Origin of the sequence: Klebsiella sp. CN_Kp066, from assembly GCF_040065135.1 — a bacterium.
In the GTDB taxonomy this organism is placed as follows: domain Bacteria; phylum Pseudomonadota; class Gammaproteobacteria; order Enterobacterales; family Enterobacteriaceae; genus Klebsiella; species Klebsiella oxytoca.
This window is the reverse complement of the sequence record NZ_JBEAIU010000055.1, coordinates 227,414-342,755: the sequence shown is the minus strand read 5'-3', so window position 1 is coordinate 342,755 and position 115,342 is coordinate 227,414. Positions and strand designations below refer to the sequence as shown.

Annotated in this window: 91 protein-coding genes, 1 tRNA gene and 2 pseudogenes (1 of these 94 only partly in view); 36 read left to right on the top strand and 58 right to left on the bottom strand. The window is 57.1% G+C overall.

The annotated features are described in order from the left end of the window. Positions 1–257: 257 nt before the first annotated feature. From rsmJ to gntX, 5 genes are all read right to left on the bottom strand, one after another. Positions 258–1,022 carry a 16S rRNA (guanine(1516)-N(2))-methyltransferase RsmJ gene (gene rsmJ / locus ABLV75_RS23615; protein ID WP_004106654.1) on the bottom strand — a complete coding sequence of 255 codons (765 nt, stop codon included), beginning with the start codon at positions 1,020–1,022 and terminating at the stop codon, positions 258–260. Between the two features lie 7 nt (positions 1,023–1,029). After that, positions 1,030–3,072: an oligopeptidase A gene (prlC, locus tag ABLV75_RS23610; RefSeq protein WP_004106656.1), complete on the bottom strand. Its 2,043-nt coding sequence runs from the start codon at positions 3,070–3,072 to the stop codon at positions 1,030–1,032. A 210-nt stretch (positions 3,073–3,282) separates the two neighbouring features. After that, positions 3,283–4,599: a gluconate transporter gene (gene gntT, locus ABLV75_RS23605; protein ID WP_004106658.1), complete on the bottom strand. Its 1,317-nt coding sequence runs from the start codon at positions 4,597–4,599 to the stop codon at positions 3,283–3,285. Positions 4,600–4,929: 330 nt separating this feature from the next. Further along, positions 4,930–5,505 carry a Fe-S biogenesis protein NfuA gene (gene nfuA / locus ABLV75_RS23600; RefSeq protein ID WP_004106660.1) on the bottom strand — a complete coding sequence of 192 codons (576 nt, stop codon included), beginning with the start codon at positions 5,503–5,505 and terminating at the stop codon, positions 4,930–4,932. Positions 5,506–5,563: 58 nt separating this feature from the next. Then, entirely contained in the window at positions 5,564–6,238 is a 675-nt protein-coding gene (gene gntX / locus ABLV75_RS23595; protein WP_004106662.1) for a DNA utilization protein GntX, read from the bottom strand. Between the two features lie 37 nt (positions 6,239–6,275). Here gntX and bioH point away from each other — a divergent pair, with 37 nt between their 5' ends. Beyond that, positions 6,276–7,058: a pimeloyl-ACP methyl ester esterase BioH gene (bioH, locus tag ABLV75_RS23590; RefSeq protein ID WP_004106664.1), complete on the top strand. Its 783-nt coding sequence runs from the start codon at positions 6,276–6,278 to the stop codon at positions 7,056–7,058. Positions 7,059–7,168: 110 nt separating this feature from the next. After that, a complete protein-coding gene (locus ABLV75_RS23585; RefSeq protein WP_004106665.1) occupies positions 7,169–7,438 on the top strand; it encodes a YdgH/BhsA/McbA-like domain containing protein in 270 nt (89 codons plus the stop codon). Between the two features lie 161 nt (positions 7,439–7,599). Here the strand turns inward: ABLV75_RS23585 and feoC are convergent, their stop codons facing one another. The 5 genes from feoC to greB form a co-directional block, all read right to left on the bottom strand. Further along, on the bottom strand, positions 7,600–7,836 hold the full coding sequence (feoC, locus tag ABLV75_RS23580; protein ID WP_004106668.1) for a [Fe-S]-dependent transcriptional repressor FeoC: 237 nt from the start codon (positions 7,834–7,836) through the stop codon (positions 7,600–7,602). Positions 7,837–7,845: 9 nt separating this feature from the next. Next, positions 7,846–10,164: a Fe(2+) transporter permease subunit FeoB gene (gene feoB, locus ABLV75_RS23575; RefSeq protein ID WP_004106670.1), complete on the bottom strand. Its 2,319-nt coding sequence runs from the start codon at positions 10,162–10,164 to the stop codon at positions 7,846–7,848. 27 nt (positions 10,165–10,191) lie between these two features. Then, complete coding sequence (feoA, locus tag ABLV75_RS23570; protein ID WP_004106673.1) at positions 10,192–10,419, bottom strand: ferrous iron transporter A; 228 nt, start codon at positions 10,417–10,419, stop codon at positions 10,192–10,194. A gap of 409 nt (positions 10,420–10,828) precedes the next feature. Then, positions 10,829–13,159 carry a Tex family protein gene (locus tag ABLV75_RS23565; protein ID WP_004106674.1) on the bottom strand — a complete coding sequence of 777 codons (2,331 nt, stop codon included), beginning with the start codon at positions 13,157–13,159 and terminating at the stop codon, positions 10,829–10,831. Positions 13,160–13,260: 101 nt separating this feature from the next. Continuing rightward, positions 13,261–13,740 carry a transcription elongation factor GreB gene (greB, locus tag ABLV75_RS23560; RefSeq protein ID WP_004106676.1) on the bottom strand — a complete coding sequence of 160 codons (480 nt, stop codon included), beginning with the start codon at positions 13,738–13,740 and terminating at the stop codon, positions 13,261–13,263. A 237-nt stretch (positions 13,741–13,977) separates the two neighbouring features. Between greB and ompR the strand changes: the two genes are divergently transcribed. The 4 genes from ompR (at position 13,978) to gorA (ending at position 18,508) form a co-directional block, all read left to right on the top strand. Further along, positions 13,978–14,697: a two-component system response regulator OmpR gene (gene ompR / locus ABLV75_RS23555; RefSeq protein ID WP_001157751.1), complete on the top strand. Its 720-nt coding sequence runs from the start codon at positions 13,978–13,980 to the stop codon at positions 14,695–14,697. Continuing rightward, a complete protein-coding gene (gene envZ, locus ABLV75_RS23550; protein WP_004106678.1) occupies positions 14,694–16,055 on the top strand; it encodes a two-component system sensor histidine kinase EnvZ in 1,362 nt (453 codons plus the stop codon). The genes ompR and envZ overlap by 4 nt, the downstream gene beginning before the upstream one ends. A 183-nt stretch (positions 16,056–16,238) precedes the next feature. Next, a complete protein-coding gene (locus ABLV75_RS23545; protein ID WP_004106679.1) occupies positions 16,239–17,081 on the top strand; it encodes a 23S rRNA (adenine(2030)-N(6))-methyltransferase RlmJ in 843 nt (280 codons plus the stop codon). A gap of 74 nt (positions 17,082–17,155) precedes the next feature. After that, entirely contained in the window at positions 17,156–18,508 is a 1,353-nt protein-coding gene (gorA, locus tag ABLV75_RS23540) for a glutathione-disulfide reductase (RefSeq protein ID WP_004106680.1), read from the top strand. 52 nt (positions 18,509–18,560) lie between these two features. Here the strand turns inward: gorA and ABLV75_RS23535 are convergent, their stop codons facing one another. After that, positions 18,561–19,184 carry a glutathione S-transferase gene (locus tag ABLV75_RS23535; RefSeq protein WP_004106681.1) on the bottom strand — a complete coding sequence of 208 codons (624 nt, stop codon included), beginning with the start codon at positions 19,182–19,184 and terminating at the stop codon, positions 18,561–18,563. 121 nt (positions 19,185–19,305) lie between these two features. Here ABLV75_RS23535 and ABLV75_RS23530 point away from each other — a divergent pair, with 121 nt between their 5' ends. From ABLV75_RS23530 to ABLV75_RS23515, 4 genes are all read left to right on the top strand, one after another. Beyond that, the gene (locus ABLV75_RS23530) at positions 19,306–20,454 is read left to right on the top strand and encodes an iron-containing alcohol dehydrogenase (RefSeq protein WP_004106682.1); all 1,149 of its coding nucleotides are present in this window, start codon (positions 19,306–19,308) and stop codon (positions 20,452–20,454) included. Positions 20,455–20,720: 266 nt separating this feature from the next. Further along, the gene (locus ABLV75_RS23525; protein ID WP_004106683.1) at positions 20,721–22,373 is read left to right on the top strand and encodes an alpha,alpha-trehalase; all 1,653 of its coding nucleotides are present in this window, start codon (positions 20,721–20,723) and stop codon (positions 22,371–22,373) included. Between the two features lie 67 nt (positions 22,374–22,440). Then, entirely contained in the window at positions 22,441–22,989 is a 549-nt protein-coding gene (locus tag ABLV75_RS23520; RefSeq protein WP_004106684.1) for a GNAT family protein, read from the top strand. Between the two features lie 52 nt (positions 22,990–23,041). Further along, positions 23,042–23,470 carry a lysozyme gene (locus ABLV75_RS23515; protein WP_004106685.1) on the top strand — a complete coding sequence of 143 codons (429 nt, stop codon included), beginning with the start codon at positions 23,042–23,044 and terminating at the stop codon, positions 23,468–23,470. On the opposite strand, the gene ABLV75_RS23510 is transcribed toward ABLV75_RS23515, so the two are convergent. Both ABLV75_RS23510 and ABLV75_RS23505 read right to left on the bottom strand, forming a co-directional pair. Further along, positions 23,467–24,075, bottom strand: coding sequence for a response regulator transcription factor (locus ABLV75_RS23510; RefSeq protein ID WP_004106686.1), 609 nt, complete (start codon positions 24,073–24,075; stop codon positions 23,467–23,469). The genes ABLV75_RS23515 and ABLV75_RS23510 overlap by 4 nt on opposite strands. Before the next feature lie 359 nt (positions 24,076–24,434). Beyond that, on the bottom strand, positions 24,435–25,193 hold the full coding sequence (locus ABLV75_RS23505) for an SDR family oxidoreductase (RefSeq protein ID WP_004106687.1): 759 nt from the start codon (positions 25,191–25,193) through the stop codon (positions 24,435–24,437). Positions 25,194–25,312: 119 nt separating this feature from the next. Between ABLV75_RS23505 and ABLV75_RS23500 the strand changes: the two genes are divergently transcribed. The 3 genes from ABLV75_RS23500 to ABLV75_RS23490 all read left to right on the top strand — a co-directional run bounded on the left by ABLV75_RS23500 (position 25,313) and on the right by ABLV75_RS23490 (position 29,106). Further along, the gene (locus ABLV75_RS23500) at positions 25,313–26,221 is read left to right on the top strand and encodes a LysR family transcriptional regulator (protein ID WP_004106688.1); all 909 of its coding nucleotides are present in this window, start codon (positions 25,313–25,315) and stop codon (positions 26,219–26,221) included. A gap of 260 nt (positions 26,222–26,481) precedes the next feature. Beyond that, positions 26,482–27,513 carry an inner membrane protein YhjD gene (yhjD, locus tag ABLV75_RS23495; RefSeq protein WP_004106689.1) on the top strand — a complete coding sequence of 344 codons (1,032 nt, stop codon included), beginning with the start codon at positions 26,482–26,484 and terminating at the stop codon, positions 27,511–27,513. A 270-nt stretch (positions 27,514–27,783) separates the two neighbouring features. Beyond that, positions 27,784–29,106 carry an MFS transporter gene (locus ABLV75_RS23490; RefSeq protein ID WP_004106691.1) on the top strand — a complete coding sequence of 441 codons (1,323 nt, stop codon included), beginning with the start codon at positions 27,784–27,786 and terminating at the stop codon, positions 29,104–29,106. A 49-nt stretch (positions 29,107–29,155) separates the two neighbouring features. Here ABLV75_RS23490 and ABLV75_RS23485 read toward each other — a convergent pair whose 3' ends face one another. Further along, positions 29,156–31,207 carry an AsmA family protein gene (locus ABLV75_RS23485; protein WP_004106693.1) on the bottom strand — a complete coding sequence of 684 codons (2,052 nt, stop codon included), beginning with the start codon at positions 31,205–31,207 and terminating at the stop codon, positions 29,156–29,158. 195 nt (positions 31,208–31,402) lie between these two features. On the opposite strand from ABLV75_RS23485, the gene ABLV75_RS23480 reads away from it, so the two are divergent. Then, positions 31,403–32,332: a sugar kinase gene (locus ABLV75_RS23480; protein ID WP_004106695.1), complete on the top strand. Its 930-nt coding sequence runs from the start codon at positions 31,403–31,405 to the stop codon at positions 32,330–32,332. 204 nt (positions 32,333–32,536) lie between these two features. Here the strand turns inward: ABLV75_RS23480 and ABLV75_RS23475 are convergent, their stop codons facing one another. The 9 genes from ABLV75_RS23475 to bcsR form a co-directional block, all read right to left on the bottom strand. Continuing rightward, positions 32,537–34,042 carry a pitrilysin family protein gene (locus ABLV75_RS23475; protein WP_004106697.1) on the bottom strand — a complete coding sequence of 502 codons (1,506 nt, stop codon included), beginning with the start codon at positions 34,040–34,042 and terminating at the stop codon, positions 32,537–32,539. Positions 34,043–34,261: 219 nt separating this feature from the next. Then, the gene (locus ABLV75_RS23470; RefSeq protein ID WP_004106699.1) at positions 34,262–35,548 is read right to left on the bottom strand and encodes a dicarboxylate/amino acid:cation symporter; all 1,287 of its coding nucleotides are present in this window, start codon (positions 35,546–35,548) and stop codon (positions 34,262–34,264) included. A 154-nt stretch (positions 35,549–35,702) separates the two neighbouring features. Continuing rightward, positions 35,703–37,709 (bottom strand): biofilm formation regulator HmsP, encoded by a 2,007-nt coding sequence (gene hmsP, locus ABLV75_RS23465; RefSeq protein WP_024274799.1) that lies wholly within the window; start codon positions 37,707–37,709, stop codon positions 35,703–35,705. 469 nt (positions 37,710–38,178) lie between these two features. After that, on the bottom strand, positions 38,179–41,664 hold the full coding sequence (gene bcsC / locus ABLV75_RS23460; protein ID WP_348855179.1) for a cellulose synthase complex outer membrane protein BcsC: 3,486 nt from the start codon (positions 41,662–41,664) through the stop codon (positions 38,179–38,181). Beyond that, the gene (gene bcsZ / locus ABLV75_RS23455) at positions 41,646–42,752 is read right to left on the bottom strand and encodes a cellulose synthase complex periplasmic endoglucanase BcsZ (RefSeq protein WP_016807547.1); all 1,107 of its coding nucleotides are present in this window, start codon (positions 42,750–42,752) and stop codon (positions 41,646–41,648) included. The genes bcsC and bcsZ overlap by 19 nt, the downstream gene beginning before the upstream one ends. A gap of 6 nt (positions 42,753–42,758) precedes the next feature. After that, positions 42,759–45,098, bottom strand: a complete 2,340-nt coding sequence (gene bcsB, locus ABLV75_RS23450; protein WP_004106707.1) for a cellulose biosynthesis cyclic di-GMP-binding regulatory protein BcsB — start codon at positions 45,096–45,098, stop codon at positions 42,759–42,761. 10 nt (positions 45,099–45,108) lie between these two features. After that, positions 45,109–47,727, bottom strand: coding sequence for a UDP-forming cellulose synthase catalytic subunit (gene bcsA, locus ABLV75_RS23445; RefSeq protein WP_004106709.1), 2,619 nt, complete (start codon positions 47,725–47,727; stop codon positions 45,109–45,111). After that, positions 47,724–48,461, bottom strand: coding sequence for a cellulose biosynthesis protein BcsQ (bcsQ, locus tag ABLV75_RS23440; RefSeq protein ID WP_004106711.1), 738 nt, complete (start codon positions 48,459–48,461; stop codon positions 47,724–47,726). Before bcsQ (ABLV75_RS23440) ends, bcsA (ABLV75_RS23445) begins: the two co-directional genes overlap by 4 nt. Before the next feature lie 11 nt (positions 48,462–48,472). Further along, positions 48,473–48,661, bottom strand: coding sequence for a cellulose biosynthesis protein BcsR (gene bcsR, locus ABLV75_RS23435; RefSeq protein WP_004106713.1), 189 nt, complete (start codon positions 48,659–48,661; stop codon positions 48,473–48,475). Between the two features lie 167 nt (positions 48,662–48,828). Between bcsR and bcsE the strand changes: the two genes are divergently transcribed. The 3 genes from bcsE to bcsG are packed head-to-tail and all read left to right on the top strand — an operon-like array spanning position 48,829 to position 52,252. Beyond that, complete coding sequence (gene bcsE, locus ABLV75_RS23430; protein ID WP_004106714.1) at positions 48,829–50,385, top strand: cellulose biosynthesis protein BcsE; 1,557 nt, start codon at positions 48,829–48,831, stop codon at positions 50,383–50,385. Further along, positions 50,382–50,579, top strand: coding sequence for a cellulose biosynthesis protein BcsF (gene bcsF / locus ABLV75_RS23425; protein WP_004106715.1), 198 nt, complete (start codon positions 50,382–50,384; stop codon positions 50,577–50,579). The genes bcsE and bcsF overlap by 4 nt, the downstream gene beginning before the upstream one ends. Next, positions 50,576–52,252, top strand: coding sequence for a cellulose biosynthesis protein BcsG (gene bcsG, locus ABLV75_RS23420; RefSeq protein ID WP_004106716.1), 1,677 nt, complete (start codon positions 50,576–50,578; stop codon positions 52,250–52,252). The genes bcsF and bcsG overlap by 4 nt, the downstream gene beginning before the upstream one ends. An 84-nt stretch (positions 52,253–52,336) precedes the next feature. Here bcsG and ABLV75_RS23415 read toward each other — a convergent pair whose 3' ends face one another. The 19 genes and pseudogenes from ABLV75_RS23415 to ABLV75_RS23325 all read right to left on the bottom strand — a co-directional run bounded on the left by ABLV75_RS23415 (position 52,337) and on the right by ABLV75_RS23325 (position 76,538). After that, positions 52,337–52,444, bottom strand: a complete 108-nt coding sequence (locus ABLV75_RS23415) for a type I toxin-antitoxin system toxin Ldr family protein (RefSeq protein ID WP_004106717.1) — start codon at positions 52,442–52,444, stop codon at positions 52,337–52,339. Positions 52,445–52,813: 369 nt separating this feature from the next. Next, the gene (locus ABLV75_RS23410; RefSeq protein ID WP_004116246.1) at positions 52,814–52,921 is read right to left on the bottom strand and encodes a type I toxin-antitoxin system toxin Ldr family protein; all 108 of its coding nucleotides are present in this window, start codon (positions 52,919–52,921) and stop codon (positions 52,814–52,816) included. A 370-nt stretch (positions 52,922–53,291) separates the two neighbouring features. Next, positions 53,292–53,399, bottom strand: a complete 108-nt coding sequence (locus ABLV75_RS23405) for a type I toxin-antitoxin system toxin Ldr family protein (RefSeq protein WP_004116246.1) — start codon at positions 53,397–53,399, stop codon at positions 53,292–53,294. A gap of 264 nt (positions 53,400–53,663) precedes the next feature. After that, on the bottom strand, positions 53,664–54,662 hold the full coding sequence (locus ABLV75_RS23400) for a glycosyl hydrolase family 8 (RefSeq protein ID WP_016807736.1): 999 nt from the start codon (positions 54,660–54,662) through the stop codon (positions 53,664–53,666). Positions 54,663–54,673: 11 nt separating this feature from the next. Further along, complete coding sequence (gene bcsD, locus ABLV75_RS23395; protein ID WP_024274803.1) at positions 54,674–55,150, bottom strand: cellulose biosynthesis protein BcsD; 477 nt, start codon at positions 55,148–55,150, stop codon at positions 54,674–54,676. Beyond that, the gene (locus tag ABLV75_RS23390) at positions 55,150–59,202 is read right to left on the bottom strand and encodes a cellulose biosynthesis protein BcsC (protein ID WP_004106722.1); all 4,053 of its coding nucleotides are present in this window, start codon (positions 59,200–59,202) and stop codon (positions 55,150–55,152) included. The genes bcsD and ABLV75_RS23390 overlap by 1 nt, the downstream gene beginning before the upstream one ends. Further along, the gene (bcsB, locus tag ABLV75_RS23385) at positions 59,199–61,604 is read right to left on the bottom strand and encodes a cellulose biosynthesis cyclic di-GMP-binding regulatory protein BcsB (protein WP_004106723.1); all 2,406 of its coding nucleotides are present in this window, start codon (positions 61,602–61,604) and stop codon (positions 59,199–59,201) included. The genes ABLV75_RS23390 and bcsB (ABLV75_RS23385) overlap by 4 nt, the downstream gene beginning before the upstream one ends. Then, positions 61,601–63,712, bottom strand: coding sequence for a UDP-forming cellulose synthase catalytic subunit (gene bcsA / locus ABLV75_RS23380; protein WP_004106724.1), 2,112 nt, complete (start codon positions 63,710–63,712; stop codon positions 61,601–61,603). Before bcsA (ABLV75_RS23380) ends, bcsB (ABLV75_RS23385) begins: the two co-directional genes overlap by 4 nt. A 20-nt stretch (positions 63,713–63,732) precedes the next feature. Then, positions 63,733–64,525 (bottom strand): annotated as a pseudogene (gene bcsQ, locus ABLV75_RS23375) (cellulose biosynthesis protein BcsQ). 1 nt (position 64,526) lies between these two features. Next, positions 64,527–65,114 carry a cellulose biosynthesis protein BcsO gene (locus ABLV75_RS23370; RefSeq protein ID WP_348855178.1) on the bottom strand — a complete coding sequence of 196 codons (588 nt, stop codon included), beginning with the start codon at positions 65,112–65,114 and terminating at the stop codon, positions 64,527–64,529. 702 nt (positions 65,115–65,816) lie between these two features. Then, positions 65,817–66,830 carry a dipeptide ABC transporter ATP-binding subunit DppF gene (dppF, locus tag ABLV75_RS23365; protein ID WP_004106735.1) on the bottom strand — a complete coding sequence of 338 codons (1,014 nt, stop codon included), beginning with the start codon at positions 66,828–66,830 and terminating at the stop codon, positions 65,817–65,819. Beyond that, positions 66,827–67,810: a dipeptide ABC transporter ATP-binding protein gene (gene dppD, locus ABLV75_RS23360; protein WP_004106737.1), complete on the bottom strand. Its 984-nt coding sequence runs from the start codon at positions 67,808–67,810 to the stop codon at positions 66,827–66,829. The genes dppF and dppD overlap by 4 nt, the downstream gene beginning before the upstream one ends. A 10-nt stretch (positions 67,811–67,820) precedes the next feature. Then, complete coding sequence (gene dppC, locus ABLV75_RS23355; protein WP_004106740.1) at positions 67,821–68,723, bottom strand: dipeptide ABC transporter permease DppC; 903 nt, start codon at positions 68,721–68,723, stop codon at positions 67,821–67,823. A 9-nt stretch (positions 68,724–68,732) separates the two neighbouring features. Then, complete coding sequence (dppB, locus tag ABLV75_RS23350) at positions 68,733–69,752, bottom strand: dipeptide ABC transporter permease DppB (RefSeq protein WP_004106742.1); 1,020 nt, start codon at positions 69,750–69,752, stop codon at positions 68,733–68,735. A gap of 107 nt (positions 69,753–69,859) precedes the next feature. Then, positions 69,860–71,467 (bottom strand): dipeptide ABC transporter periplasmic-binding protein DppA, encoded by a 1,608-nt coding sequence (gene dppA / locus ABLV75_RS23345; RefSeq protein ID WP_004106744.1) that lies wholly within the window; start codon positions 71,465–71,467, stop codon positions 69,860–69,862. An 888-nt stretch (positions 71,468–72,355) separates the two neighbouring features. Further along, positions 72,356–72,432, bottom strand: a tRNA-Pro gene (locus tag ABLV75_RS23340). A gap of 89 nt (positions 72,433–72,521) precedes the next feature. Next, positions 72,522–74,210, bottom strand: coding sequence for a kdo(2)-lipid A phosphoethanolamine 7''-transferase (eptB, locus tag ABLV75_RS23335; protein WP_004106745.1), 1,689 nt, complete (start codon positions 74,208–74,210; stop codon positions 72,522–72,524). Between the two features lie 241 nt (positions 74,211–74,451). Next, on the bottom strand, positions 74,452–75,654 hold the full coding sequence (locus ABLV75_RS23330; RefSeq protein ID WP_017145261.1) for an MFS transporter: 1,203 nt from the start codon (positions 75,652–75,654) through the stop codon (positions 74,452–74,454). A 239-nt stretch (positions 75,655–75,893) separates the two neighbouring features. Beyond that, on the bottom strand, positions 75,894–76,538 hold the full coding sequence (locus ABLV75_RS23325) for a hypothetical protein (RefSeq protein WP_004106749.1): 645 nt from the start codon (positions 76,536–76,538) through the stop codon (positions 75,894–75,896). Between the two features lie 159 nt (positions 76,539–76,697). Between ABLV75_RS23325 and tag the strand changes: the two genes are divergently transcribed. Further along, positions 76,698–77,279, top strand: coding sequence for a DNA-3-methyladenine glycosylase I (gene tag / locus ABLV75_RS23320; protein WP_004116312.1), 582 nt, complete (start codon positions 76,698–76,700; stop codon positions 77,277–77,279). After that, complete coding sequence (locus ABLV75_RS23315; RefSeq protein ID WP_004116315.1) at positions 77,257–77,703, top strand: N-acetyltransferase; 447 nt, start codon at positions 77,257–77,259, stop codon at positions 77,701–77,703. The genes tag and ABLV75_RS23315 overlap by 23 nt, the downstream gene beginning before the upstream one ends. On the opposite strand, the gene ABLV75_RS23310 is transcribed toward ABLV75_RS23315, so the two are convergent. Then, on the bottom strand, positions 77,666–79,996 hold the full coding sequence (locus ABLV75_RS23310; RefSeq protein ID WP_004116318.1) for a molybdopterin guanine dinucleotide-containing S/N-oxide reductase: 2,331 nt from the start codon (positions 79,994–79,996) through the stop codon (positions 77,666–77,668). The two genes, ABLV75_RS23315 and ABLV75_RS23310, sit on opposite strands and share 38 nt — an antisense overlap. A 167-nt stretch (positions 79,997–80,163) precedes the next feature. Between ABLV75_RS23310 and ABLV75_RS23305 the strand changes: the two genes are divergently transcribed. From ABLV75_RS23305 to ghrB, 6 genes are all read left to right on the top strand, one after another. Continuing rightward, positions 80,164–80,826 carry an OmpA family lipoprotein gene (locus tag ABLV75_RS23305; RefSeq protein ID WP_004106757.1) on the top strand — a complete coding sequence of 221 codons (663 nt, stop codon included), beginning with the start codon at positions 80,164–80,166 and terminating at the stop codon, positions 80,824–80,826. Positions 80,827–80,920: 94 nt separating this feature from the next. Further along, positions 80,921–81,937, top strand: coding sequence for a LacI family DNA-binding transcriptional regulator (locus ABLV75_RS23300; RefSeq protein WP_004106759.1), 1,017 nt, complete (start codon positions 80,921–80,923; stop codon positions 81,935–81,937). Positions 81,938–82,045: 108 nt separating this feature from the next. Further along, entirely contained in the window at positions 82,046–82,795 is a 750-nt protein-coding gene (locus ABLV75_RS23295; protein ID WP_016807725.1) for a sugar phosphate isomerase/epimerase, read from the top strand. Between the two features lie 3 nt (positions 82,796–82,798). Further along, positions 82,799–83,737 (top strand): sugar kinase, encoded by a 939-nt coding sequence (locus ABLV75_RS23290; RefSeq protein WP_004116328.1) that lies wholly within the window; start codon positions 82,799–82,801, stop codon positions 83,735–83,737. 101 nt (positions 83,738–83,838) lie between these two features. Then, a complete protein-coding gene (locus ABLV75_RS23285) occupies positions 83,839–85,119 on the top strand; it encodes an MFS transporter (protein WP_004106766.1) in 1,281 nt (426 codons plus the stop codon). A gap of 24 nt (positions 85,120–85,143) precedes the next feature. After that, the gene (gene ghrB / locus ABLV75_RS23280) at positions 85,144–86,115 is read left to right on the top strand and encodes a glyoxylate/hydroxypyruvate reductase GhrB (protein WP_032729123.1); all 972 of its coding nucleotides are present in this window, start codon (positions 85,144–85,146) and stop codon (positions 86,113–86,115) included. Positions 86,116–86,172: 57 nt separating this feature from the next. On the opposite strand, the gene ABLV75_RS23275 is transcribed toward ghrB, so the two are convergent. Then, entirely contained in the window at positions 86,173–86,883 is a 711-nt protein-coding gene (locus tag ABLV75_RS23275; protein ID WP_004106769.1) for a DUF3053 domain-containing protein, read from the bottom strand. A 633-nt stretch (positions 86,884–87,516) separates the two neighbouring features. Between ABLV75_RS23275 and ABLV75_RS23270 the strand changes: the two genes are divergently transcribed. From ABLV75_RS23270 to cspA, 3 genes are all read left to right on the top strand, one after another. Next, on the top strand, positions 87,517–88,875 hold the full coding sequence (locus ABLV75_RS23270) for an MFS transporter (RefSeq protein ID WP_004106772.1): 1,359 nt from the start codon (positions 87,517–87,519) through the stop codon (positions 88,873–88,875). Positions 88,876–89,111: 236 nt separating this feature from the next. Next, positions 89,112–89,405, top strand: coding sequence for an HTH-type transcriptional regulator (locus ABLV75_RS23265; RefSeq protein ID WP_004106774.1), 294 nt, complete (start codon positions 89,112–89,114; stop codon positions 89,403–89,405). Positions 89,406–89,665: 260 nt separating this feature from the next. After that, on the top strand, positions 89,666–89,878 hold the full coding sequence (cspA, locus tag ABLV75_RS23260) for an RNA chaperone/antiterminator CspA (protein ID WP_000014594.1): 213 nt from the start codon (positions 89,666–89,668) through the stop codon (positions 89,876–89,878). A 96-nt stretch (positions 89,879–89,974) separates the two neighbouring features. Here the strand turns inward: cspA and ABLV75_RS23255 are convergent, their stop codons facing one another. From ABLV75_RS23255 to ABLV75_RS23235, 5 genes are all read right to left on the bottom strand, one after another. Continuing rightward, positions 89,975–91,594 (bottom strand): ATP-binding cassette domain-containing protein, encoded by a 1,620-nt coding sequence (locus ABLV75_RS23255; RefSeq protein WP_163524754.1) that lies wholly within the window; start codon positions 91,592–91,594, stop codon positions 89,975–89,977. Positions 91,595–91,893: 299 nt separating this feature from the next. Next, positions 91,894–92,046: a type I toxin-antitoxin system toxin HokA gene (gene hokA / locus ABLV75_RS23250; RefSeq protein ID WP_004106778.1), complete on the bottom strand. Its 153-nt coding sequence runs from the start codon at positions 92,044–92,046 to the stop codon at positions 91,894–91,896. 327 nt (positions 92,047–92,373) lie between these two features. Further along, on the bottom strand, positions 92,374–94,443 hold the full coding sequence (gene glyS / locus ABLV75_RS23245) for a glycine--tRNA ligase subunit beta (protein WP_004106780.1): 2,070 nt from the start codon (positions 94,441–94,443) through the stop codon (positions 92,374–92,376). Between the two features lie 9 nt (positions 94,444–94,452). Further along, positions 94,453–95,364: a glycine--tRNA ligase subunit alpha gene (glyQ, locus tag ABLV75_RS23240; RefSeq protein WP_004106786.1), complete on the bottom strand. Its 912-nt coding sequence runs from the start codon at positions 95,362–95,364 to the stop codon at positions 94,453–94,455. A 127-nt stretch (positions 95,365–95,491) separates the two neighbouring features. Continuing rightward, positions 95,492–95,797, bottom strand: a complete 306-nt coding sequence (locus tag ABLV75_RS23235) for a YsaB family lipoprotein (RefSeq protein WP_004116342.1) — start codon at positions 95,795–95,797, stop codon at positions 95,492–95,494. Between the two features lie 180 nt (positions 95,798–95,977). On the opposite strand from ABLV75_RS23235, the gene ABLV75_RS23230 reads away from it, so the two are divergent. Next, positions 95,978–96,973 carry an acyltransferase gene (locus ABLV75_RS23230; RefSeq protein ID WP_004106791.1) on the top strand — a complete coding sequence of 332 codons (996 nt, stop codon included), beginning with the start codon at positions 95,978–95,980 and terminating at the stop codon, positions 96,971–96,973. A 2-nt stretch (positions 96,974–96,975) separates the two neighbouring features. Here ABLV75_RS23230 and yiaB read toward each other — a convergent pair whose 3' ends face one another. The 3 genes from yiaB to xylA form a co-directional block, all read right to left on the bottom strand. After that, positions 96,976–97,356, bottom strand: coding sequence for an inner membrane protein YiaB (gene yiaB / locus ABLV75_RS23225; RefSeq protein WP_004106793.1), 381 nt, complete (start codon positions 97,354–97,356; stop codon positions 96,976–96,978). Positions 97,357–97,523: 167 nt separating this feature from the next. After that, on the bottom strand, positions 97,524–98,978 hold the full coding sequence (xylB, locus tag ABLV75_RS23220; protein ID WP_004106795.1) for a xylulokinase: 1,455 nt from the start codon (positions 98,976–98,978) through the stop codon (positions 97,524–97,526). 96 nt (positions 98,979–99,074) lie between these two features. Next, positions 99,075–100,397, bottom strand: coding sequence for a xylose isomerase (xylA, locus tag ABLV75_RS23215; RefSeq protein ID WP_004106797.1), 1,323 nt, complete (start codon positions 100,395–100,397; stop codon positions 99,075–99,077). A 374-nt stretch (positions 100,398–100,771) separates the two neighbouring features. On the opposite strand from xylA, the gene xylF reads away from it, so the two are divergent. The 4 genes from xylF (at position 100,772) to xylR (ending at position 105,827) form a co-directional block, all read left to right on the top strand. Next, a complete protein-coding gene (gene xylF, locus ABLV75_RS23210) occupies positions 100,772–101,764 on the top strand; it encodes a D-xylose ABC transporter substrate-binding protein (protein ID WP_004106799.1) in 993 nt (330 codons plus the stop codon). 64 nt (positions 101,765–101,828) lie between these two features. Further along, positions 101,829–103,367 (top strand): xylose ABC transporter ATP-binding protein, encoded by a 1,539-nt coding sequence (locus ABLV75_RS23205; RefSeq protein WP_004106801.1) that lies wholly within the window; start codon positions 101,829–101,831, stop codon positions 103,365–103,367. After that, positions 103,348–104,526, top strand: coding sequence for a xylose ABC transporter permease XylH (xylH, locus tag ABLV75_RS23200; RefSeq protein WP_004106802.1), 1,179 nt, complete (start codon positions 103,348–103,350; stop codon positions 104,524–104,526). Before ABLV75_RS23205 ends, xylH begins: the two co-directional genes overlap by 20 nt. A gap of 122 nt (positions 104,527–104,648) precedes the next feature. Then, positions 104,649–105,827, top strand: coding sequence for a D-xylose utilization transcriptional activator XylR (xylR, locus tag ABLV75_RS23195; protein ID WP_004106805.1), 1,179 nt, complete (start codon positions 104,649–104,651; stop codon positions 105,825–105,827). A gap of 60 nt (positions 105,828–105,887) precedes the next feature. Here the strand turns inward: xylR and ABLV75_RS23190 are convergent, their stop codons facing one another. Further along, a complete protein-coding gene (locus ABLV75_RS23190; RefSeq protein WP_071530269.1) occupies positions 105,888–106,715 on the bottom strand; it encodes a protein bax in 828 nt (275 codons plus the stop codon). 315 nt (positions 106,716–107,030) lie between these two features. Here ABLV75_RS23190 and ABLV75_RS23185 point away from each other — a divergent pair, with 315 nt between their 5' ends. Then, positions 107,031–109,061 carry an alpha-amylase gene (locus ABLV75_RS23185; protein WP_004106810.1) on the top strand — a complete coding sequence of 677 codons (2,031 nt, stop codon included), beginning with the start codon at positions 107,031–107,033 and terminating at the stop codon, positions 109,059–109,061. A 174-nt stretch (positions 109,062–109,235) separates the two neighbouring features. Then, complete coding sequence (gene avtA / locus ABLV75_RS23180; protein WP_004106812.1) at positions 109,236–110,495, top strand: valine--pyruvate transaminase; 1,260 nt, start codon at positions 109,236–109,238, stop codon at positions 110,493–110,495. Between the two features lie 104 nt (positions 110,496–110,599). On the opposite strand, the gene ABLV75_RS23175 is transcribed toward avtA, so the two are convergent. Both ABLV75_RS23175 and ABLV75_RS23170 read right to left on the bottom strand, forming a co-directional pair. Next, positions 110,600–111,088: a 4Fe-4S binding protein gene (locus ABLV75_RS23175; RefSeq protein WP_004106813.1), complete on the bottom strand. Its 489-nt coding sequence runs from the start codon at positions 111,086–111,088 to the stop codon at positions 110,600–110,602. A 118-nt stretch (positions 111,089–111,206) separates the two neighbouring features. Further along, positions 111,207–111,290, bottom strand: a pseudogene (locus ABLV75_RS23170) (IclR family transcriptional regulator); the annotation flags it as partial. A 197-nt stretch (positions 111,291–111,487) separates the two neighbouring features. On the opposite strand from ABLV75_RS23170, the gene ABLV75_RS23165 reads away from it, so the two are divergent. Continuing rightward, a complete protein-coding gene (locus tag ABLV75_RS23165; protein ID WP_004106814.1) occupies positions 111,488–111,811 on the top strand; it encodes a hypothetical protein in 324 nt (107 codons plus the stop codon). A gap of 68 nt (positions 111,812–111,879) precedes the next feature. Here the strand turns inward: ABLV75_RS23165 and selB are convergent, their stop codons facing one another. The 3 genes from selB to ABLV75_RS23150 form a co-directional block, all read right to left on the bottom strand. After that, on the bottom strand, positions 111,880–113,727 hold the full coding sequence (selB, locus tag ABLV75_RS23160) for a selenocysteine-specific translation elongation factor (RefSeq protein ID WP_004106815.1): 1,848 nt from the start codon (positions 113,725–113,727) through the stop codon (positions 111,880–111,882). Beyond that, positions 113,724–115,112 carry an L-seryl-tRNA(Sec) selenium transferase gene (selA, locus tag ABLV75_RS23155; protein WP_004106817.1) on the bottom strand — a complete coding sequence of 463 codons (1,389 nt, stop codon included), beginning with the start codon at positions 115,110–115,112 and terminating at the stop codon, positions 113,724–113,726. The genes selB and selA overlap by 4 nt, the downstream gene beginning before the upstream one ends. Positions 115,113–115,207: 95 nt before the next feature. Beyond that, on the bottom strand, positions 115,208–115,342 hold the 3' portion of the coding sequence (locus ABLV75_RS23150; RefSeq protein ID WP_004106819.1) for a glutathione S-transferase. It continues 474 nt past the right edge of the window; only the last 135 of its 609 coding nucleotides appear in the window; its start codon lies beyond the right edge, outside the window — the gene reads right to left on this strand; the stop codon is at positions 115,208–115,210.

Below are 115,342 nucleotides of genomic sequence, written 5' to 3'. Positions count from 1 at the left end.
GAGCGCAGAGTGGCAGAATTTCCCGGAGGCGATGCTGCGCATCTGTCCGGGCTACCAGACCCGCAGACGGCGGTGAACCCGTAGCCCGGGCAAGGCGCATCGCGCCGCCCCCGGGAGCAGAGCGCAGAGTGGCAGAATTTCCCGGAGGCGATGCTGCGCATCTGTCCGGGCTACCAGACCCGCAGACGGCGGTGAACCTGTAGCCCGGGCAAGGCGCATCGCGCCGCCCCCGGGGAAATAGCCCTGATGCAGCTTGTTTACCCCTGCGGCTCAACCGCCGTTCCGGCATAGATATCAAAGCGATGGCCTTTGGTCACCACCGCGTTAGGGGTCGCAACATTCGCCAGCGGCGGCGCGTAGTCCGGGCGCTTAACCACCACCCGCCTGGTCGCCAGCTGACGCGCCGGCGCCAGCAGACCGTCGGCGTCTAAATCCGGCCCCACCAGCGACTGAAATACCCGCATCTCTTTCTTCACCAGCGCGCTTTTTTGCTTATGCGGAAACATCGGGTCGAGATAGACCACCTGCGGACGCGGGGTAATATCGGTCAGCGCCGTCAGGCTGGAGGCGTGAATCAGCAGCAGGCGCTCCTGCAACCACGAGCCGATTTCAGCGTCGGCGTAGCCACGCGCCAGGCCATCGTCGAGCAGCGCGGCAACCACCGGATTACGCTCCAGCATCCGTACACGACAGCCGACTGACGCCAGCACAAAGGCATCCCGCCCCAGACCGGCGGTCGCATCGACGACATCCGGCAGATAGTCGCCTTTGATTCCCACCGCTTTCGCCACCGCCTCGCCGCGGCCGCCGCCGAACCTGCGCCGGTGAGCCATCGCCCCGCCGACAAAATCCACGAAAATGCCGCCGAGCTTCGGTTCATCGCGCTTACGCAGCTCAAGATGCTCCGGCGTCATCACCAGCGCCATCGGGTTGTCATCGTCCTGCTCCAGCCCCCAGCGGTCGACAAGAACAGATAAGGCGCCGTCTCCGGCGCCCGTTTCATCAATTAAACAAATTTTCACAACAGCATTAACTCTTAATACCGTAATGCTCAAGCATCGCGTCCAACTGCGGCTCGCGACCGCGGAAGCGTTTGAACAGGACCATTGGCTCTTCCGAACCGCCGCGGCTAAGAATGTTGTCGAGGAACGACTGGCCGGTTTCGCGATTGAAGATCCCCTCCTCTTCGAAGCGCGAGAAAGCATCCGCCGCCAGCACATCGGCCCACAGGTAGCTGTAGTAGCCCGCCGCGTATCCACCGGCAAAAATGTGGCTAAAGGCATGCGGGAAGCGGCCCCAGGACGGCCCGGGAATCAACGCGACCTGCTGCTTGATTTCCGCCAGCGTTTCGAGGATTTTCGCCCCCTGCTGCGGGCTAAATTCCGCATGCAGGCGGAAGTCGAACAGGCCGAACTCCAGCTGACGCAGAATAAACATCGCCGCCTGATAGTTCTTCGCGGCCAGCATTTTCTCCAGCAGCTCCTGCGGCAGCGGCTCGCCGGTTTCGTAGTGGCCGGAGATAAACGCCAGCGCTTCCGGCTCCCAGCACCAGTTTTCCATAAACTGGCTCGGCAGTTCGACTGCATCCCACGGTACCCCGCTGATACCGGAAACGCCGGCGGTATCGATGCGGGTCAGCATATGGTGCAGACCGTGGCCAAACTCGTGGAACAGCGTGATCACTTCATCGTGGGTAAACAGCGCCGGTTTGCCGCTGACGGGACGGTTAAAGTTACAGGTCAGATAGGCAACCGGCTTTTGTAGCGTGCCGTCAAGCTTGCGCATCTGGCCAACGCAATCATCCATCCACGCCCCGCCGCGTTTATGTTCGCGAGCGTAAAGGTCGAGGTAGAAGCTGCCGCGCAGCTCGTTATTTTCGTCGTACAGTTCAAAGAAGCGCACTTCCGGATGCCAGACGTCGACGTCAGTACGCTCTTTCGCAGTAATGCCGTAAATACGCTTAACGACTTCAAACAGGCCGTTAACCGCTTTGTTTTCCGGAAAGTACGGGCGCAGCTGTTCATCGCTGATGCTGTAAAGATGTTGCTTCTGTTTTTCGCTGTAGTAAGCGATATCCCACGGCTGCAGTTCATCCACGCCGAATTCGGCTTTGGCGAAGGCGCGCAGCTGAGCCAGTTCTTTCTCACCCTGCGGACGGGCGCGTTTAGCCAGGTCGCTCAGAAAGTCGAGCACCTGCTGCGGATTCTCCGCCATTTTGGTCGCCAGCGACTTATCGGCATAGCTGTCGAAGCCCAACAGCTGAGCCAGCTCGTGGCGCAGGGCGAGGATTTCCGCCATTACCGGACTGTTATCCCACTTACCGGCATTCGGCCCCTGGTCAGAAGCGCGGGTGGAATAGGCGCGATACAGCTCTTCACGCAGCGCCTGGTTATCGCAGTAGGTCATTACCGGCAGATAGCTCGGGATATCCAGGGTCAACAGATACCCTTCCTGCTCTTTGGCTTCAGCCTGAGCTTTCGCCGCAGCAAGCGCGCTTTCCGGCATCCCGGAGAGCTCGGATTCATCGGCGATCAGCTTCGTCCAGCCCATGGTGGCATCGAGGACGTTGTTACTGTACTGATTGCCCAGTTCAGACAGGCGTGCGGCGATTTCGCCGTAGCGTTTCTGCTGCTCTTTGGCCAGGCCAATACCGGAGAGTTCAAAATCACGTAGCGCGTTATCCACCGCTTTTTTCTGCGCGGTATTCAGGGTGGCGTAATGGTCGCCATCGCGCAGGTCGCGGTACGCTTTGTACAGACCTTCATGTTGCCCAACCCAGGTGCTGTATTCGGAGAGCAGCGGCAGAGTTTGTTCGTAGGCTTCACGCAGCTCAGGGCTGTTTTTAACCGAGTTCAGGTGGCTGACCGGGGAAAAAATACGCCCCAGCACGTCGTCCACTTCCGCCAGCGGCTGGCAAAGGTTTTCCCAGGTATACGGCGCCCCTTGCGCCACCGCGCGTTCGACCGCCGCCCGGCAATCATCCAGCGCTTTGGTGACCGCGGGGACCACGTGCTCGGGTTTGATTGCAGAAAAGGGCGGGAGCGAAAAAGGCGTCAGTAATGGATTGGTCATATGCGCAGTCCTGTTGAATTGGGTGAATGAAGCGCGCGTCCGGCGCTATAGCATGAGATCTAGAATGGGGGATAGTTTGCTGAATTTCAATGTCAGGCGCCGCGCGCAGGCGGGTATTACTGCGATAAGTCTGGCCGTGGTAGCCATTGCGCATAAAAAAAGCCGGGTTCGCATCGCGGCGACCCGGCTCGTTTCAGACTGACGACCAGCTTATACCACCATCCCCAACAGCAGGCAGCCAATCAAACCGCACACTGAGATGATGGTTTCCAGCATCGACCATGACTTGATAGTCTCGCCAATGGTCAGGTTGAAATATTCCTTAAACAGCCAGAATCCCGGATCGTTAACGTGAGAGAAGATAACGCTACCGGAGCCAACGGCGATAACCATCAGTTCCGGGCTCACGCCGGTGGTGGCGATCAGCGGCGCGGCGATACCGCCCGCGGTAATGGCCGCAACGGTGGCGGAACCCAGCGCGATACGCAGTACCGCAGCAATAGACCAGGCCATAAACAGCGGAGACATATTGGATTCGTGCATGATAGACGCAATGTACTTATCCATGCCGCTATCGACCAGCACCTGCTTGAAGGCGCCGCCGCCGCCGATGATCAGCAGCATCATGGCGATAATTTTGATCGAGGAGGTCAGCGTATCGTTAATCTGCTCCATGGAACGACCGCGGTTGAGGCCGAAAGTGAACATGGCGATCAGCACTGCGATCAGCGTTGCCATCACCGGGTCGCCAAAGAATTCCGCAATCGGCAGGAAAGCGTGGCCTTTCGGCAGCACCATTTCGGCGACGGCGCGCATGGCCATCAGAATCACCGGCACCAGAGAAGTCCAGACGCTGACGCCAAAACCCGGCATCTCTTCTTCAGTGAACGTCTTCGGGTTGTGCAGGCCTTCCGGAATCGGCTTATCGATGCCTTTCAGGAAACGTGCGTAAACCGGTCCCGCAAGAATAACCGTCGGAATCGCCAGAATCGTACCGAACAGCAGGGTCTTACCCATGTCGGCATGGAAAATAGTAGCAATCGCGGTCGGGCCCGGATGCGGAGGCAGGAATCCGTGCGTGACCGAGAGCGCAGCCGCCATCGGTACGCCGATATAGAGTAGCGGAATACCGGCGGAAGCAGCGATGGTAAAGACCAGCGGCAGCATCAGTACAAAGCCGACTTCATAGAACAGCGCAAAGCCGACGGTAAAGCCGGTCAGCACGACCGCCCATTGAATATGTTTTTTACCAAATTTGGCAATCAGCGTGGTGGCGATACGCTGCGCACCGCCGCAGTCCGCCAGCATTTTTCCGAGCATCGCGCCGAAGCCCATGATCAGCGCGAGGCTGCCGAGGGTTCCCCCAACGCCGTTTTTGATGGATACGATAACTTTATCCAGCGGCATACCCTGCATAAGCCCGACGGCAAGCGCCACCAGAACCAGAGCGATAAACCCGTTAAGCTTGAAACGGATCATCAGCAACAATAACAGGGCAACCCCGATAGCAACGATGACTAATGGCATGATTTACCTGGCCTTAATTTGTTATGGGTAACGTCATAGTTTCAACATTGACTTCATCCGTTCCGACCGGAACAAAAAATGTCTGACGCCGTAGAAGCTGGCTTTATCCTTACCCAGAGAAAGGATAGCTGGCTATTTTTTTATCTGTGGCGCCTGATGCGAATGATACGGGTAACATGACGAGTTTGAGAATCACCTGGGCGGTGAAAATTTCAAATATGAGACTTAAGTCATACTCTTTCCCGGGTTTCTGGCGGGTCGCTTAGCGGGGAATGTTGCGCGGTAACATGAAGAGAGTTGCCCGGCAGCGGAAAGCTGCCGGGCGGGGAATCAGTAGTAAGAGTGCTCGCCGCGCTGATGCTCGGTGAGATCGCGTACGCCTTTCAGTTCCGGGAACTCGTTCAACATCTGTTTCTCGATCCCTTCTTTCAGCGTTACGTCGACCATCGAACAGCCGTTACAGCCGCCGCCAAACTGCAGAATCGCCAGGCCATCATCGGTGATTTCCATCAGCGTGACGCGCCCGCCGTGGCCGGCCAGCTGCGGGTTAATCTGCGACTGCAGCAGATACTCGACGCGCTCCATCAGCGGGGCATCGTCAGAAACTTTGCGCATTTTGGCGTTGGGCGCTTTCAGCGTCAGCTGGGAGCCCAGCTGGTCAGTAACAAAATCGATTTCAGCGTCTTCCAGGTACGGCGCGCTAAGCTCATCGACGTAGGCGGTGAGCTGCTCAAATTTCAGCGCAGTATCGGAATCTTCCACCGCATCCGGTGGGCAGTAGGACACGCCGCACTCGGCGTTAGGGGTGCCGGGATTGATCACAAATACGCGAATTTGTGTCCCTTCTTCCTGATTTGCCAGCAGTTTGGCAAAGTGCGCTTGTGCAGCATCGGAAATACGGATCATAGCGTTGGCCTAATAGTTGACTATTTTACTGGGTTATTATACGCCCATCAGCAGGGGTCTACAAGGTACGGCATATACACCATACCTGAACCGTCGCGGCGCCGTTTCGCAAAAGCAGGCGGGATATCTCAGCGACGGTGCTTCCGGTTGTGACGACATCATCCACAATGGCGATATGGTGCCCCTGTAGCGACAATTCAAGCTGGAAGGCGTTTTTCAGGTTCTGTTTGCGCAATCTGGCGCTGAGCTGATGCTGAGTGGCGGTGCGGCGTCTGCGGGTCAGCGCATCGCTACGCCAGGCGCAGCCCAGCCAGCGGGATAGCGGTCGGCACAGCAGGTCGCTCTGATTAAACCCTCTCCTCCACTGGCGGCGCTGCCAGAGCGGCACGCTAATTATCCGGTCCGGATGAGGAAGGTCCGGGCTGTGACGTATGCGCATCAGCAGCAGACGCGCCAGAGCGGGCGCCAGCTCGGGCCGCTTATTGAATTTCAGCTGGTGAATCAGGCCGCTCAGCGGCGGTCGATAGTCATTAACCGTTACCAGCCGCTGCCACGGCGGCGGTTTTTGCAGGCAGCGTCCGCAGGGCAGCGTGTTGGACTGGGCCGGCAGTCCGCACTGAGGGCATAGCGGTTCGCAGGCCAGCAGCGCCGACGCGCATCGCGAACAGATCCCCCAGCGGGCGATGGCCAGCGGCATTTGGCATAGCCAGCATAAGCTGTGTGCTGTTAGCATATTTCCCCTCATATTGGTGGAAAGAGAACAGTAACTGATGAACGCGATCGAGTGGCAGACCATGGGCGAAGGGAATTGTCATCTTGTGCTGCTGCACGGATGGGGGCTGAATGCCCAGGTGTGGGATTGCATCACGCCGCAGCTGAGCTCGCATTTTACGCTGCACCTCGTCGATCTTCCTGGCTACGGCCGCAGCGGCGGCTTTGGCGCTCTGTCGCAGGAAGAGATGGCGCAGCGGGTGCTGGAGAAAGCGCCGGAGCGCGCTATCTGGCTAGGCTGGAGCCTCGGCGGGCTGGTAGCAAGTCAGGTAGCATTATCCCATCCCGATCGCGTGCAGGCGCTGGTTACCGTGGCTTCTTCCCCCTGTTTTAGCGCTCACGACAGCTGGCCTGGCATCAAGCCCGAAGTGCTGAGCGGATTCCAGCAGCAGCTGAGCGAAGATTTTCAACGCACCGTCGAACGCTTTCTGGCGCTGCAAACCATGGGTACCGAGAGCGCACGCCAGGATGCGAGAATGCTGAAAAGCGCGGTGCTGTCGCTACCGATGCCATCATCGGAAGTCTTAAACGGCGGGCTGGAGATCCTCAAAACCGCCGACTTACGCCAGCCGTTATCTACCCTCAAAATGCCGTTTTTGCGCCTGTACGGTCGGCTGGATGGCCTGGTACCGCGTAAAATCGTCCCGATTCTCGACGCCATGTGGCCCGGCAGCACGTCGTTCGTCTTTGATAAAGCCGCCCATGCGCCGTTCATTTCGCATCCGCAGGCGTTTTGCGCTCAACTGGTCGAACTGAAGCGTGAGGTCAGTAAATATTTTTAGCGGGACGTGGTAAAAACGCAGGGTGCAGCAATACTTAGGTTGTTGCGGAGGTTGACTATTTCACGCCGGACCCGCGACCTAAAAAAACAACCTAATGGAGAGTAGAGGCTATGAAACTTGTTACAGGAATTGTTGCATCTCTGGTGATTGGCTCCCTGTCCTTTGGCGCGTTCGCCGCCAAGGAGATCCAAAAAGACGAAGTGGCTAAGATGAACCTGACTAAAATCGGTTCCATTACGACCTCAAGAACAACCTCTCCGATGGATGCAAAGCGCGATCTGTCGAAAAAAGCGGATGAGCTGGGCGGCACTTATTTCGTGGTAATTGCCGGCGAGAAGAACGAAAAAACGGTTCACGCTAACGCGGACGTCTACAAGTAAGCCAGAAAGCGGGTCTCACGACCCGCTTGCACCCGAGGGCGCAGAGGCTTCCCCGGAGGCGGCGCGTTGCGCCTGTCCGGGCTACCAAACCCAAAACCGCACAAACTCGTAGCCCGGACAGATGCGCAGCATCGCCTCCGGAAAAAACACCGGAAAACATCTCAGCGCAGCGACCACCACTCCCGCAGGCAGGCCTTGCCTTCCGGGCAGCTTTTACAGCTGCCGGAGAGGCAGCCATCGGCATCTTCGGTGGTTTTCACCGCTTTACCCATTGCTTCCAGGCGGCCCAGCATGGCGTCGATTAACGGCTGCGGCGCACGCAGGCGGGCGCTGATCTGCTTTGCTTCCATCCTTCCCTGCAGGGCGAGCATATCGCGAACTTCAATTAACGACGCCATCATCGCTCCTTAGTGGCAATCGCCAGCAGGACTCTGGCAGCAGGAAGACGGCGTTTTGCGCGTCGCCAGCAGCGAAACGTCCACCCGGCTACGCGCTCTGCGCAGCAGGCCAAAGACCACGATATTGAACAGCACCACCGCCAGAATGCATACCAGGCTGTAGCGCGGATGCTGGCTAAAGCTGACGGTCTGGTAGTACAGCGTAGAGAGCGAATAAGCGATATTCAGCCCCCACAGGACGGAGAACATCATCCAACCGCGGCTCGACTCGCGGGCAATCGCCCCCATAACCGAGATGCAGGGAATATAGAGCAGGACGAAAATCAGGTAGCTATACGCCGCCGCAGCGCTGCCGAATTTGCTGCCCATCACGCCCATCGCACCGGTTTCCATTTCGCCGTCGCCTTTACTGGCTTCGATGGGGTTGGCCAGCACGCTCAGGCTGAACGTATCTTTCAGGCTCTGCCAGGTCTCGTCCACTGCAGCCAGCAGCTCATCGCCGAGGCTAAACGTCTGCGGATTGAACTCTTCGTTCTGGATATCTTCGGCGGTGTAGAGGGTGTTCAGCGTCCCTACCACGACTTCCTTGGCCATCGCGCCGGTGAACAGTCCGACGGTCGCCTGCCAGTTATCCTCATGTACGCCAATCGGTTTAAACACCGGGGTAATCACCCGGCTGACCGACGCCAGCGCCGAGTCGTTGATGTTATCGACAATCTTACCGCTCAGCGAGAAGCTGTTCAGCGCGCTGAGGAAGATACTAACGATAACGATCACTTTACCCGCGCGCAGCACGAAACCTTTCAGGCGCTGCCAGGTCTGAATAATCAGGCTCTTCACGTGCGGAACGTGGTACACCGGCAGCTCCATGACGAACGGCGAAGCTTCGCCGCGCATAATGGTATGCTTCAGCATAAGACCGGTGGCAATCGCCATCACGATACCCAGCACGTACAGCGAGAAGACCGCCAGCGCGCCATTCTGGCCGAAAAAGGCGGCGGCAAAGACGGCAAAAATCGCCAGCCGCGCGCCGCAGGACATAAACGGCGCCATCATAATGGTCATCAGACGCTCGCGCGGCGCATCAAGCGTACGCGCGCCCATCACCGAAGGAACGTTACAGCCAAAACCCACGATTAACGGCACGAAGGATTTCCCCGGCAACCCCAGCGCCTGCATCAGGCGGTCCATCACAAACGCCGCCCGCGCCATATAGCCGGAATCTTCAAGGAAGGAGAGGAACAGATACATCATGCCGATTTGCGGCACCAGCGGCAGCACGGTATTGATCCCCCCGCCAATCCCCTGGGCGAGGAAAACGGTCAGCCAGTCCGGGAAATGCAGGGTATAGCCAATCCACTGAATGCCGTGGATAAAGATCGCCACGGAACCGGCGTCGAAAATGGGCTGCAACGCGCCGCCGATATTGATCGCCAGTAAGAACATCAGATACATAACGAACAGGAAGACCGGCAGTCCGAGAAAACGGTTGAGGATGACTTTATCCATCGCTGCGGTAAAGCGGCTGGGCTCGGCGGTAAGCGTGTTACTGACCGCATCGCAAATAGCAGCAATGCTTTGGTAACGGGCATCGGCGATATGCAGCGCGGGGTCATCCAGCTCTTCGCTCAGGTGCGCCAGGGCCACGTCCAGCTTATGGGCGGCATCACCGGCGTAGGCGCGGCTGTAAATATCGCCTTCAAGCATCTGTAAGCCCAGCCACCGACGCTGGCGCTGCGGGATCTCCCCGGACATCACCTGCGCCAGCTTGTCCGCTTCGCGCAGCAGCGGCTGCGGATAGTGCACCAGTTCTACAGGCTGATTTTGCTGATGGCGATCGATCGCCATTTTCAGGGCTTCAATACCGCGTCCGCGGGTGGAAACCAGCGGGATAACCGGGCACCCGAGGCGGGCGGCCAGCGCGTCGACATCGATACGGATGTTCTGTTTTTCCGCGATATCGAGCATGTTCAGCGCGACGACGCAGGGGATGCCCAGCTCCAGCAGCTGCAGCGTCAGATAGAGGTTACGTTCCAGATTGGACGCATCGACCACGTTAATCAGCATGTCGGCGTCGCCGCTGAGAATATAGTGGCAGGCAATCTGCTCATCCAGCGAGGTTTGTGAGGAGATAGTGGTTAGCGAATAGGTGCCCGGAAGATCCACCAGCGTGACCTGATGATCGGTGGTGTTGAAGCCCCCCTCTTTACGCTCAACGGTCACCCCCGCCCAGTTACCAACGCGCTGGCGCGCACCGGTGAGCTGGTTAAACAGGGTAGTCTTACCGGAATTAGGATTACCAATTAAACCAAGGGTTAATTTTTTCATATTCATGCTCTTAGTGCCGGTCAGGCATTATTGTGCAACCGCTTCCAGCTCAATTAACGCAAGATCCTTTTTACGTAATACCAGGCTCACGCGTCGGGTTTCAATATGGATAGGGTCGCCGAGCGGCGCCACGCGAACCACATTAAAAGATGAACCCGGCAGCATTCCGAGGGACAGCAGTTTCTGCCGATACGCCGGACTAATATCGCGGGAGAAACCAATGATTTTCCACGCACTATCAGGTGTGAATTGCATAGGACCTACTTGTGTATCGCCAACTGAAAAAGAGTTTTCCGTACGCGCCGAAGATGCGGCGCAAGGGACCGTAGCCAACGAAGAATAAAAAACATTCAATGCAAATAATGATAATGAGAATAGTTTTTATCATCAATACATATAATGCGGTCGATTGTTTTTTTAAACAGGAGATTGAGCTTTTGTTGATATTGAGCAAACTCTATTTTGTAACAGGCGTCGAAATAATAATAATTCTTAATGACCAAATGTTTAATTAAGGTTTCGATAGTTAACGAAATGAAAATAATAATCTCACCGTCCGCATTTCGCGCTTATTACGACGTTATAAGAAAATACTGATGCTTGTTTGCACAATATGGCTAATGCCGGAAGAAATGCGGCCCCTCGACAAAAGGGGCCGGAGAGTTTAGCGTTTTTTACCCATCGCCGCCGCCAGCGCGTCCATCATCGCGCTGTTGCCCGCAGGCTGCGTCTCACGACCGCGAGGTTTAGCAGCCTTCGCCGCCGGGCGGTTGCCATGAGGGCGATCGTTCCCACCGCCGCGGCGCGCGTTGCTGTCGCCGGGCTGTTCATCCAGACGCATCGTCAGCGCTATACGCTTGCGCGGCAGATCAACTTCCATCACTTTGACCTTCACGATATCCCCCGCTTTCACCACCGTATGCGGGTCTTCAACGAACTTGTTCGAAAGGGAAGAGATATGCACCAGGCCGTCCTGGTGAACGCCGATATCAACAAACGCGCCGAAGTTGGTGACGTTGGTCACCGCGCCTTCGAGGATCATCCCCGGCAGCAGGTCGTTCATCGTTTCTACGCCATCGGCAAACTGGGCGGTTTTAAACTCCGGGCGCGGGTCGCGGCCCGGTTTTTCCAGCTCTTTGATGATGTCGGTGACCGTCGGCACGCCGAATTTCTCATCAGTAAAATCAACGGCTTTTAGATGACGTAGCTCGCTGCTGTTGCCCATCAAATCTTTCAGCGCCTGCTGAGTCGCCGCCAGAATGCGCTCCACCACCGGGTACGCTTCCGGGTGCACGGTTGAGGCATCCAGCGGGTTATCGCCATGGTTGATACGCAGGAAGCCCGCGCACTGTTCAAAGGCCTTCGGCCCCAGACGGCTAACCTTCAGAAGCTGCTGGCGGTTCTGGAACTGACCGTTCTCATCGCGCCAGGAGACGATATTCTGCGCCATCATGCGGGTCAGGCCGGCAACGCGGGTGAGCAGCGGAACGGAGGCGGTATTCAGATCGACGCCAACGGCGTTCACGCAGTCTTCCACCACCGCGTCCAGCTTACGCGCCAGCTGGGTCTGGCTGACGTCATGCTGATACTGGCCGACGCCGATGGATTTCGGGTCGATCTTCACCAGTTCGGCCAACGGGTCCTGGAGCCGGCGGGCGATAGAGACCGCGCCGCGCAGGGAAACGTCGAGGTCCGGGAACTCCTGCGCCGCCAGCTCGGAGGCAGAATACACGGATGCGCCCGCTTCGCTGACGATGACCTTCTGTGCGGTCACTTTCGGGAACTGCTTCTGGACGTCGAGGAAGAAGCGCTCGGTTTCACGCGAAGCGGTACCGTTGCCTATCGCTACCAGCTCAACGTTGTACTTTTCGCACAGTGCGGCAACCGCTACCGCCGCTTTGGCGGCCTGTCCGGTATGCGGGTAGATGGTATCGGTAGCCACCAGTTTGCCGGTGCCGTCAACGACGGCGACTTTTACGCCGGTGCGCAGGCCAGGATCGAGCCCCATGGTGGCGCGTAGTCCGGCCGGCGCGGCCATCAGCAGGTCGTGCAGGTTGCGGGCAAAGACGTTAATGGCTTCGTCTTCCGCGCGTTCGCGCACGGTGCCCATCAGCTCGGTTTCCAGGTGCATCAACACCTTGATACGCCACGTCCAGCTCACCACGCCCTTACGCCAGCCGTCGGCCGGAGCGTTATTCAGGCGCAGGCCGAGATGGTTGATAATAATCTGCTCGCCGTGGCTCTCTTTCGGCGGCTCATCGAACTGCGGGTCAGCGTTCAAAGAGAGCTGCAGCACGCCTTCGTTACGGCCGCGGAACATCGCCAGCGCGCGGTGCGACGGCACGGTGGAGATCGGTTCATGGTGATCGAAGTAGTCGCGGAATTTCGCACCTTCCTCTTCTTTGCCGCTAACGACGGTGGCCACCAGATGGGCGTTTTTCCACAGATAGTCGCGCACTTTCGCCAGCAGGCCCGCATCTTCAGCAAAGCGCTCCATCAGAATATAGCGCGCGCCATCGAGGGCCGCTTTGCTGTCCGCGATGCCTTTATCAGCGTCGATATATTTGGCAGCTTCGGTTTCCGGGTCATGAGAGGGCTCGTTCCACAGCAGCTCGGCCAGCGGCTCCAGCCCGGCCTCAATGGCGATCTGCCCGCGAGTGCGGCGCTTCGGCTTGTACGGCAGATAGAGGTCTTCGAGCTCGGTCTTACTCAGCGTCCCGTTGATGGCTTTTTCCAGCGCCTCGGTCAGCTTGCCCTGCTCGCCGATGGACTTCAGGATCGCCTGACGACGGTCTTCGAGTTCTCGCAGGTAACCCAGGCGGGTTTCCAGATTACGCAGCTGCGTGTCATCCAGACCGCCGGTGACTTCTTTACGATAGCGTGCGATAAACGGCACGGTATTCCCTTCATCAAGCAGGCGAACGGCAGCTTCTACCTGTTCAGCCCTGGCCTGAAGTTCACCCGCAATAATGCGGCAGAGCGAATCATTCATCATCGGTTTAATTCATCTTTAGGATCAAAAATCAGGGGGATAGTTATACGGACTGGCACGCTAAAATGCCAGCCGCGACCCAAGCCTCTCGGAATGTTCCGCACCTATTTAGCTTTGACGTATTCAATTTCGTTCACGTACCAGGCAGCCTCGCCCGCGGGCGTGTTAACGATAGCTAAATCGCCGACCTCTTTTTTCAGCAGCGCGCGCGCCATTGGCGAATCAATGGAGATGTAGTCATTGCGGCCAAAGATTTCATCGTAGCCGACAATCCGAAAGCGCTTCGTCTCGCCCGCATCGTTTTCAATCTCTACCCAGGCGCCGAAAAAGACCTTTCCTTCCTGCTGCGGCGAATAATCGACGATTTTCAGCTGTTCGAGGCATTTGGTCAGATAGCGCACCCGGCGGTCGATTTCACGCAGGCGCTTTTTATTGTACTGATAGTCGGCGTTTTCGCTGCGGTCGCCAAGGCTCGCCGCCCAGGTCACTTTTTTAGTGACTTCCGGACGTTCTTCGCGCCACAGGGTATCCATCTCTTTCTTCAGTTTTTCATACCCTTCACGGGTGATCAGCGGCGTTTTCATCGAAGGTTACGGCTCCTGATTACAAATCTTTGTGCAATGCTGCGCACAATTCGTCGCGCGTCATAATAGCAACAGGATAAATAATGCGTCTTATGCTTAAATGTATACTTAAGCTGCTGTTAAATATGCTTTGTAACAATTTAGCCTGGAATATATACCAGATTTCGCTGGTGGGCGACCCGGGCTTTTTTGAGAATACGTACTGACAATTGCAGTGAACCTTTGGGAGTATAAACAATGCAAGAGAATTATAAGATTCTGGTTGTCGATGACGACATGCGCCTGCGTGCGCTACTCGAACGTTATCTGACCGAGCAGGGCTTCCAGGTTCGTAGCGTGGCGAACGCTGAACAGATGGATCGCCTGCTGACCCGCGAATCCTTCCACCTGATGGTGCTGGATCTTATGCTGCCGGGCGAAGATGGCTTGTCCATTTGCCGCCGCCTGCGCAGTCAGAGCAACCCGATGCCGATCATCATGGTCACGGCGAAAGGGGAAGAAGTTGACCGAATCGTGGGCCTGGAAATCGGCGCCGACGACTATATCCCAAAACCGTTCAACCCGCGCGAGCTGCTGGCCCGTATCCGCGCCGTGCTGCGCCGTCAGGCCAACGAACTGCCGGGCGCGCCCTCGCAGGAAGAGGCGGTTATCGCCTTTGGTAAATTCAAGCTGAACCTCGGCACCCGCGAAATGTTCCGTGAAGATGAACCCATGCCGCTGACCAGCGGTGAATTCGCGGTGCTAAAAGCGCTGGTGAGCCATCCGCGCGAACCGCTGTCCCGCGATAAGCTGATGAACCTCGCCCGCGGCCGTGAGTATTCAGCCATGGAGCGTTCCATCGACGTACAAATCTCACGCCTGCGCCGCATGGTGGAAGAAGATCCTGCGCATCCTCGCTATATCCAGACCGTATGGGGCCTGGGCTACGTTTTCGTCCCGGACGGCTCTAAGGCATGAAACGCGTGCGCTTTTCGCCGCGAAGCTCGTTTGCCCGTACCCTGCTACTGATCGTCACCCTGCTGTTCGCCAGCCTGGTGACGACCTATTTAGTGGTGCTGAATTTCGCGATCCTGCCCAGTCTCCAGCAGTTTAATAAGGTTCTGGCCTACGAAGTGCGTATGCTGATGACCGATAAACTGCAGCTGGAAGACGGCACCCAGCTGGTGGTTCCGCCGGCGTTTCGCCGCGAAATTTACCGCGAGCTGGGCATTTCGCTCTATTCCAACGAAGCGGCGGAAGACGCAGGCCTGCGCTGGGCGCAGCATTATGAATTCTTAAGCCAGCAGATGGCGCACCAGCTCGGCGGGCCGACCGAAGTGCGGGTTGAGGTCAACAAAAGCTCCCCCGTGGTGTGGCTGAAAACCTGGCTTTCCCCCAATATCTGGGTGCGCGTACCGCTGACCGAAATCCACCAGGGCGACTTCTCGCCGCTGTTCCGCTACACCCTGGCGATCATGCTGCTGGCGATTGGCGGCGCCTGGCTCTTTATTCGTATACAGAACCGACCGCTGGTCGATCTGGAGCACGCCGCGCTGCAGGTCGGGCGAGGGATTATCCCTCCGCCGCTGCGCGAATACGGCGCATCAGAGGTGCGTTCGGTGACACGTGCCTTTAACCATATGGCCGCAGGCGTTAAGCAACTGGCGGACGACCGTACGCTGCTGATGGCCGGGGTGAGCCACGATTTACGGACTCCGCTCACGCGTATCCGTCTGGCGACGGAAATGATGGGCGAAGAGGACGGCTACCTCGCCGAGTCGATTAATAAAGATATCGAAGAGTGCAACGCCATTATCGAGCAGTTTATCGACTATCTGCGCACCGGTCAGGAGATGCCGGTGGAGCTGGTGGACCTGAATGCGGTGCTGGGCGAAGTGATTGCGGCGGAGAGCGGCTATGAGCGGGAAATCGCTACCGATCTGCAGCCGGGAGAGATCCCGCTGCGCGTGCATCCGCTCTCCATCAAGCGCGCGCTGGCGAATATGGTGGTCAACGCCGCCCGCTACGGCAACGGCTGGATCAAGGTCAGCAGCGGCAGCGAAGGTAACCGGGCCTGGTTCCAGGTCGAAGACGATGGACCGGGAATCAAGCCGGAGCAGCGCGAACATCTGTTCCAGCCTTTCGTTCGCGGTGACAGCGCCCGAACGATTAGCGGAACCGGCCTTGGGCTGGCTATCGTTCAGCGCATCATCGATAACCATAACGGCAAGCTGGAACTTGGCTCCAGCGAACGCGGCGGATTATTAATTCGCGCCTGGCTGCCGGTGCCGATGCATCGCGCCCTGCCGGCGGTAAAACCCACAAAAGAGAGCTAATTCCGCAATCATCAGCTGGCTGCGGGCCGGTAGCCCGGACAGGTGCGCCAGCACCGCCTCCGGGGAGTCGCATCTCACACAACACCAGCAGGAATTAAAACAGCACGGTACCGCAGCGGTAATCCAGGCGGATCTGCGGTAAACTATCGGTTATCTTGTTTAATTCCCGGAATCACCGCATCCATGCTCAGTTATCGCCACAGCTTTCACGCAGGCAACCACGCCGACGTTCTAAAACACACCGTTCAGAGCCTGATCATTGAATCGCTCAAAGAGAAAGAAAAACCGTTTCTCTATCTGGACACCCACGCCGGCGCTGGCCGCTATCAGCTGAGCAGCGAACATGCCGAGCGCACCGGTGAGTATCTCGAAGGTATCGCCCGCATCTGGCAGCAGGATGACCTGCCCGCCGAGCTGGAGCCGTATATCTCCGTGGTCCAGCACTTCAACCGTAGCGGCCAGCTGCGCTACTACCCCGGCTCTCCGCTGATTGCCCGCCAACTGCTGCGCGAGCAGGATAGCCTGCAGATGACAGAACTGCATCCCAGCGATTTTCCGCTGCTGCGCGCGGAGTTCCAGAAAGACGACCGCGCCCGGGTTGAAAAAAGCGATGGCTATCAGCAGCTGAAGTCTAAGCTGCCGCCGGTATCTCGTCGTGGCCTGGTGCTAATCGACCCGCCTTATGAAATCAAAAGTGACTACCAGGCGGTGGTCACCGGAATTCATGAAGGCTACAAACGCTTTGCTACCGGCACCTACGCGCTGTGGTATCCGGTCGTATTGCGTGCGCAGATTAAGCGCATGATCAAAGAGTTAGAGGCCACCGGCATTCGCAAAATTCTGCAAATCGAGCTGGCGGTGCGTCCGGATAGCGACCAGCGCGGGATGACCGCCTCCGGGATGATCGTCATCAACCCGCCGTGGAAGCTGGAGCAGCAGATGAACAACGTTCTGCCCTGGCTACATAAAAAGCTGGTGCCGACCGGTATCGGCCATGCCACCGTCAGCTGGATCGTGCCTGAGTAACAATCACAGCAATCGGTGGAACCTGGTGATTTCAGGTATACAATCGCGCCAATCAGACATTAAGGATAAGACTCATGAGCAAGCATTATGACTATATCGCCATTGGCGGCGGCAGCGGCGGTATCGCCTCCATTAACCGTGCCGCTATGTACGGCCAAAAGTGTGCGCTGATTGAAGCCAAAGACCTGGGCGGCACCTGCGTGAACGTCGGCTGCGTACCGAAGAAAGTGATGTGGCATGCGGCGCAGATCCGTGAAGCCATCCATCTGTATGGCCCGGATTACGGTTTTGATACCACAATTAATCACTTCGACTGGGATAAGCTGGTCGCCAGCCGTAGCGCCTATATCGATCGTATCCACACCTCTTACGATAACGTGCTGGGCAAAAACAAGGTCGATGTCATTAAAGGCTTCGCCCGTTTTGTCGATGCGAAAACCGTCGAAGTTAACGGCGAGACGATAACCGCCGACCATATTCTGATCGCCACCGGCGGCCGTCCGAGCCATCCGAGCATTCCCGGCGTCGAGTACGGTATTGATTCCGATGGTTTCTTCGAACTGCCGGCGCTGCCGAAGCGCGTTGCGGTAGTCGGCGCGGGCTATATCGCCGTTGAGCTGGCGGGCGTGATTAACGGACTGGGCGCGGAGACCCATCTGTTCGTGCGTAAACACGCGCCGCTGCGTAGCTTCGATCCGCTGATCGTTGAAACGCTGGTTGAGGTGATGAACGCCGAAGGCCCACAGCTGCATACCCATGCCATTCCGAAAGCGGTAGTGAAGAACGCCGACGGCAGCCTGACCCTGGAGCTGGAAGATGGCCGCAGCCAGACCGTGGACTGCCTGATTTGGGCGATCGGTCGCGAACCGGCAACCGATAACTTCAATCTTGCTGCTACCGGAGTGGAAACCACCGATAAAGGCTATATCGTCGTCGATAAATTCCAGAATACCAACGTTCCGGGTATTTACGCCGTCGGCGATAATACCGGTGCCGTCGAGCTGACTCCGGTCGCCGTTGCCGCCGGCCGCCGTCTCTCCGAGCGTCTGTTTAACAACAAGCCGGACGAACATCTGGACTACAGCAACATCCCGACCGTGGTATTCAGCCATCCGCCAATCGGTACCGTCGGTTTAACCGAGCCGCAGGCGCGCGAGCAGTACGGCGATGAGGCGGTAAAAGTGTATAAATCCTCTTTCACCGCCATGTATACCGCCGTCACTTCACACCGCCAGCCGTGCCGCATGAAGCTGGTCTGCGTCGGCCCGGAAGAGAAAATTGTCGGCATTCACGGTATCGGCTTCGGTATGGATGAAATGCTGCAGGGCTTCGCGGTGGCGCTGAAGATGGGCGCAACCAAGAAAGACTTCGACAATACCGTGGCGATCCACCCAACCGCAGCGGAGGAGTTTGTGACGATGCGGTAACACGGCGCACCGTACATGAAAAAGAAGCTCTCCGGAGCTTCTTTTTTTATCTTTACGCCACGCCGTTATTGCCGTGGCGCTTAAACGCCGGGCGCTGATTCAGCGCCATATACCAGCGCTCCACTTCGGCCATTTCCGGATGCGCGAACGGCGTCATTTTCCAGCGGTGCACCGACAGTCCCAGGACGATATCCGCGAGCGTAAACTGGCTGCCGGCAACCCATGCCCCGGTTTGCTGAAGCTGCGCATTGAGGATCTGCACGCAGCGGGTCCAGGCGACAATGCTCTCTTTGATAGCCGTCGGTTCCTGAAAACGCGGGTCCTTGCGCACCAGTCCCATAAAGGCGTAGCGCCAGGCAGTATTGAATTCCGTTGCCTGCCAGTCCATCCAGCGCTCAACCTCGGCGGCAGCCTGCGGCGCCGTGGGGAGCAGGTCTTCCCGCCCGGCTTTGCGCGCCAGATAGCGGCAGATGCTGTTTGACTCCCACAGCACAAAATCGCCATCCAGCAGCACCGGGACCAGGCTATTCGGATTAAGGGCGCGAAACGCCGGGGTCTCGATGGACTGGAACCCGCTACCGTAATCCTCCTGCTGATATGCTATTCCCGCTTCTTCACAGGTCCACAGTACCTTACGCACGTTAATTGATGAGCGTTTGCCCAGTATTTTTATCATTGTCAGCAATTCCTCAATCAAAAGAGATGGTTGTTTCACAATACTGCATCGGCGGCTCATGTACAGCCGGATAATGTGTATAGTGGATTGCACGATTTTTCTCCAGAACAGGTTACCCGACATGTTGACCTCTTTTAACGTTTTAACTCCGGGCAATATCCGCTTTGGGCGCGGCCTTGCTCTAAGCGCGGCCCCCTGGCTCGCCGGGCGCTCGACAAAGATTCTGCTGATTCACGGCGCCACCCCGCAGCGCGCGGAGTGCTTGCTAAGCGAACTCCACGCGCTTCGGCTGCACGTCACCACACTCTCTATCGCCCATGAACCCTGCCTGCAGGATATTGAACGGGGCGTGAGTCTGGCACGGGAAAAAGGCGTCGGCGCCATCGTCAGCCTCGGCGGCGGCGCGGTCATTGATGCGGGCAAAGCCATTGCGGCGCTGGTTCCCGCGCAGGGGCCCGCGATCGAATACCTGGAAGTGGTGGGTAGCGGCCGCATATTAGAGGCCAATCCGCTGCCGTTCGTCGCCATTCCCACGACGGCCGGTACCGGCGCGGAAGTCACAAAGAACGCGGTGATTAACGTCCCCGAGCAGCAGCGCAAGGTCAGCCTGCGTGACGACCGCATGCTGCCGGACCTGGCGATTATCGACCCGTCCCTCACCGACAGCGCGCCGCGCGCGGTGACCTTAGCCTCCGGTCTCGACGCTATCACCCAGGTGATTGAGCCCTGGCTGTGCACCCGCGCGAATCCTTTTACCGACGCACTCTGTCGGGAGGCGATCCCGCGCGGTATGAAAGCGCTCAGAACGCTGATGGAACATGAGTGTCCGGATAGCCGCGATGAGATGGCGTGGGTCAGCCTGTGCGGCGGACTGGCGTTAGCCAATGCCGGACTCGGCGTGGTTCACGGCCTGGCAGGCCCGCTGGGAGGCCTGAGCAACGCTGCCCACGGCGCACTTTGCGGTAGTCTGCTCCCCTTCGGCCTGGCGCTCAACGAAGCACAAATTAGCGACGCACGCCTCCGCCAGCGTTTTGCGGATGTACGCCAGTGGCTGGCCGCTGGGCTGGATTCCGATCCTGACAGCGCATGGGAGAGCCTGCGCGAATGGAGCCAGCGCGCCGGTCTGGGTAATCTGCGCGATCTCGGCGTCCCCCGCGAAGCGCTGGAGCCTGCGGCCCTCGCCGCCAGCAGCTCCTCATCCATGAAGGCTAACCCGGTCACGTTGACCAGCGAGCAGCTGCTGGAGCTGCTGGAAGCCGCGTGGGAGTAATGGCTGAATAGCGGCAGCGCCCGGGAATTTAGATTTTGTTGCAAAACGAAATCTCCGAATTTTTCGACGCAATACGCAGCGGTTAAAACGGTTTTAATCCGGTAGATCAAAAAGTTAAAGCAAAAACTCCGAACCGATTGTTCCGAGGAAAGCGTGATCTACCGCACACTTCTCTTTTCGTTTCCCGCTGCGAATGTCTAAGCTTATTAGACAGGTCGGGCGTGCCCGGCATCCTCTACTGACGCAATCCGGAGGTCCGTACCCCTATGTTCAGCCAGAAATTACGCAACGTTGATGACGATGAGCTCAGGATCGACACCGATCCGTGCTACGAAGCCGATCCGTATGAGTTAAAGCTGGATGAAATGTTCGACGCCGAACCTGAACCGGAGATCATTGAAGGGCTGCCCGCCTCGGATGCCCTCACCCCTGCCGATCGTTATCTGGAGCTGTTCGCCCACGTCCAGAAATCGCGAATTTTCGCCGATAGTAAAACCTTCCCGGACTGCGCGCCGAAGCAGGATCCGCTGGATATCTTGATTCACTATCGTCGCATCAGGCGCACCCCCGGATTCGATTTACGCCAGTTTGTGGAAGATCATTTCTGGCTGCCGGAAAGCCGCGCCGAGGACTACGTCTCCGATCCCACGCGATCCCTCAAGGAGCATATTGATAATCTGTGGCCAATCCTCACCCGCGAGCCGCAGGATCATATTCCGTGGTCGTCGCTGCTGGCGCTGCCGCAGTCATATATTGTTCCCGGCGGGCGCTTTAGCGAAACCTACTACTGGGATTCCTACTTCACTATGCTGGGGCTGGCGGAAAGCGGCCGCGAAGATCTGCTGAAATGCATGGCCGATAATTTCGCGTGGATGATCGAAATCTACGGCCATATTCCTAACGGCAACCGCACCTACTATCTCAGCCGCTCGCAGCCGCCGGTCTTTGCCCTGATGGTCGAACTGTTTGAAGAAGATGGCGTCCGCGGCGCTAAACGGTACCTTGACCACCTGCAAATGGAGTACAGCTTCTGGATGGACGGCGCGGAATCGCTGATCCCCAATCAGGCGTATCGTCACGTGGTGCGTATGCCGGACGGCTCTTTGCTGAACCGCTACTGGGACGATCGCGACACGCCGCGCGATGAGTCGTGGCGGGAAGATGTTGAAACGGCGAAGCGCTCCGGGCGCCCGCCGAATGAAGTTTATCGCGACCTGCGCGCGGGGGCGGAGTCCGGCTGGGATTACTCCAGCCGCTGGCTGCGCGATATCACCCGACTGGCAAGCATCCGCACTACCCAGTTTATCCCCATTGATCTGAACGCCTTGCTGTTCAAGCTGGAGAATACCATCGCCAACCTCTCCGGCCTGAAGGGCGACCGGGAAACCGAGGCCGCTTTCCGCCAGAAGGCCAGCGACCGTCGGGCGGCGGTGACCCGCTATCTGTGGGATGACGAAAGCGGTTGTTTCCGCGATTATGACTGGCGCCGCGAGCAGCTGGCTCTGTTTTCCGCCGCCAGCATCGTCGCGCTCTATGTCGGTATGGCGACCCACGATCAGGCCGACAGGCTTGCCGATGCGGTACGCGCCCGCCTGCTTACCCCCGGCGGTATTATGGCGACCGAATATCAAAGCGGTGAACAGTGGGATAAGCCCAACGGCTGGGCGCCGCTGCAGTGGATGGCGGTACAGGGTTTTAAAATGTACGGTCAGGATCCGCTCGGCGATGAGATAGCCCACAGCTGGCTGCAAACGGTGAATCATTTCTATAAACAGCACTTTAAGCTGATTGAAAAGTACCACATCGCCAGCGCCACTCCCCACGAAGGCGGAGGGGGTGAGTACCCGCTTCAGGACGGCTTCGGCTGGACCAATGGCGTGGTGCGCCGGCTTATTGGTCTGTACGGCGAACCGTTGTAACGGCAGACTGTTCCGGCAGTCGATGTCCTGCTATGTTCATGGCATCGACTTTTGCCGGAACCCTGCTATGCCAGAATTGATGACCCCACGTCTGCGCTGTTCCCCGCTGCAGCTTGACGACTGGCCTTTTTTCCTCGCCCTCCAGCAGGATCCCCAGGTGATGCTTTACGTCGCGGATCCTCGCCCGGTCGCCGACATTCGTGAGGCTTTTGATTCGCGGCTTCCCTTATGGTCCCCGGGCGCGGCCCACTGGCTGTGTCTGGTCGTGCGCGATCGCTTCACCCATGCTCCCCTTGGCCTCACCGGCTACCAGCATCACGCTGGCGATAGCGCTGAAGTGGGTTTTCTGTTCGCTCCCCACGCGCAGGGGAAGGGGTACGGCAGTGAATCGCTGCGCGCGCTGTGCGAGTACGCTTTGACTACGGGCGGTATCCGGCGGCTGACGGCGACCGTCACCGCGGGTAATCTTGCGTCAAAAAATCTGCTGCTAAAGGTTGGTTTTCATCAGGAAGGCGAGCTGCGTGAATGCTACTGGCTCAACGGTCGCTGGCACAACGATTGGCTTTTCGGCCTGCTGCGCCGCGAGCATAACCAGCCTGGGCCATCTGGCGAATAGGGCGCGGTTAACTTTTCCTCTACACTGCGGGCCAGCCAAAGAGGAAGAGAACATGTCCCCCATAACACCGTCGCTAAGCCCGCAGGGCCTGGACTTTATTAAACGAACTCAGGGATTAGCACTCGCCCCCTATCGGGACGAGAGCGGCCTGCGCGTGATTGGCTATGGCCACGTTCTCAACGATTATGAAACGTTCAACCACTTCACGCGCGAGATCGCGGAGACCTTGCTTACCGTCGACCTGGTGCAATGCCAGCGCCAGCTTAAGCGCAACCTGCGGGTGAGGCTTAACCCATCGCAGTATGATGCGCTGGTCTCTTTAGCCTTTAGCTGCGGCCCGGCGTCTCCGGAGCTTGATATTGTTTTAACTCACCTTAACCATCAGCGGTTTGCTGAGGCGCTGACCGCCTGGGAAAATATTCGCAGCGGCCACGAACAGCGGCGTGAAGAGTGCGCAAGATTCAAGGCGACAACCGATTAAGTTTCGCTGACGCCATTAAACACCATCGCCGCCTGGGTACGATTCTTCACATCCAGTCGGCGATACAGCGACTCCAGATGCGCCTTGACCGTGCCCGCGCTAATATTTAAGGCGCGGCTAATCTCTTTATTGGAATCTCCCGCCGCCAGCAGCTGTAAAATCTCGCGCTGACGCTGGCTTAAATGAACCAATTTATTATCCCGCGCTTCCGCCGTCATTAGCCAATCGCCCGGCAAACAGAGCAGGCCATGCATGATGCTGTTGATCGCCTGGGCGAATGTTTGCAGGCTTTCCCTGCGTTGAATGATCCCGCGCACATTCCAGGAAAGCGCGCGCTGTAGCCAGCTTTTATTATCGTCGGACACGATCAGCAGCACCTGAGTCGCCGGGAAGCGGAGCTGCTTTTCCTGCAGTAGCCAGCAGCAAAACTCGCTGTGCATATCGCCATCCAGAATGAGCAGTGCTTCAGGATTCGCCGTTAGCTTCTGCCAGAGCTGATCCGCCTGACAGGTGCCAAAAATATCAAGTTCAGGAATGTGTTGCTGGAGGCCAATTTTCATTCCGTGAATAAATATCGACTGCCTGTCAAACATGATTACCTGCATGGATTTATCTCCAACAAAGAAATGCCCGATTAAAAGAGGGGGAAGGGTAATATCAGCAAGATAAAATAAGAACTCGCTGTTTGGCCTGGGGCATTTTACCGATAGGGAGGATTATCTAAACATCATAACAATGAATAGTTACAGGCCTTATTCACGCCATTACTTATTCACAATATTTATTACATTTAAATTAAGGAAATCCTTAATGAACCAGGCAGGTAAAAATAAATATAATATTATTTTTCTATTTTAAACGAACCCGCAAACGCAGGCGATGGCAAAGCGGGGAAAGTGTGTTACGGAGTAAGAAAGCGCATGAAATGCGTATACCCCTTCATGATCCATGAAGGGGCTGGGGATTACAAAAACATTCCGCCAGAGACCTCAACGCGCTGGGCGTTCATCCAGCGCAGATCGTCGCTGAGTAGCGCGGCGATAGCATCACCAATATCATCCGGCTGCCCCACTCTTCCCAGCGCCGTTTGCCCGGCGATATGCTGATTCACCTGCGGGTTATCGCGTACCACGCCGCCGCCAAAATCGGTTTCAATGGCGCCAGGAGCAATGATATTGACCGAAATTCCGCGTTCCCCAAGCTCCTTCGCCTGATAGCGCGTCAGTACCTCCATCGCGCCTTTCATCGCGGCATAGGCCGCATAACCCGGCAGAGCAAAACGCGCCAGTCCGCTGGAAACGTTGAGGATGCGTCCCCCATCCTGCAATAGCGGTAACAGACGCTGGGTAAGGAAGAACGGTCCCTTAAACTGGATGTTCATTAATTCATCAAACTGCGCTTCGCTGGTTTCGGCAAAAGCGACGTTCAGGCCAATACCGGCATTGTTTAATAAATAGTCGAATGTCTCCCGCTGCCAGCGTTGTTGAAGCACTTCCCCCACCTTGTGTGCAAAACCATCAAAACTGGTGATATCGCCGACATTTAACGGTAATGCTGCGGCTTTTACGCCTTTTTTCTCAATTTCAGCTACCACGTCAAGCGCCGCCTGCGGGTTGCTATGCCAGGTCAGAATAATATCGGTTCCCTTCTCCGCCAGCTTCAGGGCGGCGTTTTTCCCCAGCCCGCGGCTGCCGCCGGTCACCAAAGCGATACGTTGTGTCATCAGAAAACCCCTTTTCGGTTGCGTTTGCCTCGTTAAAGAGCTTATTAGCTGCTATAAAAACAATAAATACTGAAAATTACGCTTTACTGTTTCATTAAGAGCAACAAAAGGTCTGCGGAATGGATAAAATTCACGCAATGCAGCTGTTCATCAGAGTAGCGGAGCTGGAGAGTTTTTCCCGCGCTGCGGATACGCTTGGCCTGCCTAAAGGGAGCGTTTCGCGCCAGATTCAGGCACTGGAAAACCATCTTGGCGTTCGTCTGCTGCATCGCACCACCCGCCGGGTGCAGCTGACTCAGGATGGTATGGTCTACTACGAACGCGCCAGAGACCTGCTCAGCAATCTCGATGAGCTGGACGGGATGTTTCAGCTCGATCCCTCCAGCATTAGCGGACGCCTGCGGGTCGATATGCCGGTCGCCGTGGCGAAAAAACTGGTTATTCCGCAACTGCCGGCATTTCTGCAGCAGTATCCCGGCATCGAACTGGAGCTCAGCAGCAGCGACAGGTTGGTTGACGTAATCCGCGAGGGTTTTGATTGTGTGATACGCGTCGGTACGCTGAAAGATTCCGGGCTGATTGCGCGACCGCTGGGCAAGCTCACGCAAATCAACTGCGCCAGTCCTCAATATCTCACCCGCTTTGGCTACCCGCAGTCGCTGGACGATCTCGCCGATCATGCGCTGATCCACTACGCCAGCAATCTGGGCGTGCGCCCGCTGGGATTCGAAGTGGTTAGCGATGGCGCCGTCCGCTGGGTCAAAACCGGTGGCGTTCTGACGGTTAACAGCACCGAAACTTATCAAGCCTCGTGCCTGGCGGGGCTGGGGATTATTCAGGTACCCCGGGTGGGCGTTCGTGAAATGCTGCGCACCGGGGAGCTGATAGAAATTCTGCCCCACTACCGCGCCGAGCCGCTGCCGGTTTCGCTCATTTATCCGCACCGGCGCAACCTTTCACGTCGGGTACATCTGTTTATGGAGTGGCTGGGCGGGCTCATGAAAAACTATGTTGATGAGTCCGCATGATGAAAAATCCGTATTTGTGGGAGTAGCGGTATTTTATGTCGGGTAGCAGCTAACGCCTTATCCAGGATAATTATAGATAACTATCAGTGAATTATGAATTTTCCGCGGCCCTGCGCAAACAAAATGCCGGCGAGCGATTAGCGCAGAACAGGCGGCAAACAGGAACGTATTCATGCCTCCGATGACCCCGGCACGCCTTATCCGTGATTTTACGTATATAATTTTGATGAATATCGCTGTAAAAAAGGAAGAAATAATTTATGACGCCGGAAAACGACGCCCAACGACCAGCCCAGGATCCGGGCCAGCAGCCGGATGAAAATAAAAGCGCCCTGGCTGCGATAAATGACTCCACCGTGGCGAAAAAAGCCAACCAGGCGCTAAAAAGCGTCACCGGAACGGCGGAAAAAGTCCAGCGTAACCCCATTATTGCGCACCTCATCCGCGCCGCAGAGCGTTTCAACGACAGGCTGGGCAATCAGTTTGGTGCGGCGATCACCTACTTCTCATTTTTATCGATGATCCCGATTCTAATGGTCTCTTTTGCAGCAGCCGGTTTTGTTCTGGCCTCGCATCCTACGCTGCTACAGGACATCTTCGATAAAATCCTGCTTAACGTCAGCGACCCGACGCTCGCGGCAACGCTGAAAAATACCATCAATACCGCCGTACAGCAGCGCACCACCGTCGGCATCGTCGGTCTGCTGGTGGCGCTCTATTCCGGCATTAACTGGATGGGCAACCTGCGTGAGGCAATTCGCGCCCAGTCCCGCGACGTCTGGGAGCGTACGCCGCAGGATCAGGAAAAAATTTGGGTGAAGTACTTTCGCGACTTTATCTCGCTAATCGGCCTGCTGGTGGCGCTGGTGATCACCTTGTCAATCACCTCCATCGCCGGGTCGGCTCAGCAGATGATTATCTCGGCGCTCTATCTGGACTACATCGAGTGGCTGAAACCGGCGTGGCGGCTTATTGGCCTGGCCATTTCCATCTTCGCCAACTATCTGCTCTTTTTCTGGATTTTCTGGCGACTCCCGCGCCACCGCCCGCGCCGTAGGGCGCTGATTCGCGGCACCCTGATTGCGGCGGTCGGCTTTGAGATAATCAAGATCGTCATGACCTGGACGCTACCGTCGCTGGTCAAGTCGCCGTCCGGGGCGGCATTCGGCTCGGTGCTGGGAATCATGGCCTTCTTCTATTTCTTCGCCCGCCTGACGCTTTTCTGCGCCGCGTGGATTGCGACCGCCGAGTATAAAGACGACCGCCGGATGCCGGGCAAAGCCCACGACTAAACCATCACTGGGCTGAATAAAAGACGCAAAATTCAGCCCAACCTGGCATTTCAGCAGATAAATCCAATATGTAACTTTTATTTAACCTAAACCTGGTTTTATCAACCATTATTTGAATTGTGTGAAGCATTTCATAGAACTTATTTTTCTGGCACAGAAATTATTCACTTTTTGCCTGTTTTTTAGCCTCCCCGTCCCCTTGTTACAGATTGAAATGTCCCCAAGGCTGTGGCTATATGGCCTTTCGTTCGCAAAAAATAAGAAAGATCTATGCAAGCCACAGCCACAACACTCGACAATGCTCAGGAAACCGTTCCGGTTAACTCACGCAACAAGGTCGTCGTCGCTTCGCTCATTGGCACCGCCATCGAGTTCTTCGACTTCTATATCTATGCCACCGCGGCGGTCATTGTATTTCCGCATATTTTCTTCCCGCAGGGCGATCCCGCCGCCGCGACGCTACAATCGCTGGCGACCTTCGCCATCGCGTTTATTGCCCGCCCTATCGGTTCTGCGGTATTCGGCCATTTCGGCGACCGCGTAGGCCGTAAAGCGACCCTCGTGGCCTCGCTGCTGACGATGGGGATCTCAACCGTAGTTATCGGCCTGCTGCCCGGCTATGAAACCATTGGCATTATGGCGCCGGTGCTGCTGGCGCTGGCCCGCTTTGGCCAGGGGCTGGGCCTTGGCGGCGAATGGGGCGGCGCGGCGCTGCTGGCGACGGAAAACGCCCCGCCGCGCAAGCGCGCGCTGTATGGCTCATTCCCACAGCTGGGCGCGCCTATCGGCTTCTTCTTCGCTAACGGCACCTTCCTGCTGCTCTCCTGGCTGCTGACCGACCAGCAGTTTATGGAATGGGGCTGGCGTATGCCGTTTATCTTCTCCGCCGTGCTGGTCATTATCGGCCTGTACGTCCGCGTTTCGCTGCACGAGTCGCCGGTGTTCGCAAAGGTAGCCGCCGCGAAGAAACAGGTCAAAATCCCGCTGGGCACCCTGCTGACAAAACACGTACGCGTCACCGTTCTCGGCACCTTTATCATGCTGGCGACCTACACGCTGTTTTACATCATGACCGTCTACTCCATGACCTTCAGTACCGCCGCCGCGCCGATTGGTCTCGGCTTGCCGCGCAACGAAGTGCTGTGGATGCTGATGATGGCGGTCATTGGTTTTGGCGTGATGGTGCCGGTGGCGGGCCTGCTGGCGGATGCCTTTGGCCGTCGTAAGAGCATGGTCGTGATCACGACTCTCATCATCCTCTTCGCGCTGTTTGCCTTTAAACCGCTGCTCGGCTCCGGCAATCCGCTGCTGGTCTTTGCCTTCCTGCTGATTGGCCTGAGCCTGATGGGGCTGACCTTTGGCCCTATGGGCGCGCTGCTGCCGGAGCTATTCCCGACCGAAGTTCGCTACACCGGCGCCTCGTTCTCCTACAACGTCTCGTCGATCCTCGGGGCGTCCGTAGCGCCGTATATCGCCGCATGGCTGCAGGGCAACTACGGTCTGCCCGCGGTTGGGCTCTACCTCGCCGCCATGGCGGCGCTGACGATGATCGCGCTGCTGCTGACTCACGAAACGCGTCATCAATCGCTGTAACTCTCCGTCCACTCCCCCGGCCATCCGGCCAGGGGAGTCTTCTTCCCGACTATTTTTTCATCTGCGACAAGATTGCCCGACACTGGTTCGCCTCGCCTTCGGCAGGTGATATCAGCGCCAGCAGCGCTGCTGCCGGCGTCACCAGCGTCGCCAGCGCTGCCGCTACCGCGCCGCGGGCAATCAGCGGCCCCGCCTTCACGCCCGCATTCGGCGACTTAAAGCTGCCGCGAACGTACAGCGGGGAGCGCAGGGTGATAATACGAAAGCCCTTACTCTCCGGATCGATAGTGAGGTCCAGCTGCTCCGACGCAAAGCTGGCGGTCCCGGTCACGTTGATCAGCGCGTTTTCGGTATCAAACGCGAACACCTGCGGCCGGGCGACGCCGTTGACCACGTCGATATTCGCCGCCGCGCAGTTCACCCGCACCTCATCATCGCCAAAGATCTGGCCGATAATAAAGTTACCGACGTTCAGGCCGAGGATCTCCATCAGGTTACGGCTAATCAGCCCGTCGTTCATCAGCAGCTTCAGGTTACCGTTACTGTTGCCCAGCAGCGCGGCGACGGAGTTACCGGTGCCGCGAAGCTCAACATCGCCGTTCATTTCGCCGAGCGTTTTCTGCATCATCTCCACGTTTGGCATCAGCGCTTTGAGCTTCAGGCGGCGCGCCTGCAGGTTGGCCGTCCCCTGCAGCGGTTTTTTATCCCCTTCAAGATGAATGCTGCCGGCGAGGGTACCGTTAGCCAGCCCCAGACGCAGCGGCTGCAGGCGCAGGTCGCCTCGCTGCAGGATGATGTGCGTAGAAAGGTCGCTGATGGGTAGCGTGCTGCCGTGCTCAATCCGCCGTCCTTTGAAGCGCACATCGGCATCCATTACCTGCCACTTGTCGGTTTCAAAGCGGTCATACGGCAACACTTTTCCGGCTGGCTGCGGAGAAGCTTCACCTTTACGCCGTTCAGTCTGGCTGCCTTTGCCGCCGGAATCGACGCCAATCAGCGGCCCCAGATCCGCCAGCCGTAGCTGCCTGGACTCCAGATCGCCCTCCAGCTTAGGCCGGGGTTTACCGGTGGTGTAGATCAGCGACCCGTGGATATCGCTCTCGCCAATACGGCCATTGAAATCCTGATAGGCGAAGCGTGAACCGTTTTTCTCCTTAAAGGTGGCGCGCAGATGGCCGTCGGTAGAGAAAGTCGGCGTATCCGGCAGCAGTACGCCGGTCAGATCGTAGAGATCGCCCAGCGAATCACCGGAAAACTTGAGGCGCAGATCGACGCCGCCGAGATTGAGCGGATCGCTGACCGTGCCGGTAAAAGCGACCCGGGTATTGCCGGAACGAAAATCCCCCTGCAGCGGGAACGGCGTCCCTTCGCTGCGCAGCGCCAGCATGCCGCCGATTTTGCCGTTACCGGAGAGCGGCTGCCCGTTGTAGCTCCCTTTCGCCTGCAGGCCGAAGACGTAATCGCCCACTTTCTGCGACGCTCCTTTCCCTTTTTCGCCGGTCACTTCACTAAACGCCAGCGGTTTACCGAGCGGATCAACCACGATCGTCACATCGGCGCGCGATACCTTGTCATCGATAGCAATCTTGCCGCGATCGAAAAGAATATTGTCGAGTCGGAAAGACCAGCTGGAAGGCGCCGCATCTTTCTCAGACGCTCCCGCCGAAGCCAGGTCGAAAGTCCAGTTGTTGCTCTTCTCCGACAGTCGAATCAATCGCGCGTCCGGCTGTTCAAGCTTAATCCACGGTAGATAGACCGTTTTGCTGAGCAGCGCCAGCGGGGCGAGGGTCGCCTCAACGCGCGGCAGGTGAACCATGGTGACCTGCGGGATGTCAGGCGGGTTGCCGAGGATAATATCTTCGGCATGCACGTGCGGCCAGGGTATCCAGCTTCGCCAGCCTCTTTCGCCGGGCTGGCGCTCCCACACGACGCCCAGATCGCCGCGAATCGCAAACGGACGGTTCAGCTCGGCCGACACTTTCTGATTAATCGTCGGCTTCAGGCGATTCCAGTCAAAGGTCGCCACCACAATAAAAAACAGAACGATCAGTACGACTATCGTTCCAAGGATAATAGCCACGGTTTTACGGGTTCTGGTCATCCCTTCTGCACTCCTTTTGCGTCTCGTCAGTCATGAATATAGTTGAGAAACGTCAGGTGCTCTGCCAAATGCGCTTTTCGTCACATAATCCGCGTCAGGTCAAAAAAATAATGGAACGTTGTTTTAATATCATTGACCATAAAAGCGGCCCAGCGCACACTAGGGTTAATATTGATTTAATTTCAGGTCATCACTATGTCTAAGAAAATTGCCGTCATTGGCGAATGCATGATTGAGCTGTCAGAGAAAGGCGCGGCGGTAAATCGCGGCTTTGGCGGCGACACCTTAAACACTTCCGTCTACATTGCCCGCCAGACCGACGCCAGCGAGCTGGGCGTACACTATGTTACCGCCCTGGGCACGGACACCTTCAGCCAGCAGATGCTCGAATCCTGGCAGAGTGAGAATGTCCAGACGGACCTGATTCAGCGCATGGCCGACCGTTTACCGGGCCTCTACTACATCGAAACTGACGATACCGGCGAGCGTACGTTTTACTACTGGCGTAATGAAGCCGCAGCGAAGTTCTGGCTGGAGAGCGAGCAGTCTGCGGCCATCTGCGAAGAGCTGGCGACCTATGATTATCTTTACCTCAGCGGCATCAGCCTGGCAATCCTGAGCCCGACAAGCCGCGAGAAGCTGCTGACCCTGCTGCGGGAATGCCGGGCAAACGGCGGTAAAGTTATCTTTGATAACAACTATCGTCCGCGCCTGTGGAGCAGTAAAGAAGAGACGCAGCAGGTTTATCAGCAGATGCTGGCCTGCACCGACATTGCGTTCCTGACCCTTGATGACGAAGACGCGCTGTGGGGCGAGAAGCCGGTGGCAGAGGTGATTGCCCGCACTCACGCCGCTGGCGTTGAAGAAGTGGTGGTGAAGCGCGGCGCCGACTCCTGCCTGGTAGCGATTGCCGGACAGCCGCAGCTGGAAGTCCCGGCCGTTAAGCTGGCAAAAGAGAAAGTCGTTGATACCACGGCAGCGGGCGATTCATTCAGCGCCGGCTATCTGGCCGTGCGCCTGACCGGCGGCGATGCCGAATCAGCGGCAAAACGCGGCCACCTGACCGCCAGCACGGTGATTCAGTATCGCGGTGCGATTATCCCGCGCGAGGCGATGCCGCAGTAATTTCGATGGAGTTACGCCCGCCGGCGAGAATCCCGGCTTGCGCTGCGCTTAGCCGGGCTACGGGTTTACCGCCATCTGCACGCCGGTAGACCGGAGAAGGCGCTCCAGCGCCGCCTCCAGGAAAATCACCGGGCCAATCCCGAGCAATAGTTAAAACAGATAAGCCATAAACCTCACCGGATAGCCACGCTATCCGGTTTTGCTTTACTGCGCAGGCGGGATATCCGTCGCTTCGCTACGTCCTTGCGCAACATCACCGGCGCTGTTCGACGCCGCGGCGGCCGCTGGCGCTGGCGCCATCAGCTTTTCCCACGTCGCCTGCAGGTCCTTCATGTTGTACTCCGGTTCGCCCTGCGGCTGCTGCAACACCAGCGCCATATCCTGCGAAAGTTGCTGACGCAGGTACTGATTCAGCATGTCAACCGTCAGCGAATTGAGGAACTCCTGACGCAGCTTCTGATACTGCTCGGGAGCGATATCCACCACCTGATTTTGCAACGAACGCATCCGCTGGCTAATCAGAAGATAGGTATCCGTGCGGGCATAGGTGGCAAACAGCTTCTGCAGTTCAAGGTTTTTCTGCGCAATCAGGGCATCAAACTCATCCTGCGGCAGACCGTTATCGCGCACTTTCGCCAGCTCGCGCGCCACGGTCGTTAAGTTGGCGTTCAGCCGCTCGCCCGGCGATTCGATATTGATCGCGCACTGGGCGCGCTGGTAAAGCACGCGGCAGTCAAAGCCCAGGCCGATATCCTTGATGTTACTTTTGCTCAGATTCTGCTGAACGTGCCAGAACAGCGCTTCTCTGGCGAGGTCATCTCGCCAGTAGCGCTGCAGCGCGACCGAGTCACGAATCGGCTGCCACGGCGCATCCCACATCAGCGACAGCTTATCCTGGCGCACTGCATCGGTCATGATGCTGACCGGCGTCGTCGGCAGCGGCGACAGGGTAGGAACCGCCACCGGCGTTTCGCGCTTGCCCTTCAGGCCGCCGAAAGTTTTGTTAATTTGCTCCGCGACGCTGCGGCTATCGACGTTGCCGACCACAATCAGGGTCATGGCATCCGGCGTGTACCACTTGTGGTAATAGTCTTTAAGCTGAGCAATATCCACCGGCTGCTTCAGCGGCGCCGCCGGATCATGCCCCAGCATGGTGGAGCCTTTCAGCCGATAACGCCACCAGCCCTCTTTAGTATCCGCAGGCCAGGTGACCACCATATCTTCGCCCTGCAGCGCATGGTTGACCGCTTCCGGAGTGATCGACATTTTACCGCTGGCGCTCGCCAGCCAGCTCAGCGCCTCTTTCAGCAGGTCGTTACGGTTATTCGGTAAGCTCAGGTTAAACAAACTGTAGTCATAAGAGACGATGGCGGGCGGCAGAGGACGTTTCGGGTCAATACTCTGCTGCCATAGCGAACGGGCCTGCATGGTCGGGAGGCCACCGTTTTGCGTCAGCGCGAGGCGCGGGATAAAGTGGCTAAAGCCGCTCTGCTGAGTGCTTTCGCTCAGCGAGCCAATATTCACGGACAGGCGAACTTCGATACGATCGCTGGGACGCTGCGGGGTGGCTAAAACCTGCCACTGAAACCCGTTTGCCAGTGTGCCCTGTTGCCAGGCCGGGTCCGGCTGGAGCGCTTCTGCCTGCACATAACCGACCGTCGCCAACATCAGCAAACCACCGGTTAAGAGTCGAATTTTTGTGCCCTGCATGTGAACCCCTGATGAACAATCCTGGTTACAACAGCGGCCCACGGGAGGGCCGCCGAAAAAATGGTGAGTTAAGTACGTCGGTTAGACCACACGGAGACGAAAATGTCGCATGTTGACGTGAAATAATCATAAGGGTCACCGCCGCGCATGCGGCAGCGACCCCTAATTATGCGCAGGAGCCCATAGTCCAGCAAGGGACTATGGACCTAACAGATGGATTTATGAGGATAATTCGTGCGATTTGTCTACCGGCGTACGGTTATTCAGCACATCATCGAGCTGCTGTGAGTCCAGCTCTTTAACCCATTTTGCGACCACAATAGTCGCTACGCCGTTACCCACCAGGTTGGTCAGCGCGCGCGCCTCGGACATAAAGCGGTCAATGCCGAGGATTAACGCCAGGCCGGCGACCGGCAAATGACCGACGGCGGAGATGGTCGCCGCCAGGACGATAAAGCCGCTGCCCGTCACGCCCGCCGCGCCTTTCGAGGAGAGCAGCAGCACCACCAGCAGGGTAATCTGATGGAAAATATCCATATGGCTGTTTGTCGCCTGGGCGATAAACACAGCCGCCATCGTCAGGTATATTGAGGTGCCATCGAGGTTAAAGGAGTACCCCGTCGGGATCACCAGCCCCACCACCGATTTACGGCAGCCCAGCTTCTCCATCTTATCAAGCATCCGCGGCAGCGCCGACTCGGACGAAGAGGTTCCCAGGACGATCAGCAGCTCTTCGCGGATATAGCGGATGAACTTAAAGATGCTGAAGCCGGTGGCTTTGGCGATCGAGCCCAGTACCACCACGACAAACAGGATACAGGTGATGTAGAAGCAGACGATCAGCTGACCAAGCTGCACCAGCGTACCGACGCCGTATTTCCCGATAGTAAAGGCCATGGCGCCGAATGCGCCAATCGGCGCCAGGCGCATGATCATATTGATGATGCCGAATATAACCTGCGAGAAGCTTTCGATAACGTTAAAAATCAGCTGGCCTTTGCTGCCCAGACGATGCAGCGCAAAACCGAACAGCACGGCAAACATCAGCACCTGCAGAATGTTGCCACTCGCGAACGCGCCAATCACGCTGCCGGGGATAATATCGAGCAGGAACGCCACGATACCCTGATCTTTCGCCTGTTCGGCATAAACCGCCACGGCCTTCGCATCAAGGGTGGCCGGGTCAACGTTCATACCCGCGCCGGGCTGCACCACGTTAACAATGATCAGACCGATGATCAGCGCGATGGTGCTCACGACTTCAAAATAGAGCAGCGCCACCGCCCCGGTGCGGCCGACGGCCTTCATGCTCTCCATCCCGGCAATCCCCGTCACAACGGTACAGAAGATAACCGGGGCAATAATCATTTTAATCAGCTTAACGAAGGCATCGCCGAGGGGTTTCATCTGCGCACCCAGCTCCGGGTAAAAATGGCCCAGCAGAATACCGATCGCTATGGCCGATAAAACCTGGACATAGAGGCTTTTAAAGAAAGAGATTTTCATAGGGTGTCCTTTGGAGATAACCACAGACTGTGAGGGGGTATTGCGTCTGTGGCTTAAAAATAACACCCATGAAACATTTCAGAAATAACGAGTGATGAAATTGCAATGCAATTGTTAATTTATTTGAACTGACTCGCATAAGCTAACAATGTTGTTACAAACTTGCATCCTCAACAACAGCCGGTAAAAAGCGGGCCTTAAAAGCCTCAGGCGGCATGGCGCAGCCAAAAAGATAACCTTGCACCGTCTCGACACCCGCCTCCTGCAGCCAGCGATACTGCTTATCGGTTTCAACGCCCTCCGCGACGATGTGCAGATTCAGCCCCCGCGCCAGCTGGATAATCGCGGGCACCATGCTGATGTCATCAGGTAGCATATCGATAAAGACTTTATCGATTTTCAGGATATCCACCGGCAGCGATTTAATATGCTGCAGTTGACGCAGCCCGGCGTAGCCCATACCAAAGTCGTCCAGCGCGATCCGCACGCCCGCTTCACGCAGCGGACGCAGCAGAGAAATCATGGCCTGCGGGTCGTCTATTCGACGGCTTTCGGTGACTTCGAGGATCAGCGTGCCCGGCGCGATACGATAGCGCGCGAGCAGCGCCAGCATCTCCGCGCCGCGATCGTGATGCAGCAGCTGTAGCTGCGACACGTTGACCGATAGCGGCAACATGATCCCCTGATTTTGCCAGGCGGCAAGCTGTCGGCAGGCCTCTTCCATCACCCAGTAGCCGACCGGGACGATCAGCCCGCAGGCTTCGATACGCTCAATCAGATCGCCAGGCAGCGACCAGCTCCCGTCAGCCTGACGCTGACGCAGCAGCGCTTCTGCACCGCAGACCTCGCCGCTGATAGTATCCACCTGCGGCTGCAGCCAGATGGCAAACTGCTGATTATCAAGCGCCGTTAAAATATCGTGCTCTTCCATCAGGCGGCGCTGCGCTTTTTCCATCTGTTCCGGATCGAAGAACTCAATCTGATTTTTACCTTTACGCCGCGCGGTAACGGCGGCGGAAAACGCCCGGCGATAGAGCTGTTCGCCGTTAATTTCGCCGTTAAACATCGCAATGCCGACGCTGGCGCAGGGGCGCAGCTGGATGCCGTGCAACGGTAAACGTTCGCTTAAGACAGTAAGTACTTGCTTACTTAACGTCACCGCCTGCCAGGGCTCGGTAATTCCGTGGGCCAGAATCGCAAAGTCGTAGCCGCTCACCTGGGCCAGGACCATCTGCGTCGGGATAACCGCCCGCAGTTTTTCAACGAGCGTCAACAGCAGCATTTCGCGCTGCGTCTCTTTGAGTACGCCAGCGGTATCCTGCAGCGTTTCGCAGGCGACAATCAGCAGCGCAGACGCCTGCCCACGGGCGACGGTTTGCTCCAGCATCGCCATCAAAAAGGCTTTATTTGGCAGCTCGGATACCGGGAAACGGGTCGATTGCAAAGAGAGTTCATCGTGCAGGCGCAGCAGAGTCTGCTGGTTACGGTTATAGCTGCGCACCAGCATGCCGATTTCATCGTCATGATGTAAGCGCGGTATAGAAAGCTGATGGCCAAGACGCTCCTGCTGCGGGACATCATTCAGCTCGCGGGCGATTTTACGCAGCGGTCGTACCATCAGACGGTTGATGCACCAGGTGATGGCTACCGTCAGCATCAGCACCAAAAGTAAGTAAGCAGTCACTAATGTTGCCAGGGCGCTCATCACGAATTTATACATGCGATATGAATCGGCTTGCAGCACCAGATAGGCCAGCGGCTGTGGGTTAGCGGGCCGCTCAAGGGAGTAGATAGGCAGCGAAATCTGTACCGGCAGTTCAAACATGCGGGTGATGGTTACCGGCACCGGACGCTCGGGGATAAAGCGCATCCGCAGCGCCTGGAACTGATTAGGCAGGACAACATCCGCCCGGCTGACGATGCCAGCAGGCTGAATGCGGCTCAGAATAGCTTCCGCCTCCGGGATATCGGCTTTCAGAATAGCCGCTGACAGCGGTTCGCGGACGGAACGCGCAATGCTCTCTAACTGCGTGGCCGTGGTATAGCGACTCTGCTGAACAAAATGGAACAGCAAAATAGAACAGAAGACGAGTACAAACGCCATGGACACGCTCGCGACCATTGCCATCTGTTTAATTGTAAGTGAACGGCTGACGCGCAACGGGGTTCTCCACTGAAACTGAACGCATACCCGGTTTAGATCCATCATCTCCGGTCGTTTTCAGGCTGATTATATACTCAAATTGTTCGCTCACGCCCGCAAGGCGCGAAGCAATGCCATCGGGAGGCTTTCCCGGCGGCGGCACGGACCTGTAAGCATAGCGCGACCCGGGGACAATTCCCGGGCGGCGGCTGACGCCTTACCCGGGCTACAAAACGACAAAACCGTCCGGGGGACAAGTTCACCACCGCCATCGGGTCGGTAGCCCGGACAAGGTGCCTCTGGCACCGCCTCCGGGATACAGTGCGCAATGCAGCTTCGCTAGCTCTCCCCAGTGGCGCCGCGCTTACCGGAGCTAAAGGTTCACAATCGCCACCGGAGGGGAAATCGGGCTGTATGGCCGGAGGCAACGAGTATACGCGAAGAGCGCCGTGGAGTGACGCCCTGTCGCATAATTCAGCCTAATCTGCTACCAGTCGGCGTAAGGGACCAGCGGCTGCGGCGGCATATCCATATCGCCCTGCCAGCCGGAAGCCGAATAGCGGACGTACAGCAGCGCATGGCTCGGGGTATAATCCTTCGCCTGCTGAATATCCACCGCCGCCCCAACAAACCAGTTGCTGGTTACCCGTCGTTCAATCAGCGCCCGCGCGGTATAGCCGACGCCAGAGCTGCTGCTGCCTTCTTCCGTAAGCTGGCTGGCATCATGACGATACTGAGAGGGGATCAAATTGAGCAGCGGATAGCGCGCCTCGGTTTTGGTCCGCGAGTGGGACCACGACACCGAGCCCCCCAGCTCCCATGACCAGTTCTCCGTCCGCTGACGCCAGGTCACAGGTACCGAGAAGGAGACATATTCCTGCGGACTGTAATATCCCCCCTGACCCAGGGTATAGCCGCTCAGGTCTTTATCGTAGTGCCAGAGCATATTGTTCAGGCCGACGGTGACCCGGCGGTTATCTTCGTTGATCGCTTTATAGTAGTAGCCGGTCATCCAGCGCACGCGCCAGTTGTCGGCAACGTTTTTCCCGGTCAGTTGGTCGACGCCCAACGAAGACCAGACCCCGTTGGCCTCGCCTTTATCGTAGCTCAGACTCACACCGCCGCCGTTGGCGCGCACCCCGCCCCAGGTCTTGCCAGTATGGCCGCCGTTAGGGTTATCTTTCTGCCCGCCGAAGGCCAACAGCGAGCTGGAGATGGGTCGCCGATGAAGATTAACGGTGTAGCCCAGCGGGCCAACGTCGCTGCTGTAGCTCAGGCCGCCCACCACATCAACGACGTTAAAGCCCATCGGCGTGGTGCCGATATCGCCGCTCCAGGTCTCGTTCTGCCAGCCCACCGCTACGCTGGCGCCGCTGTCGCTCTGATGTTTGCTGCCGCCGGTACAGGCGATTTCGCCGCAGGTGCCCCAGCTCGGCGCATAGCTGCCGTCGTTATTGGTAGAAAAACTCCCGGCATCCATATTAACCAGATCGGTACGGAAGAACATTCGCCCGTCGGCCAGCGGGGCATCTACGTGTAACATGGTGGTATGCGCTTTCAGATCGGAATAGCCGCCGGTACCGCTGGAGCCCCAGTAATCATGCTCGAGGGTGACGTTAAGATCCTGCTGGCGATAAAGATCGGCGGCATCACTGCGGATCCCGCGCTTGAGCCAGTCATCGCTGCTGTCGTTACGCGTTAAGCGCGTAAAGGTGTCGTTATCCTGCGGGCGCTCGCGAGTAACCCCGGAGGCCACCATGGCATCCTTATAACCTTCCAGCGCCTGCTGCGGCTCGCCGTTCTGCGCCTGGAAACGCGCGGCGTCGCGCAGCACCAGCGCGCTTTCCATCGACGGCGGCTGCGCTTTCGCCTGGGGCACGATGCGGGCGAAGGTTTGCTGCGCCTGAACGCGATCGCCCAGACCGGCCTGCGCGAGGGCAATACGCCGCTGCATATTGATAGAATCGATGTCTTCGCCCTTGAGCTGCGCCACCTGAGCGCGGGCAGCATTCTTATCGCCGTCGGCAAGATACACTTCCGCGAGTCCCAGACGCGCATCGCCGTTATCCGGCTGCTGGCCAAGCACCCGCTGATATTCCGCTATCGCAGTCTGGCTGTCGCCGCGCTGCTGCGCCCAGTCCGCCAGCGTGAGCGCGTAGCGCACCGACGTCGGTTGCTGTTTAATCAGCGCGATAGCCTGGGCCTCCTGGCCGCTATCGCGCAGCTGGTTTGCCTGCCGCAAGATCCTGTCGCTTTGCAGACGCGCCTCCAGCTCGCGAATATTGTCCGTCCACTGCCCTTGAGGCAGGGCGTTTATCTGCGCCAGCGCCATCTCATCCTGATTATTACCGGATAAATAGAGGCCGTAGGCGTAAACACGATCAGCATCGCCAGGCTGGCGGTTGACCATCGCGCGCATCAGCGCGTCAGCCTCGCTGCGGCTGCCCGCGCTGACCAGATCCCGCGCCAGGCGGTAGGTTATCCACACGCTATCCGGATCCAGCGCCAGCCGACGGCGCTGCACTTCCGCCGCTTGCGCCCAGTTCCCCTGGCTCTCCAGCGCTTCGGCCTGTTTCTCCAGGCGTTCGTTCGTCAGGCTACGTTCAATATCATCAATGCTGCGCCGCTGGGCCGGCGACAGGCTGGCGATATACGCGCTGGCTTTTTCCGGCGATTCGCCGCGATACAGATTCGCCAGACCGCGTACCGCCAGGCTATTGCCGCGATCCATTCGCAGCGCGCGCTGGTAGTAACGCTCCGCCGCGGCGTTTTCTTTACGCGCCGCGGCCACGTCACCCAGCCCCAGCACCGCATAGCTATCGGTAGTGTCTATCCGCTTCGCCTGAGCGTAAGCATTTTGCGCTTGCGCCAGCTGGCCGCTTTTCAGAGCGCTATCGCCCTGCTTGATCAGCAGCCAGTAGCGGTTAGTCTTGAGCAGGCTGTCCCACTTATCGCGGCTCGGGCTATCCGGGGCCATTTTGATAGCTTTACTCAACTGAGCAACCGCCCGCGCCCGATCGCCGCGCTGGGAGTACGCCTGCCCCAATGCGCCAACCGCGTCGCTGTCTTTGGCATCCGCCCGGACAGCCTGTTGTAAATCGGCCACGGCCACCGAACCTTTCCCGGCCTTCACCGCCGCCAGCCCCTCCGCGCGATCGCGGAACGTCGGATCTTTGAGCTGGGTCTGCTGCTGATCGAGCAGAACGCGGGCATTTGCCGAGGTGGAACCGGTGGGGAATTGCACGATAAACCGCTGTAGCGCCTGTACGCTGGCCCGGCTCACCGGCATGCTTTTCACTTCGTTAAACCAGATGTCTGCTGCGATGCCACGACCCGCCGCCGAGCGCGACATCTGTTCAAGATACGCAAATCCCTCTTCCGACTTATTATCGCCAAACATCTGTTTCGCCAGCGCCGTTTGCAGCTGGATGTTGTCCGGTAAGCGGGCGTTGAGTTTTTTCAGCTGATTGATGCCTTCGTTATGTCGGGCGGGCAGGCGCGCCACCAGCGTCCAGTACTCAATCGCCGCCTCATCATCATCCGGGACGCCGTTAAACAACTTCTCGTAAGCGGCGATGGCCTCGTCAACTTTCCCGGCCACGCCCAGCAGGCGCGCCTGCTGCAGCTCCTGGCGGCCATCGCCGGTGCTGCTTTTCATCTCGTCGCGCGAAGCTTTCAGCTCCGCCGATTCCGGCGCCAGCTTCGCCAGACGCGCCAGCTGCTTCTGCGCCCCGGCCGTATCGCCCTGGCGGAGAAGATAGCGCACTCGCGCGGCGACAACGTCCGGATTGTTCGGATCGATCAATTCCAGGCGGTAGAGCGACTGACGCACCAAATCCTCTCGTTTGCTGGCCTCGCCGAGGCGCACCTGCTCCAGCAGATGCTCCTGAACAGGCGTGTTCACGGCGTGAGCCAGCGGCATCAGCGCGACGCTTAGGGAGAGCGTGAATAAGCTTAATGAGAACTTGTGCATTCCTGGTTCCAGTCAGGCCGTAATTCGCCACCGGCAGTGAAGCGAAAACGGTGTTGATCCCATCCCTGGCCGAAAAGGGTCAGGACCGTGCTGTAGTAAGCATCCGCGCCGGGATAGTGGTCGGCGACGCGCTGCCGCTGAATGGCCCGGGCATCTTCATTCTGCAAGAAAGGCAGTAGCGCCGCGGAGAAGCCCACCGGACCGTTGCCGGTGGTTTTACCGGTCGCAACGTTGGTTTTTTCCGGCGGCACACCCTGCTCTACCGTCCGGGCCGCCATCGGTTTAAAGCGCGTCAGCAGGCGGGCTTTTTGCTTATCGCCGTCATCGAGCATACCGGCCCACAGATAGACGCGAATGGCGTCATAGCTGCCGATAATGGGTTTCTCCGCCTTCAACTGCCAGCCTTTGCCTTTTTCGTAACGGACCCAGTCAGGCGAAAAGCCTTTCGGCGCGGTCTCCAGCAGCAGGCGCAGATTGCCGTCGCGTATCTTTGGCCAGGGAGCGCCAAACGCCGCAAAGTAGGTCGCCAGCTGCGGCGGCAGATAGCTGGGATTAAAACGCCAGCCGCCGTCATCGACGAAGCCGACTCTCCCCGGCAAAATCATCGGCCCCAGCCCCGGTACGGTAGCCACTTCTTCATCAGCAATACGCGCCAGCAGCGCTTTGCCGACTTCCGTATACTGGGGCGTTTCCCACAGTCGTCCGGCCTCCAGCAGCGCCCAGGCTATCCACAGGTCGGAATCCGAGGCGGAGTTGTTATCGAGCACCGTCCATTCGTCATCGCTCTTTTTCCCCCACAGCCATCCCGGCAGATGCGCGCGCAGATCGCCCTCGGCAAGGTTGTTTTGCGTCCACTCGAACAGCTTGCGGAAGCCTTCGCGGTCGTTGGCCGCCAGGGCAAAGAACAGCCCGTAGCTTTGTCCTTCCGAGGTGGTGATTTTTCGTGAATCGCTGGGGTCGATAACCCGCCCTTCGGCGCTGACGTACTCTTGTTTAAACTGCTCCCAGGCCGGCCACCGGCAGGCGGCGCTCGCCTGCGCCGCCGCCAGCATGCATATCGACAACACCACTGCACGTACCGCGTTCATCAGCAACTACTCATCATCAAGGTGGAGGCGACGGCGGCTGATAATACGCAGCATGCGCCACAGCACCCACGCCAGTAGTACGATGCTTAATGCCGCCAGCACCGCCAGCAGTACCGGGTGGCTGGAGAGCGCAAACCAGATGCGTTCGAACCACGGCAGATGCCCGATATAGTAAACATCACCTACCCGCAGGCTGTTGACGCCCGACTCGCGAATCACCGAGACGGAGCCAAACATCGCCGCGCGTTTACCGCTATCGTTAAGCGCCTGGGTGAGCAATTCGTTACCGCGAGGGCTATCGGCCAGCAGCGCCACGACGCTGCGTTGATCGTTGTAAGGCGACTGGAAGCCGATTATCGCCGCCATCGACCCGGATGACGTGATATCAGTGCGGGTATTCGGCGTTCTGGCTTCGGTATCGGGGTAGATGCTCGCCAGGTCGTAATGGCGCATCGGCATTTTCACCCAGCTTTTGGTCGCTTCAACCAGCAGGTTAATTTTCGTTTCGTCCTTCAGCGCCTGCGGAATAGAGCCAATCAGCAGCAGGTCGGCGTCTTTGTCCTTAATCTGGCTGCCGTCATCGGTCATGCGCAGGTTAATCGCCGCCAGGCCGGTTTGCGCGCCGATGCCGCCGGCCGTTTCCAGCAGCGTGGCCACCTGGCCCTCGGTCGGCGCTTTCGGCACCACGACTAAGGTATCGGAGAGATCGGCCATCCGGCTGTAGGGGAAGCCCGCGTTAGCAAACACGCGCAGATCCGGCATGGCCATAAAGTGATAGTACTTCGAGAAGTCGATGGTCGAGTCGTCCCCAATCACCACATGATTCTGCACCGGCTGGAAGGTAATACAGTTATCGATAGAGCCGCCGGGCATCGGGTTCATATACTGAAAATCGAAGCGCAGCTGGTTCATCGCCCCAAGGCGCAGCGCCGGGATTGTCACTTCCGTTTTGCCATCCAGCAGCCCCTGCAGCACCGGCAGGCGCAGAATCAGCTTATTCACATCCTGCGAACTGTTGAGGCTGAAAGACTGTAAGAACTGATCGTTCAGGCTGATATCCATGCGCGAGCTGTCCTTGATCGGCGGCATGGTGTAGCGATAGTTCAGGTTCATATCGATGCCGTTGGCGCGCAGCAGGTAGAGATCCGGCGGCAGGTTCAGCGCGACGTTAATGGAATCCGGCACCAGGCCGCTGGATTGCAGCTGCTGTTCGTAGGTTTTCAGCTCGGCAAAGGTCACCGCGCGATCGGTGCGCACCCAGTTTGGCGCATCGTACGGTTTACGCGCCTGCAGTTGTTTGACATCGTCAACCGTCACGCTGCTGCCGCGGAACAGAATATTGCCCTGCGCTATCCCCTTCGCCGCCTGCAGCAGGTCTTTGTCATCTCGCCCAAAGACCACCAGTAGCTTAACGTACGGATTATCCGGATGGTCGATCATTTCAATAGTCGGCGCGTTAACCGGTGGATGCTCGCGCAGGAAGTCCGGGCGCTTATCGTTGGTCGCAAAAACAACGGCGTTGCGGTCCGGCAGCGCATTGAACTGCACCGGGAACTGCTGACCGCGCCAGCCCGCCTTGCTGCCGAACCAGGAGGCAACGATCGCCGCCGCCTGCTGCTGAAGGACACCCGGCGAGGAGGCAAAGACCATCGGTAGCGTCAACTGGCGGTTATCACGCGAATCGTAGAACGGCACAGGAAAATGCGAAAGATCGTTGCGCACGTTCAGCGACTGATAGGTTAAATCCAGATAGCTTTCGCGACCGACGTCCAGCCACAGGGTACTGCTGGCCGGGTTTTCACAGACGTCGCGATAGTGGCCGACGAACTCAAGGCGCACGCGGTTAAAGTCGGTGATATAGAGAGGATCGATTGGGATCTGCGCGCTGACTTTTTTGCCCAACTGCTCTTTGGTGACCGGCAAAACGCCCATCAGCTCATCATTAAGATAAACCTTCAGCTGCGACTGCACCGGCAGCAGTGACGGAGAGGGGGTGTAGTCGAGATTAAGCAACGCTTTCGCCACCACCTCATCGCTGCGCATGCCGAACTCGACCGAACCCTCGGGGCGCGCGCCGCGCAGTACCATGCTGCCGGGAGGCGGAGCGATTTTGGCGAAGGTCAGCTTCACGTCGCGGCTCGGGGCGTTATCGAGCACCACCACCGGTGCCGCCGGATCGGCAAGGGTCGCCGTTGGCTGGCCGTCCGCTACCGTACCGGCAATACCGGGCACGGTTGTCGTCTGCGCCGCTGCCGTTGCCGCTGTCGGTTCCGCATACGACGCGAAGGAGGACCAGCCGCCAATGCCCACCGCTACTGCACAAATCAAAGAGAGTTTTCTGTTCATCGCATTATCATCATTGTTGGGCCATCGCCGGTTCTGCCGAGAGTGTCGCCGCAGCGCGTTCCGGACGGCGCGGAATAAACGAAACAAACCAGGCCACCAGCATGGTGAGCGAGCGGAAAATAACCTTCACCGACGGCGGGGAGAACTCCGCCAGGTGACGATATCCACGGAACCCCAGCTTCAGGATGTCCAGCAGGCTTTCCATCGGCTTATCTTCCGGGAAGCTATCCTGCCAAAGCGCCCACGTATCTGCGCGGGCAAACGTACACTGCACAAAATCAATATGTTGTTGATTGCTTAGCGGCAGCAGCTGTAGCCCAACCTCACTGCCGTTGACCCGCGCGACCCGCACCGGGAAGGCATACTCCTGCTGCCCGCGTTTCAGCAGCAGCTTAACGTGCTGGCTTTCCAGCACCTGCGCCTCGCCGTGAATTCTGACGCCGAGGCCGCCGTCGGAGTAATCATGGACGGTACAGGAGAACAGGTGCCCGTCCTCGCGGGCAATCGCCGCCGGCATTGACATCTCCACGCGATGCGAGCGCCGCACCTGCTTGCTTTCAACCGATACCGCCACCGCGCCGCCGAGAATAATCAGGTTATAGAACACCCAGATAATGCTGACCCAGACGGTCAAAATTTCGTTTTCCGGGCCGTACATAAAGCGCCAGATACCCACGCCAACGCCGACCAGGTTCAGCAGCACGAGGTAGATATAGGGACGCGAGATCACCCAGTCGACGTACTCGTCCTCCACCAGGCCGCCTTTTGCCGTCACGTTGAATTTGCCCTTATGCGGGTTAATCAACGCGACAACGGTCGGCGGCGCGATATACCACGCCAGTACCGTTTCATAGATCTCACTCCAGAAAGAGTGGCGGTATTTACCCTGAATCTTCGAGTTAGTCAGGCTGGCGTGAATCATATGCGGTAGCACGAACAGGGCGATCATCAGCGCCGGCGCATAGATGATATAGGCGTGGAGGAGCAGAAACGCCAGCGGCGCGGTCAGGAAGATCAGCCGCGGAATACCGGACAGGAAGTGCAGCATCGCGTTGACGTAGCAGATGCGCTGCGCCAGCTTCAGCCCTTTACCAAACAACGGGTTATCAAGGCGGAATATCTGCACCATCCCGCGCGCCCAGCGGATGCGCTGGCCGATATGCGCCGACAGGCTCTCCGTCGCCAGGCCGGCCGCCTGCGGAATACGCATATAGGCCGAAGTGTGCCCGCGACGGTGCAGGCGCAAAGAGGTGTGGGCGTCTTCGGTGACCGTTTCCACAGCAATGCCGCCGATTTCATCCAGCGGGCCGCGGCGGATCACCGCACAGGAGCCGCAGAAGAAGGTGGCATCCCACATGTCGTTGCCGTCCTGCACCAGGCCATAAAACAGCGTGCCTTCGTTCGGCGTTTTGCGAAAACGCCCCAGGTTACGTTCAAACGGGTCCGGAGAGAAGAAGTGGTGCGGCGTCTGCATCATCGCCAGCTCTTTCTCCTTCAGGAACCAGCCCATGGTCATCTGCAGGAACGAGCGGGTCGGCACGTGGTCGCAGTCGAAAATCGACACAAACTCGCCTTTGGCGTACTTCAGCGCATTGTTGATATTCCCGGCTTTCGCGTGTTCGTGCGTGGTGCGCGCGATGTAATGCACGCCAACGTCTTTGGCGAACTGGCGGAACTCTTCGCGCCCGCCGTCATCGAGGATCCAGATATTAAGCTTGTCCTTCGGCCAGTCGATCCCCTGCGAGGCGTAAATGGTGTTTTTCACCACGTTGAGATCTTCGTTATAAGTCGGCACGAAGATATCGACCGTCGGCCATTGCGCCATATCTTCCGGCAGCGGAACCGGCTGACGGTTCAGCGGCCAGACGACCTGGAAATAGCCCAGTACCAGCACCACCCAGGCGTAGGTTTCAGCGAACAGCAGGATTATCCCGCACACCAGGCTTACGGGGTCGTCCCAGTTTAGCGTCGAGGTGTAGCGCCACCAGATATAGCGGCACGAGACCGTCAGCGAAAGCACGATCAGCATCAGCGCCGAGAAGCGCCCGGGGATGCGCCGTACCAGCAGCGCCACGCCCCACAGCAGCAGCAGAAAAATAAACTGCGAGAGCGGATTAAACGGCTGGGTAATACAGAGTAGCGCCAGGATCAGCGAGAAAAAGGTTATCGTGCCAAGGAGAAGCCGCCGCACTTTTGGATGCAGATGCCCCAGCTCCTTATGCTTATCCAGATGACCGGTGCGGGCGTTGACCTTTTCCGGTAGCTTTTCCAGCCACTGCGCATAGCGCCCCTGCACGCCTTCCAGCGCCGCCAGCGAACGCCAGTTGATCTTTTTATCCGGCTCCGGCACCCGCGTCACCAGCAGCCACAGGGCTTGCAGCAGATAGCGAATCGGGTCCAGCGGGCGCGGTCGATGCGGATTAATATGCGGGAAAAACTCGCCATGATGTTCGCGAATTGCCTGCCAGCGCGGGGTTTCCAGCGGCATAAACGCCCATGCCAGAGATGCCCACAAGCAGCCCAGCGCGGCCGCCAGCCGCGACGCGCCGTGCTGGCGATAATCGCGATAGCGTTCGCTCAACCGCTCTCCAACCGGCGGCGCCAGCAGTAGCGTACTCAGGCGAATCATTCCGCGCCCCTTCCGGCGTAGTGCAGCAGGCACCAGTTGGCCAGCGTCAGTATCTCTTCCGCCGCCAGCGAGTCCTGGCGATATTCGCCGAGCGGTTGCTTCGCCGCCAGACACTCCGCCATCGCTTCATCACGATGAATAGTCACCGGCAAAATGCGGCGCTGGCTCTCCAGCCACAGCTGATAGAGATCCTCCTGCAGCTGGCTGCCGACGCGCAGATCGTTAATCAAAATATCGCTATTGACCGGCAGCGCCTGCTGATGCAGGCGAATATGGCTGTTGCCGTCCGGATGCACCACGACCAGCGTGCGATCGCAGACGTCAATCAGGGAGCGGGTCAGCGGTGAGAACCCGTCCGGCAGATCAATCAGCAGCCAGCGGTGATCGCCCTGCTGATGGAGCTTCTGCACCATCCCGGCCATCGGGGCCAGCGGCGTCTGAAGCTGGTCAATATTCTCGCGCTCGCCCGGCGTTAGCTGGCCAAAGGGCAGCAGATCGATATGCGAGGTGTAGCGCAGCCCGGCGTCTCGCCAGTCGTTCCCGTCGATGAGGGCGCGCGCCCAGCCCGCGTTGTGGCGGTAATCGACGTTGAAAAAGAAGCGCAGCATGTTATCCGGGCTGGCGTCCACCACCAGCACGGTTTCCCCGAGTAATTGCAGCGCCCAGGCCAGCGCAGCGGTGATCGACGTGGTGCCGGTGCCGCCGCGCACGCCTTGTAATCCCAGAATAGCCATCGATGGCTTCCTTACTTTTTCTCTGCTAATTCAGCCAGTAGCGGCCAGCGTTTCAGCGCCGCGGTTAACTGCTCGCGTCGGGAAATATCATGATAATCAATATCAGGCAGGGAAAATGCCCGGCTTAACGCCAGGAAATCATTTTGAAACGTATAGCCCAAAGTCGCATCGGTGGGTACAGCAGGCTCTTTTGCTGGCATTTCTCTGTCCGTTGGAAAAATTAATAAATTATACCGAGAGGCGTTCGTTCATCCTTAAAATAGGTTTACATGCTAAAACTGATGTCCTTTAATTTCAATGTTAGGTTTACTCTGTCGCTTTCGCTAGTAAACTAATCAAGTGTAAAACAGGTCTCACGAGGGACACCGTGGATATCGTATATTCTTTGGGTATTTCATCATTATGGGACGAAGTGTGCCATATGCCCGTTGGCGGCGTGTGGTGGCTCAATGTCGACCGCCATGCGGACGCGGTAAGCTTGCTTAATCATACGCTTGCGGCCCAGGATAAACAGGCTCGCGTTGCGACGATAGCCATGGGTGATAACCCAAATGAAATCATAAAATTAGAAAAAGATCGCGGGCCTGAGAAAATCGCATTATTTACCATGCCGAACCGCTTTGAAGGGCTGGAAGAAATGCACCGCGATTTAGTCTGTTCCCTCGAACCTGGCAATTATTTGTTTATTCTGCTATGTGCTGAAAATGCCTGGCAGAATATTAAAAGCGAACAATTATGCAATTGGGTTGAGAAATCATATCGATGGACTAATTATCATCGTTGTTCATTATTAGTGCTTAATTCCGGGCACGATATCGATAAGCAACTTTCCCCTTTATTACGCGAGTACCGCTCGCTTTCCGGACTGGCAAGTATACGTTACCAGGGAGATAACCACCTGTTCGATATTGCCTGGTGGGGCAGCGAAAAGGGCATCAGCGCCCGGCAGCAGCTCATTGTTTTACACGATGAAAACGGCTGGCGGTTGGCGCAGGACGAGGAAACGGTGGTACAACCGCGCAGCGACGAGAAAACCATCCTCAGCAACCTGCGCGTACTGGAGGGGGCGCCCGCGCTTTCCGAATACTGGACGCTGTTCGAAACCAATGACGCCGTTTTCAACGCCGGCAGAATGGCGCAGGCGGCGACGCTGATTTTCTCCATTACCCAGAACGAACAGATTGAACAGCTGGGACGCTATATCCACACCCTGCGCCGCCAGCGCGGTAGCGCGCTGAAAATTGTCGTGCGCGAGCAAACGCCAAGCCTGCGCGCCACCGATGAACGCCTGCTACTGAGCAGCGGCGCCAATATGGTTATTCCCAGCGGCGCACCGCTATCGCGCTGCCTCACGCTTATAGAAAGCGTTCAAAAACAGCAGTTTACTCGCCATATTCCGGAGGATTTTAATACTCTGCTGAACTGGAGCCAGCCGCTGAAGCTGCGCGGCTACCAGAAGTGGGATGCCTTCTGCGAAGCGGTGCACAATATTATGGCCAACACCATGCTGCCCGCCGACGGCAAAGGGGTGATGGTGGCGCTGCGCCCGGCGCCCGGTCTGCGCGTAGAGCAGGCGCTGACGCTGTGTAAGCCTAATCGCATGGGCGACATCATGACCATCGGTAATAATCGCCTGGTGCTGTTTCTGTCATTTTGCCGGGTGAACGACCTCGACACCGCGTTAAACCATATCTTCCCTTTACCTACCGGCGATATTTTCTCTAATCGTATGATTTGGTTTGAAGATAAGCAGATAGCGGCTGAAATCCTGCAGATGCGCGGGATTATGCCGGAGAACTGGAATACGCCGCTGCCTGTTTCGCTTGCCAAAAAAACGCCTATCAACGCGACCCACGACGGACGTAGCTGGCGGCGAACCCCCGAGCCGCATCGTCTGTCCATCGACGGGGAGCCAACCTTATGATGTCGATTGCCGATATTATTCAGCTGGTCGTCCTGTGCGCCCTGCTGTTCTTTCCGCTGGGTTACCTTACGCGCCACTACCAGCGGCGAATTCGCACCACGTTAAGACTGATGTTCTTTAAACCCCGTTATGTCAAACCGGCTGGCGTGCTGCGCCGGGAAGCGGCATCCAGGCAAGGCAAATCAACGAAATGACCAAACCTAAAACCCCCTCAGCGTCGCTTCCGCTCTGGCGCTACTGGCGCGGCCTATCTGGCTGGAACTTCTACTTTCTGGTGAAGTTTGCCTTGCTATGGGCGGGATACCTCAATTTTCATCCCATGCTAAACCTGGTGTTTCTGGCCTTTCTGCTGGTGCCGATTCCGCAATATAAGCTGCACCGTATTCGCCACTGGATAGCGATCCCGCTGGGCTTTATGCTGTTCTGGCACGACACCTGGCTGCCCGGCCCGGAAAGCATCGTCAGCCAGGGTTCGCAGATTGCCGGCTTCAGCGCCGACTATATCTGGGATTTGGTAACCCGCTTTATTAACTGGAATATGATTGGCGCGTTCTTCGTGCTGCTGGTTCTGTGGCTGTTTATCAGCCAGTGGCTACGGGTAACGGTATTTGTCTCAGCAATTATGATCTGGCTGGTCGCCAGTCCGCTGCTGCCCTCGTTTACCCTTTGGCCGGCAGGTCAGCCGACGACCGCGGCGGCGAATAACGCGCCGAATACCGGTGGCGGGGCAATCGTCGCGACCAACGCCGCCCCGGCGAATAACGATATCCCTGCACAAACGGAGCCGCCGACATCGGCCAATCTGACCAACTGGCTGAATACCTTTTACGCCTCTGAGCAGAAACGCAAAACCACGTTTCCTGATGCACTCCCGGCCGATGCCCAGCCGTTTGATGTCTTGATCATCAACATCTGCTCGCTCTCATGGTCGGATATCGAAGCAGCGGGATTGATGGAGCATCCGCTGTGGAAGCATTTTGACCTGCTGTTCAAAAACTTTAACTCGGCGACCTCTTACAGCGGGCCGGCAGCGGCGCGTCTGCTGCGCGCCAGCTGCGGCCAGCTCTCTCACGCCAACCTTTATCAACCCTCAGGCAGCGAATGCTATCTGTTTGAAAACCTGGCGAAGCTGGGCTTCACCCAGCAGCTGATGCTCGGTCACAACGGTGTCTTCGGCGACTTCCTGAAAGAGCTTCGTTCGTTGGGCGGTATCCAGAGCCCATTGATGGATCAAAGCGGCCTGCCGGTCATTCTGCAGGGCTTTGACGGCTCACCGGTCTATGATGACCAGGCGACGCTGAACCGCTGGCTGCAGTCGCTGGATAAACTGAATACGCCGCGCACGGCGACCTTCTACAACACGCTGCCGCTGCACGACGGCAACCACTATCCGGGCCAGAGCAAAACCGCGGACTATAAAGCCCGTGCGCAGAAGTTCTTCGACGAACTGGACAGTTTCTTTACTGAGCTGGAGAAATCGGGACGCAAGGTGATGGTCATCGTCGTGCCTGAACACGGCGCGGCATTAAAAGGCGATAAAATGCAGGTCTCCGGTCTGCGCGATATTCCCAGCCCATCCATTACCAACGTGCCGGCGGCGGTGAAATTCTTCGGCATTAAGGCAAGACATCCCGATGCGCCGATTATCATCAGCCAGCCAAGCAGCTACCTGGCGGTTTCTGAGCTGGTGGTTCGCGCCCTCGACGGCAAGATGTTTGATGAGAATGACATCAACTGGCAGCAGTACATTGCCAACCTGCCGCAGAGCGCGGCGGTGTCGGAAAACTCCAACGCCATCGTCATTCAGTATCAGGGTAAACCGTATGTTCAGTTGAACGGCGGCAGTTGGGTACCTTATCCGCAATAAAACGAAAAAGGCCGCAGGATGTTCCCCCTGCGGCCCCGTTCGGGCGCATGCTGCCACTTAGGCAGACAGATGCCCACCGGTCGTCTACTTGCGATTATCCATCCAGCTCACGATGATGCTGACCAGAATGCCAGCAATGATCAGAGCCGCCAGATCGTCCCACAGCAGCAGACCCCACTGAGCGAGCGTCATACAGCCGCCTTATTGCAATGGCAACCGTTCGCGGCTATCCTCGAATTGTCTAGGTTCGAGATTAGCCCCCGAAACGTTGCCAGGTTATACCAAACAACGTGCGGGGGTTTTCTCTTTCCAGCAACCCATCAATCGATGCCGCCGGGGTTCAAGCCCCCGCAACATTGCGCCTCACCGGGCGAGCCCGGCTTGCCGACGATTCTACTGGCCCGATCGGCTACCCGCACTCCGCCATTACGCACCATGCGAGACGCATACCAGGAAAGTGTTTTGTTGCTGCAACAAAACGAAAAAGGCCGCAGGATGTTACCCCTGCGGCCCCGTTCGGGCGCATGCTGCCACTAAGGCAGGCAGATGCCCACCGGTCGTCTACTTGCGATTATCCATCCAGCTCACGATGATGCTGACCAGAATGCCAGCAATGACCGGAGCCGCCAGATCGTCCCACAGCAGCAGACCCCACTGAGCAAGCGTCATACAGCCGCCTTATTGCAATGGCAACCGTTCGCGGCTATCCTCGAATTGTCTAGATGCGAGGTTAGCCCCCGAGACGTTGCCAGGTTGATACCAAACAACGTGCGGGGGTTTTCTCTTTCCAGCAACCCATCAATCGATGCCGCCGGGGTTCAAGCCCCCGCAACATTGCGCCTCACCGGGCGAGCCCGGCTTGCCGACGATTCTACTGGCCCGATCGGCTACCCGCACTCCGCCATTACGCACCATGCGAGACGCATTCCAGGAAAGTGTTTTGTTGCTGCAACAAAACGAAAAAGGCCGCAGGATGTTACTCCTGCGGCCCCGTTCGGGCGCATGCTGCCACTAAGGCAGGCAGATGCCCACCGGTCGTCTACTTGCGATTATCCATCCAGCTCACGATGATGCTGACCAGAATGCCAGCAATGACCGGAGCCGCCAGATCGTCCCACAGCAGCAGACCCCACTGAGCAAGCGTCATACAGCCGCCTTATTGCAATGGCAACCGTTCGCGGCTATCCTCGAATTGTTGAGGTTCGAGATTAGCCCCCGAGACGTTGCCAGGTTGATACCAAACAACGTGCGGGGGTTTTCTCTTTCCAGCAACCTATCAATCGATGCCGCCGGGGTTCAAGCCCCCGCAACATTGCGCCTCACCGGGCAAGCCGGCTTGCCCACAATTCTACGGCGCCCTTCAGATCTCAGCACCCGGCTCGACTGCGTTATTCGAGGCGCATTCCACAGTTTACGACCGTTCTTTCTTTGCCAGCCATACCAGCAGCTTCAGGCTGGCGGAGTAATAGTCGTCCTGGGAATTAATCTGCGGCTCGGCCTGCTCTTCACCAAGGGTTAAATCGCGTACCGCCAGTAGCCCGCCGGTCATAAACCACGGCGCGGCCTCATTGGTATTGACGTTTATCCAGGCCGGCGTCTGCAGACGCGGATAGCGCTGAAACCAGTTTTTCCACGGCGTCAGCAGGCTGCTTTGCGGGTCGTCCCAGTAGACATACATAGGAATGCGGATAGCATCGAAGCTCATCCGCGTCGGCCACTCTTTTGCCGGCTCCATCTTGCCGTCCGCTCTTAAGGCGACCCAGTCGCTGGGTAGCTGCGATTTCCCCCACGCCATTTTCCCCAGCAGCGCCTGAGCATCACTCTTCAGCTTTCGCCAGGCGGTCAAATGAGTACGCGCCGCGAAGGCCTGCCAGGCGGGAAAGATAAAGTAGGATGGATTCAGATTCAGATGGTCGTTGAGATAAAATCCCTTTGCGCCCGGGAGCATCACCTGACGGTCGGCGAAGGTCACCACCGTATGCTTCAGCAGCGAAGCGGTTATCGCATCCGAAGCGGTACCGTAGGTTTTTTCATGCCACTGCTGCTGCGCGCGCAGCAGCGCCCAGGCAATCAGGGTATCGCCATCGGTGGCGTCATTTTTATCCGCCACTGGATCGGGCGCCACCGGGTTATAGCGCCAGTAAAACAGCCCGTTATCTTTGTTGCGCAGGGTTTTATCTGTCCACTGCCAGAGCTTGTCAAAGGCGGGACGATCGTCGTTGGCCACCGCTAACAGCATGGCAAAACCCTGCCCTTCAGTATGAGAGACGTTGCCGTTACCGGTATCAACAATACGCCCGTCCGGCATCATAAAACGCGATTTATAACTTTCCCACGCCGTATCGGCCCACGCGTGGGGAAGCATCATCACCGTCGTTACCACGACTGTCGCTAAAGCACGCAAGGACATAAATTCACCCATTAGGGATGGAAGTAAAGAAACTGAACGTCAGAGACTGAAAACAGCCGCTCACGCTGTAAAACCACGTGCGCCGCGCCGCCCTGTCCCTGTAACCAGCGGGAATAGAGCCCCTCGAGTATGGCACAAAATGCATTACACCAGCGGATGCGCCGCGCTTCATCGCGGCTGACCGGCAGAGCCTGATGGCGTAATCGCAGGCCTTCATCGTTCACCTCGACGCTGACGAAGCCCCACTGAAAGCGGCTTAGCAGCGCATTCATGTTGGTCTCCAGCTGGCCGAGAGTCTCAGACTCCGGCAGCGGATGTTCATCGGCCAGCGCCTCGCCCATCTGCCGCAGAAAGGGCTGGCTCTCCAGCTCACCCGCGTTGTTGACCATACCATCAACCATAATGAGCAGCAGATCGAACCATCCGGCAGGCGTTTGCTGCTGCTGAAACCACGTCATAACCTGCGCGTTATTATTGTCCGTCACGATCAGTTATCTCCCAGCATGTAGCGGATATAGAGACCAGCGGTGCTCTCGTTATAATCGCCGAAGGTGTCATAGCCAACCTGACCACCGAGCGTCATTTGTTTGTTGACTTTGTAATCTGCGCCGGCGCGTAGGGTATAGCCGATACCGCTCTTCGAAGTGGCTGAATAGTAGGCTTCTTTGGCAAAACCGTTGCTCACTGCGGTCTCGAGGGCCTGCTGCCACCCGGCGTTAGTCGGGAAATAAGCGCTCTTATCCTGGCTATAGGATTGATAGCCCACCGAGCCGCCAAGTTTCATCGTCCAGTTGTCATATTTTTCCGTCAGGCTCACCGGCAGCGATACGCTGACGTAGTTCTGCGGGCTGAAGTAGCCCCCTTGCCCGTAGGTGAAGTAGCTCAGGTTTTTCGAGTAATCCATGTAACTCATGCTCAACCCGGTCTGCAGCTGACGATACTCATCGTGGTAAGGCCGCAAATAAACTCCGGCGTTGGCGTTTATGCTGGTATTGCTGGCGACGTTTTGTCCCAGGTAGCTATAGCCCCCGCCGCCGACGTAGAAACCGGCATCGCCGTCGTCATAGCTTAGCTGCAGGGTACCGCCGTTTTTGGTCACCTGCCCCCAGGTCTTGCCGGAATAGGAATCCTTCAGCCCTACCCAGGAGAGCAGACTGTCGGTCAGCGACCGACGCTCGCCGGTAAAAATCAACGACAGATAGTTGGTCAGCTTCGGCGACCACTTTACGCCGCCCACCACGGTATTTAGATCCTGGCCCAGAGGCGTGCTGCCGATATCGACGCGGTATTCGTCGCCGCTCAGCGCCAGAGCCAGCTCCACGCCGTTGGCTTTTTGTGAATCGGTTGAGCCGCTCGCCTGATCGACATTCGGCTTCAGGCTGGAAGAGGCCAGATAGCTGGCGACCTGCCCGGAATCGTAAGTTCCGAGTTTCGCCAGATTCTCCATGCCGCTGCTGGTGGTGGCATTAAAGTCAGAGGCCTTGAGCGTGCCCAGACCGCTCAAGGCTTCCGCCCCCGGATTGTTGGCAAAGTACGTCGTGCGCTCGGTCGCGGTCATCGCCGCAATCGCCGCCTGCTCGCTGGTCGCGGTGGAAATCATATTGGAGACTGCATTGGATAGCGGGTTCGCGCCGTAACGCCGCCAGGCGTCGCCGGTCGCCGTCCCCGCGTTCAGCGTAATCGGCGTAACGGTAAAATCGAAACGCGAATCACCAAACGGCGATGAGGACCAGGTGAGCGGGGTTTTTATCTCGCTGAGCTTACTGGTGCCGGATTCGCCGTCGCGACCGCGAACCTCCATGCCCCCCTGCAGCCAGGTGCCGGTTTTTTCCTGCAACGTCTCCATCATGGTATCCACCTGGCGCAGCATCCGGGTCTGGGCGGTTTCGACCGGCAGATCGGTGCGCTGGATCCCCGGCAGCGCGCCGCCATCCCCGGTCGATACCTGAGAGACCTGCCACGGCATATATTGCCCGTAGGCGGAGGCCGCACGCGTCGCCCCGGGGGTACGCGAAACGCCGACAAACGGATTATCCGCCGCCAGCGCGCCGCCCACGGTCGGCGTTTGCGCGCCATTGCTGCTCTGTTGTCCCAGCAGCCTGCCGCGGGCGCTGCGCAGGTAAGTCATCGCCTGCTGATGATGCCCCTGCGACTCGGCAACGCGCGCCAGCAGCAGCAAACGGTCCGGCGAATTATCCGGGCGCAGTCCACCCGCCAGCTGCGCCGCCCGTTCGCTATTCCCCGCCGAGAGTGCGACATCAATAGCCCCGCTGCGCGCATCCTGCGTCGGCGTATCGCGGGTCATCAGATAGTCATAGACGACACCGGCCTCTTTGTTCATTTTGCCGCTCTGATAGAGCCGCGCCATAGCGAACATCAGATCGGTATTTTGCGGGTCGTTCTGCATCGCGCCCATCAGCTTGTCATACGCTGCCGCGTAGTTGCCCTGCTCGCGCAGATGGTCCGCTTCGTTAATCACATAACCGTTGCGAATACTGGCCAGCTGCGTCGGCGTACTGCTTGCCTGCAGCTGCGGGTTAGTGAGCAGACTCTGCGCTTCGGTTGTCAGGCCCGCCTGGTTAAGTACCGTCACCTGATCGGCATAATCCCCGGCATTACCTGAGATACCGCCGTTAATATTGTTGCGCACCAGCGATACCGCGGTGGTGACATCGCCACTCTGGGCCAGCAGCCGCGCCAGTTTACCCACATACGCCGGGGCTTCAGGCGGCGTTGCGGTCATCGTCCTGAGCGTATTAGCAGCGGCAACGGTATTGCCCTGCGCCAGATAGCTCTCCGCCGTCGCCAGCTGCAGGTTGTAGTTCACCCGTTGTTTCAGGTCGCGCATCTGGCTGGTCTGACTGGCGGGGGGAATTCTTGCCAGCAGGGTTTGCGCCTGCTGCCAGCCGCCGTTCTCGCTGGCAAAAAGTGCCGCAGCGTACAGCGAGCTGGCGCCGGCGCCGGGACGCCAGGCGGCGCCCATAACCGCATTTGCCTCACCGTCGTTACCGGCTTTTTGCAGCATACGGGCCAGATCGAGGCGCATCCACGCATCGTCCGGATAGCGAGAAAGCCCCTGGCGCAGCATGGCGATAGCCGCCGTCACGTTACCGGCGCTGGCCTGCTCCTGCGCCTGGCGACGCAGCGAATCGCCGGGCTGTCCGATGACCACCCGCGGCTGCAGTTTTTGCTGCAGGCTTTCCGGCAGCGTGCGCAGCATCGCCTGCGCTTCTGCCGTTTTATTCTGTTCGCGCAGAACGTAATAGAGATTCTCCCGCGCCGGGCCGTTTTGCGGCTGGTCGTTGAGCAGCGCCCGTAGCGTTTGTTCGGCCTGCGGCAAATCTTTGTTATGGCGCAGAACGTCGGCGCGGAACAGCTTCGCCGCCGTGCCCTGCGTCCCGCTCTGCTGCGCCAGCGGCGCAGAGAGCGCCAGCGCCTGGCTAATATTCCCTTGCTTGTAAGCCTGCTGCGCCTGAGCGAGCTGCCCGTAAAACAGCGCATCCGCCGCCTGCTGACGACGGGTTTCCGAGCCATCGCCGCCGAGATCCGCCGCCCGGCTCAAATACTGAGAGGCCGCCTGAAAATCGCCGCTGCGCTGGGCGATATAGCCCATTCCGGCCAGCGCGTCAGCGTCCTGCGGGTTGCTTTGCAGAACCTGTTCAAACTGCTGCTTCGCCGCGGCGGTATTGCCGCTGTTGAGGTCAGAATAGCCCTGGCCGCGCGCCTGACCGCTGCGCCGTTCGCGAAAGTAGTTCTGGACTTCAGTATCCTGCGGATGACGCTGCATCCAGGTGTCGTAAAACGGCTCATCCCCCGGCTGCGGCCCCAGCCACAGCAGCGCCTGACGCAGCCCGCTATCGGCTTCTTTGCTGCCGCTGGCCATCGGCTCCAGCATGGCGATGCCTTCCCGGCGGGTCTCTTCGCGCCAGGTGAGCACTTTGCCCAGGGCAACGCGCGGCGCGTTCTCCTGCGGATGCTGCGCGACGTATTGACGTAGTTCGCTCAACGCCTGTGGGTAGAGCGCCTTGTCGCTGGCCATGGTCATATAGTATTCGGCCGCCAGCCCGGAAGGCGGAACGTTGCCGTTAAACATACTCCGCCAGGTCGCCAGCGCGGCGGGAACATTGCCGCTGCGCGCCTGCTGTCTGGCCAGAGTGAGCTGTCCCTGCGGCACCTGCGCCATTTTTTTTGCGCTATCCAGATCCTGTAGTCCGGGGCTGTCGGGCGCCGCTTTCTCCAGCCGCGCCCGCCACTGGGCTGCGGCCTGCAGATTGCCCCCCTGCTGCGCCCATAGCGCCATCAGGTACAGCGCCTGAGCGTTGTTGGCATCCACCGATAGCACTTTTTGCAGCGATTCCATCGCCAGTTCGTCATGCGATTTTTCGTGCCAGTAGTTGGCCTGTGCGAACAACGCTTGTAGCGCGGCATCGTTACCCGCCGCGTGCGCTCCGCCGAATGCGCCAAGCGTCAGCGCGCCGGACAGGCACAGCGTAGAAAATTGACGGGCTGCATGGGTATTCATTCTGCTGGCTCTTTTCATTGGCTCTCTCCCGAATCCAGGCGCTTACGAGCATGACGTTTAAACATGGCGGTCAGCGCCAGACCCAGAATCGATGTCGTAATCAACCCCAGCACCGCCAGCAGCCCGGAGTGCTGATTGGCGTACCATACCGCCATCATGTACCACGGCATCTGGCCGCTGGGGAACGGCGTGCTGACCTGGAAGCTACGCACGCCGTTATCGCTGGTGATCACTGCCGTATCGCCGCGAATACCGGCATTGATACGCGGGGAATTAAGATCGTCTTCCAGTTTCGCCAGCTGATCGTCGCTGCTGGCCATCGCCACCACCACCACCCGCTGCGGGTTCCACGGTGAGCGATAGCTGATAAAACCGCGCCAGGCGCTGCTGGAGGAGAAATAGCGGTCGGCATCGACGCCGTCAGAAGCCCAGTCGCCGCTCAGCCTGCGCTGAATCTTTTCCCACAGCGTCGGTTCACGTACGCTCAGCAGGTTATCGACCGGGGCGTAGGGGGAATAGGCCAGCAGGCGCTGGTTAAACGCTTGTTGCTCGAGGGAACTGACCGCCAGCACGTCGCGATCGCGCAGCAGCGGCGCATTGGCGCCGCCGTCAGGAACGCCCAATATTACGCGGTTGTTGGCTAACGCTTTGCCGGTTGAATTACCCGAACGGGCTGCCAGATTCAGCATCATCGCCACCTGGGTTTCCGAAGGCTGTTCCGGCAGCAGCAGCGTAGTTTGCGAATAATCCGCTAACCGGGAGAACGGGAACGAAGCGCCGACAAAATAGGAAAGATTCGGCAGCAGCGAGAAGTGCCGCGTACCGCTCAAATCGATCCACGAATCGTCGGTGATTCGACTCTTGATAGTGCTGTTCAGCAGGAGCGAACAGGGCGCGTTATCCTTCGGCACCAGGTTGAAATAGAGAGATAGCTGGTTATCACCGTAAATCAGATACGGCGCCAGCGGGATAGTAAACCGTTCCTGACGCGCGTCGCCGCCCAGATGCCGCCAGAGCTTCTCCAGCGGCCCCTGTTTGTTCATCGGTAGATTATTAAGGAAGGTGTTGTTCAGCGTCACGCTCAGCAGCGACTTATCCTCGTTAATCCAGTTCTCCGACGGGAAACGATAGCCAATTTGCAGGGGGATAGTTTCTCCATCCCACAGATAAAGATCCGGCGCGGCGCGAAAGGCCACGCGCAGCGGTTCATGCCACACGCCGCTAACGGTCATACTTTGATCCTGACGGATCAGCTCGCTGATTTTTACCGGACGATCGGTGGCGATCCAGCGCGGCGCATCGTAGGGCTTGCCGACGGGAATCGCCTGCGGATCCACGGTCATGCTGGCCGTCTGCGGGGCGAAATCGCCGCGGGTCAGGCGCCACGCGGCCATGCGCAGTGCGGCGTCATTCTGGCCGACGATCAGCAGCAGCTTATAAGCCGGATTACCGGGATTTTCCACGATCCGCAGCAGCGGTTTGTCGGTTTGCGGCAGCGTCAGGCCGCCCACCCGATCCCCGGGATGACCGATGATAATCCCGTGTTTCTCGGGCAGGCGATCGCGCAGCGCGTCAAAAGCGATACCGCGATAGTCGGCCTGAATACCCAGCCATGACGACACCAGCGCCGCTGCGCTGAAAATATCCGCCGTTGGTTTCTCCGGATACGCGATAGCGATATCCGCTGGCGTCATCTGCATACGGTCGAAAAACGGGCGCGGGAAGTGGCCCAAATCGTTGCTGATATTGAGCTGCTGGCTCTCCCAGCTAAAGTGGGAGCCGGGCAGAATGGTTACCCGCGAGGTGTCGTGAATATCGAGCCGGCACTGCAGCGCATCGCCGTCGTTAATCTTAAAGCTCAGGTTGTTGCTGGACACCATCAGCGCCGCCGGGATATCCAGCTGGTAGTGCGAAATATCCTCGCCATCAGCCCCCAGCGGCAAGGTGCCGAGCGGCTGGCCGTTGAGCATTAATTGCAGCGTGGCGTTGCGGGACGCCATCTCCGGCGAAACCTTGACCTCCAGCATCAGCTGGGCGTGGGTGACCACCTGATCGGAGGGGAGCGTAAAGCTGGCGCCGCCCTGATTTTGTCCACCGCTGAGGATAATGCCGTCCGGCATGCCCATCTGCATCAGGTTAAGATTGCCGCCAACGATCGGCGTAAGCGGTACCGTATCAGGGACAACAGGCGTTATCGGCGGCAGCGCGGGTAGCGAATCCGGCTGAGCGGCGTTTGCCGACGCGGCTTCCGTCGTCGCCGGTGAATTCGCTTCGCTAGCGGGCGCCGATGCGCTGTTCGCAGCCGCATCTGGAAGCGGAAAGTTAAGCTCCGGCAATGAATCTGCGGGCATCTCCTCGCTGTGCAGCGCTGGCGCAGAGAGCACTCCAACCAGCAGCGCGAGCGTCGTTAAGGATTTCATAGACTGCCATCCTCCTGCGCGGGGTTTGCCGCAGAGGGCTGACGACGCTGGCTGCGGCGCGTCTTCCACGTCAGCCAGAAGAGTTCAAATACGCAGCGTAAAATCGTGGCGAAAGAGCGGAACGGGTTGTCCTGCGGGCGCGGCGGATTAATCCACGCATCGGCGCGGGCCAGCACCACCCGCACCAGTTCACGGCGACGGGAAAGCTGAATGTTTTCATCAAATTGCAGGCGGATAAACCGATCGTCAGCGGTGACCTGGCGTACCGGGATCGAAATCGCTCCGGACTGAAGAATTAGCTCAATCTCTTCGATTTCATCCTCCAGGTGACGCTTATCCGGCGCGCTTACGCGGCAACCGCCCATGGACAGATCTGCGGTGTGGCTGCGGGAGACAATGCCGCTGGTGTAGTGGATAAGCACCGGGATATCGACATCAATACGAATCGTTTTTCGTACCTGACGGGTTTCGCGCGCCACGGCAATGGCGGCCAGCAGGAAAATCAGGCTGTAAATCCCCCAACCGACGTTCAGCGCGATAACGTTCGGGTCTGAGCCAAAATAGTCGTGACCGATGGCGCGGACGATACCAACCACCACCCCCAGGCCCAGCAGGCAGGCGACGACCAGGTGTGGCCTGACGACGGTAAAGTCGAAGTAGCCCACGTCCAGCAGGCCGCCTTTATCGGTCACGTTGAATTTTCCGCGTTTGGGGAAAATCATGGTGACCAGCGTTGGCAGCACCAGGTGGAAGGCCAGCACGATATCGTAGATTTCGCCCCAGAAACTGTAGCGATAGCGGCCGTTCATGCGCGATCCGACATAGATCGCGAGGAACAGATGCGGCAGCGCGTAGGAAACAATCAGGCTCGCCGAGGAGTAGATGATATTCAGGTTGAACAGCAGATAGGCCAGCGGTGCGGTGACAAAGACCACGCGCGGCAGAGCGAACTGATAATAGAGCATGGCGCTGAGGTAGCACAGGCGCTGCTGGAACGTTAGCCCACGCCCAAGTAGCGGGTTATCCAGACGGAAAATTTGCGTCATCCCGCGGGCCCAGCGGGTACGCTGAATGACGTGCACCACCAAGCGTTCGGTAGCCAAACCTGCCGCCAGAGGAATATCCAGGAACGCCGATTTCCAGCCCAGACGCTGGAACTTCAGCGCGGTATGGGCGTCTTCGGTGACGGTCTCAACCGCAAAGCCACCGATCTGCTCCAGCGCAGCGCGGCGAATAACCGCGCAGGAACCGCAGAAGAAGGTCGCATTCCAGTTGTCGTTTCCCTGCTGAATCGGACCATAAAACAGCATCCCTTCGTTGGGAATATTGCGGCCGACGGAGAGATTGCGCTCGAAGGGATCCGGCGAGTAAAAATAGTGCGGCGTCTGCACCAGCGCCAGCATCGGGTCTTTGAGGAATCCCCCCACCGTTGCCTGCAAGAAGACGCGGGTTGCCACGTGGTCGCAGTCAAAAACGCAGATCAGCTCGCCGTTGGTTAGCGTCATCGCGTGGTTGAGGTTGCCTGCCTTGGCGTGTTTGTTATCGTTGCGGGTGATATACCCTACCCCAACGTCGGCGGCGAATACCGCGAATTCGTTACGCTTGCCGTCATCCAGCAAATAGATTTTTAATTTATCTTTTGGATAATCAATACATTGCGCAGCGAGCACGGTATCACGCACCACTTCAAGCGGTTCGTTATAGCTGGGAATATAGATATCTACCGTCGGCCACTGGCTCATATCATCGGGCAACGGGACGATTTCACGCTTCAGCGGCCAGACCGTTTGCAGGTAGTTCAGCAGCAACATCACCCAGATATAGACTTCCGCCAGAAACAACCCCATTCCCAGAATCGCTTCGATGGTGGAGTTGAAATGCAGGGTCTGCGTCAGACGAAAATACATATAACGGGTCGACATCAACAGCGATGTCACCACCATAATGACGGAAACGCTGCGGTTTTTACTGAAACCCATAACAAAGAGAATACCGATGCTCAGCAGGCCAAAAATAGACTGCTTTTGGCTGTCCATCGGCGTAATCACCACCAGCACGGCAATGGGCGCAAGCACCAATACCAGCGCCCAGAAAAGCGTTTTTTTCATTGAGCAGCCCTGCAGTTAAATTAAAGACCTGACCTGCGAGGCTGGCTGTGCACCGTGCCGTCGCCGATATTGATACCCAACTGCGCAGAGATTTTTTTGGCAATAATTTCAATATCAAAGGCGGCTGCGGAGGATGAGTTAAAGTCGAGGATCGACTTCTGGGAGGCATTTGCCTCCACCACGCTTTCATCACGATGAATAATGCCCAGCAGACGATCGCCCAGCTTTTCTTCCATCAACGCCGTGACATCGCGACTGACCTGGCGACGGTTATCGCTCTGGTTAATCACAAAATAGTGACCGTGTTTAGCGTTGAGAGCGCCTCCGGTCAGGCGCTGCTTTTCCACGTGCGACAATGCGGACATCGATGCGGTATCCGCCAGCAGCGGTACCAGATGCATGTCGGCCAGCGAAGTCAGCGCCTTTAGCGCGGGTGAAGGACCCGGCGGCAGGTCGGCAACGGTAATCAGCCCAGGGTAGTTAAGCAGTGCCGCCAGCCCGCGCGTCAGGAAATGCGCGTCATGGGTCAGACGCTCATCGAACGCCTGTCGCTGCGCCTCGCTCACCTCGCCGTAGGGCAAAACGAAAATATTGCTGCCGGCGCTTAACACGCACTGGCTCCAGTCATGGAGCTCCAGCGCTTTTGCGGCATACCCACGCTCATCGCCGAGAGGCACGCCAAAATGCAGGCGCAGCGCGTTCTGCACATCAAAATCCAGAGCGAGGACTTTGCTGCCTGCGCGGGCCAACGCCCAGGCCAGGTTTGCCGCCAGGGTCGTCTTTCCTACGCCGCCTTTCGGCGAACACACGCAGATCAACGGCATGTCGCAATCCTTTCTAAGAGTGATTTCAGGGGCTGATCTTTATCTTTCGCCGCTGGCGCCACCGTTTTTGCCGCAAAGAGATGGGCAAAACCGTCCACCGTCGGCGCTATCACCGGGCGAGGTCTGACAGCCGGAGCTGGCACGTGGTCAGATAGCAGCGCAACAGGTTGCGATACGGCTGTCCGGAACGCTTGCCCGGTCGCGGCCTCGCCTGCCTGCACTATCGGTTCTACGGCAACCGGAGCAATATGACTCACCGCGGGAACAGGCTGCGGCGCGGATGGGGCTGTAGGGTCGGGAATCATTACCGACGGCGCAACCGACGATGTCGCCGGCGCGGTCTGAATGGCTGTCCGCTCCACCTGATGAAACATATTGGCCGGCACCAGCTGCGGCAGAGGTAAAGATACCGATCCGCCCATAGCCAAAGAGGATGCTTGCTCCGCAGGAATAAGCTGATTGAGAATAACCCAATCGCCTTTTTCACCGGCGCCGGTTTCTGATGAGAGGTCCTTGAATGGGAGACTGTGTGTCCGCGTCTTTTCCTTAAAGCGCTGCAAATCATCATAATGGTTCATAGATAACCTCATGATTTTAAATACATCATATTTAATCTGTTTTAATTGTCATGCTATGCCGCCAGAGCATAGTTTAATGGGTTGTTTTTTGGGGAGTTACGCCCGTCACGATACGCTAACTTTAGTATTAATTTGATTATTTTGAATAAGCCTGACTGGTTTAATTCCATAGCGGTAGTGCGGCTACACTAACAGCTCTTTTTCAAAATGATAGCCCCATTTTTTGGGCGGCAGCGTCATCAATCCCCCCGCAACCTGCCGGGCTATCAGCAGACCGTAGTTTTTTATGCCGTTTAACTTTTAAAAACCGTGTAATACGCGCCGACTGAATGCGAAAGAGAAAACATTTTAATATTTTTTAATGTCTTTAGTAATCACCTGCCACGCTTAATTAAAATAATAAATAACACCGCGGCGCAAAATAAATAGCTCAGGATGTTAGCCAAAAACCAGGAATATAAAGCGTTGACCGAACAACAAGGAACAACTTCATGAATCACCTTTGCTGCTTACCCGCTCCAACCAAAGAAAGAACGAAGATAAAACAAAATATTTTCATGTAGTTATCTCGAACTCCCGCAATAACTATTGTACTGGCGTAGGGTGCCAGCATTGTTCGTTGTAGGTTTGTTCCAACAGCGCTGAGTCCGGGATAAAAAAAGCCGAAGCACAGGCTTCGGCTTTGATTATCGGTTACCTGGATCAGCTCAGCGGCTTCTCGCCGTTTTGATCCTGGTCGACCGCAAAGCAGGCCACCAGTTGGCCGCTGTAGTCTTTCAGCTGCGGTTGAAGCTGGGTACATGGGCCAAAACGGCGGCGACAGCGGGCGTTAAACGCGCATCCCGGCGGCGGATTCAGTGGGCTCGGCAGCTCGCCGGTGAGCTTGATACGCTCGCGGCGGTCATCCGGATTCAGACGCGGCGTGGCTGACAGTAGCGCCTGAGTGTACGGATGCTGCGGGTTATTGAAGATTTGATCCTTCGTCCCTTTCTCCACGCAGCGGCCCAGATACATCACCATGACTTCATCAGCGATATGCTCCACGACCGACAAATCGTGAGAGATGAAGACGTAAGAAAGCCCCATATCCTGCTGTAAATCCATCATCAGGTTCAGCACCTGCGCGCGCACCGAAACGTCCAGCGCGGAGACCGGTTCATCGGCGATCACCACGTCCGGGTCAAGCATCAGACCGCGGGCAATGGCGATACGCTGACGCTGGCCGCCGGAGAACATATGCGGATAACGGTCGTAATGTTCGGTTTTCAGACCCACTTTCGCCATCATCGCCAGCGCCTTCTCCCGGCGCTGCTCTTTGCTCAAGCTGGTGTTGATCTGCAGCGGCTCCTCGAGAATCTGCCCCACCTTTTTACGCGGGTTAAGCGAACCGTAGGGATTCTGGAACACAATCTGGATTTTCTGCCGGCGCAGCTTCTGCGCCTGCGGATCGTGCTTCAACAGGTCCTGTCCCTGGTAGTAAAGCTCGCCGCCGGTGGGAATTTCAATCATCGTCAGCAGACGACCGAGCGTCGACTTGCCGCAGCCAGACTCCCCCACCACCGCCAGCGTTTTACCGCGTTCAAGGGTAAACGAAACGCCGTCCAGCGCTTTGACCAGGCGTTCCGGCGCAAACAGCCCCTTCTTCACCGGGTAGTATTTTTTCAGATCGGTGGCCAGCAACAGAGGCTGTTGCGTGGTGGCCTCATGCGTACTCATAGCCCAGGCCTCCCGGCATCATCAAGTGGGTAATGACATTTCGACTGGCGACCGCCGTTAAGCAGGTTCAGCTCAGGTTCTTCACTGCGGCATTTGTCTGTCGCATAGGGGCAGCGCGGATTGAGCAAACAGCCGTTCGGACGGTCGTATTTACCCGGCACCACGCCCGGCAGCGAGGCAAGGCGCGCTTTATCCTGAGCGAACTCCGGCAGCGCGCGCAGCAGCGCCTGCGTATAGGGGTGGCGAGGCGCGCGGAAGATATCCTGCGCGTCGCCGGTTTCCACCACCTGCCCCGCGTACATGACGATGATTTTGTGCGCCGCTTCGGCCACCAGCGCCAGATCGTGGGTGATCAGAATCAGCGCCATATTCTCTTTTTGCTGCAGCTCCAGCAGCAGCTCAATGATCTGCGCCTGGATAGTCACATCCAGCGCCGTCGTGGGTTCATCGGCAATCAGCAGCTTTGGCCGACAGGCGATGGCCATCGCAATCATCACGCGCTGGCTCATACCGCCGGAAAGCTGATGCGGATAGACATCAAGACGCGAAGCCGGGTCGGGGATACCGACCAGCGTCAGCAGGTCAATAGCCCGCTGCACGCGGGTTTTCTTGTTGCCGCCCTGGTGCTCCTTAATGGCTTCCATAATCTGGTAGCCGACGGTATAGCACGGATTCAGGCTGGTCATCGGGTCCTGGAAGATCATCGCCACTTCCGCGCCCACCAGCTGGCGGCGCTCTTTTTCGGAAATGCGCTTCAGGTCGCGACCGTTAAACTCCAGCTTTTCAGCCATCACCCGGCCGGGATAGTCAATCAGCCCCATAATCGCCAAAGAGCTAACCGATTTACCCGAACCGGACTCGCCGACGATACCAACCACTTCGCCCTGATTTACGCTGTAGCTCACGCGATCTACGGCGCGGAACGGCGTCCCTTCGTCGCCGAAGTGCACCGAGAGTTTATCTACATTTAATAACGCCATCTCGAACCTCTTACTGCTTCAGTTTGGGATCGAGCGCGTCACGCAGACCGTCACCCATCAGGTTAAATGCCAGCACCGTCAGCAGGATAGCGACACCGGGAAAGGTGACGACCCACCAGGCGCTCTGCGCGAACTGCAACACGTCGGAGAGCATCGTGCCCCACTCCGGTGTCGGCGGCTGCGCACCCATGCCAAGGAAGCCAAGAGCGGCCATATCGAGAATGGCGTTAGAGAAGCCCAGAGACGCCTGAACAATCAGCGGCGCAAGGCAGTTAGGAAGAATGTTGATGAACATCTGACGCATCGCGCCGGCCCCCGCCACGCGGGAAGCGGTGACGTAATCGCGGTTCACCTCTACCAGCACCGCCGCGCGGGTCAGACGCACGTAGTGCGGCAGGGCGACAAAGGTCAGCGCTATAGAGGCATTGACGATCGACGGGCCGAAGATGGCCACCAGCACCAGCGCCAGCAGCAGACTTGGCAGGGCCAGCATAATGTCGACAACGCGCATAATGACCGAGTCAATCACGCCGCCAAAATAGCCCGCGACAAGACCGAGCACCACACCGAGGATCAGCGATAGCACAACGACCAGACAGCCTACCAGCAGCGACAGGCGCGCGCCGTACATCAGGCGCGACAGGATATCGCGGCCAACGTCATCGGTGCCGAGCAGGTGGGACATGCTGCCGCCCTCCTGCCAGAACGGCGGAGCCAGCAGCGCATCGCGGAACTGATCCGCCGGATTGTAAGGCGCGAGGAAGTTGGCGAAGACGGCGATGATGATCATCACCGCGACATAGGCCAGCCCCACGACGGCGCCTTTATTACGTTTAAAATAGTGCCAGAACTCCTGCAACGGGGTCATTGGCACCGGCGCGGCGACAACTTTATTTTCAGTAACTTGTGACATGATGGCCCCTTACTTCTTATGCCGGATACGCGGGTTCACCACGCCGTACAATAGGTCGACCAGCAGGTTGACGAGAATAATCATCGTCGCCACCAGCAGCACCCCGCCCTGCACCACCGGATAGTCGCGGCGCTGCAGCGCATCAATCAGCCAGCGGCCAAGGCCCGGCCAGGAGAAGATGGTTTCGGTCAGGATAGCCCCCGCCAGCAGCGTACCGACCTGCAGGCCGATAACCGTGACCACCGGCAGCATCGCGTTACGTAAAGCATGCACGATGATTACCCGCATCCGCGTCAGGCCTTTCGCGCGCGCGGTACGGATATAATCCTCACCCAGCACTTCCAGCATCGACGAACGGGTCATACGCACGATCACCGCCAGGGGAATCGTCCCCAGCACCACCGCGGGCAGGATCATATGCATTACCGCATCAATAAAGTCGCCCGGCTCGCCCCAAATCGCGGTATCGATCAGCATAAATCCGGTCAACGGCAGGGTATCGTCAAGGAAGACGGTATCGCTGATACGCCCGGAAACCGGCGTCAGATTGAGCTGCACCGACACCAGCATGATTAGCATCATGCCCCACCAGAAGATGGGCATAGAGTAGCCGGTCAGCGCGAGGCCAACGGAGGTGTGGTCGAAGATAGAGCCGCGCTTAACCGCCGCCAGCACGCCCACCGGGATACCGACAATGACGGCAAAAATCATCGCGCAGACGCCCAGCTCCATCGTGGCTTTAAAGCGCGGTACGAACTCTTCCCAGACGGGAATACGGCTTTTCAGCGAGATGCCCAAATCACCGTGCATCACGCCCCAAATATAGTTGACGTACTGCTGCCACATCGGTTTATCAAGGCCCATCTCGGCCAGCAGCTGCGCGTGACGTTCAGGGGAAATACCACGTTCGCCCGCCATAATCATCACCGGGTCGCCGGGAATCATATGAACGAAGGCAAAAGTGAGAAGGGTAATACCGATAAATGTCGGGATGACAAGTCCCAAACGTCGGAGAATGAACTGCAACATAACCCGGATTCTCTCTAGTGACGACCCGCCTGGTGACAGGACGTCTGTATTGCTCACAAATGTCAATTCCCTCTCCCCAAGGCGGGGAGAGGGGAAACACGCTGTTATTATTCGATAGAGACGTTATCGAAGTGGTGTTTACCTAATGGATCGACCACGTAGCCTTTGACCTCTTTACGCACCGGCTCATAGACGGTGGAGTGAGCGACGATCAGCGCCGGCGCCTGGTCGTGCATCACAACCTGAGCCTGTTTGTACAGCTCAATACGCTTGTTGTGGTCGTCGGTAGCGCGAGCCGGTTGAATCAAGTCTTCAAACGGCTTGTAGCACCAGCGGGAGTAGTTAGAACCGTCTTTTGCCGCGGCGCAGCTAAACAGGGTCGCGAAGAAGTTATCCGGATCCCCGTTGTCGCCGGTCCAGCCCATCATTACGGTCTGGTGCTCGCCCGCTTTCGCGCGTTTGAGGTATTCACCCCACTCGAAGGTCACGATCTTGGCCTGGACGCCAACTTTAGCCCAGTCGGCCTGAATCATCTCAGCCATACGGCGCGCGTTCGGGTTATACGGACGCTGTACCGGCATCGCCCACAGGTCGATGGTAAAGCCTTTTTCCAGTCCTGCCTCTTTCAGCAGCGCTTTCGCTTTTTCTGGATCGTAGGTGTAGTCTTTAATGTCGTCGTTATAGCCCCACATGGTCGGCGGGATCAGGTTCTTCGCGGCCTGGCCGGCGCCCTGATAAACGGCTTTGATAATCGCTTCTTTGTTTACCGCGTAGGTCAGCGCCTGACGAACTTTGACATCATCCAGCGGCTTCTTCTCGGTGTTGAAAGAGAGGTAGCCGACGTTCAGACCCGGCTGTTCCAGCAGGGTGATATTTTTGTCTTCCTTCATGCGCGCGATGTCTGCCGGGTTCGGGTACGGCATGATCTGGCATTCATTTTTCTGCAGCTTAGCGTAGCGCACGGAAGCATCAGGGGTGATGGAGAAGACCAGGCGATCGATTTTCGGCTTAGTGCCCCAGTAACCCGGGAAGGCTTTATAGAGAATACGGGAGTCTTTTTGATACTGCAGCAGCTGGAACGGACCGGTACCGATTGGGTTGAGGTCCACTTTCTCCGGCGTACCGGCTTTCAGCATGTTATCGGCATACTCTTTTGACAGAATAGAGGCGAAGTCCATAGCGAGGTCGGCAAGGAACGGCGATTCCGGACGGGTCAGCACGAACTGGACGGTATTATCGTCCACTTTCTTCACTTCGCTAATCAGGTCTGGTAATCCCATGCCTTCAAAGTATTCATAGCTGCCGCCAGACACTTTGTGGTACGGGCTATTGGTATTTTTTTGTCTGTCGAATGAGAAAACGACGTCATCGGCGTTCAGCGTGCGGGTCGGTTTAAAATCTTTGTTATCCTGCCACTTCACGTCTTTACGCAGATGGAAAGTATAGGTTTTTCCGTCTTCACTAACTTCCCATATCTCCGCCAGGCCCGGAATAACTTCCGTGGTGCCGGTTTTGAATTCTACCAGGCGGTTATAAATTGGCACTGAGCTGGCGTCATAGGTGGTACCAGAGGTGAAGAGCTGTGGGTTAAAGCCTTCCGGCGAACCTTCTGAACAATAAACCAGGGTCTTCGCTTGTACGCTTGCTGCGACGGTCATGGCAACCAGGCTCAGACCAAGCTTCAGCATCCCTGATTTCTTCAAGGAAATACTCATTATTCTGCTCCAAATGTGATGTTGTTTGCATATATCCGCCAGACCTTTATTTATTTTTATTCGTCATATTTCGAACTACGGATGCGTTGGCTGCGCTCGATCGCTCCAGTCACATAGCCATCTATGCTCCTGGGGATTCTCAAGCTTGCCGCCTTCCCGCAGCTCGAACTATTTAGAATATACCCGGTCCGGTCGGTGGTGCCCGAAAGCGTTGAGAGAGATGGGGATTCCTTTCGCAAAAACGACTGAGTTGCAGTACGGATTCTCCATGAAATGCCCCTCATGCCCTACAATCTGTCAACAGAATGGGGAAACGTCAATACAGCCAACCTGGTTTTACATCCGGGGTGAGAATCGGCAGGCAAAGATTAAAAAAAGTGCAATGCGCTATTTCCAGCAGAGAAATTTATGCTAGCGGCCAATAGACAGAATAAAGCCCTTTATATTTTTCAACAGGCAGTCATAAGCAATTCCAGGAAATGGTAAAAATTTCTTGCGATGTGACCAATATGTGAGCGATAAATAGCGTGAACGTTAAAACGCACAGCGGAAAATGCTGAAGTTATCCATAAGCTTCGCGAAAAAAGATCGGAGCATATATAAAAAAATACAATGGAAGATGTCACAAAACAGGGAATTGGCGGCAGGAAATGAGGATGGATGCGTTTTTTCACACTCTTAGCAGGCAGCGCCTTTTCCCGGAGGCGATGCTGCGCATCTGTCCGGGCTACCTGCCCGCAAACAATGCTGAACCTGTAGCCCGGGCAAGGCGCTTTGCGCCGCCCCCGGGAGCGGTGTGCGATGCGGCTAATTTCCCGGAGGCGATGCTGCATATCAGTAAAAGCTACAGATGCAAAAAAGCCTGCTCGTTGAGCAGGCTTTTGAATTTGGTCGGTGATAGAGGATTCGAACCTCCGACCCCTTCGTCCCGAACGAAGTGCGCTACCAGGCTGCGCCAATCACCGAATGCGGGCGCATCTTACTGCTGCGATACACACCCGTCAATGCCTTATTATGAAAAAGTCGCTCAAGCGGCGAGAAACTCGCCACTCCGCTACGGCTTTTTCGCCGCAGCGTCAGGAACGTGGCACCAGTTGTTATATTGGTTAATCCCGCCGTCCGGCGAAGTATAGCCAAGACAGCCCATAATGGTGTCATACAGCTCTACGTGGCGGCGCGGCACCTTCATGGCTGCCTGCTGCTTCAGGCGACCAAAAGAGGCGGCATGATCGGGAGACGCCAGATACTTATCCGACATCCATACCATCATCGGCACGCGGAACTGCTCCGGCGGCGCCATCTTGCGAGGCGTACCGTGTAGGTGCTCGCGCTCATTAATGGACTCGCCGTGGTCGGCGGCATAGAAAACAATCGCTTTCTTATCCCGCAGCTGATCCAGCACGCTGACAATAAAGTGATCGACATAGGTCACGCTGTTATCATACGAGTTAATCAGCTCAGCCTTCGAACACTTATTATCGACGCCAACGCACTCCGGCTGCCACTGCGCAAAACTGCGCGGATAGCGCTGGGTATAGTTAAAGTGCGACCCTTTGGTATGCAGAATAATCAGATGCTTACCATTGGGATTCTTCGCCAGACCGCGCTTCATTTCGTCCACCAGCAGCATATCGTCAACGCTCTTGCCGCGGTTACTCGGCTCCGCGCCAATCTGCTCGCGATAGGCGATATTGTTCGCCATCGTGTTGCTGTAGAACCACATCTCGCTCTGCATGGCATACAGGTCGCCGGTAAAGCCAAGCTGATGCAGAACGGCAAAAACGTTCTGCTCTTTCAGCGTCCGCTGCGGATTATCATCCGCCCCGCCCTGACGGACGAACATACAGCGCAGGGACAGCTTAGTCGCGGTATCGCAGGAGTATCCGCGAAAAGCGACCAGGTTTTTCTCCTGCGCCAGCTTAGGCGTGGTATTACGGCTATAGCCCAGAATCCCCATATGATCCCAGCGGGTGGTTTCGCCGATGATAAACACCACGTAGGTATCGTCGAGCCCTTCGGGCGCCACGTAGGTAAATTTTTTCGCCGGATTAATCAGGGATTTAGTATCCGATGACTCATCAACCTGCGCCCACGCGTACAGCCCCAGCGCCGAAAGCCAGTTTGACGGCAGGTAGGAGTTAGCCACTACGCCGCCGTAGCTTGGCAGATCGACCTCTGAGCTCCGCTCGAAGTTCTTCTGACGGACCTCCAGCAAACGGATTGGCCCCCAGACCATCAATCCCGCCAGCAATACGATCGTAATATTCTTCATCCGCTGGCCAGGGGTACGAATTTGCCGCAGCAGCGTGAAGCGGCAGCGGTTGCTCCAGATAAGCAGCAGCGGCAGCGCGCTCATCAGCACCAGCCAGAGGATCAGGTGCCAGCCGATCACCTCTCTGGATAAGTCGATGTCGGTGGTCATCACCGAGGCGATAATCCCGTAGCCGATCACCACGTTCAGGAAGGTCATGTAATAGCTGGCGGCAGCGGAGAATAGAACGACGATAGTCGCGAGGATACGCCAGACCCGGCGTCCGAACAGCGACAAAATACGCAGCAGAAAGAAGGTGACCAGGAAAGTCCCGACCAGTTCCACTGCCCCTGAGAGTCCTTTCCAGATGGTAAATTCCTGAGCGTACCCTTCGAAGCGGCGGAAGAGTACGGCAGCGTTCATAAACCAGCCGATGTACAGCGCCAGCCAGATACTAAGCTTCAGCTGCGTCATCGTTTTAATGTATTTCATGCAAAAAACCTGGAAAACGAAGAGATAAAACCGCCCGACTTAAGCAATATAAGTAAGCAGGTTAATAAAGTGCGTTTAGCTTGGTTATAAGAAACCTCTACAATGCGCGCTAAGTAGACCACAGCGGAAGGGAAAAGTATCAGGAGGGAATGTGATCCAACCAAACATTTACAAAACATTTGGTTGGATTGGCACTATTAGCTTAGGTGATTAATCATCGAGACCACGATAACGCCCGGCTTCAGGCATGCGCTTCGTGATAAATCTCACTTTTCGGCTGGCGGATGGTGGTCGATAGCGCCAGGGAGAGAATCAGCAGCGCAAAGATGACGCAGAAGGTCACGTAGAAACCGCCGAACAGGGACGCAATCAGGGAACCGCAAATGCTGCCGATACCAAAGCCGAGATAAATCACGCCGTAATTTTTCGCCAGGTTATTGAGACCAAAGAATTCGCTGACCAGCGACGGGAAGACGGTAATCGTACCGCCGAAGTTAAAGGCCACGCAGGCAATGGCGGCGAAGAAAGTGGTGGCGTTCAGCGGAGCGAACAGCAGCGCCGCCATACCGATAAGCGAAACAACCTGCCCGATGGTAATCACTCGAATACGGGACATTTTATCAGACAGGATCCCCAGCACCAGGCGACCGCTAAGGTTAGCGATAGAGATCACCGTGACCGCGTTAGCTGCCGTCGCCACATCAAGGTGCACCATCCCCTGGGCAATATCTTTCGCCACGCCAATCACGTACAGGCCGCTCATGCAGGCGGTCAGGAACATTACCGCCAGCATCCAGTACTGTGGTTTACGCATCGATTCGGCAAGGGTGAAGTCGTTTTCGACGACGCCGTTGTTGGCGGTAGCGGTATGGTTCGGTGCGTCTTTCATCAGCGTCGCGCCGAACACAATCATCACCAGCACGATAGCGCCCCAGATAATAAAGGTTTTCTCAAGGCCGACCGTCGCCAGCAGATGGGAATCAATAAATTTAAAGCCCAGGCTGCCAAGCCCATAAGAACCGATGGAAAAGGCGGAGATCAGCCCCTTACGTTCCGGGAACCATTTGACGCAGTTTGACAGCGTGAGCAGATAGCCGGCGCCATCCGCCAGCCCCACCAGCAGGCCCGCGCTCAGCCACAGCATCATCAGGCTGTTTGAATGAGCGGTAAGGAAGAAACCGAGGCCCAGCAGAACGCCTGACGCCATGGTGACGCGTTTGACGCCAAAACGTTCCTGTAATTTACCCGCCACGGATGAGGAGAGCGCCAGACCAAGGCTTAGCAGGCCAAATGAGAACGCCACCTGGCTTACCGGTTCGTCCAGCTTGGCGGAAAGGGAACTATTGAACAAACTCCATGTATAAACCGATCCCAGCGCAAATTGCGTAATGATAGTGCCGAGCAGCGTGAGCCAGCGGGTGTATTGACGGTTTGCAGCGTTCATAGCAGTTGTCCTGAATAATTAACTGCCGCCACCATAACGAAGTCCCCTGTAAGCCTGGGGAAAAAAGGCATGAGCTGCCGCTACTGCGGAATGAAATGCATAAAAGACGGAATGAATGACATTGCAAAACATTCACGCCTTAAATATTTACTGCAAAGTTAGTGTCCACTATCGCTGCAAGATGCGTCACTGCTGTAACTAATACGTTAATAAATTAAATAAAACATGATACAAATAAATTAAAAATTGGCGCTCACGCCCATTAAATAGAGATAGTTTTCCCCGGAGGTCACATTATCCGCCTGCGATAGCGCCGCCCAGGCGGCTATATGGGGGTTAAGCGACATATCCGCGCCAAAGGTCACGTCCCGCCAGGCGCCATCCTGCGCGCGATTCGGCCCGCCAGAATCCGTCGTTAATCCCTGGTTATAGCTCACCTGCGCCCACGGATGTACGCCCCATAATTTCTGGTAATCGACCCGCCAGCCCAGCGTATTCACATAGCCGGCTCCGGCGGCATTTCGGCTAAGCAGCGGCGAAGTCAAATCGGTATGTAAACTGGCTACCGGACCGGACGTCATGCCCTCGAGCAGAGAGAAATTCCAGCCGACGCTCATCCCGCGGGCGCTATCTGCCGGGGAGACTGCCTTATTAAATGCCAGTCCTGAAGGATCGTCGGCCGCATTTATCCGCTCCGCGAGAATATCTTCATAGCGCGGTTGGTGATCGCTGTCCCATGTATAGCGTTCCGCTGTATTACTTTTTGTATCGATAGCGATATATTCCTGTTGCCAGGCATTCGCACCGGCAACACACGACGCCCAGACGGATACGCACGCCGGGACCAGGAATCCCCGGAGGCCATTGCATTTCTTTATTATCATTAATGCGACTCCAAAAAGAGCCGAAACGGCAAAGTTGCTGTGTTTTTTTATGGGGTGCCCTATTCCTGCTGTGGGAATAATAACCCTGTATTAACTATTATCTTTATCTTTCAGCCGTCAAGTTGAACGACTGATTTTTATGACAAAAGGGAGAGGCAGATGCAACGTTGCGGATGGGTCAGTCAGGATCCTTTATACATTGAGTATCACGATAGCGAGTGGGGCGTTGCGGAAAAGAATCCTCGTAAGCTGTTTGAGATGATTTGCCTTGAGGGCCAGCAGGCCGGACTATCGTGGATCACCGTGCTGAAAAAGCGTGAAAACTACCGCAACGCTTTTCACCAGTTTGACCCGGTTCGCGTCGCCGCTATGGGTGAAGAAGATATTGAACGTCTGCTTCTCGACGCCGGTATTATTCGCCACCGCGGTAAAATCCAGGCCATCATCGGCAACGCTCGCGCCTTCCTGGCAATGGAAGAAAATGGCGAACCTTTCGCAGATTTCGTCTGGTCGTTCGTCGACAATCAACCGCAGGTGACGACCGCCGCCACGCTGGCGGAGATCCCGACAACCACCCCCGCTTCTGACGCGCTATCGAAAGCGCTGAAAAAACGCGGCTTTAAGTTTGTCGGCTCCACTATCTGCTACTCCTTTATGCAGGCCTGCGGTCTGGTCAATGACCACGTCACCGGCTGTTTCTGTCGCACAGGAGGCCAGGATGATTCGTCACTGGGACGCTAGCGAAACCGGCCCGCTGCTTGAGCTGTGGCTGGAAAGTACGATCCACGCGCACCCGTTTATCGCCGAAAGCTACTGGCATGATAGCCTGGCGATAGTGCGCGACGTTTATCTGCCCGCCGCCCAAACCTGGGTCTGGGAACAGGATGGCATGCTGAAGGGCTTTATCAGCGTAATGGAATCCCGCTTCATCGGCGCGCTGTTCGTTGCGCCGGACGCCGTCAGACAGGGTATCGGCAGCGCGCTAATCGGCGAAGTCAAAAAACACTACGGCTGGCTCAGCCTCGAGGTATATCAGAAAAACGTTCAGGCGGTAAATTTCTACCATGCGCAAGGCTTCCGCATTGAAGACTGCGCATGGCAGGATGAAACCCAGCATCCAACCTGGATTATGCATTGGTCGGCGGATCAAATGCCGTCAGCGTAAGCTCGGGTCCGGTATATTTTTCCAGCCAGGCCAGCGCCGTATTTCCGGCGCAGCCGTTGCCCAGTCGCGAGGTGGGAATATCTTTGGTAAGCACGTTTACCGCACCGTTTTTGCAGATACCCGCCTGAGCGTCGAGATCCGGCCACGCCCCTTCATGCAGGCAAATAACCCCCGGACGGATACCGTCGGTTACCACTGCGCCGGCCAGCACCTGACCGCGTGAATTCCATACCCGCACCAGATCGCCATCGGCAATATTGCGCGCCTGCGCATCCTGCGGATGAAGGGTTAACGGTTCACGGCCCGCCACAGCGTACCGTTCACGCAGCGACGTCTGGTTGAGCTGGCTATGAAGGCGATGCGCCGGATGTGCGGAAAGCACCTGAAGCTGGCCTGCCTGCGCATTGCCGTGCCACTCGTCCGGCTCCAGCCACATAGGATGCGGCGGGCAATCCGCATAAGCAAACCCGGCGATGGTCGGCGAGTGAATTTCAATTTTTCCGCTGGCGGTTTTCAGCGGATTCGCCAGCGGATCGGCCCTGAAGGCGGCAAAGCGGGCGAAACGCGCGTTTTCAGGATTTTCCGGCATTTCAATCAACTGATTGTCCTGCCAGAACTGGGCGAACGGCGGCAGGGAAACCTGCTGCGCCGCCCCGCGCTGGGCGGCAATCTGGTAAAACGTCTCCAGCCACTGCAGATCGTTTTTACCCTCAGTGAAGCGCTCCCGCCCGCCCGCTTCCCAGCGCTCGCTGAGATCGGCGAAAACCTCGAAATCATCGCGCGCTTCATCGCGCGGCGCGACCACCCGTTTCATCGGCACCAGATGCTGGTTACTGTAATCGCCGGTCATCGTCATATCGTTGCGTTCAAATGAGGTTGTCGCAGGCAGGACGATATCGGCATGGCGCGCCGCCGCGGTCCAGAAGCATTCGGAAATCACCACCAGCTCCGGCTTTTGCCAGGCGCGGATCAGGCGATTGGTATCCTGATGATGGGTAAAGTTGGCGCCGCCCGCCCACCAGATAAAGCGGATATCCGGGAAGCGGCGTTCCATACCGTTATGTTGATAAGACGCCCCGGGGTTTTCCAGCGCTTCAACGATGCGCGCGACCGGGATTTTTTCCACTGCATCGGTACCGCCCGCCACGCTGCCCTGCATTGAGGCCAGCACCGCCGCGCGGCGCGTAGGGTTGCCGCCGTTGGCAAAGTGATAGGAGAGGCCAAAGCCTCCGCCCTCGGTGCCAATCTGGCCGAGCATGGCGGCAAGGGTCACCAGCATCCAGTGCTTTTGTTCGCCAAACTGCTGGCGCTGCATTCCCCAGCCGGACATTAACATGGTGGTGTTTTCGTGGAAAAGTTGTGCCAGTTCGCGAATTTTCTCCGCGCTAATGCCGCAGATCGCCGCCGCCCATTCCGCCGTTTTGGCCGTTCCGTCGCTCTCCCCGGTCAGATAGCGAGCGAAAACGTCATAGCCGCTGGTGCAGCGGGCCAAAAACGCGTCATCCTGCCAGCCGTTTTCCACCAGCGTATGGGCGATACCGAGCATCAGCGCCACGTCGGTGCCCATATGCGGGGCGATCCACTCCGCCGCGTCGCCAAAGAATTCCGCCGTTTCCGATCGCATTGGATCGATGCAGATCACCCGCTTCCCGCTCTGACGCAGACGATCGAACCACGGGATGCCCTGCTCATCGGAAGCGTTCCAGGCAATTTTTAGCGTATTTAATGGGTTAGCGCTCCACAGCACCACCACATCGCTATGTTCCAGCACCATTGGCCAGCTGGTCTGCTGCTGATAAACCTCATTACCGCCAACCACGTACGGCATGATCGCCTGCGCCGCGCCGGTGGAATAATCGCCCAGATGCCCGGTATAACCGCCCGCCAGGCTCATATAGCGCTGGAGCAGCGTCGCCGCTTTGTGCAGCACGCCGTTAGAACGCCAGCCGTAGGAACCCGCGAAGATGGCGCTCGGGCCATAGCTGTCGCGAATGCGTCGATGCTGAGCGTGAATCAGATCCAGCGCCTGCTCCCAGCTCACCCGCACAAACTCGTCCTGCCCGCGCACGCCTTGTGGGCTTTCTGGCGAGGCGAGGAAGCCCTTACGCACCATCGGGTAACGTACCCGAGTTTTGCTGTGCACCTGATCGCGCACGGCAGTTTGCAGGGAGTTGGCGAAAGGCGTATCAAGCGCTCCGCGCGACGAGATGACGTTTTCACCATCGGTTTCGACCAGTATGGGTCCCCAGTGGGCGGCGGTCAGAATAGTTTTGGTGGCAGATGAGGTTGGCAAAACGGACTCCTGGTCAGCGATAGCAGGTGTAGTGACGACAAGTTATTCAGCCGTTCAATGTTATTTACAAATTGAGATGCTCTCTGCGGAATTTTCTCCGGCTTCGGGCGTCATAATCAACCGTCACGGTCGCTGTGGCAAAGAATAAAAAGGATTAAGGAATTAAGATGAAAAAACGCGTACTCATGATTGCGGCTATCGTTAGCGGCGCACTGGTCATTTCTGGCTGTACCACCAACCCCTACACTGGCGAACGCGAAGCGGGTAAATCCGGGATCGGCGCGGGCATTGGTTCATTGGTCGGCGCAGGCGTCGGCGTGCTCTCCTCTTCCAAACATGACCGCGGCAAAGGCGCGCTGATTGGCGCAGCGGCCGGTGCAGCGCTGGGCGGCGGCATCGGTTACTACATGGACGTGCAGGAAGCGAAGCTGCGCGACAAAATGCAGGGAACCGGCGTAAGCGTGACGCGCAACGGTGACAATATCGTACTGAATATGCCAAACAATGTGACCTTCGACAGCAGCAGCGCCAATCTCAAACCGGCAGGCGCCAATACCCTGACCGGGGTGGCAATGGTGCTCAAAGAGTATGAGAAAACCGCGGTTAACGTGGTTGGCTATACCGACAGTACCGGTAGCCAGGATCTGAATATGCGTCTTTCTCAGCAGCGCGCGGAGAGCGTCGCCAGCGCGCTTATCACCCAGGGCGTAGCGGCCAGTCGCATCCGCACGACCGGCATGGGTCCGGCGAACCCCATCGCCAGCAACAGCACGGCGGAAGGGAAAGCGCAGAACCGCCGCGTGGAAATTACCCTCAGCCCGCTGCAGTAACCTCCCCCTTTGCCCGGCGAATCGCCGGGCAAAATGCTTGATATAGCGGATTTTCGCGCTAAGGTGTGTGCAGATTTCAGCAAAGGAAGCCACCATGGCGAAAGCGGCGCGAGCAACCATTAGCGATGTGGCGAAAGCCGCAAAGACCGGCAAAACCAGCATTTCACGCTATCTGAACGGCGAGAAGCACCTGCTTTCCGACGATTTGCTGGGACGCATTGAAAAAGCCATTGCCGAGCTCGACTATCGTCCCAGCCTGATGGCCCGCGGCCTGAAGCATGGCCGCACCCGACTGATCGGCCTGATCATCGCCGATATTACCAATCCCTACTCCGTCAACGTGCTCAGCGGTATTGAAGCGGCCTGTCGTGAAAAGGGATTCACCCTACTGGTATGTAATACCAACAACGAGCTGGATCAGGAACTGCACTATCTCGACCTGCTGCGCAGCTACCAGGTCGAGGGGATTGTGGTCAACGCCGTCGGGATGCGTGAGGATGGCCTTAACCGCCTGCAGCAGTCGGCGCTGCCGATGGTGCTTATCGACCGCAAGATTCCGGAATTCGCCTGCGATGTCGTCGGCCTCGATAATACCCAGGCCGCCACCACGGCCACCGAACATCTGGTGGAGAAAGGCTTCGAAGCGCTGTTGTTCCTCAGCGAGCCTCTTGGCTCAGTCAATACCCGTCGCGAGCGCCTGAGCGCGTTTCGCCAGACGCTCCAGCGCCATACCGGCATCGTCGCGGAAAACGCCGAAGTGCCGTTGAACGATGGCGCGATGCTGGATAACGTCCTGCGTCATTTCCACTCCCACCATCGCGGCATGCGTAAGGCGGTAATTTCCGCCAACGGCGCGCTGACGCTGCAGGTGGCACGCTCCCTGAAACGCGTTGGCCTGATTTGGGGCAGCGATATCGGCCTGCTGGGCTTCGATGAACTGGAGTGGGCCGAGCTGGCGGGCGTGGGGATTACTACGCTCAAACAGCCGACCTGGCAGATTGGCTTCGCCGCCGTCGAGCAGGTGGTGCGCCGGATTGAAGGCAGCACCGACCCGGTCTGCGAAAGGGTATTTTCCGGAGAGCTGATCGTCAGAGGCTCAACCTCCCGCTAGCGATCCTTCGTGATGGCGATCATAAATCAGACATCCTGGCCTTTGCTTTGGAACCGATACCATCTAGCGTAATAAGCAACGCATCAGATAATCGTCGGGAGTATTGGGATGGCCAGAAAGATTATTGTCGTTACCGCCGCGTACGGGAATGACCACGTTAAAGCGCTGGGCGGGCAGTCCGCCGTCCTGCCGTTTATCGCCGGTTCCGGCGCCGATGGCGTAGAGATCCGCCGCGAACTGTTCACCCCTGATGAACTGTCCCGCCTGGCGGAATTAGCGGCCGACATTGAGCGTCGCGGCCTGCTGGTCTGCTATTCCGCGCCGGAAGCCCTGTTTGCCGCAGACGGCTCGCTCAACCCGCGTCTTAGCGACTTTTTACAGGAAGCGCAAACGCTCAACGCGCTGTGGCTGAAGCTCTCGCTGGGCCACTTTAGCCACCACGATGACCTCGAAGCCCTGCGCGAAATTCTGCAGGAGAGCGGGATGGCGCTGGTGGTGGAAAACGACCAAACCGACTGCGGCCAGCTGGCGCCGATGCAGCGCTTCAAAGCCGCCTGCCGGGTTAATCAGCTGCCGATCACCCTCACCTTTGATATGGGCAACTGGCTATGGGTCGGCGACTCGCCGGAAGAGGCTGCGCGCCACCTGGCCCCGGCCGTTAGCTATATTCATGTTAAGGCGGCTGAGCCGCACCATTCGCAGTTTCGCGCCGTGCCGCCGGATGAGGCCTCCGCACGCTGGCTGGCGCTGCTCAACAACCTGCCCGCCGATGCCCCGCGGGGGATCGAATTTCCGCTGACTGGCCATGACCTGACAGCCGTGACCCGCCGCTACGTCAAGCTGTTACGTGAGGATTAAGTTATGCAAAAACCATTAGATGTCATCACGATAGGCGAAGCTATGGCGATGTTTGTCGCCACCGAAACCGGCGAGCTGGCCGATGTAGAACACTTTATGAAGCGCGTGGCGGGCGCGGAGCTGAACGTCGCGACCGGGCTGGCCCGCCTCGGCTTAAGCGTCGGCTGGGTAAGCCGCGTTGGCGCGGACAGCTTTGGCCGCTTCGTCCTCAATACGCTGGCGAAGGAGGGGATCGACGCCTGCGGCGTGAGCACCGATAGCCGCTACGCTACCGGCTTTCAGCTGAAATCTAAAGTTGAAAATGGAACCGATCCCATCGTGGAATACTTCCGTAAAGGATCCGCCGCCAGCCATCTTTCGCCGGACGACTTTAACGAATCGTACTTCGCCAGCGCCCGCCACCTGCACTTAAGCGGCGTGGCCGCCGCGCTGTCGGAAAGTTCATACGCCCTGCTGGACCGCGCGGCACGCACCATGAAGGCGCAGGGAAAAACCATTTCGTTCGACCCCAATCTGCGGCCGGTGCTGTGGAAAAGCGAAGCCGAAATGGTGGAGAAGCTTAACCAGCTCGCATTCCAGGCCGACTGGGTTCTGCCGGGTTTAAAAGAAGGCATGATTCTGACCGGCCAGCAAACGCCGGAAGCTATTGCGGACTTTTATCTCCGCCACGGTGTTCGCGCGGTCATCATTAAAACCGGAACCGATGGCGCCTGGTATAAAACCGCCGACGGCGAACAGGGGGCCGTCGCGGCAATAAAAGTGGATAACGTCGTCGATACCGTCGGCGCGGGCGATGGTTTTGCCGTCGGGGTCATCAGCGCCCTGTTGGAAGGAAAACCGCTGCAGCAGGCGGTAAAACGTGGAAATAAAATTGGCTCCCTGGCCATACAGGTTCAGGGCGATAGCGAAGGCTTACCCACGCGCGAGGCGCTGGACGAGTAAACAGATTCAGCACAACGTCAGGCCGTTCTGTACCCTACATGCAGCGCGGCGTAACGGATCTTTTCTATGATGAGCGTCACCTCAATTACAGAGGCAAACCTATGAATAGTTCAACGAATGCAACAAAACGCTGGTGGTACATCATGCCTATCGTGTTTATCACGTATAGCCTGGCATACCTCGACCGCGCTAACTTCAGCTTCGCTTCGGCGGCCGGTATTACCGAAGACCTGGGGATCACCAAAGGTATCTCCTCCCTGCTGGGAGCGCTGTTCTTCCTCGGCTACTTCTTCTTTCAGATCCCCGGCGCGATTTACGCCGAACGCCGCAGCGTACGTAAACTGATTTTTATCTGTCTGATCCTGTGGGGTGCCTGCGCCTCGCTGACCGGGATGGTGCACAATATCCCCGCGCTGGCGGCGATTCGCTTTATCCTTGGCGTTGTCGAGGCTGCGGTCATGCCGGCGATGCTGATTTACATCAGCAACTGGTTTACGAAATCTGAACGCTCCCGTGCCAATACCTTCCTGATCCTCGGTAACCCGGTGACGGTGCTGTGGATGTCGGTCGTATCCGGCTATCTCATCCAGGCTTTCGGCTGGCGGGAAATGTTTATTATTGAAGGGGTTCCGGCGGTAATTTGGGCCTTCTGCTGGTGGGTGCTGGTAAAAGATAAACCGTCGCAGGTCAACTGGCTGGCGGAAAGTGAAAAAGCCGCGTTACAGGAGCAGCTGGAGCGTGAACAGCAGGGTATCAAACCGGTGCGCAACTACGGCGAAGCCTTCCGCTCGCGCAATGTTATCCTGCTGTGCATGCAGTATTTCGCCTGGAGCATCGGGGTTTACGGTTTCGTTCTGTGGCTGCCGTCCATTATCCGCAGCGGCGGCGAGAATATGGGCATGGTCGAAGTCGGCTGGCTCTCCTCGGTTCCCTATCTGGCGGCGACCATCGCGATGATCGTAGTCTCCTGGGCCTCTGATAAAATGCAGAACCGCAAGCTGTTTGTCTGGCCGCTGCTGCTGATTGCCGCCTTCGCCTTTATTGGTTCCTGGGCCGTTGGCGCCAACCATTTCTGGATCTCGTACACCCTGCTGGTGATTGCCGGCGCGGCGATGTACGCCCCCTACGGGCCGTTCTTCGCCATCATTCCTGAGATGCTGCCGCGCAACGTCGCCGGCGGCGCCATGGCGCTGATTAACAGCATGGGCGCGCTGGGTTCGTTCTTCGGTTCATGGTTTGTCGGTTACCTGAACGGCACCACCGGCAGCCCCGCAGCCTCGTACATTTTCATGGGAGTGGCGCTTTTCGTCTCGGTATGGCTTACTTTGATTGTTAAGCCTGCTAATAATCAAAAACTTCCGCTTGGCGCACGTCACGCCTGAAACCTTAACGCAACGGAGAACCGCATGAAGCCGTCAGTTATTCTCTACAAAACGCTTCCCGACGACCTGCAACAGCGTCTGGAACAACACTTTACCGTCACTCAGGTGAAAAACCTGCGTCCGGAGACCGTTTCGCAGCACGCCGACGCGTTCGCTGAAGCGGTTGGCCTGCTGGGTTCCAGCGAAAAAGTCGATACCGCGTTACTGGAGAAAATGCCCAAGCTTCGTGCGACCTCGACCATTTCCGTCGGTTACGATAACTTCGACGTCGATGCGCTGAATGCGCGTAAGGTGCTGCTGATGCACACCCCGACCGTGCTGACCGAAACCGTCGCCGATACCGTAATGGCCCTGGTACTGAGCACCGCGCGTCGGGTGGTTGAGGTGGCCAACCGCGTGAAGGCCGGGGAGTGGACCAAAAGCATCGGTCCGGACTGGTTTGGCAACGATGTGCATCATAAAACCCTCGGCATCGTGGGTATGGGACGTATCGGGATGGCGCTCGCCCAGCGCGCCCACGCGGGCTTCGGTATGCCGATTCTCTACAATGCCCGCCGCCAGCACCCGCAGGCGGAAGAGCGCTTTAACGCCCGCTATTGCAATCTCGATACCCTGCTGCAGGAAGCGGATTTTGTCTGCCTGATCCTACCGCTGACCGACGAGACTTATCATCTGTTCGGCAAAGAACAGTTCGCCAAAATGAAGTCCAGCGCCATCTTTATTAACGCCGGGCGCGGCCCGGTAGTGGACGAAAAGGCGCTGATTGCCGCTCTGCAGGAAGGGGTTATTCACGCCGCCGGACTGGACGTTTTCGAACAAGAACCGCTGGAAAAAGACTCCCCGCTGCTGACTATGCCGAACGTTGTTGCCGTGCCGCATATTGGCTCCGCAACGCATGAAACCCGCTATAACATGGCGGCCTGCGCGGTGGATAACCTGATTGATGCTCTGAACGGTAAAGTGGAAAAGAACTGCGTGAATCCGCAGGTGAAGTGAGAAGGGGAAAAAGAAAACCCGGGCGAAGGTGAAGCCTTGCCCGGGCTATCAGAGCCGTTAACGGGTCGCGTTAACAGCTGCCGTCCACGCCTGGTTGAAGGCCTGGTGCTGAGCGGCCAGCGGCCCAATCAGCGTATTGTACTGGCTGGCCTGCTGCGAAGTCGGGAACTGAATACCGTTCGCCGCAAAGCTAACCTGGGATTCTTGCTGAGCAATAAAATCGCCTACCTGCACCAGCTGCTGGGTAAAGACCTGAGCGGCCGGAATAAGCGGCTGTAGCGCATTCGCCGGCGCGGTCACGACTTTATTATACACCTGGTCGAAGACCGGCTTGAGATCGTCCCCCTGCTTCAGCGCGCCGTGAGCGGCATCCGCCTGCATTTTTGCATTCTCCAGCTGCTGGCTCAGTACGCCGAGGGCGCCGTTTGCCTGACGCAGCGGCTCGCGCTGGGTGACATAATCCTGCGGTACGCGGATCGCGTTTACGCTATCCACCACCGGACGCAAACCCGCATCCATCGCCTGGCTTACCTGCTGTGAATAGCCATAAATCACCGCATAATCGGAAACGAAAGGCCCAAACTGTTTTTTCTGATCGGCGGTCAGCGTCGGCAGACGTTCGCCGCTACGCATTGCCGTATTTTGCAGGAAATCGATGAACGCTTTGCGCTGATCGCCTTCTTTATCAAAACACCCACTCAGGCTAACCACCATTAACAGGGCCGCAATAGCCGCAAACCAGCGAGAGCAGGACTTTCCTGTCGCCATTTTTTTACTCCTTTCAGCCAAAAAAAGCGCAAACAGACACACACGTGCCAGACGCTGACAAGGATAGTCCAGGTCGGCCTTGCAGGATACCTTTTCCTCACATTCTTCCTCCCTGAAAGCCGGCTTTTTAGCGTTTTAGCGGCCAGTCGCGTCGGCTGTTAAGTTCATCACAATTACCGCTATCATCCGGCATTCGAGCGAAACGCTTAACTATTTGATTTTACTATTATTAAACTATTCTCTTTTCTGCCCACGTCGCAAAGTGGACGATAATCGCACGCTTCCCTTTTCGCCTGCATTGCCTGAACCGCCGTTCGATGATTTTATTAAATGAGCGATTAACGGCTCTTTGTTCGATAATCGCACAAACAACATCAACGACCGCGAGGGAGATAACAATAATCGATACCCCAAGTAATTCGAGTTGCGGGACAAAGCGGTTAACCGTTTTGAACAGCGCTTGCGCTGGCACCGTAAGGGGCGAGGCCTTAAGCCGCGTAACGCGGCAAGTGAGAGAGTCCCAGGCGCTTACTGGTGTAAGTGACTGGGGTGAACGAGCGAAGCCAACGCACAGGCAACTTGAAGTATGACGGGTATATCTCTGTCCCCCGCTCTGCCTGCCAGGAATGCCGCATGAAGAAAACAACCATCGATATTCAGGCTTTTATCAATGAACATCCCTTCACGAAATACCAGTGGATGATTCTGGCCTTATGTTTTATCACCGTCGCGATGGACGGATTCGATACCGCGATAATCGGCTTTATCGCCTCTGACCTGGTACAGGAATGGGGCGTCGAAAAATCGGCGTTAGGCCCGGTGATGAGCGCCGCCTTAGTCGGGCTCGCCGTCGGCGCGCTGACCGCCGGACCGCTCGCCGATCGCGTTGGGCGCAAAAAAGTTCTGATTTTGTCCATTGTGGTTTTCGGCGGCTTCAGCCTGCTGACCGCCTTTGCTACCAGCCTTAATCAGCTCACGCTGTTGCGTTTTCTCACCGGCCTTGGGCTGGGTGCCGCCATGCCGAACGCCGCGACGCTGATGAGCGAATATGCCCCTGAGCGCCGCAGAGCGCTAATGGTCAATCTGATGTTCGTTGGCTTTCCAATGGGCTCCTCGCTGGGCGGTTTTCTCTCCGCCTGGATGATCCCCCATTACGGCTGGCAAAGCGTGCTGGTGCTCGGTGGCGTAATGCCGCTGCTGCTGGCGGTCGTTTTGATCTTTTTTCTACCGGAATCCGCGCGCTATATGGTGGTCAAACGCCAGCCTGCGCAGCGTATCGCCGCGATCCTGCGCCGCATTGCACCTGTTCCTGAGCAGGCGGAATTTGAGCTTCGCGAAGCGGGCCAGGTAAAAGAGAAATCGTCCATCGGCGTGATTTTTTCTCCGCGCTACGCCGTCGGCACCGTGATGCTTTGCCTGACCTACTTTATGGGCCTGCTGATTTTCTATTTACTGACCAGCTGGCTGCCGCTGCTCATCCGCGAAACCGGGGCGACGATGAGCCAGGCCTCCATTATCACCGCGCTGTTCCCGCTGGGTGGCGGCATTGGCGTACTCATTCTCGGCGCGCTGATGGATAAGCTCAATCCAAACAAAGTCGTGGCGGTAGGCTGGCTGCTGACGGGGGTCTTTGTTTGTCTGGTCGGTTTCTCAACCCATAACCTGCTGCTGATGGGGATTATGGTATTTATCGCCGGCAGCATTATGAACGGCGCGCAATCGTCGATGCCGGCGCTGGCTGCCGGCTTCTATCCCACTCAGGGACGCGCAACCGGCGTGGCCTGGATGCTGGGTATTGGCCGCTTTGGCGGCATTCTCGGGGCGTTTAGCGGCGCATTCCTGATGCAGGCCCAGCTCTCTTTCGAAACAATTTTCTCCCTGCTGGCTATCCCGGCATTTCTGTCGGCCATCGCCCTGCTGGTGAAATATAAGCTGGGTCAGCGGCAACCTGCGGCTGCGCCAGGCGAAGTGGAGAAGCTGCAAAAGGCGTAATACACCGGCCAGCGGGCGCGCGCTGGCCATTTCTGCTTTTCTTCTGACCTGTTTACAATAATTTGCTTAACTGCTCTCTCTATTACTTTTCAGCACCTTATAGCGTCTGCAACGGACCTGAAGAACCTCTGGTGATAAATAATTATCAGGGTAATCATTCCTGGGCTTTTTTTCCGACTATTCTTAAGAGGCTCTACATAATTCACCCTCCGCCGTATGAAAGAGAGGAGTCCTCAATGGAATATAAAGATCCTGCATTTGAACTGCTGAGCAACCTTGAACAAATTATTTTTAAAGATCAGGCTCAGGCGGCCTCCCTGACGCGTAAGCCCGCCGCATGCATTGAATTTGACCAGCTACGCAAAGGTACCGGGCTGAAAATAGATGATTTTGCCAACGCCATGGGCGTCAGCGTAGCAATGGTACAAGAGTGGGAGTCAAGACGCGTACGGCCTTCGCCCACGGAGCTTAAGCTGATGCGCCTGATACAGGCCAATCCGCAGCTTTCAAGACAGCTTATTGATTCATAATTTTAGCGTTTATAGGTTTCGGCTAGCGGTCCTGCTAAAGGACCGTTTTCAAGCCAACGAAAAAAAAGTTTGCTATCACGACGTGAAAATGCGTTAATGCTCGCAGGTTTGAAGTAAAGACCACAGAGCATTCGAATAGAGCAGTCCTTCAAAGGTTATCCGTTGATACCCCGGTAGTGAACTTTCCCTTTATCGCTTTAAATCTGTAGTCCAGACCGTAACGCCGCAAGGCTCATTTATTTTTTTAAAGGTAATTCACTATGTCCGGTAAAATGACTGGTATCGTAAAATGGTTCAACGCTGACAAAGGCTTTGGCTTCATCACTCCTGACGATGGTTCTAAAGACGTGTTCGTACACTTCTCTGCTATCCAGAACGATGGCTATAAATCTCTGGACGAAGGTCAGAAAGTTTCCTTCACCATCGAAAGCGGCGCTAAAGGCCCGGCAGCTGGCAACGTAACCAGCCTGTAAGCTTAAAAAGCTCAAAATTCTAAGTCCCTGCCATACGGCGGGGATTTTTTTTATTTTCAGCGTAGTTCACCGCCATCGTAAATGGCGGTTTTTCTTTTATAGCCTCTCAAAGCACCAGCCATCTTCCCGCCATGTCAGACTGTGGGTCAGCTTCAGCGCCTGCAAGAAAGCTTCATCATGCGAGACCACCAGCATCGCACCGGGAAACCGGGCCAGCGCTTTTTCAATCGCCTGAGTGGATGCCAAATCGAGATGATTCGTGGGCTCGTCCAGCAGCAGAAGCTGCGTGGCATCACGCCGCCAGAGTACGCAGGCCAGCGCCGCCTTCAATCTCTCGCCTCCGCTCAGTGCCGATAGCGGCAGATCGACTTTATCCGCCCCCAGCTGTAGCTGCGCCAGCTGGCTACGCAACGCGCCTTCTTTTAAGGGCGTATCGCCGAGGTTCAGGTGCTTCATAACCGATAATGACAGGTCCAGTTGGGTCAGATGCTGGTCCAGATACGCCACGTTAACCGATAAGCGGCAGCGTCCAGCGATCGGCAGCTCCAGACCCAGCAGCGTTTTCAGCAACGTGGTTTTACCGCAGCCGTTGGGACCACGCAGCGCCACCCGCATTGGCCCATCCATCCGCCAGCTCAGCGGTGCCAACATCGTATGCGCCAACCGCACCGCATCCAGTTCCAGCACCTGTTTTCCCGGGGCTATCCGGTTGCCAGGTAACGTAAACATCACCGGGCTCTCCTCTTCCACTCTCTCCCGCGCCTGTACTACCGCGTTGTTAAGGGCGCCATTTTGCTGTCGATGCTGGCGCTGCAGGCTGCCGGGACGTTCTTTTGCTGCGCCTTTCCAGGCAACCCGCTCGAATGACGCGATATTTAGCGTATCGACGGTGCGTAACGTTTGCGCGGAACGCCGCTGGCAGGCATCGTGCTCTTTGTGCATCCGCGCGCGGGTACGGCGCCGTTCAGCGACGGCATGATCCAGCGCGGAGCGAGCCGCCTGCTGTTCCAGCTCACGCTGCTGCTGATAATCCGCATAGTTGCCGCCGTAGCGACGCAAAGTCGCAGGCGTCAGCTCAAGGATACGCGGCATGACCGCTAATAACTCCCGGTCATGGCTGGCAATTAGCGCCCCGCCGCGCCATTGTTTAAGCTGCTGATACAGCCACTCGCGTCCCGGACGGTCGAGATGGTTGGTGGGTTCATCAAGCAGAAGAAAATCGGCGCCGGACAGGAATGCCCCGCAAAGCTGCGCCTTCACTCTTTCACCGCCGCTCAGCGAAGGGGCGGGCCGTGCAGGAGAAAATGTACCTAAGCCAGCCGCAAGAAACGCCGTATCCAGACGATCCGGGAGATCCCAAAAACCATCAAGACGTTCAAGATCGTCACTTCGTCCCTCCCCTCGATCAAGGCGAGCGAGAGCAGCGAAAATGGACTCCAGGCCCAGCAATTCCGCCAGCGTCATCTCTGAAGCCCTATCCCGCAGCTGAGCAACGTAGCTCACGGAAACCATGCGCTCGATGTGGCCGCTCGACGGCGTGTCATGGCCCGCCAGCAAGCGTAAAAGCCGGGTTTTACCGACGCCGTTGCGCCCGACAAGGCCGCAAAGAGAGGAGTCCAGCGATAAATTCAGCGGACCAAAAAGGGTATCTCCTGTCGCAAAGTGACAGGTGACCTGATGCAAAATAAAAGAGGGGATCTGGGCACAATGAGCCATAAGCACTCCTGAATGAAATCAATACTTCCCCTGCTCGCCAATAGCGCTAAGCAAGGCATGAGATTCATCAGTCGTGTTTGTTCATTTGGCGCGTGCTCTCCAGTAAGACGAGGGATTCGTCGGGCCATAGGATAGCCACACCCTGATATGAATTTCAAGCCTGTTTTTTCACCGGATGGCAAAACGGTAAAAAAAAGCCTCCTGAAAACAGGAGGCAAATTATTTATTTGATGAAAAAAACAGGGTGCCTTGAGAATGCTTCACGCCGTAAGAATGGCGGGGATCGCTCTCCGCCATTCTTACGTTTTAATCCCACAGGCTAAGAACGCCACCAGCTCAATATTCCCCTGTCTGAGCTGTAATTCACACAGCGAATCACGCACCATCCAGGTAAATAATAAAATAGTGAAGCAAATCACTATTAAGCTAAACAACAGATACTTTTGCGGCATTCCTCGCCTCCCGTGTTGATTTTCAACAGGTAAGAGGCTACTCTTATGGTGTTGATGCATAGGGGAGCCTCACTTTGATTTATCATCAGGTGGGGCTTTTCTCTGTCTGTCTCCCGCTGAACGCCTGAGACAAACAGTCTCAAGCACCCGTCAGCATTCTACCGTAAATATCTGACCAGATTACGTTGGCATATTCCTAAAATAATTCCTGGCAATCAATGCAAATTAAATAAATATTATTCAGAGAATTATTAACGGTTCATTTATTTATATTCCATGCATAAAAAAACCTGCCCGCAGGCAGGTTTTTTATTATTACCCATTCACTTACTGCAGCAGGGAAATATCCGCTACCTGCAGGAACAGATCGCGCAGCTTGGACAGCAGCGTCAGTCGGTTTACGCGCACGTCCTGATCTTCTGCGTTCACCATCACGTTCTCAAAGAACTCATCCACCGGCTCGCGCAGGGACGCCAGCTCAATCAGCGCATCCTGGTAACGCCCTTCGGCGAAGTACGGCTGCAGCTTATCGCGCAGCACGACTAAATTGCCTGCCAGCTTGATCTCGGCCGCTTCTTTCAATACCGAAGCATGGACGATATCGTTCAGCGTAACGTCTGATTTCGCCAGAATGTTAGAAACACGCTTGTTGGCCGCCGCCAGCGCAGAGGACTCTTCGAGGGTACGGAAGTGGGAAACCGCCTTCATACGCGCATCGAAGTCTGCCGGACGGGTCGGACGACGCGCCAGCACCGCCTGAATCGTGTCGACGGTATAGCCTTCATCCTGATACCAGGCACGGAAGCGCCCCAGCATGAAGTCGATAACATCATCAACGACGTTGCCGTTGGTCAGCTTATCGCCGTACAGACGTACCGCTTCTTCGGTGAGGGTCTGCAGGTCCAGATTGAGGTTCTTCTCAACGATAATACGCAGCACGCCCAGCGCGGCGCGGCGCAGCGCAAACGGGTCCTTATCGCCTTTCGGATGCTGACCGATGCCAAAGATACCCGCCAGGGTGTCCATCTTATCGGCAATCGCAACCGCGCAGGCTACCGGGTTAGACGGCAGGTCATCGCCAGCAAAGCGCGGCTGATACTGCTCGTTCAGGGCAACCGCAACGTCTTCCGCTTCGCCATCATGGCGCGCGTAGTGCATGCCCATCACGCCCTGCGTATCGGTGAACTCGAAGACCATGTTGGTCATCAGGTCGCACTTGGAGAGCAGGCCCGCGCGGGTGGCATGATTCACGTCAGCGCCAATCTGCTCGGCGATCCAGCCGGCCAGCGCCTGAATACGATCGGTCTTATCGCGCAGCGTACCCAGTTGCTGCTGGAACAGGACGGTTTGCAGACGCGGAAGGTTATCTTCCAGACGTTTTTTACGGTCAGTATTGAAGAAGAACTCAGCATCCGCCAGGCGCGGGCGAACCACTTTCTCGTTACCGGAGATAATCTGCTGCGGATCTTTCGACTCAATGTTGGCGACGAAGATGAAGTTCGGCAGCAGCTTGCCCGCGTTGTCGTAAACCGGGAAGTACTTCTGGTCGCCCTTCATGGTGTAAACCAGCGCTTCGGCAGGCACCGCAAGGAATTTCTCTTCGAACTTCGCGGTGAGGACTACCGGCCATTCCACCAGTGAAGTCACCTCTTCCAGCAGACTTTCGCTCAGATCGGCGTTGCCGCCAATTTTACGCGCTGCTTCTTCTGCATCGGCTTTAATTTTGGCTTTACGCTGTTCGTAATCGGCGATGACTTTACCGCGCTCCAGCAGGATCTGCGGATACTGATCGGCATTGTCGATAGTGAACTCAGCCTCGCCCATAAAGCGGTGGCCGCGAATAACGCGATCGGACTGGACGCCCAGAATAGTTGCCGGGATGACTTTGTCGCCCAGCAGCAGGGTCACGGTATGAACCGGACGCACGAAGTGGACGTCAGACGCGCCCCAGCGCATCAGTTTCGGGATCGGCAGCTTCGCCAACGAGGTTGCGATCATGTTCGGCAGCAGCGCTTCGGTGCTCTCGCCTTTCACGTGAGCACGATACAGCAGCCATTCGCCCTTATCGGTCGTCAGACGTTCCGCCTGATCGACGGTGATACCGCAGCCGCGCGCCCAGCCTTCGGCCGCTTTACTCGGGTGGCCGCTGGCGTCAAACGCCTGGGCAATCGCCGGACCGCGTTTTTCGACTTCGCGGTCTGCTTGCGCAGCCGCCAGATTCGCCACTTTCAGCGCCAGACGGCGCGGCGCGGCAAACCATTCAACTTTACCGTGCGCTAGGCCAGCGTTATCCAGCTCTGCGGTCACGTTCGCAGCAAAGGATTCAGCCAGGCTGCGCAGGGCTTTTGGTGGCAGTTCTTCAGTGCCGATTTCCACCAGGAAAGTTTTCTCAGACATGGCTGCCTCTTATTTATTCTTGTTGCACATCGGGAAGCCAAGGGCTTCACGGGAAGCATAGTAAGCTTCAGCCACTGCTTTGGTCAGGGTGCGAATGCGCAGGATATAGCGCTGACGCTCGGTGACGGAGATGGCTTTACGCGCGTCCAGCAGGTTAAAGCTATGGGCGGCTTTGAGAATGCGCTCGTAGGCAGGCAGCGGCAGCGGGTTTTCCAGCGCCAGCAGCTGCTGGGCTTCTTTCTCGTACTGCTCGAAGCAGGAGAACAGGAAGTCCACGTCAGCGTATTCGAAGTTATAGGTGGATTGCTCCACTTCGTTCTGATGGAACACGTCGCCGTAGGTCGTTTTCCCCAGCGGGCCATCGCTCCAGACCAGATCGTAAACGCTGTCGACACCCTGGATATACATCGCCAGACGTTCCAGACCGTAGGTGATCTCGCCGGTAACCGGCTTACACTCCAGACCGCCCACCTGCTGGAAGTAGGTGAACTGCGTGACTTCCATACCGTTCAGCCACACTTCCCAACCCAGACCCCAGGCGCCCAGCGTCGGGTTTTCCCAGTTGTCTTCGACGAAGCGAATGTCGTGGATGGTCGGGTCCATACCCAGCTCTTTCAGCGAGCCAAGGTAGAGCTCCTGGATGTTCTCCGGGGAGGGTTTTATCACTACCTGGAACTGATAGTAGTGCTGTAAGCGGTTCGGGTTTTCACCGTAACGGCCATCGGTCGGGCGACGAGACGGCTGCACGTAGGCGGTCGCCATCGGCTCTGGACCCAATGCGCGTAAGCAGGTCATCGGGTGAGAGGTGCCTGCGCCGACTTCCATGTCCAGTGGTTGAACAATGGTGCAGCCCTGGCGAGCCCAGTAATCCTGTAAGGTCAGGATCAGGCCCTGGAAGGTCCTGGTATCAAACTTTTGCATATGATTTCGTGCTGGATACGTGTGGATTTAAAGGAAGGAGCCAGTATACCCGCTGGCTGCGAGATATACAGTACGAAACGGGGTTGTTTAGGGAAAATTGCGGAAATTAGCGCCAGCGCGGCCGTCGTTAGCGCATCGAAAGATGTAAAAACTGCCCGTCCGGGTCAAAAGAACAGATAAAGCGTTCATTCCGCGCAGTCTTGCCCGAAAGCTCAAAGCTGCCCTGGAACTGTTCGAAATGGCTGACGTCCACCTGGCGCACGCCTGTATTATAACGGACGGCGGCATTATCCTTGCAAAGCTGCTCCATATTGAGGGTGGTCTGCGGCGTTATCCGCGCTTTCTGCGCCTTCTGCGTAGGCTGAGGCGGCGTTGCGCTACAGCCCGCCAGCAGGCACAGCAGTAGTCCAGAAAACGCATATTTCATCACCATTTGTTCTCGACCGCCTTGTTAGTAAATTGTTATCGTGCAGCTTACGTAAAATAACCGGCTCATTGTGCGAATTGGGCCACACCTCGACAAGTCTATGGCGAAAAACTCAGATTATTCCACTGCGACAGGGTCGAATATGGATAGTCAGAGCCAGATGGAGAAGGTGAAACTGAGGTTCTGATGCAGGAAAAAATACACTGGATTACTAATTTGCGCGGCATTGCCTGTCTGATGGTCGTCATGATTCATAGCACTACCTGGTATATTACGCACCCGCACGCGATTAGCCTGCTGGAGTGGGATTTGGCCAATATCCTCAACTCTGCGTCCCGCGTCAGCGTACCGCTATTTTTCATGATTTCAGGCTATCTGTTTTTCGGTGAGCGCAGCGCCCAGCCCCGCCATTTTCTGCGTATCGCGCTGTGCATTCTCTTCTACAGCACGCTATCGCTGCTCTATATCACCCTGTTCACCCATATCAACGTTGAGCTGTCGCTGAAGAATTTGCTGCAAAAACCGGTGTTCTACCATCTGTGGTTTTTCTTCGCCATCGTCGTGATATATCTGCTTTCGCCGCTGGTGCAGGTTAAACAGGTAAGCGGCAGGATGCTGCTGGCGCTGATGCTGGTACTGGGCATTCTGGCGAACCCCAATATGGTCCAGGTAAAAGCCGGAGGCGTTGAATGGTTGCCGTTCAATCTTTATATCAATGGCGACACGTTTTACTACGTGATGTATGGCGTGCTGGGACGGGCTATCGGCATGCTGGATACCGAGAAAAAATGGCTGACCGCCCTCTGCGCCGCGCTGTTCATCGCCGGCGTGTGGGTAATCTCACGCGGCACGCTGCACGAGCTGCGCTGGCGCGGCGATTTCGGCGATACCTGGTATTTATACTGCGGTCCTGCGGTTTTTGTCTGCGCCATCGCTCTGCTGACGCTGGTAAAAAACACGCTCAATCGGCGTCAGCTGCCGCTTATTGCGCCGATTGCGCGCCATTCTTTAGGGATTTACGGTTTTCATGCGCTGATCATTCACGCGCTGCGCGCCAGCGGGCTTGAACTAAGCCGCTGGCCGTTACTGGATATTATCTGGATATTCAGCGCCGCGCTGCTGGGCAGCTTACTGCTCTCGGCTCTGGTTCAGCGGTTTGATAGCCGCCGTTTCGTCAGCTAAGGCTATTCCGTAGGGTCTTGCGGCGCCACGCCCGCCGCCAGTGCTTTATGCGGCAAGGCTGACGCGCCGTACATGCACACAAACCAGGCCGCCACGTAGATGCTTTTCTCATCCCAACCGGCAGGTACAAACCTCGCGCCGACCATTAACAGGCCAAGCGAAAGCAGGAGCACCAGTCGGCATAGCGATACAAACCCGTCGTCATTTCTGCGCTCCTCCTGCATCGTGCGCTGATGGGCCAGCATGGCGAACATCCCCATCACCAGTACGCCGAGGAAATAGCCTTTACCGCTAAATAACGGACAGGTGTGCCAGATCCCCATCAGATACACCAGCGCCCCGATGACCATCAACAGTTTCGGCGCAATATTCTTATTTTTCATGGAGCCTCCCTGCAAAAGATGGCGTCCATTATGTACCGGTAAAGCTTTACTGCTGATGCTTCAGGAAGCAGAAACGACAAATTCGGAATATATAAATACGCAGGACAGATAAATGCGAACGATGCATTCATGGATGTAATTTGCCCTCGTTAACCGAGGGCAAAATATTACGACATCAGCGGTAAAAGCTGCTGATAAATCTGTCGGAATGTCTCCCGACGGGGGGCGTAGCGGGCAAAACGTTCGTCATCAGGGCAGTGGGCCTGCTCCAGCGGGAGCTGCGGCAGCAGATCGGAGAATGCGACGTTTTTATGCAGCGCCAGCTGCGCCAGTCGCGCCGCGCCAAGCGCTGGTCCCACGTCGCCGCCGGTGCGGAAATCAAGCTGCTGACCGCTGATATCCGCCAGCATTTGCCGCCAGTACGCGCTGCGCGCGCCGCCGCCAATCAGCGTCACGCTTTCCGGCTTCACGCCGCAGGAGTGCACCACATCCATGCCATCCGCCAGCGCATAACCGACGCCCTCCAGCACCGCCCGCGCCAGCTCCGCCGGACCATGTTGATGAGTCAGGCCGAAAAAGACGCCTTTCGCCTGCGGATTGTTGTGCGGAGTACGTTCACCGGAGAGGTAAGGCAGAAACCAGATAGGATCGGCACTCTCGTTCGCCGACTCCGCCGCCGCAATCAACGCCGGAACCGTGCCAAGGCCGGTTAAAGTCGCCGCCCAATCCAGACAGGAAGCCGCGCTCAGCATCACCGACATCAGGTGCCAGCGCCCGGGCAGCGCGTGGCAGAAACTGTGTACGGCGCTTTCCGGCTTACTAAGAAAGCCGTCGCTGACCGCAAAGTAGACGCCCGAGGTCCCCAGCGACAGCATCGCCTGCCCCGCATCCGCCATACCTACGCCAACCGCACCGGCTGCGTTATCGCCGCCGCCGGCTACCACCAGCGCTTCCGGCATATTCCACGACTGCGCAACCGTCGGGCGCAGCGCCCCCGTGACTTCACATCCTTCGAACAGCGTCGGCATGTTGTCGCGGTTCAGACCGCAGGCGGCGAGCATCTCATCGCTCCAGTCCCTTCGCGCTACGTCCATCCACATCGTTCCAGCGGCATCGGACATATCGCTGGCAAACTCGCCGGTCATGCGTAAACGTAGATAATCTTTAGGCAGCAGGACTTTATCAACCCGCTCGAAGATCTCACGCTCGTGGCGTTGTACCCACAGCAGCTTCGGCGCGGTGAATCCCGGCATCATCAGGTTGCCGGTTATCTGCCGCGAGCGGCTGACTTTCTCTTCCAGCAGCGCGCACTCTTCACCGCAGCGGCCATCATTCCATAAAATCGCCGGGCGCAGGACGCGCTGTTGCTTATCCAGCAGCGTCGCGCCGTGCATCTGGCCCGCAATACCTAACGCTTTGACTTCGCGCAGCGAGTGCTGCGCGCCCAGCGCTTTCATCGCGCGGTCCGTCGCCTGCCACCAGTGTTCGGGGTCCTGTTCAGACCATAGAGGGTGCGGACGTGACACGTTGAGCTTTTCAGTATGCGAAGCCACGACCTCGCCCTGCTCATTGAGCAGAATAGCTTTGACGCCCGAGGTGCCCAGATCAATCCCGATATACATACAGCCTCTCCTTACTGACGCGCCACGGCTAAGCGTGGCGCGAATAAAGCATCGGTTATAGCCAATGCCCGTTCCCGCCGGGCATCATCGCCTTCATTAGCGATCAAAAAGGTAGCGGTTTACCACATTTTCCAGCAGTTCCTGATGGCCGCTCTGGTGCTGCGGCGCCAGGTCATGCTGAGTGGCATAGCGAGCAATATCCGCCAGGTTCATCTGGCCTTTCAGGATCTGCTGACCCAGCTCGCCGTTCCAGCCGGCATAACGTTTGGCAACGCGTTTATCCAGCTCGCCGCCTTCAATCATGCGCGCGGCAACTTTCAGCGCCAGCGCCATGGTGTCCATTGCGCCGATATGGCCGTAGAACAGGTCGTATTTATCGGTGCTCTGACGACGCACTTTAGCATCAAAGTTCAGGCCGCCGGTGGTGAAACCACCCGCTTTCAGGATTTCGTACATCACCAGCGCGTTTTCTTCAACGCTGTTCGGGAACTGGTCGGTATCCCAGCCCAGCTGCGGGTCGCCGCGGTTAGCGTCAACGGAACCAAACAGTCCCAGAGCAATGGCAGTCGCAATTTCGTGATGGAACGTATGACCGGCCAGCGTCGCGTGGTTCGCTTCGATGTTCAGTTTGATCTCTTTTTCCAGGCCGAACTGTTTCAGGAAACCATAGACGGTAGAAGCGTCGTAATCGTACTGATGTTTGGTTGGCTCCTGCGGTTTGGGTTCAATCAGCAGCGTACCCTGGAAGCCAATCTTGTGTTTGTGCTCAACGACCAGCTGCATAAAGCGGCCAATCTGCTCGCGCTCCTGACGCAGATCGGTATTCAGCAGGGTTTCATAACCTTCACGGCCGCCCCACAGGACATAGTTTTCGCCGCCCAGCTTGTGGGTCGCATCCATTGCGGTGACCACCTGAGTCGCCGCCCAGCTGAACACTTCCGGATCCGGATTGGTTGCCGCCCCGGCGCCATAGCGCGGGTTCGTAAAGCAGTTTGCCGTTCCCCACAGCAGCTTGACGCCGCTCTGCTGCTGTTTTTCCGCCAGCACTTCAACCATTTGCGCAAAGTTGTTGGCATACTCTTTCAGCGATGCCCCTTCAGGGGAAACGTCAACGTCGTGGAAACAGTAGTACGGTACGTTCAGTTTGTGGAAAAACTCAAACGCGACATCCGCTTTGCGTTTCGCCATTTCCAGCGCTTCGCCCGGCTGCTGCCACGGGCGGTTAAAGGAGCCCACGCCAAACATGTCAGCACCATTCCAGCAGAAGGTGTGCCAGTAGCAGGCCGCAAAGCGCAGGTGCTCTTCCATCCGTTTGCCCAGCACCAGTTCATCCGGGTTGTAATGACGGAAAGCCAGTGGGTTAGCGGATGTCGGGCCTTCATAACGAACGCGATCGAGTTGATCAAAATAGGTCTGCATAATGAACTCCATATTCAGGGATGCGGCGAGTAATAAGTCATAAGCCAATATAGAATTCTCTTTTTACTTTCCTCAATTACGTTATTTCACACCGTGATTGAGAGAATCCACAAACGTGCGCCAGGTCGCAAAAACAATAGAACAACGCCCTCACTTCGCTGCTTACGCCACGAGAGATCAATGAAATACGATGAGAACTAATTATTAAAGTACGATCCCGGTCATAAATTAACAAATAAACAAAATTTCATAACGGCAAAATAAGCATAGATAATTGCCAGCGCCCCTTTCCGCGTTAAAAATCTGCTACGTATCAGGCCGTTTATTTTTATCGTTCGTCTTATCCTGCACTTTACAAAAAAGGTGTTATTATTATGAAGATAAAGAACCTTTGCCTAACGCTCTGTGCTTCACTCCTCCTCACCAGCCTGTCGGGCATTGCGAAAGAAGTTAAAATTGGCATGGCGATTGACGACCTGCGTCTTGAGCGCTGGCAAAAAGATCGCGATATTTTTGTCAATAAAGCTGAATCATTAGGTGCAAAAGTATTCGTCCAGTCAGCCAATGGCAACGAAGAAACGCAAATGTCGCAAATCGAAAACATGATTAATCGCGGCGTCGACGTTCTGGTTATTATTCCCTATAACGGTCAAGTGCTGAGTAATGTGATAAAAGAGGCTAAACAGGAGGGAATTAAAGTTCTCGCCTACGATCGTCTCATCAATAATGCCGACATTGATTTTTATATTTCTTTTAATAATGAGAAAGTGGGCGAAATGCAGGCGCAAAGCCTGGTCGATAAAGTGCCTCAGGGTAACTATTTCTTAATGGGCGGCTCGCCCGTTGATAATAACGCCAAGCTTTTCCGCGCTGGCCAAATGAAAGTCCTTAAGCCCTATATTGATGAAGGCAAAATTAAAGTCGTCGGCGATCAGTGGGTTGACGGATGGCTACCTGAAAACGCATTGAAAATTATGGAAAACGCCCTGACCGCCAACAATAACAAAATTGATGCGGTTGTCGCCTCTAACGATGCCACCGCTGGCGGCGCCATTCAGGCCCTGAGCGCCCAGGGGCTCGCAGGCAAAGTGGCGATCTCCGGTCAGGATGCCGACCTCGCCGGCGTGAAGCGCATTATCGCTGGCACCCAAACGATGACCGTCTACAAACCGATCGCCACCCTTGCCACCACCGCGGCGGAGATTGCCGTCGAACTGGGCAACGACAAACAGCCGAAGGCTGACGCCACGCTCAACAACGGCCTGAAAGATGTCCCTTCTCGTCTGCTGACGCCCATTGAAGTCAATAAAGACAACATTGACCAGACGGTGATCAAAGACGGTTTCCATAAAAAAAGCGAGCTGTAATCTCTGACGCCCTCTGCCGGGGGCGTTACTCCATCCAGCCGGATATCGCTTATGCGGAGCCTCTATGTCCTGGTTACTCGAAATGAAAAACATGACTAAAACCTTCGGCGCGGTGAAGGCGATTGATAATGTCAGCCTGCGGCTGAACGCCGGGGAAGTGGTCTCATTATGCGGAGAAAACGGCTCCGGGAAATCTACGCTCATGAAGGTGCTTTGCGGAATATACCCGCACGGTAGCTATGAGGGAGAGATTATTTTTTCCGGAGAAACTTTGCAGCCGGGCCATATTCGCGATACCGAACGCAAAGGAATTGCCATCATTCATCAGGAGCTGGCGCTGGTAAAACACCTGACCGTTCTGGAGAATATTTTTCTCGGCGCGGAGATCTCCCGCCACGGTCTGCTGGATTACGAAACCATGACCTTACGCTGCGAGAAGCTGCTGGCCCAGGTCAATTTAGCCATATCACCCGACACCCGCGTCGGCGATTTAGGCCTTGGCCAGCAGCAGCTGGTCGAAATAGCGAAAGCGCTAAATAAACAGGTACGGTTGTTAATTCTCGACGAACCCACCGCCTCATTAACGGAACAAGAAACGGCCATTCTGCTGAATATTATTCGCGATTTGCAAAATCACGGTATTGCCTGTATTTACATTTCCCACAAACTCAATGAAGTCAAAGCGATATCCAATACTATCTGCGTGATCCGCGATGGGCAGCATATCGGTACCCGTAACGCTGACGGCATGAACGAAGATGACATCATCACCATGATGGTCGGCCGCGAGCTTACCGCCCTCTATCCGAACGAAGCCCATAGCTGCGGCGATGAAATCCTGCGCGTAGAAAATTTAACCGCCTGGCATCCGGTCAATCGCCACATTAAGCGGGTCAATGACGTCTCTTTTTCACTGCGGCGCGGCGAAATTCTGGGGATAGCCGGACTGGTCGGCGCGGGCCGTACCGAAGCGGTACAGTGCCTGTTTGGCGTCTGGCCGGGCCGCTGGCAGGGGAAAATTTTCATCGATGGCCAGCAGGTGACGATTCACAACTGCCAGCAGGCCATCGCGCAGGGCATCGCCATGGTGCCGGAAGACAGAAAGAAAGACGGCATCGTGCCGGTGATGGCGGTGGGTAAAAATATCACCCTCGCCGCGTTAAACCAGTTTACCGGCCCGCTGAGCAGCCTTGACGATGCCGGAGAGCAACACTGCATTCAGCAATCCATCCAGCGTTTGAAAATCAAAACCTCATCGCCAGAGCTGGCGATCGGTCGCCTGAGCGGCGGCAATCAGCAAAAGGCGATCCTCGCCCGCTGCCTGCTGCTGAACCCGCGCATTCTGATACTCGATGAGCCTACCCGCGGCATTGATATCGGCGCCAAGTACGAAATCTACAAGTTGATTAATCAGCTGGTGCAGCAGGGGATCGCCGTCATTGTCATTTCATCCGAACTGCCCGAAGTACTGGGGCTAAGCGATCGGGTGCTGGTGATGCATGAGGGCAAACTGAAGGCCGATTTGATTAATCAGGGCCTGACACAGGAACAGGTGATGGAAGCCGCACTGAGGAGCGAACGCCATGTCGAAGAACACGTCTGAAATGAAACTCACCCCGCCCGTCTCCGGGGCTTTTTCCGGGCTAAAAGGGATGAATCTCCAGGTATTCGTGATGATCGCCGCTATCGTGGCCATTATGCTGTTTTTCACCTGGACTACCGAAGGCGCTTATCTGAGCGCGCGTAATATCTCTAACCTGCTGCGCCAGACCGCCATCACCGGCATTCTCGCGGTCGGCATGGTGTTTGTGATTATTTCCGCCGAGATCGATCTTTCCGTCGGCTCGATGATGGGCCTGCTCGGTGGCACAGCGGCAATATTTGACGTCTGGCTCGGCTGGCCGCTGCCGCTGACGATTGTGATCACGCTGGCGCTTGGCCTGCTGCTGGGCGCATGGAACGGTTGGTGGGTCGCCTACCGTAAAGTCCCGTCGTTTATCGTGACGCTCGCCGGTATGCTGGCATTCCGCGGTATTCTGATAGGTATCACCAACGGGACCACCGTCTCTCCCACCAGCCCGGCGATGTCGCAAATCGGCCAGAGCTATCTGCCTGATGGTATTGGCTTTGGTATCGGCGTGGCGGGAATGGCGGCCTTTATTATCTGGCAATGGCGCGGCCGTATGCGACGTCAGGCCCTGGGACTTGCCACGCCCGCTTCCGCTTCGACCGTAGGTCGCCAGACGATTACCGCCGTTATTGTGCTGGGCGCTATCTGGCTATTAAACGACTATCGCGGCGTCCCGACGCCGGTACTGATTCTCGCCGCGTTGCTGCTGGCGGGTATGTTTATGGCCACCCGCACCGCGTTTGGCCGCCGCATCTACGCCATCGGCGGCAACCTGGAAGCCGCGCGTCTATCCGGCATTAGCGTGGAACGCACCAAGCTGGCGGTGTTCGCCATTAATGGCCTGATGGTGGCGATTGCCGGGTTGATTCTCAGTTCGCGTCTGGGCGCCGGTTCTCCTTCCGCCGGCAACATCGCCGAACTGGACGCCATCGCCGCCTGCGTGATCGGCGGAACCAGCCTCGCCGGCGGCGTCGGCAGTGTTGCCGGCGCGGTCATGGGCGCGTTTATCATGTCCGCGCTGGACAACGGCATGAGCATGATGGATGTCGCCACCTTCTGGCAGTACATCGTTAAAGGGGTCATTTTATTACTCGCGGTGTGGATGGATTCAGCCACCAAACGCCGGAGCTGAGAGCTTTGAAAAAAAATGCCCGAATTCTTTGCGCTACAGCCAAACTTAGGCACAAGTAGCTTGAAATAATCCGGGCATTGGCCGGTATTGTATGGCCTGCAAGAGAGACCAGGAACAACACTATGTTTGAAAAGCGTCACCGTATTACGTTGTTATTCAACGCCAACAAGGCCTATGACCGCCAGGTCGTTGAGGGCGTCGGCGAATATTTACAAGCATCGCAATTGGAATGGGATATCTTCATTGAGGAAGATTTTCGGGCGCGAATTGAAAACATCAAGGAGTGGTTAGGCGACGGCGTTATTGCCGATTACGACGACCCGGAGATTGAAAACCTGCTGCTCGACGTTAATGTTCCAATTGTCGGCGTCGGCGGCTCCTTCCACCGCCCGGAGTGCTATCCGCCGGTTCACTACATCGCTACCGACAACGCCGCGCTGGTCGAGAGCGCCTTCCTCCATCTGAAGGAAAAGGGCATTAACCGCTTTGCCTTTTACGGCCTGCCCACATCCAGCTGTAAAGGCTGGGCCGCAGAGCGCGAGCATGCTTTTTGTCAACTGGTCGCCAGAGAGAAATATCGCGGCGTGGTCTATCAGGGGCTCGAGACAGCGCCGGAAAACTGGCAGCATGCGCAAAATCGCCTCGCCGACTGGCTACAAACCCTGCCGCCGCAAACCGGCATTATCGCCGTCACCGACGCCCGCGCCCGTCATGTGTTACAGGCCTGCGAGCTGTTGCATATCCCCGTTCCGGAAAAGCTGTGCGTTATTGGCATTGATAACGAAGAGCTTACCCGCTATTTGTCGCGCGTGGCGCTGTCTTCCGTTGCTCAGGGCACCCGCCAGATGGGCTATCAGGCGGCAAAGCTGCTGCATCGTCTGCTGGAGAATGAAGAGCTGCCGCTTCAACGACAGCTTATCCCGCCGATGCGCGTAGTAGAGCGCCGCTCCACCGACTACCGTTCGCTAACCGACCCTTCGGTTATCCAGGCGATGCACTATATTCGTAACCACGCCTGTAAAGGGATTAAGGTAGAGCAGGTACTGGACGCCGTAGGCATTTCCCGCTCGAATCTGGAAAAACGCTTCAAAGAGGAAGTGGGCGAGACCATTCATACGGTGATCCACAGCGAGAAGCTGGAAAAAGCGCGCAGCCTGCTGGTTTCAACCACCCTGTCGATTAATGAAATCTCGCAGATGTGCGGCTATCCGTCGTTGCAGTACTTCTATTCGGTGTTTAAGAAAGAGTACGACGTGACGCCGAAGGAGTATCGCGATCGGCACAGTGAAGTCATGATGTAGAGAGCAAAGAAAAATGCCCGGGCTTGCGCGCCGGGCATTAATAATGTCATGGATAAGCCATTACATATGCGCGGCAATCAACCGCTGGTTATCCTGATACATGGCGAAGAGATAGTTGTTATAGCTCGACCCTTTAGTCGAATAGCCCTTCAGCTTATGAATCATGGTGCTGGCGGTCACTTCCTGATCGGCCTTGCGCAGCTGCGCACGCGATTTACGGAACGATGAATAAGCCGGATGCGTATTCAGGTTTCTCACGTAGGCCTGAACGGACTCTTCCACCGAATCAAACTGCGAGTAGCCCTTCACCGCGCCGCGGCAGTTTCCACCGCCACACTTCATACCAAACAGATTGTTGTTAACGCGCGCCAGTTTTGACGTTCCCCAGCCGCTTTCCGCCGCCGCCATGGTTGCAACCATACTGTTCGGGATAATATCGACGCGTTCAAGCAACGAGTTCCATGGAATATGGCGAGTATTGCCGGACCACTTCACTTTATAGCGCGAGGCGATCTCTTTCAGGCGCGTACGCTCGCTCGGCGACCAGCGCGCATCGTACTGCTTGGAAACCAGCCAGTTACGATCGGCAGTAATCACCTGATTCTGTTTCGTAATATAAGGCATTACCGTCCGGAGAAACGCTTTTTTCCTTGGTGTCCCGGAAGGGTATTTTCGCAAATCAGGAAGTGAACTGCTCTTTACACTATTGCGAGAATACTCTTGTTTACTGCTTACCTTGCTTACTTTAACGGTACTTTTCTTTTTAACTATTGGGGCTTTATGACTCGTTGTTGCTGTGTGTGTTGTTGCCAGCACACTACCTGAAAATATGCAGGTAAGTAACATGAGTATCGCGGCCCCATATCGTCGAATGGGAGTCGATATCATTAGGTCTCCTGGTCGGATGCAATCATTCCAACGCCTTGTTTTTCACAAAAAATCGATAGTTGAATCGCGAATAGTATCAAAAATACCCAGATGACGCACCCACAGAAATAGTCCAATTCCGAAATGGTGTCACCTGAAATCGGTTTCTGCCAGCCTGCGAAGGCGCAAAAATGCTAGCGCCGTCTCATTTTCTGCGCATTTTTTGAGCGCGATCACTCACCCCTTTTCATCCTCCCTGGAAAAGCGCGGCCGGGATGAGTTCATCAGGCGGGTAGACGCGCAAACTGAACAAAACACCGCCTACAGGACTCCGCAATGAAACTCGCTGCGCTTGCGTCGCTGCTGTTGCCTGGGATGGCCTTCGCCGCCTGGACTACCGCAGACTTCCCCGCTTTCACCGAAGAGGGCACCGGCAGATTTATCAGTCAAAACGAGGTAGCAAAGGGTACGCGCCCGCTGCGAATTAATTTTGACCAACAGTGCTGGCAGCCCGCTGGCATGATCAAGCTCAACCAGATGCTGTCGATGGAACCCTGTCGCGACCCGGTGCCGCAGTGGCGCATCTTTCGCGACGGGCGCTATACCCTGGAAGTGGACACCCGTTCGGGTACGCCAACCCTGATGGTCTCCCTTGAGGAGAAACAGTCCGCTGCCGCCGCGCCGCAGATCAAGCAGTGTCCGAAATGGGATGGCAAGCCGCTGACCATTGACGTCAGTAAATCCTTTGCCGAAGGCAGTAAAGTTCGCGACTTTTACAGCGGCAATATCGCGACCGTTAGCGGCGGTAAAATTACCCTCCAGCCGGCGTTTAACAGCAATGGTCTTCTGCTGCTTGAGCGCGCGGAAACCGAATCCGCCGCGCCGTTCAACTGGCACAACGCCACCGTCTATTTCGTTCTGACCGATCGCTTTGTTAACGGCAACCCGGCCAACGACAATAGCTATGGCCGCCACAAAGACGGCATGCAGGAAATCGGCACCTTCCACGGCGGCGATCTGCAGGGCCTGACCAGCAAACTTGATTACATCCAGCAGCTCGGCGTTAACGCGCTCTGGATCAGTTCGCCGCTGGAGCAAATCCACGGCTGGGTCGGCGGCGGTACGAAAGGTGATTTCCCGCATTATGCCTATCACGGCTACTACACCCAGGACTGGACTAAGCTGGATGCCAATATGGGCACGGAAGACGATCTGCGCCGTCTCGTAGACGAGGCCCACAAGCGCGGGATTCGCATTCTGTTCGACGTGGTGATGAACCATACCGGCTACGCGACCCTGGCCGATATGCAGGAGTTTCAGTTTGGCTCGCTGTACATCCAGGGTGACGAACTGAAAAAGACGCTCGGAGAGCGCTGGACCGACTGGAAGCCTCGCGCGGGACAGAGCTGGCACAGTTTTAACGACTACATTAACTTCAGCGACAAAGCCGGATGGGAGAAATGGTGGGGTAAAAAATGGATCCGCACCGATATCGGCGATTACGACAACCCCGGCTTTGACGATCTGACCATGTCGCTGGCCTTCCTGCCGGATCTGAAAACCGAATCCACGGAGCCCTCCGGCTTGCCGAACTTCTATCACCATAAGCCGGATACCGCCGCTAAAGCGATCCCCGGCTACACGCCGCGCGATTATTTGACCCACTGGCTGAGCCAATGGGTACGCGATTATGGCATCGACGGTTTCCGGGTTGATACCGCCAAACACGTCGAGCAGGCGGCCTGGCTGCAGCTAAAAACCCAGGCCAGTGAAGCGCTGGCGGAATGGAAAAAAGCCAATCCGGATAAAGCGCTGGATAACGCGCCGTTCTGGATGACCGGCGAAGCCTGGGGCCACGGCGTGATGCAGAGCGACTACTATCGTCACGGCTTTGATGCCATGCTGAACTTTGATTATCAGGATCAGGCAGCAAAAGCGACAAGCTGCCTGGCCAATATGGATCTGACCTGGCAACAAATGGCGGAGAAGCTCCAGGATTTCAACGTCTTAAGCTACCTCTCTTCGCACGATACCAGCCTGTTCCGTGAAGGCGGTAGCACGGCGGCGGAACTGCTGCTGCTTGCGCCTGGCACAGTGCAGATCTACTACGGCGATGAATCCTCACGGCCATTCGGTCCGACCGGCTCCGACCCACTTCAGGGAACGCGTTCAGATATGAACTGGCAGGACATCAACGGCAAAGCCGCGCGTAGCGTGACCCACTGGGAGAAACTGGGCCAGTTCCGCGCCCGTCATCCGGCCATTGGCATGGGTAAACAAACCACGCTATCGATGGCGACAGGCTACGGCTTTATCCGCGAGAGCGGTGATGACAAAGTCATGGTGGTGTGGGCAGGACAGCAGTAGCTTTTTGATGAGCGGCTCCCCCGGCGATCGCGGGAGCCTTTTCAGGATAAACGACCAAAAATCATCTACCTCAAAGCATAAAAACGAATTATCTTCCTGATACCTCGATTTGCACCCTGTCTGCGCTGGCGTTATGGTTACCCACTTTCCTGGGATACCGACAGACTAATCGCGATGACATTTTCACTTTTTGGCGACAAATTTACCCGTCATTCGGGCATCACCCGCTTGATGGAAGACCTCAATGACGGCCTGCGTACGCCAGGCGCCATCATGCTGGGCGGCGGCAATCCCGCACAGATTCCGGAAATGAATGATTACTTCCACAGCCTGCTGAGCGACATGCTGAATAACGGCAAAGCCCTTGATGCGCTTTGCAATTATGACGGCCCGCAGGGTAAAAGCGAGCTGCTGACCCTGCTGGCGCAAATGCTGCGTGATGAACTGGGTTGGGAGATCGAGCCGCAGAATATTGCACTGACAAACGGCAGTCAGAGCGCGTTTTTCTACTTGTTTAACCTCTTCGCAGGACGTCGCGCGGATGGAACCACGCGTAAAGTGCTGTTTCCATTGACGCCTGAGTATATCGGCTACGCCGACTCCGGCCTCGAAGAAGAGCTGTTTGTCGCCACTCGCCCGAACATTGAACTGCTGCCGGAAGGCCAGTTTAAATACCATGTGGATTTCGAACATTTGCAGGTCACGGACGAAACGGGAATGATCTGCGTTTCCCGTCCCACCAACCCAACCGGTAACGTGATCACCGATGATGAGCTGATCAAGCTCGATGCGCTGGCCAATCAGCACGGCATCCCGTTGGTTATCGATAATGCCTACGGCGTTCCGTTCCCGGGCATTATTTTCAGCGACGCCCGACCGCTGTGGAATCCGAATATCGTCCTGTGCATGAGCCTCTCCAAGCTTGGCCTGCCGGGCAGCCGCTGCGGGATTATCATCGCTAACGAAAAAATCATCACCGCCATCAGCAATATGAACGGCATTATCAGCCTCGCCCCCGGTGGAATGGGGCCGGCCATGATGTGCGAGATGATTAAACGCAACGACCTGCTGCGCCTGTCGGAAACGGTGATTAAGCCGTTCTACTACCAGCGCGTTCAGGAGACTATCGCTATTATTCGCCGCTATCTGCCGGAAGATCGCTGCTTGATTCATAAGCCGGAAGGGGCCATTTTCCTCTGGCTGTGGTTTAAAGATTTGCCGATATCTACCGAGCTGCTGTACCAGCGCCTGAAAAAGCGCGGCGTCCTGATGGTGCCAGGCGACTATTTCTTCCCGGGGCTGGATAAGCCGTGGCCGCACACGCATCAGTGCATGCGCATGAACTACGTGCCGGATCCGGAGAAGATTGAAGCGGGCGTGAAGATTCTCGCCGAAGAAGTTGAACGCGCATGGAGCGAACAGGGCGCGTCATAGGCCCGAATAAGCCAGATCTATCCCGGCTCGCACTGCGTTTAGCCGGGCTACAAGTCCCGTAGCCCGGACAAGGCGCGCCAGCGCCGCCTCCGGGTAACACGTCGCTACATCGCCAGCGCCATCCGCTGGCGACGTTCAGCGGCTATTCTTTCCAGCTCCATGGGCTCTATGCAGCGTAGCGCCTGCGTCGGGCATGCCGCCACGCAGGCCGGGCCCTCTTCACGATGGCTGCACAAATCGCACTTCAGCGCCTGTACGCCCTCCTCCACCCGCATCACCGTTATCGCGCCATAGGGGCACGCCACCATGCAGCTTTTGCACCCAATACAGCGGCGCTGATCCACGCGCCAGACCGAATTTTCTCGGCGGATAGCGCCCTCGGGGCAGACGTTGGCGCAGGGCGCATCTTCACACTGGCGGCACAACGTCGCCGTCGAAAGTTCATCATTCTTTACCACGCGGATCCGCGGTGCAAAGCGCGTAGCGGATACGCCAGAACAATCCTGATTCTGCTGATGGGACACCACGCAGGCGACTTCACAGGTACGGCAGCCGATGCACTTTTGCGCATCCGCGATAATAAACCGGTTCATCCTTGCTCCATTAGGGATAAAAATGCAGAGTGCCAGAAAAAGCCGCTTCCGCGCCTTGATCCTGAATGGAGTCAGCGGCGTTTTCTCTCAGATGCCCGGGACAATTAGGTCATCTGCCTTAGCCTTCCCGCACGGAAAAGCCCAGTTCGCGAGAAATCGCCTCTGCCGTCTCGCGCAGCGGTTTGAGTAAACGCTTCTCTCCCGCCATTTCAGGGCGCAGTGCAAATCAGAGTAACAACAGAGAAACGAACTCAGAAGCAGCAATAAGCGGGCTATTTTCAGATTGACCCCCCTCGCTCCCAGGCCACATACTTTCTCCCGCCCCCCGCTGCTAGCGGGCGTCTGATGGCGCAAGCGACGTCATGTCTCCCGGTGTTTTAGAACAGGATCTTTTGATTTATGGATGAATTCATTACCGTTTCTTTAAAAAAAATGAGCGCGAGCAGTATTTATAAAATCCTGCTTATCGGCCTGACCTGCTCATTAGTGCCGCTCGGCCTTTTAAACGGCATTCTCGCGGCGGTTGGCGTCAATTTACTGACGCTGCGCTGGAACGGAGAAACTGTCCATGGCTTCAGCGCGATTATTATCAGCCCGATCTTCTGCTTCATCCTGGCGCTGGTGTTGACCGGCATCGTCGGCAGCCTGGCCTGGCTCGGATTATGGATTTACGGCCAGTTTCGCCCGCTGACTCTGCGCATCTCTTCCACCGATCGGGGTTAATGCAACCCGCTGCCCGGGCCATCAGACCAGACCTGATAGCCCGGCCAGGCGCCTCCGGCAACTTCTGTTTATTCTTTTATGAACAATGCCTTATCCCGAAGAATATGGTCGTTACCGCGACGGCGAGTAAAACCGATGCGGTCAAAATACTCGAGGATCTGAATCGCCAACTTGCGCCCGACGTTCAGCGTATCGCGGAAATCCGCCGCGCATGTTGAACCCCTTTCCAGATCCAGTTCACGGATCATTTTGGCAAACTCCACGATCCGATCGTTGCGATAGTAGCGATCTTTGACGATCGCGGTAATCATCCCCTGCTGCGCCGCCTGGCGAAGCACCGCACGCATTAACGACTCTTCCACGCAGGCTTCCCGCGCCAGATCGCGAACCCACCAGGGCTCATCGGCAAACAGCCCGGCGACCCGCTGCCAGATGGCCTGCTGCTCGTCGGTAAAGCCCGCTTTATGTTCCGGCAGATGCAGCCAGCCGTGGTGGCTATGAACAATACCGCTTTCTCGCATTTGCTCAATCAGCAGCAGCACCAGCGCTTCATCTTCCATCGGCAGCGCAATACGCCGCAGCCGTTCGCGGCCCGGTCCCGGCTCATCGCGATGCTGATCGTGATAGCGCGCGAGGGCTTCAAGCAGCTTGCGCTGCCAGCGAGCGGCGAGCGGGGCGCTCAACAGGCTCTTTCCCGCCTGTAGATAGTCAGGGCGGTTAATCAGGGCGTTGAGGCCATCGCTACTGAGCTGACGCGCCCAGGCGAAATCATCGAGACGCACCGCATCGCGCTGAAGGTGAATATCCAGCGCCTGGACGTCATCGCTTTGCGCAGCAGCCAGCGCGTGCAGCCACTGTAAATACTCCGGCTTACGCTTGCCCCGGCGCGGCGGATTGAGCGTAACCACTCGCGCACCGGCGAGCGTCAGGCGCGCGGAAATATCGCGGAGCACCAGACGGTCATTATCCGCCAGCCGCAGCGGCGTATCGAGGACCAGCTCCGCCAGCGCGCCTTCAAGCAGCGACACCCGGCCGGTAATATGGCTGGCGGCGTGGTGGATATGCAGCGGCTGCCACTGGCTAAGCGGCGTGTGGCACTGGAGCTCGACAATGACCCGGTCACAGGCTTCCGGGGGCTGTACCGAGAGCAGCCAGTCGCCGCGATTGAGGTCCTCTTTTTGCGCATCGCCGACAATATTCAGGGCAATACGCTGGCCGGCCCGGGCCTGCTCAACCGGCTGATTTTGCGCGTGCAGACCGCGCACGCGCATCGGTTTATCCACGCCGGTCAGCCACAGCGTCTCGCCAACGTTGACCTCGCCGGATAGCGCCGTCCCGGTAACCACCAGCCCCGCGCCTTTGACGGTAAATGCCCGGTCGATCGCCAGGCGAAAACGCTGATGCTGCGGATGCGCGCGCGCGGCAAGGCGCAGGAGATGCTCGCGCAGCTCGTCAATGCCCCGCCCTTCCGTCGCCGCGACGGTAAACAGGGTCGCGCCGGTAAAGCCGAACTCCGCCAGCGCCGCATCGATTTCCGCCTTTACCTCCTCGATCCGAGTTGCTTCTACGCGGTCAGCTTTGGTCAGCGCGACGGTTAACGTCGGCTGCCCGGTAAGCTGGAGGATCGCCAGATGTTCGCGCGTCTGCGCCATCACCCCATCATCGCAGGCCACCACCAGCAGCGCGTGATCGATACCGCCGACACCGGCCAGCATGTTGGACAAAAACTTTTCGTGACCGGGTACGTCGATAAACCCCAGTACCCGCCCGTCAGGCTGCGGCCAGTAGGCGTAGCCCAGATCGATTGTCATCCCGCGCGCTTTCTCTTCCGGCAGGCGATCGGCGTTGATGCCGGTTATCGCCTGCAGCAACGTGGTTTTGCCGTGATCAACGTGTCCGGCGGTGGCAATAATCATCTCAGTAACATCTCCATAAACCGGGTTTCATCCTCAAGACAGCGCAGGTCCAGCCACAGGCGGCCATCATAGATCCTGCCAATAACCGGCACGGACAGCAGACGCCAGCGTGCCGCCAGGGCCTCCAGCTGGCTGCCGCGACCATCGCGCGGAGTCAACGTCAACGCCGCGCTGGGCAAGCGGTCCACCGGCAGCGAGCCGCTGCCGATCTGCGACAGGCATGGCTCAACCCGCAGGTCAAAATCAGCATAATGCGCGACCAGAGCCGTTCGTATACGTTCGGCCTGCTGACGAATATCATCCGCCTGACGAGTCAGCAGGCGTAGAGTCGGCAGCTCTGCGGCCAACTTTTCCGGGTGCAGATAGAGGCGCAGCGTGGCTTCCAGGGCCGCGAGGGTCATTTTATCCGCCCGCAGGGCGCGCTTGAGCGGATGGCTCTGCAAACGGGCGATTAGCGATTTTTTGCCGACGATGATTCCCGCCTGCGGGCCCCCCAGCAGTTTATCGCCTGAGAAGCTCACCAGGCTGACGCCTGCGGCAATCATCTCCTGCGGCATCGGCTCTTTCGGCAGGCCGTACTGGCTTAAATCTACCAGCGAACCGCTACCGAGATCGGCCACCACCGGGATATTCAACTCGCGCCCCAGCTCGGCCAGCTCCGCTTCATCGACCGCTTTCGTGAAGCCCTCAATGCTGTAGTTGCTGGTATGCACCTTCATCAGCAGGCCGGTATTGTCGTTCACCGCCTGACGATAATCTTTCGCGTGGGTGCGGTTAGTGGTACCGACTTCATGCAGAACGCAGCCCGCCTGGCGCATCACGTCAGGAATACGGAACGCGCCGCCGATCTCCACCAGCTCACCGCGCGATACCACCACCTCGCTGCCGCCGGCGATCGCCGCCAGCATCAGCAGTACCGCCGCCGCGTTGTTATTGACGATACAGGCGTCTTCCGCACCGGTGATACGGCACAGGAGGTCGGCGAGCGCTCGGTCGCGGTGGCCGCGTCCGGCATCATCAAGATCGTATTCCAGCGTCACCGGCGCGCGCATCGCCCGGGCAACCGCCTCAACCGCCGCTTCCGCCTGAATCGCCCGGCCAAGATTGGTGTGCAACACGGTACCGGTCAGGTTAAAAACCGGACGCAGCGCGCTCTGCTGCGTCAGCGCCAGCCGCCTCGTCGTTTCCTGCATCCAGTCATCGCACCAGCCCGGCAGCGCCTGGTTCTGACGGATATTTTCCCGCGCCTCGTCCAGCATCTGGCGCAGCAGCGCCACCGTCTGGGAGTGACCATATTGCATCAGCAGCGGCGAGAATGCGGGATCGCGGAGTAAACGGTCGATGGCCGGAAGCCGGGTATAAAGCGCACGAATCTCGGTAGTCATGAATGAGCCTATTTTCCCCCCTCCCGACGGGAGAGGGAGTCAACAAATGAGCAGCAATTGTAATCCCTTCACGAGAAAACTGTTACCTGCCTGGGTCAACTCACCGGCGGTTCGGTGCGCGCAAAGCTGGCGCGCTGAAAGAGGGAATCCACCAGACGGACCAGCTTCGGTCGGGTGGCGCACCAGCCTGGCGCGACGCGGCGGAAATTGAGATAAGCGATGGCGCAGGC

Coding starts and splice junctions, on each gene's coding strand:
- ABLV75_RS23285 (WP_004106766.1), top strand. CDS start 83,839: ATGAATAGTTCAACGAATGCAACAAAACGCTGGTGGTACATCATGCCT.
- ABLV75_RS23520 (WP_004106684.1), top strand. CDS start 22,441: ATGCCAGAATTGATGACCCCACGTCTGCGCTGTTCCCCGCTGCAGCTT.
- ABLV75_RS23490 (WP_004106691.1), top strand. CDS start 27,784: ATGCAAGCCACAGCCACAACACTCGACAATGCTCAGGAAACCGTTCCG.
- ABLV75_RS23205 (WP_004106801.1), top strand. CDS start 101,829: ATGTCCTGGTTACTCGAAATGAAAAACATGACTAAAACCTTCGGCGCG.
- bcsF (WP_004106715.1), top strand. CDS start 50,382: ATGATGTCGATTGCCGATATTATTCAGCTGGTCGTCCTGTGCGCCCTG.
- dppA (WP_004106744.1), bottom strand. CDS start 71,467: ATGAGTATTTCCTTGAAGAAATCAGGGATGCTGAAGCTTGGTCTGAGC.
- dppB (WP_004106742.1), bottom strand. CDS start 69,752: ATGTTGCAGTTCATTCTCCGACGTTTGGGACTTGTCATCCCGACATTT.
- selB (WP_004106815.1), bottom strand. CDS start 113,727: ATGATTATTGCCACCGCCGGACACGTTGATCACGGCAAAACCACGTTG.
- ghrB (WP_032729123.1), top strand. CDS start 85,144: ATGAAGCCGTCAGTTATTCTCTACAAAACGCTTCCCGACGACCTGCAA.
- ABLV75_RS23535 (WP_004106681.1), bottom strand. CDS start 19,184: ATGATAAAAATACTGGGCAAACGCTCATCAATTAACGTGCGTAAGGTA.
- eptB (WP_004106745.1), bottom strand. CDS start 74,210: ATGAAATACATTAAAACGATGACGCAGCTGAAGCTTAGTATCTGGCTG.
- ABLV75_RS23265 (WP_004106774.1), top strand. CDS start 89,112: ATGGAATATAAAGATCCTGCATTTGAACTGCTGAGCAACCTTGAACAA.
- feoA (WP_004106673.1), bottom strand. CDS start 10,419: ATGCAATTCACACCTGATAGTGCGTGGAAAATCATTGGTTTCTCCCGC.
- dppF (WP_004106735.1), bottom strand. CDS start 66,830: ATGAGTACGCATGAGGCCACCACGCAACAGCCTCTGTTGCTGGCCACC.
- ABLV75_RS23565 (WP_004106674.1), bottom strand. CDS start 13,159: ATGATGAATGATTCGCTCTGCCGCATTATTGCGGGTGAACTTCAGGCC.
- ABLV75_RS23485 (WP_004106693.1), bottom strand. CDS start 31,207: ATGACCAGAACCCGTAAAACCGTGGCTATTATCCTTGGAACGATAGTC.
- ABLV75_RS23475 (WP_004106697.1), bottom strand. CDS start 34,042: ATGCAGGGCACAAAAATTCGACTCTTAACCGGTGGTTTGCTGATGTTG.
- nfuA (WP_004106660.1), bottom strand. CDS start 5,505: ATGATCCGTATTTCCGATGCTGCACAAGCGCACTTTGCCAAACTGCTG.
- bcsZ (WP_016807547.1), bottom strand. CDS start 42,752: ATGAACGCGGTACGTGCAGTGGTGTTGTCGATATGCATGCTGGCGGCG.
- ABLV75_RS23185 (WP_004106810.1), top strand. CDS start 107,031: ATGAAACTCGCTGCGCTTGCGTCGCTGCTGTTGCCTGGGATGGCCTTC.
- ABLV75_RS23390 (WP_004106722.1), bottom strand. CDS start 59,202: ATGAAAAGAGCCAGCAGAATGAATACCCATGCAGCCCGTCAATTTTCT.
- ABLV75_RS23515 (WP_004106685.1), top strand. CDS start 23,042: ATGTCCCCCATAACACCGTCGCTAAGCCCGCAGGGCCTGGACTTTATT.
- xylF (WP_004106799.1), top strand. CDS start 100,772: ATGAAGATAAAGAACCTTTGCCTAACGCTCTGTGCTTCACTCCTCCTC.
- dppD (WP_004106737.1), bottom strand. CDS start 67,810: ATGGCGTTATTAAATGTAGATAAACTCTCGGTGCACTTCGGCGACGAA.
- hokA (WP_004106778.1), bottom strand. CDS start 92,046: ATGCCGCAAAAGTATCTGTTGTTTAGCTTAATAGTGATTTGCTTCACT.
- ABLV75_RS23400 (WP_016807736.1), bottom strand. CDS start 54,662: ATGTCCTTGCGTGCTTTAGCGACAGTCGTGGTAACGACGGTGATGATG.
- ABLV75_RS23525 (WP_004106683.1), top strand. CDS start 20,721: ATGTTCAGCCAGAAATTACGCAACGTTGATGACGATGAGCTCAGGATC.
- ABLV75_RS23325 (WP_004106749.1), bottom strand. CDS start 76,538: ATGATAATAAAGAAATGCAATGGCCTCCGGGGATTCCTGGTCCCGGCG.
- bcsG (WP_004106716.1), top strand. CDS start 50,576: ATGACCAAACCTAAAACCCCCTCAGCGTCGCTTCCGCTCTGGCGCTAC.
- prlC (WP_004106656.1), bottom strand. CDS start 3,072: ATGACCAATCCATTACTGACGCCTTTTTCGCTCCCGCCCTTTTCTGCA.
- xylR (WP_004106805.1), top strand. CDS start 104,649: ATGTTTGAAAAGCGTCACCGTATTACGTTGTTATTCAACGCCAACAAG.
- ABLV75_RS23410 (WP_004116246.1), bottom strand. CDS start 52,921: ATGACGCTTGCTCAGTGGGGTCTGCTGCTGTGGGACGATCTGGCGGCT.
- ABLV75_RS23175 (WP_004106813.1), bottom strand. CDS start 111,088: ATGAACCGGTTTATTATCGCGGATGCGCAAAAGTGCATCGGCTGCCGT.
- ABLV75_RS23295 (WP_016807725.1), top strand. CDS start 82,046: ATGGCCAGAAAGATTATTGTCGTTACCGCCGCGTACGGGAATGACCAC.
- ABLV75_RS23315 (WP_004116315.1), top strand. CDS start 77,257: ATGATTCGTCACTGGGACGCTAGCGAAACCGGCCCGCTGCTTGAGCTG.
- ABLV75_RS23300 (WP_004106759.1), top strand. CDS start 80,921: ATGGCGAAAGCGGCGCGAGCAACCATTAGCGATGTGGCGAAAGCCGCA.
- ABLV75_RS23405 (WP_004116246.1), bottom strand. CDS start 53,399: ATGACGCTTGCTCAGTGGGGTCTGCTGCTGTGGGACGATCTGGCGGCT.
- bioH (WP_004106664.1), top strand. CDS start 6,276: ATGAACGCGATCGAGTGGCAGACCATGGGCGAAGGGAATTGTCATCTT.
- ABLV75_RS23305 (WP_004106757.1), top strand. CDS start 80,164: ATGAAAAAACGCGTACTCATGATTGCGGCTATCGTTAGCGGCGCACTG.
- ompR (WP_001157751.1), top strand. CDS start 13,978: ATGCAAGAGAATTATAAGATTCTGGTTGTCGATGACGACATGCGCCTG.
- ABLV75_RS23165 (WP_004106814.1), top strand. CDS start 111,488: ATGGATGAATTCATTACCGTTTCTTTAAAAAAAATGAGCGCGAGCAGT.
- ABLV75_RS23505 (WP_004106687.1), bottom strand. CDS start 25,193: ATGACACAACGTATCGCTTTGGTGACCGGCGGCAGCCGCGGGCTGGGG.
- ABLV75_RS23415 (WP_004106717.1), bottom strand. CDS start 52,444: ATGACGCTCGCTCAGTGGGGTCTGCTGCTGTGGGACGATCTGGCGGCT.
- ABLV75_RS23275 (WP_004106769.1), bottom strand. CDS start 86,883: ATGGCGACAGGAAAGTCCTGCTCTCGCTGGTTTGCGGCTATTGCGGCC.
- selA (WP_004106817.1), bottom strand. CDS start 115,112: ATGACTACCGAGATTCGTGCGCTTTATACCCGGCTTCCGGCCATCGAC.
- ABLV75_RS23190 (WP_071530269.1), bottom strand. CDS start 106,715: ATGATATCGACTCCCATTCGACGATATGGGGCCGCGATACTCATGTTA.
- ABLV75_RS23370 (WP_348855178.1), bottom strand. CDS start 65,114: ATGAACCATTATGATGATTTGCAGCGCTTTAAGGAAAAGACGCGGACA.
- bcsB (WP_004106723.1), bottom strand. CDS start 61,604: ATGAAATCCTTAACGACGCTCGCGCTGCTGGTTGGAGTGCTCTCTGCG.
- feoC (WP_004106668.1), bottom strand. CDS start 7,836: ATGGCGTCGTTAATTGAAGTTCGCGATATGCTCGCCCTGCAGGGAAGG.
- ABLV75_RS23530 (WP_004106682.1), top strand. CDS start 19,306: ATGTTGACCTCTTTTAACGTTTTAACTCCGGGCAATATCCGCTTTGGG.
- yhjD (WP_004106689.1), top strand. CDS start 26,482: ATGACGCCGGAAAACGACGCCCAACGACCAGCCCAGGATCCGGGCCAG.
- bcsA (WP_004106724.1), bottom strand. CDS start 63,712: ATGAAAAAAACGCTTTTCTGGGCGCTGGTATTGGTGCTTGCGCCCATT.
- ABLV75_RS23235 (WP_004116342.1), bottom strand. CDS start 95,797: ATGGTGATGAAATATGCGTTTTCTGGACTACTGCTGTGCCTGCTGGCG.
- tag (WP_004116312.1), top strand. CDS start 76,698: ATGCAACGTTGCGGATGGGTCAGTCAGGATCCTTTATACATTGAGTAT.
- feoB (WP_004106670.1), bottom strand. CDS start 10,164: ATGAAAAAATTAACCCTTGGTTTAATTGGTAATCCTAATTCCGGTAAG.
- greB (WP_004106676.1), bottom strand. CDS start 13,740: ATGAAAACGCCGCTGATCACCCGTGAAGGGTATGAAAAACTGAAGAAA.
- ABLV75_RS23585 (WP_004106665.1), top strand. CDS start 7,169: ATGAAACTTGTTACAGGAATTGTTGCATCTCTGGTGATTGGCTCCCTG.
- xylH (WP_004106802.1), top strand. CDS start 103,348: ATGTCGAAGAACACGTCTGAAATGAAACTCACCCCGCCCGTCTCCGGG.
- xylB (WP_004106795.1), bottom strand. CDS start 98,978: ATGTATATCGGGATTGATCTGGGCACCTCGGGCGTCAAAGCTATTCTG.
- gntT (WP_004106658.1), bottom strand. CDS start 4,599: ATGCCATTAGTCATCGTTGCTATCGGGGTTGCCCTGTTATTGTTGCTG.
- dppC (WP_004106740.1), bottom strand. CDS start 68,723: ATGTCACAAGTTACTGAAAATAAAGTTGTCGCCGCGCCGGTGCCAATG.
- ABLV75_RS23470 (WP_004106699.1), bottom strand. CDS start 35,548: ATGAAAATCTCTTTCTTTAAAAGCCTCTATGTCCAGGTTTTATCGGCC.
- xylA (WP_004106797.1), bottom strand. CDS start 100,397: ATGCAGACCTATTTTGATCAACTCGATCGCGTTCGTTATGAAGGCCCG.
- ABLV75_RS23330 (WP_017145261.1), bottom strand. CDS start 75,654: ATGAACGCTGCAAACCGTCAATACACCCGCTGGCTCACGCTGCTCGGC.
- ABLV75_RS23255 (WP_163524754.1), bottom strand. CDS start 91,594: ATGGCTCATTGTGCCCAGATCCCCTCTTTTATTTTGCATCAGGTCACC.
- cspA (WP_000014594.1), top strand. CDS start 89,666: ATGTCCGGTAAAATGACTGGTATCGTAAAATGGTTCAACGCTGACAAA.
- bcsQ (WP_004106711.1), bottom strand. CDS start 48,461: ATGGCTATTCTGGGATTACAAGGCGTGCGCGGCGGCACCGGCACCACG.
- bcsA (WP_004106709.1), bottom strand. CDS start 47,727: ATGATTCGCCTGAGTACGCTACTGCTGGCGCCGCCGGTTGGAGAGCGG.
- gntX (WP_004106662.1), bottom strand. CDS start 6,238: ATGCTAACAGCACACAGCTTATGCTGGCTATGCCAAATGCCGCTGGCC.
- yiaB (WP_004106793.1), bottom strand. CDS start 97,356: ATGAAAAATAAGAATATTGCGCCGAAACTGTTGATGGTCATCGGGGCG.
- ABLV75_RS23270 (WP_004106772.1), top strand. CDS start 87,517: ATGAAGAAAACAACCATCGATATTCAGGCTTTTATCAATGAACATCCC.
- ABLV75_RS23230 (WP_004106791.1), top strand. CDS start 95,978: ATGCAGGAAAAAATACACTGGATTACTAATTTGCGCGGCATTGCCTGT.
- ABLV75_RS23510 (WP_004106686.1), bottom strand. CDS start 24,075: ATGCAGGTAATCATGTTTGACAGGCAGTCGATATTTATTCACGGAATG.
- bcsC (WP_348855179.1), bottom strand. CDS start 41,664: ATGCACAAGTTCTCATTAAGCTTATTCACGCTCTCCCTAAGCGTCGCG.
- ABLV75_RS23545 (WP_004106679.1), top strand. CDS start 16,239: ATGCTCAGTTATCGCCACAGCTTTCACGCAGGCAACCACGCCGACGTT.
- bcsB (WP_004106707.1), bottom strand. CDS start 45,098: ATGAACAGAAAACTCTCTTTGATTTGTGCAGTAGCGGTGGGCATTGGC.
- glyQ (WP_004106786.1), bottom strand. CDS start 95,364: ATGCAAAAGTTTGATACCAGGACCTTCCAGGGCCTGATCCTGACCTTA.
- gorA (WP_004106680.1), top strand. CDS start 17,156: ATGAGCAAGCATTATGACTATATCGCCATTGGCGGCGGCAGCGGCGGT.
- ABLV75_RS23500 (WP_004106688.1), top strand. CDS start 25,313: ATGGATAAAATTCACGCAATGCAGCTGTTCATCAGAGTAGCGGAGCTG.
- ABLV75_RS23480 (WP_004106695.1), top strand. CDS start 31,403: ATGTCTAAGAAAATTGCCGTCATTGGCGAATGCATGATTGAGCTGTCA.
- ABLV75_RS23290 (WP_004116328.1), top strand. CDS start 82,799: ATGCAAAAACCATTAGATGTCATCACGATAGGCGAAGCTATGGCGATG.
- glyS (WP_004106780.1), bottom strand. CDS start 94,443: ATGTCTGAGAAAACTTTCCTGGTGGAAATCGGCACTGAAGAACTGCCA.
- bcsR (WP_004106713.1), bottom strand. CDS start 48,661: ATGCCAGCAAAAGAGCCTGCTGTACCCACCGATGCGACTTTGGGCTAT.
- avtA (WP_004106812.1), top strand. CDS start 109,236: ATGACATTTTCACTTTTTGGCGACAAATTTACCCGTCATTCGGGCATC.
- envZ (WP_004106678.1), top strand. CDS start 14,694: ATGAAACGCGTGCGCTTTTCGCCGCGAAGCTCGTTTGCCCGTACCCTG.